General features: G+C 71.7%; 104 protein-coding genes and 2 tRNA genes (2 of these 106 cut by a window edge). 37 read left to right on the forward strand and 69 right to left on the reverse strand.

The annotated features are described in order from the left end of the window. From BX283_RS20185 to BX283_RS20215, 8 genes are all read right to left on the reverse strand, one after another. Positions 1–232, reverse strand: the 5' portion of a protein-coding gene (locus tag BX283_RS20185; protein WP_101388965.1) for a DUF3099 domain-containing protein. 26 nt of this gene lie to the left of the window's left edge; the window shows 232 of its 258 coding nt (coding positions 1–232); it begins with the start codon at positions 230–232; the stop codon falls past the left edge of the window. A gap of 121 nt (positions 233–353) precedes the next feature. After that, positions 354–641, reverse strand: a complete 288-nt coding sequence (locus BX283_RS20190) for a DUF1416 domain-containing protein (RefSeq protein ID WP_033324392.1) — start codon at positions 639–641, stop codon at positions 354–356. A 40-nt stretch (positions 642–681) separates the two neighbouring features. After that, positions 682–1527 (reverse strand): sulfurtransferase, encoded by an 846-nt coding sequence (locus tag BX283_RS20195; protein WP_101388966.1) that lies wholly within the window; start codon positions 1525–1527, stop codon positions 682–684. 165 nt (positions 1528–1692) lie between these two features. Beyond that, positions 1693–1800 carry a putative leader peptide gene (locus BX283_RS42465; RefSeq protein ID WP_373979218.1) on the reverse strand — a complete coding sequence of 36 codons (108 nt, stop codon included), beginning with the start codon at positions 1798–1800 and terminating at the stop codon, positions 1693–1695. Between the two features lie 392 nt (positions 1801–2192). Next, on the reverse strand, positions 2193–2942 hold the full coding sequence (locus BX283_RS20200) for a DUF2993 domain-containing protein (protein ID WP_101388967.1): 750 nt from the start codon (positions 2940–2942) through the stop codon (positions 2193–2195). 54 nt (positions 2943–2996) lie between these two features. After that, entirely contained in the window at positions 2997–4286 is a 1290-nt protein-coding gene (locus tag BX283_RS20205) for a hypothetical protein (RefSeq protein WP_101388968.1), read from the reverse strand. Positions 4287–4296: 10 nt separating this feature from the next. Continuing rightward, entirely contained in the window at positions 4297–4551 is a 255-nt protein-coding gene (locus BX283_RS20210) for a MoaD/ThiS family protein (protein ID WP_101388969.1), read from the reverse strand. A 33-nt stretch (positions 4552–4584) separates the two neighbouring features. Further along, positions 4585–5391 carry a S9 family peptidase gene (locus BX283_RS20215; protein WP_101388970.1) on the reverse strand — a complete coding sequence of 269 codons (807 nt, stop codon included), beginning with the start codon at positions 5389–5391 and terminating at the stop codon, positions 4585–4587. 232 nt (positions 5392–5623) lie between these two features. Here BX283_RS20215 and BX283_RS20220 point away from each other — a divergent pair, with 232 nt between their 5' ends. Continuing rightward, positions 5624–6412 (forward strand): response regulator transcription factor, encoded by a 789-nt coding sequence (locus BX283_RS20220; protein ID WP_101388971.1) that lies wholly within the window; start codon positions 5624–5626, stop codon positions 6410–6412. Positions 6413–6436: 24 nt separating this feature from the next. Beyond that, entirely contained in the window at positions 6437–7456 is a 1020-nt protein-coding gene (locus BX283_RS20225; protein ID WP_101388972.1) for a LacI family DNA-binding transcriptional regulator, read from the forward strand. 399 nt (positions 7457–7855) lie between these two features. Here BX283_RS20225 and BX283_RS20230 read toward each other — a convergent pair whose 3' ends face one another. Both BX283_RS20230 and BX283_RS20235 read right to left on the reverse strand, forming a co-directional pair. Next, entirely contained in the window at positions 7856–8323 is a 468-nt protein-coding gene (locus BX283_RS20230; RefSeq protein ID WP_101388973.1) for a RidA family protein, read from the reverse strand. Next, the gene (locus tag BX283_RS20235; RefSeq protein WP_003975360.1) at positions 8320–8481 is read right to left on the reverse strand and encodes a DUF4177 domain-containing protein; all 162 of its coding nucleotides are present in this window, start codon (positions 8479–8481) and stop codon (positions 8320–8322) included. Before BX283_RS20235 ends, BX283_RS20230 begins: the two co-directional genes overlap by 4 nt. Before the next feature lie 72 nt (positions 8482–8553). Between BX283_RS20235 and BX283_RS20240 the strand changes: the two genes are divergently transcribed. Next, complete coding sequence (locus tag BX283_RS20240; RefSeq protein WP_101388974.1) at positions 8554–9516, forward strand: ArsA-related P-loop ATPase; 963 nt, start codon at positions 8554–8556, stop codon at positions 9514–9516. Between the two features lie 2 nt (positions 9517–9518). Beyond that, positions 9519–10862, forward strand: a complete 1344-nt coding sequence (locus BX283_RS20245) for an ArsA family ATPase (RefSeq protein WP_101388975.1) — start codon at positions 9519–9521, stop codon at positions 10860–10862. Between the two features lie 37 nt (positions 10863–10899). On the opposite strand, the gene BX283_RS20250 is transcribed toward BX283_RS20245, so the two are convergent. Next, entirely contained in the window at positions 10900–11265 is a 366-nt protein-coding gene (locus BX283_RS20250) for a WhiB family transcriptional regulator (protein ID WP_180357204.1), read from the reverse strand. 405 nt (positions 11266–11670) lie between these two features. Here BX283_RS20250 and BX283_RS20260 point away from each other — a divergent pair, with 405 nt between their 5' ends. Further along, positions 11671–13926 carry a transglycosylase domain-containing protein gene (locus BX283_RS20260; RefSeq protein WP_101388977.1) on the forward strand — a complete coding sequence of 752 codons (2256 nt, stop codon included), beginning with the start codon at positions 11671–11673 and terminating at the stop codon, positions 13924–13926. 249 nt (positions 13927–14175) lie between these two features. Here the strand turns inward: BX283_RS20260 and BX283_RS20265 are convergent, their stop codons facing one another. Then, a complete protein-coding gene (locus BX283_RS20265) occupies positions 14176–14640 on the reverse strand; it encodes a GatB/YqeY domain-containing protein (protein WP_101388978.1) in 465 nt (154 codons plus the stop codon). 156 nt (positions 14641–14796) lie between these two features. On the opposite strand from BX283_RS20265, the gene BX283_RS20270 reads away from it, so the two are divergent. Further along, entirely contained in the window at positions 14797–15738 is a 942-nt protein-coding gene (locus tag BX283_RS20270) for a metallophosphoesterase (protein ID WP_101388979.1), read from the forward strand. A 78-nt stretch (positions 15739–15816) separates the two neighbouring features. Further along, positions 15817–15890 (forward strand) — tRNA-Pro (locus BX283_RS20275). A 108-nt stretch (positions 15891–15998) separates the two neighbouring features. Here the strand turns inward: BX283_RS20275 and BX283_RS20280 are convergent. After that, on the reverse strand, positions 15999–16454 hold the full coding sequence (locus BX283_RS20280) for a hypothetical protein (protein WP_101388980.1): 456 nt from the start codon (positions 16452–16454) through the stop codon (positions 15999–16001). A 347-nt stretch (positions 16455–16801) separates the two neighbouring features. Between BX283_RS20280 and BX283_RS20285 the strand changes: the two genes are divergently transcribed. Beyond that, positions 16802–18400: a translation initiation factor 2 gene (locus tag BX283_RS20285; protein WP_101392475.1), complete on the forward strand. Its 1599-nt coding sequence runs from the start codon at positions 16802–16804 to the stop codon at positions 18398–18400. Here the strand turns inward: BX283_RS20285 and BX283_RS20290 are convergent. After that, a complete protein-coding gene (locus BX283_RS20290) occupies positions 18397–20415 on the reverse strand; it encodes a tetratricopeptide repeat protein (RefSeq protein WP_101388981.1) in 2019 nt (672 codons plus the stop codon). The two genes, BX283_RS20285 and BX283_RS20290, sit on opposite strands and share 4 nt — an antisense overlap. Positions 20416–20568: 153 nt before the next feature. Here BX283_RS20290 and BX283_RS40675 point away from each other — a divergent pair, with 153 nt between their 5' ends. Then, positions 20569–20727, forward strand: coding sequence for a DUF5993 family protein (locus BX283_RS40675; RefSeq protein WP_180357206.1), 159 nt, complete (start codon positions 20569–20571; stop codon positions 20725–20727). Between the two features lies 1 nt (position 20728). Further along, positions 20729–21385, forward strand: a complete 657-nt coding sequence (locus BX283_RS20295; protein WP_101388982.1) for a disulfide bond formation protein B — start codon at positions 20729–20731, stop codon at positions 21383–21385. A gap of 70 nt (positions 21386–21455) precedes the next feature. On the opposite strand, the gene BX283_RS20300 is transcribed toward BX283_RS20295, so the two are convergent. Both BX283_RS20300 and BX283_RS20305 read right to left on the reverse strand, forming a co-directional pair. Beyond that, complete coding sequence (locus BX283_RS20300) at positions 21456–21983, reverse strand: hypothetical protein (protein ID WP_101388983.1); 528 nt, start codon at positions 21981–21983, stop codon at positions 21456–21458. A gap of 49 nt (positions 21984–22032) precedes the next feature. Continuing rightward, the gene (locus BX283_RS20305; protein ID WP_101388984.1) at positions 22033–23790 is read right to left on the reverse strand and encodes a S8 family serine peptidase; all 1758 of its coding nucleotides are present in this window, start codon (positions 23788–23790) and stop codon (positions 22033–22035) included. Positions 23791–24067: 277 nt separating this feature from the next. Between BX283_RS20305 and BX283_RS20310 the strand changes: the two genes are divergently transcribed. Continuing rightward, positions 24068–24685, forward strand: coding sequence for a TetR/AcrR family transcriptional regulator (locus BX283_RS20310; RefSeq protein ID WP_101388985.1), 618 nt, complete (start codon positions 24068–24070; stop codon positions 24683–24685). A 22-nt stretch (positions 24686–24707) separates the two neighbouring features. Next, positions 24708–26369 carry an FAD-binding dehydrogenase gene (locus tag BX283_RS20315; protein ID WP_101388986.1) on the forward strand — a complete coding sequence of 554 codons (1662 nt, stop codon included), beginning with the start codon at positions 24708–24710 and terminating at the stop codon, positions 26367–26369. A 41-nt stretch (positions 26370–26410) separates the two neighbouring features. Here the strand turns inward: BX283_RS20315 and BX283_RS20320 are convergent, their stop codons facing one another. From BX283_RS20320 to BX283_RS20330, 3 genes are all read right to left on the reverse strand, one after another. Next, positions 26411–26968, reverse strand: coding sequence for a hypothetical protein (locus tag BX283_RS20320; protein WP_101388987.1), 558 nt, complete (start codon positions 26966–26968; stop codon positions 26411–26413). Between the two features lie 199 nt (positions 26969–27167). Further along, positions 27168–28706, reverse strand: coding sequence for an alkaline phosphatase (locus tag BX283_RS20325; RefSeq protein ID WP_218976522.1), 1539 nt, complete (start codon positions 28704–28706; stop codon positions 27168–27170). A gap of 154 nt (positions 28707–28860) precedes the next feature. Further along, complete coding sequence (locus BX283_RS20330; protein WP_101388989.1) at positions 28861–30378, reverse strand: LCP family protein; 1518 nt, start codon at positions 30376–30378, stop codon at positions 28861–28863. Between the two features lie 90 nt (positions 30379–30468). Here BX283_RS20330 and tatA point away from each other — a divergent pair, with 90 nt between their 5' ends. From tatA to BX283_RS20345, 3 genes are all read left to right on the forward strand, one after another. Beyond that, positions 30469–30645, forward strand: coding sequence for a Sec-independent protein translocase subunit TatA (tatA, locus tag BX283_RS20335; protein WP_101388990.1), 177 nt, complete (start codon positions 30469–30471; stop codon positions 30643–30645). Between the two features lie 105 nt (positions 30646–30750). After that, positions 30751–32517, forward strand: coding sequence for a prolyl oligopeptidase family serine peptidase (locus BX283_RS20340; RefSeq protein WP_180357468.1), 1767 nt, complete (start codon positions 30751–30753; stop codon positions 32515–32517). Between the two features lie 60 nt (positions 32518–32577). Beyond that, on the forward strand, positions 32578–33342 hold the full coding sequence (locus BX283_RS20345) for an SURF1 family protein (protein WP_101388992.1): 765 nt from the start codon (positions 32578–32580) through the stop codon (positions 33340–33342). A gap of 142 nt (positions 33343–33484) precedes the next feature. Here BX283_RS20345 and BX283_RS40680 read toward each other — a convergent pair whose 3' ends face one another. The 7 genes from BX283_RS40680 to BX283_RS20380 all read right to left on the reverse strand — a co-directional run bounded on the left by BX283_RS40680 (position 33485) and on the right by BX283_RS20380 (position 40037). Continuing rightward, positions 33485–34546 (reverse strand): hypothetical protein, encoded by a 1062-nt coding sequence (locus BX283_RS40680; protein WP_218976523.1) that lies wholly within the window; start codon positions 34544–34546, stop codon positions 33485–33487. A 245-nt stretch (positions 34547–34791) separates the two neighbouring features. Continuing rightward, entirely contained in the window at positions 34792–35460 is a 669-nt protein-coding gene (locus BX283_RS20355) for a SigE family RNA polymerase sigma factor (protein ID WP_101388993.1), read from the reverse strand. Positions 35461–35777: 317 nt separating this feature from the next. Continuing rightward, positions 35778–36833, reverse strand: a complete 1056-nt coding sequence (locus tag BX283_RS20360; RefSeq protein ID WP_101388994.1) for an aspartate-semialdehyde dehydrogenase — start codon at positions 36831–36833, stop codon at positions 35778–35780. Continuing rightward, entirely contained in the window at positions 36830–38110 is a 1281-nt protein-coding gene (locus tag BX283_RS20365) for an aspartate kinase (RefSeq protein ID WP_101388995.1), read from the reverse strand. The genes BX283_RS20360 and BX283_RS20365 overlap by 4 nt, the downstream gene beginning before the upstream one ends. Before the next feature lie 226 nt (positions 38111–38336). Continuing rightward, a complete protein-coding gene (locus BX283_RS20370) occupies positions 38337–38996 on the reverse strand; it encodes a DUF5063 domain-containing protein (protein WP_101388996.1) in 660 nt (219 codons plus the stop codon). Beyond that, a complete protein-coding gene (gene recR / locus BX283_RS20375) occupies positions 38989–39588 on the reverse strand; it encodes a recombination mediator RecR (RefSeq protein WP_101388997.1) in 600 nt (199 codons plus the stop codon). Before recR ends, BX283_RS20370 begins: the two co-directional genes overlap by 8 nt. 113 nt (positions 39589–39701) lie before the next feature. Next, positions 39702–40037, reverse strand: a complete 336-nt coding sequence (locus BX283_RS20380; protein ID WP_101388998.1) for a YbaB/EbfC family nucleoid-associated protein — start codon at positions 40035–40037, stop codon at positions 39702–39704. Between the two features lie 342 nt (positions 40038–40379). Here BX283_RS20380 and BX283_RS20385 point away from each other — a divergent pair, with 342 nt between their 5' ends. Further along, entirely contained in the window at positions 40380–41105 is a 726-nt protein-coding gene (locus tag BX283_RS20385; protein WP_257583281.1) for an SLATT domain-containing protein, read from the forward strand. A gap of 262 nt (positions 41106–41367) precedes the next feature. On the opposite strand, the gene BX283_RS20390 is transcribed toward BX283_RS20385, so the two are convergent. From BX283_RS20390 to BX283_RS20410, 5 genes are all read right to left on the reverse strand, one after another. After that, entirely contained in the window at positions 41368–42228 is an 861-nt protein-coding gene (locus BX283_RS20390) for a class I SAM-dependent methyltransferase (protein ID WP_101388999.1), read from the reverse strand. 96 nt (positions 42229–42324) lie between these two features. Continuing rightward, positions 42325–42975 carry a hypothetical protein gene (locus BX283_RS20395; protein WP_101389000.1) on the reverse strand — a complete coding sequence of 217 codons (651 nt, stop codon included), beginning with the start codon at positions 42973–42975 and terminating at the stop codon, positions 42325–42327. Between the two features lie 168 nt (positions 42976–43143). Continuing rightward, complete coding sequence (locus BX283_RS20400; protein ID WP_257583283.1) at positions 43144–45555, reverse strand: dolichyl-phosphate beta-glucosyltransferase; 2412 nt, start codon at positions 45553–45555, stop codon at positions 43144–43146. After that, the gene (locus tag BX283_RS41055) at positions 45552–46217 is read right to left on the reverse strand and encodes a GntR family transcriptional regulator (RefSeq protein ID WP_101389001.1); all 666 of its coding nucleotides are present in this window, start codon (positions 46215–46217) and stop codon (positions 45552–45554) included. Before BX283_RS41055 ends, BX283_RS20400 begins: the two co-directional genes overlap by 4 nt. Before the next feature lie 140 nt (positions 46218–46357). Beyond that, complete coding sequence (locus tag BX283_RS20410) at positions 46358–47719, reverse strand: aspartate aminotransferase family protein (RefSeq protein WP_101389002.1); 1362 nt, start codon at positions 47717–47719, stop codon at positions 46358–46360. A 379-nt stretch (positions 47720–48098) separates the two neighbouring features. Between BX283_RS20410 and BX283_RS20415 the strand changes: the two genes are divergently transcribed. Then, complete coding sequence (locus BX283_RS20415; RefSeq protein WP_101389003.1) at positions 48099–49883, forward strand: serine/threonine-protein kinase; 1785 nt, start codon at positions 48099–48101, stop codon at positions 49881–49883. A gap of 9 nt (positions 49884–49892) precedes the next feature. On the opposite strand, the gene BX283_RS20420 is transcribed toward BX283_RS20415, so the two are convergent. Next, on the reverse strand, positions 49893–50243 hold the full coding sequence (locus BX283_RS20420; RefSeq protein WP_373979226.1) for a hypothetical protein: 351 nt from the start codon (positions 50241–50243) through the stop codon (positions 49893–49895). A gap of 242 nt (positions 50244–50485) precedes the next feature. Here BX283_RS20420 and BX283_RS20425 point away from each other — a divergent pair, with 242 nt between their 5' ends. Both BX283_RS20425 and BX283_RS20430 read left to right on the forward strand, forming a co-directional pair. Continuing rightward, positions 50486–51322, forward strand: coding sequence for a helix-turn-helix transcriptional regulator (locus BX283_RS20425; RefSeq protein WP_101389005.1), 837 nt, complete (start codon positions 50486–50488; stop codon positions 51320–51322). Continuing rightward, on the forward strand, positions 51319–51615 hold the full coding sequence (locus BX283_RS20430; protein ID WP_101389006.1) for a DUF397 domain-containing protein: 297 nt from the start codon (positions 51319–51321) through the stop codon (positions 51613–51615). Before BX283_RS20425 ends, BX283_RS20430 begins: the two co-directional genes overlap by 4 nt. Here BX283_RS20430 and BX283_RS20435 read toward each other — a convergent pair. Then, the gene (locus BX283_RS20435; protein WP_101389007.1) at positions 51591–52379 is read right to left on the reverse strand and encodes a DUF4239 domain-containing protein; all 789 of its coding nucleotides are present in this window, start codon (positions 52377–52379) and stop codon (positions 51591–51593) included. The genes BX283_RS20430 and BX283_RS20435 overlap by 25 nt on opposite strands. After that, entirely contained in the window at positions 52364–52831 is a 468-nt protein-coding gene (locus BX283_RS20440) for a hypothetical protein (protein WP_101389008.1), read from the reverse strand. Before BX283_RS20440 ends, BX283_RS20435 begins: the two co-directional genes overlap by 16 nt. Before the next feature lie 117 nt (positions 52832–52948). On the opposite strand from BX283_RS20440, the gene BX283_RS41640 reads away from it, so the two are divergent. After that, a complete protein-coding gene (locus tag BX283_RS41640) occupies positions 52949–54787 on the forward strand; it encodes a serine/threonine-protein kinase (protein WP_257583289.1) in 1839 nt (612 codons plus the stop codon). A gap of 135 nt (positions 54788–54922) precedes the next feature. Here the strand turns inward: BX283_RS41640 and BX283_RS20450 are convergent, their stop codons facing one another. Next, positions 54923–56206, reverse strand: coding sequence for an adenylosuccinate synthase (locus BX283_RS20450; protein ID WP_101389009.1), 1284 nt, complete (start codon positions 56204–56206; stop codon positions 54923–54925). Positions 56207–56349: 143 nt separating this feature from the next. Here BX283_RS20450 and BX283_RS20455 point away from each other — a divergent pair, with 143 nt between their 5' ends. Beyond that, positions 56350–57165 (forward strand): diacylglycerol kinase, encoded by an 816-nt coding sequence (locus BX283_RS20455; protein WP_101389010.1) that lies wholly within the window; start codon positions 56350–56352, stop codon positions 57163–57165. A gap of 431 nt (positions 57166–57596) precedes the next feature. On the opposite strand, the gene BX283_RS20460 is transcribed toward BX283_RS20455, so the two are convergent. Next, entirely contained in the window at positions 57597–59090 is a 1494-nt protein-coding gene (locus BX283_RS20460) for an MFS transporter (RefSeq protein WP_101389011.1), read from the reverse strand. 135 nt (positions 59091–59225) lie between these two features. Between BX283_RS20460 and BX283_RS20465 the strand changes: the two genes are divergently transcribed. Further along, positions 59226–59966 carry a TetR/AcrR family transcriptional regulator C-terminal domain-containing protein gene (locus BX283_RS20465; RefSeq protein WP_101389012.1) on the forward strand — a complete coding sequence of 247 codons (741 nt, stop codon included), beginning with the start codon at positions 59226–59228 and terminating at the stop codon, positions 59964–59966. On the opposite strand, the gene BX283_RS20470 is transcribed toward BX283_RS20465, so the two are convergent. The 16 genes from BX283_RS20470 to BX283_RS20545 all read right to left on the reverse strand — a co-directional run bounded on the left by BX283_RS20470 (position 59963) and on the right by BX283_RS20545 (position 77212). Further along, positions 59963–61186, reverse strand: coding sequence for a cytochrome P450 (locus tag BX283_RS20470; RefSeq protein ID WP_101389013.1), 1224 nt, complete (start codon positions 61184–61186; stop codon positions 59963–59965). The genes BX283_RS20465 and BX283_RS20470 overlap by 4 nt on opposite strands. A gap of 375 nt (positions 61187–61561) precedes the next feature. Then, positions 61562–62248: a response regulator transcription factor gene (locus BX283_RS20475; RefSeq protein ID WP_101389014.1), complete on the reverse strand. Its 687-nt coding sequence runs from the start codon at positions 62246–62248 to the stop codon at positions 61562–61564. Continuing rightward, on the reverse strand, positions 62245–63594 hold the full coding sequence (locus tag BX283_RS20480) for a histidine kinase (RefSeq protein WP_257583295.1): 1350 nt from the start codon (positions 63592–63594) through the stop codon (positions 62245–62247). The genes BX283_RS20475 and BX283_RS20480 overlap by 4 nt, the downstream gene beginning before the upstream one ends. A gap of 161 nt (positions 63595–63755) precedes the next feature. Continuing rightward, complete coding sequence (locus tag BX283_RS20485) at positions 63756–64628, reverse strand: alpha/beta hydrolase (RefSeq protein WP_101389015.1); 873 nt, start codon at positions 64626–64628, stop codon at positions 63756–63758. Positions 64629–65143: 515 nt separating this feature from the next. Further along, complete coding sequence (gene kynU / locus BX283_RS20490; protein WP_101389016.1) at positions 65144–66334, reverse strand: kynureninase; 1191 nt, start codon at positions 66332–66334, stop codon at positions 65144–65146. Continuing rightward, a complete protein-coding gene (locus BX283_RS20495) occupies positions 66327–67178 on the reverse strand; it encodes a tryptophan 2,3-dioxygenase family protein (RefSeq protein ID WP_101389017.1) in 852 nt (283 codons plus the stop codon). Before BX283_RS20495 ends, kynU begins: the two co-directional genes overlap by 8 nt. Before the next feature lie 145 nt (positions 67179–67323). Then, positions 67324–68127, reverse strand: coding sequence for a DUF3152 domain-containing protein (locus BX283_RS20500; protein WP_257583298.1), 804 nt, complete (start codon positions 68125–68127; stop codon positions 67324–67326). Between the two features lie 169 nt (positions 68128–68296). Then, positions 68297–68710, reverse strand: a complete 414-nt coding sequence (locus BX283_RS20505) for a DUF3151 domain-containing protein (RefSeq protein WP_101389018.1) — start codon at positions 68708–68710, stop codon at positions 68297–68299. Positions 68711–69106: 396 nt separating this feature from the next. Continuing rightward, the gene (locus BX283_RS20510) at positions 69107–70564 is read right to left on the reverse strand and encodes an MFS transporter (protein WP_101389019.1); all 1458 of its coding nucleotides are present in this window, start codon (positions 70562–70564) and stop codon (positions 69107–69109) included. Between the two features lie 97 nt (positions 70565–70661). Next, positions 70662–71684 carry a class II fructose-bisphosphate aldolase gene (gene fbaA / locus BX283_RS20515; protein ID WP_101389020.1) on the reverse strand — a complete coding sequence of 341 codons (1023 nt, stop codon included), beginning with the start codon at positions 71682–71684 and terminating at the stop codon, positions 70662–70664. 338 nt (positions 71685–72022) lie between these two features. Beyond that, entirely contained in the window at positions 72023–72562 is a 540-nt protein-coding gene (pyrE, locus tag BX283_RS20520) for an orotate phosphoribosyltransferase (RefSeq protein WP_101389021.1), read from the reverse strand. Positions 72563–72589: 27 nt separating this feature from the next. Then, a complete protein-coding gene (locus BX283_RS20525) occupies positions 72590–73396 on the reverse strand; it encodes an aldose epimerase (RefSeq protein WP_101389022.1) in 807 nt (268 codons plus the stop codon). A gap of 69 nt (positions 73397–73465) precedes the next feature. Beyond that, positions 73466–74296, reverse strand: coding sequence for an SRPBCC domain-containing protein (locus BX283_RS20530; protein ID WP_101389023.1), 831 nt, complete (start codon positions 74294–74296; stop codon positions 73466–73468). Between the two features lie 71 nt (positions 74297–74367). Further along, entirely contained in the window at positions 74368–75948 is a 1581-nt protein-coding gene (locus BX283_RS20535) for a polyamine aminopropyltransferase (RefSeq protein ID WP_101389024.1), read from the reverse strand. A gap of 122 nt (positions 75949–76070) precedes the next feature. Next, the gene (locus BX283_RS20540; protein ID WP_101389025.1) at positions 76071–76595 is read right to left on the reverse strand and encodes a DUF2617 family protein; all 525 of its coding nucleotides are present in this window, start codon (positions 76593–76595) and stop codon (positions 76071–76073) included. 332 nt (positions 76596–76927) lie between these two features. Then, positions 76928–77212 carry a hypothetical protein gene (locus tag BX283_RS20545; RefSeq protein WP_101389026.1) on the reverse strand — a complete coding sequence of 95 codons (285 nt, stop codon included), beginning with the start codon at positions 77210–77212 and terminating at the stop codon, positions 76928–76930. A 118-nt stretch (positions 77213–77330) separates the two neighbouring features. On the opposite strand from BX283_RS20545, the gene BX283_RS20550 reads away from it, so the two are divergent. Together BX283_RS20550 and BX283_RS20555 are read left to right on the forward strand one after the other, a co-directional pair. Then, entirely contained in the window at positions 77331–78545 is a 1215-nt protein-coding gene (locus tag BX283_RS20550; RefSeq protein ID WP_101389027.1) for a pyridoxal phosphate-dependent aminotransferase, read from the forward strand. A gap of 178 nt (positions 78546–78723) precedes the next feature. Then, positions 78724–79779 carry a glycosyltransferase family 39 protein gene (locus BX283_RS20555; RefSeq protein WP_257583300.1) on the forward strand — a complete coding sequence of 352 codons (1056 nt, stop codon included), beginning with the start codon at positions 78724–78726 and terminating at the stop codon, positions 79777–79779. A gap of 10 nt (positions 79780–79789) precedes the next feature. On the opposite strand, the gene BX283_RS20560 is transcribed toward BX283_RS20555, so the two are convergent. Both BX283_RS20560 and clpB read right to left on the reverse strand, forming a co-directional pair. Next, entirely contained in the window at positions 79790–80329 is a 540-nt protein-coding gene (locus BX283_RS20560) for a YbjN domain-containing protein (protein ID WP_101389029.1), read from the reverse strand. Between the two features lie 114 nt (positions 80330–80443). Then, positions 80444–83056 (reverse strand): ATP-dependent chaperone ClpB, encoded by a 2613-nt coding sequence (gene clpB / locus BX283_RS20565; protein WP_101389030.1) that lies wholly within the window; start codon positions 83054–83056, stop codon positions 80444–80446. A gap of 133 nt (positions 83057–83189) precedes the next feature. On the opposite strand from clpB, the gene BX283_RS20570 reads away from it, so the two are divergent. Then, positions 83190–83642 carry a pyridoxamine 5'-phosphate oxidase family protein gene (locus BX283_RS20570; RefSeq protein WP_101389031.1) on the forward strand — a complete coding sequence of 151 codons (453 nt, stop codon included), beginning with the start codon at positions 83190–83192 and terminating at the stop codon, positions 83640–83642. A 113-nt stretch (positions 83643–83755) separates the two neighbouring features. Here the strand turns inward: BX283_RS20570 and BX283_RS20575 are convergent, their stop codons facing one another. After that, the gene (locus BX283_RS20575) at positions 83756–84073 is read right to left on the reverse strand and encodes a (2Fe-2S)-binding protein (protein ID WP_101389032.1); all 318 of its coding nucleotides are present in this window, start codon (positions 84071–84073) and stop codon (positions 83756–83758) included. A 398-nt stretch (positions 84074–84471) separates the two neighbouring features. Here BX283_RS20575 and BX283_RS20580 point away from each other — a divergent pair, with 398 nt between their 5' ends. Next, the gene (locus BX283_RS20580) at positions 84472–85398 is read left to right on the forward strand and encodes a helix-turn-helix transcriptional regulator (RefSeq protein ID WP_229847983.1); all 927 of its coding nucleotides are present in this window, start codon (positions 84472–84474) and stop codon (positions 85396–85398) included. A 181-nt stretch (positions 85399–85579) separates the two neighbouring features. Here BX283_RS20580 and BX283_RS20585 read toward each other — a convergent pair whose 3' ends face one another. From BX283_RS20585 to BX283_RS20615, 7 genes are all read right to left on the reverse strand, one after another. Further along, a complete protein-coding gene (locus BX283_RS20585; protein WP_101392480.1) occupies positions 85580–86458 on the reverse strand; it encodes a sigma-70 family RNA polymerase sigma factor in 879 nt (292 codons plus the stop codon). A 138-nt stretch (positions 86459–86596) separates the two neighbouring features. Then, positions 86597–87043, reverse strand: a complete 447-nt coding sequence (locus BX283_RS20590) for a heat shock protein transcriptional repressor HspR (protein WP_101389033.1) — start codon at positions 87041–87043, stop codon at positions 86597–86599. Position 87044: 1 nt separating this feature from the next. Next, positions 87045–88226, reverse strand: coding sequence for a molecular chaperone DnaJ (gene dnaJ, locus BX283_RS20595; RefSeq protein ID WP_101389034.1), 1182 nt, complete (start codon positions 88224–88226; stop codon positions 87045–87047). Positions 88227–88271: 45 nt separating this feature from the next. Further along, a complete protein-coding gene (gene grpE, locus BX283_RS20600; protein ID WP_101389035.1) occupies positions 88272–88913 on the reverse strand; it encodes a nucleotide exchange factor GrpE in 642 nt (213 codons plus the stop codon). Next, positions 88913–90766 (reverse strand): molecular chaperone DnaK, encoded by a 1854-nt coding sequence (dnaK, locus tag BX283_RS20605; RefSeq protein ID WP_101389036.1) that lies wholly within the window; start codon positions 90764–90766, stop codon positions 88913–88915. Before dnaK ends, grpE begins: the two co-directional genes overlap by 1 nt. A 276-nt stretch (positions 90767–91042) precedes the next feature. Further along, entirely contained in the window at positions 91043–91816 is a 774-nt protein-coding gene (locus BX283_RS20610) for an FkbM family methyltransferase (protein ID WP_101389037.1), read from the reverse strand. After that, the gene (locus tag BX283_RS20615; protein WP_101389038.1) at positions 91813–92841 is read right to left on the reverse strand and encodes an MraY family glycosyltransferase; all 1029 of its coding nucleotides are present in this window, start codon (positions 92839–92841) and stop codon (positions 91813–91815) included. The genes BX283_RS20610 and BX283_RS20615 overlap by 4 nt, the downstream gene beginning before the upstream one ends. Positions 92842–93095: 254 nt before the next feature. Here BX283_RS20615 and BX283_RS20620 point away from each other — a divergent pair, with 254 nt between their 5' ends. The 3 genes from BX283_RS20620 (at position 93096) to BX283_RS20630 (ending at position 97696) form a co-directional block, all read left to right on the forward strand. Beyond that, on the forward strand, positions 93096–95363 hold the full coding sequence (locus tag BX283_RS20620) for a (Fe-S)-binding protein (RefSeq protein WP_101389039.1): 2268 nt from the start codon (positions 93096–93098) through the stop codon (positions 95361–95363). Between the two features lie 179 nt (positions 95364–95542). Continuing rightward, complete coding sequence (locus tag BX283_RS20625) at positions 95543–96643, forward strand: FG-GAP repeat domain-containing protein (protein WP_373979605.1); 1101 nt, start codon at positions 95543–95545, stop codon at positions 96641–96643. Positions 96644–96769: 126 nt separating this feature from the next. Further along, positions 96770–97696, forward strand: a complete 927-nt coding sequence (locus BX283_RS20630) for a Yip1 family protein (protein WP_101389041.1) — start codon at positions 96770–96772, stop codon at positions 97694–97696. A 67-nt stretch (positions 97697–97763) separates the two neighbouring features. Here BX283_RS20630 and BX283_RS20635 read toward each other — a convergent pair whose 3' ends face one another. From BX283_RS20635 to BX283_RS40075, 3 genes are all read right to left on the reverse strand, one after another. Beyond that, complete coding sequence (locus tag BX283_RS20635; protein WP_101392481.1) at positions 97764–98261, reverse strand: phosphoribosyltransferase; 498 nt, start codon at positions 98259–98261, stop codon at positions 97764–97766. A 14-nt stretch (positions 98262–98275) separates the two neighbouring features. After that, on the reverse strand, positions 98276–98851 hold the full coding sequence (dcd, locus tag BX283_RS20640; protein ID WP_101389042.1) for a dCTP deaminase: 576 nt from the start codon (positions 98849–98851) through the stop codon (positions 98276–98278). A 92-nt stretch (positions 98852–98943) separates the two neighbouring features. Further along, complete coding sequence (locus BX283_RS40075; RefSeq protein ID WP_143676443.1) at positions 98944–99129, reverse strand: hypothetical protein; 186 nt, start codon at positions 99127–99129, stop codon at positions 98944–98946. 257 nt (positions 99130–99386) lie between these two features. On the opposite strand from BX283_RS40075, the gene BX283_RS20645 reads away from it, so the two are divergent. Beyond that, positions 99387–99460, forward strand: a tRNA-Gly gene (locus BX283_RS20645). A gap of 196 nt (positions 99461–99656) precedes the next feature. On the opposite strand, the gene BX283_RS20650 is transcribed toward BX283_RS20645, so the two are convergent. Next, positions 99657–102713, reverse strand: a complete 3057-nt coding sequence (locus tag BX283_RS20650; protein WP_180357207.1) for an FG-GAP-like repeat-containing protein — start codon at positions 102711–102713, stop codon at positions 99657–99659. Between the two features lie 330 nt (positions 102714–103043). Beyond that, positions 103044–103610, reverse strand: a complete 567-nt coding sequence (locus BX283_RS40080; RefSeq protein WP_143676444.1) for a hypothetical protein — start codon at positions 103608–103610, stop codon at positions 103044–103046. Positions 103611–104376: 766 nt separating this feature from the next. Here BX283_RS40080 and BX283_RS20660 point away from each other — a divergent pair. Next, positions 104377–104955, forward strand: coding sequence for a TetR/AcrR family transcriptional regulator (locus tag BX283_RS20660; protein ID WP_101389045.1), 579 nt, complete (start codon positions 104377–104379; stop codon positions 104953–104955). Here the strand turns inward: BX283_RS20660 and BX283_RS20665 are convergent. Further along, on the reverse strand, positions 104909–106165 hold the full coding sequence (locus BX283_RS20665) for an MFS transporter (RefSeq protein WP_180357208.1): 1257 nt from the start codon (positions 106163–106165) through the stop codon (positions 104909–104911). The two genes, BX283_RS20660 and BX283_RS20665, sit on opposite strands and share 47 nt — an antisense overlap. Continuing rightward, positions 106162–108183 (reverse strand): FAD/NAD(P)-binding domain-containing protein, encoded by a 2022-nt coding sequence (locus BX283_RS20670; protein WP_257583306.1) that lies wholly within the window; start codon positions 108181–108183, stop codon positions 106162–106164. Before BX283_RS20670 ends, BX283_RS20665 begins: the two co-directional genes overlap by 4 nt. 359 nt (positions 108184–108542) lie before the next feature. Between BX283_RS20670 and BX283_RS20675 the strand changes: the two genes are divergently transcribed. The 6 genes from BX283_RS20675 to BX283_RS20700 form a co-directional block, all read left to right on the forward strand. Continuing rightward, on the forward strand, positions 108543–109895 hold the full coding sequence (locus BX283_RS20675) for a KamA family radical SAM protein (protein ID WP_101389047.1): 1353 nt from the start codon (positions 108543–108545) through the stop codon (positions 109893–109895). A gap of 5 nt (positions 109896–109900) precedes the next feature. Further along, positions 109901–110752 (forward strand): N-acyl homoserine lactonase family protein, encoded by an 852-nt coding sequence (locus tag BX283_RS20680; RefSeq protein ID WP_101389048.1) that lies wholly within the window; start codon positions 109901–109903, stop codon positions 110750–110752. Then, positions 110749–112620, forward strand: coding sequence for an FAD/NAD(P)-binding protein (locus tag BX283_RS20685; protein ID WP_218976524.1), 1872 nt, complete (start codon positions 110749–110751; stop codon positions 112618–112620). Before BX283_RS20680 ends, BX283_RS20685 begins: the two co-directional genes overlap by 4 nt. Next, positions 112574–113041: a cupin domain-containing protein gene (locus BX283_RS20690; protein ID WP_101389049.1), complete on the forward strand. Its 468-nt coding sequence runs from the start codon at positions 112574–112576 to the stop codon at positions 113039–113041. The genes BX283_RS20685 and BX283_RS20690 overlap by 47 nt, the downstream gene beginning before the upstream one ends. Positions 113042–113065: 24 nt before the next feature. Continuing rightward, positions 113066–113479 carry a VOC family protein gene (locus BX283_RS20695; RefSeq protein WP_101389050.1) on the forward strand — a complete coding sequence of 138 codons (414 nt, stop codon included), beginning with the start codon at positions 113066–113068 and terminating at the stop codon, positions 113477–113479. Positions 113480–113661: 182 nt separating this feature from the next. After that, on the forward strand, positions 113662–114326 hold the 5' portion of the coding sequence (locus tag BX283_RS20700; protein ID WP_101389051.1) for an MFS transporter. The gene runs 688 nt beyond the window's last position; 665 of the gene's 1353 nt are visible here — the first part of the coding sequence; its start codon is at positions 113662–113664; the stop codon falls past the right edge of the window.

A 114326-nucleotide genomic window follows, 5' to 3' on the forward strand; every position in this document is an offset into this window, starting at 1 on the left:
CGTCCCACCACTCGTCCGACTTCGGGTCCCCGGACGGGTCGTCCCACCAGCGGTCGTCCGGGCCCCGCCGGTTCGCCACCATCGCCGCGACCGGCGGGATCACCATCGCGACCACGCACATGGCGACCGCGGCCGGGACCGACCACAGCCGCACGAATCCCCAGGCGGACACGAACAGGACCAGGCATCCGCCCATCAGCCAGAAGTACTCGCGCCGGCGCCGAGCCAACATAAGTCCAGCGTACGACCGTATCCGCCGCCCGAGAACGGCACGGAGGGCCGCACCCGGTCCAGGTAAGCGTCCAACCCCCTGGGGTGCGGCCCTCCGGCCAGTACTTCGGTGCGCGCGCGCCTCAGACGGCGATCGCGACCTCCGCCAGGCCGCCCGTCTGGGCGACCACCGTGCGGTCCGCCGTGCCGCCCGGGACCAGCGCCCGGACGGTCCACGTGCCCTCGGCCGCGTAGAAGCGGAACTGGCCGGTCGCCGAGGTCGGGACCTCGGCGGTGAACTCACCGGTCGAGTCCAGCAGACGGACGTAGCCGACCACCGGCTCGCCGTCCTTCGTCACCTGGCCCTGGATCGTGGTCTCACCGGGCTTGATCGTCGAGGCGTCGGGGCCGCCTGCCTTCGCTCCACACATGGTTCTTCCTAACGGTTTACGGTCTGGGGGCTGTGCGGGGTTACTTGTTGGCGCCGAGCTCGATCGGCACGCCGACGAGGGAGCCGTACTCGGTCCACGAGCCGTCGTAGTTCTTGACGTTCTCGACGCCGAGCAGCTCGTGCAGCACGAACCACGTCAGGGCCGAGCGCTCGCCGATGCGGCAGTACGCGATGGTGTCCTTGGCCAGATCGACCTGCTCCGCCGCGTACAGCTCCTTCAGGGCGTCGTCCGACTTGAAGGTGCCGTCGTCGTTGGCGTTCTTCGACCACGGGATGTTGCGCGCGGACGGGACGTGGCCCGGGCGCTGCGACTGCTCCTGCGGGAGGTGGGCCGGGGCGAGCAGCTTGCCGCTGAACTCGTCGGGGGAGCGCACGTCGACCAGGTTCTGGGCGCCGATGGCCGCCACCACGTCGTCGCGGAAGGCGCGGATCGCGGTGTTCTGCGGCTTGGCCTTGTACTCCGTGGCCGGGCGGGCGGGCACCTGCGAGCCGTCGACCAGGTCGCGCGAGTCCAGCTCCCACTTCTTGCGACCGCCGTCGAGCAGCTTGACGCTGTCGTGGCCGTACAGCTTGAAGTACCAGTAGGCGTACGAGGCGAACCAGTTGTTGTTGCCGCCGTACAGGACGACGGTGGTGTCGTTCGCGATGCCCTTCGCCGACAGGAGCTTCTCGAAGCCCTCCTGGTCGATGAAGTCACGGCGGACCGGGTCCTGGAGGTCCTTGGTCCAGTCGATCCGGATCGCGTTCTTGATGTGGTTCTTCTCGTACGCCGAGGTGTCCTCGTCGACCTCGACGATGGCGACCTTCGGGTCGTCGATGTGGGCCTCGACCCAGTCGGCGTCTACCAGGACGTCGCTGCGGCTCATGCGGTTCTCCTCCGGGGCAGGTGCGGCGGGTGGTGCGGGGTGCGGGTGCGCTCGCCGCGCGAGCGGGCACGGCGCTGCTTCGGCACGGGGGTGGCCCTGAACACGGTCAAAGGGCCCGGGGAACACGGGAGTTGCCGTCTCTTCGCAGAGAGGGGCGGGTCCCGCTCAGACGTGGCGACAGAGCATGGCGGCGACGCGGCACAGGTCGACTGCCCGCCGCTTCGTGAGATCCGCCTGTCCCCGCGGCCGGAGGACGCTCGAATAGCTCTGCATGCGTCCGATCGTAGGGACGGACGGGCTGCCATGTCACCGGTGTGTCGCATTTTGAGACACGATCATCCGGATGGTGGGACGAGGAGGGGTCCGGGGCGCGTTTCGTCGGTGCCGGGGACGCCTCTGCCCGGGGGCTATCTGCCCAGCGGACACTGTCGTCTCAGCATCCGGTTACCGGCCGGTCCCGGGGTTCTCCGCCTGCGGGCCGGTGGGGGCTGGTCGCGCCCGGTGTTCGTCTGCGGGCCGGTGGCCGGTTGCTCGCGCAGTTCCCCGCGCCCCTGGGTAGTCCGCCGCAGCCGGAGTACTCAGCTCAGCCCCCGGTCTTTAGGGGCGCGGGGAACCGCGCGCTCAGCCCCCACCGGCCCGCAGGCGAAAACGGCGCACCCAGCGAATCAACCCGCGAGGGAGACGTTCGACCCGGTCCCAGAGAACCGTAGCCCGTCCGACACAGCCGTCACCTTGTCGAGCTTGATCCCCCGAGGAAGCCCCTCGATCTTCAGGTCGTAGTCGACGGCCTTACGGAGCTTCTCGTCGAACCCCGGCACCGGCAGCTTCGGCAGCTCCGAGGAGCGCACCTTGACGGTCGCGCCGCCGTCCGTCGTCACCGTGCTGTACGCACTGACCGTGCGCCCCGCGAGCAGCACCTTGAGGCTCGCGGGGACCTGGACACCCGCGCCCTCCAGCAGGTCGGTGAGCTGCCCGGTCACCTGGACCTGACCCTTGGCGGCCCGCTCGGGCCCGGCGTAGCCGACCTTGGCGCCCTTGGGCGCGGACTTGGTGAGGTCGGCGTAGGAGATACGGGCCGAGCCGTCCGCCCGTACCGCCGTCGCGGACGAGTAGCTGCTGTCGACCTTCACGTCGTGCAGCTTGGCGCGGACCTCGGTGACGTTGACCGAGTGGCCGTCCGCCGTGGCGGTGACCCCGCCCAGCTTCACGTCGACCTCGTCGAACTCCTTGCCCATCGCCTGGGTGAGGAAGGGGAAGCCGGAGATCGAGACGTCAGGGGTCTCCCGCAGGCCCTGACTGGCCTTGATCTTGTCGGCCACCTTGGACTCGACGACGTTCACCGCGATGCGGTCCGCGGCGACGAAGAGGCCGCCGAGAACCACCGCGACGATGAGCCATATCCGAAGTGCGCGCATTGCGTACGAGTCCCCCCACACTGGTCGTTGACGCTGCGAGCCTAACCTCCGGAATTACCCGATCACTCGACCGATCAGATACAAAGCGGGAACAGCCGCGGTGAGCGGCAGCGCCACTCCGGCCGTCATGTGCACGAAACGCGACGGGTAGTCATAACTGGCCACCCGCAGCCCGATCAGCGCGCACACCCCGGCCGCGAGCCCGAGCAGCGCGCCCGGGGCACCCACGTCCGTCAGCTGTCCGACCACGATCCCCGCGCCCGCCGCGGCGAGCAGCGAGACCACCACGGAGACCGGCCCCGGCAGCGGCAGCGCGCGGGCCGGGACGGCGACGGCCACCGCGGCCGCGCCCACCGCCACCGCGTGCGGGATCGCCGCGAGGCAGCCGGCGGCCAGGATCGTGAGCGACGCCGAGGCAACCGTCGCCATCAGGCCGTACATCCGCTCGTCCGGGTCCGCATGGCTGCGCAGCTGGAGCACCAGCGTCAGCAGCACCCACACCCCGAGCGTGCCCAGGATCGCCGCGGGCGCGTGCTCGTCGCCGACGGCGAGCAGCGCCGCGTCCGCGACCAGACCGCCCAGGAAGGCGAGCGCGATGCCCTGCCGGGCGGGCCACATCCCGTTGAGCCGGAACCAGCCCGCGGCCGTGACGGCCTGGAGCAGCACCAGCGGCACCACCAGCGCGTACTGCCCGATGCCGGACGCGGCCGCGAGCAGCAGGCCGAGGACGGCGGTGAGCGCGGCGGGCTGCATCCCGGGCGCGATGATCGGCGAGCGCCCCTCGGCGCGGGCCCGCTGGGCGTCGGTGACCCGGGTGTTGCCGACGGTGGTGGGCGGGCTGTAGGCGGGGCCGTCGGCCGGGGCGGGCTCGGCGGGCGCCGGTTCGTACGCCGACGCCTCCGGCGGCAGCGGCACGGACCCGGTCTGCGGCGGCAGATACGCGGTGTCGGCGGCGGCGGGCTGCGCATACGCCTGCGCGTACTGCTGCTGCACGGGCTGAGACTGCATGGACTGCGGCTGCATGGACTGCTGGACCGGCTGCTGCTGCACGGGCTGCGGCTGGATCGTGGGCTGGTACTGGGTGTCCCAGGTCTGGCCCTCCCACGTCTGCGTGTACTGCTGCTGCTCCTGGTACGACGGATCGTGCGGGAACTGCTGCTGCGGGGGCTGCTGGTGCTGGACCGGCTGGTGCTGGAGCGGCTGCCCGTACTGGTCGTACTGCTGGTGCTGCGGGTGCTGCTGCTGGTACGCGTCGTACTGCTGCTGGTACTGCTGGACCGGCTGCCCGTACTGGTCGAAGCGCGGATACGGCTCGTCGTACGGCTGGTACTGCTGATCGCTCATGACGTGGGGGTCACCCTCCTGCGAACGGCGGGAGCACCTCGACCGTGCCGCCCTCGGCAAGCCGTACGGTCTCATGCCCGCGCGTCCCGACGGGGTCACCGTCGACCAGGAACGAGCACCTGAGCAGTACGCGGGTCAGCTCGCCGGGGTGGCGCTCGCGCACCGCGGCCAGCGCCTCGGCCAGTGTGGCCGCCTCGTACGGCTCCTCCGCGACACCGGCGGCGGACTTGGCCGCGGCCCAGAAGCGGATGGTTCCCGCTGCCATGGCGACCCTCCTTTCGTCGTCCCCCATGATGGGCTACGCCACCGACAGCCACTGCGCGATCCGGCGCAGCAGCTCCTCGCCGGCCGCGTTCTCCGCGTGCCCCATGCCCTCCTCCAGCCACAACCGCGCAGGTCCGGCGGCCGCCAGCATCCTGGGGTGGTCGAGCGGGAAGTACGGGTCGCGGTCGCCGTGGACGATCAGGAGCGGGGTCGGCGCGATCAGCGGGACCGCCTCGACCGGCGAGAGCGGCACCGGGCACCACTCCTTGGAGTCGATCCGGGTGGCGAAGCCGAGCCGTCCGACCAGGCGCCCGGCGGGCCGGGTGACCAGCCAGTGCAGCCGCCGCATGGGGGCGGTCCCCCGGTAGTACCAACGGGCCGGCGCACTGACGGAGACGACGGCATCCGTCCGCGCCTCCGTGAGCCCCTTGTGCATCGCCGCGTGCCGCAGCACCACCGAGCCGCCCATCGAGAAGCCGACGGTCACCACGCGCGCGTAGCCGAGTGATCTCGCCCACTCCACGGCCGCCGCCAGGTCGAGCACCTCGCGGTCGCCGACCGTGGAGCGCCCGCCGGAGCCCCCGTGGCCCCGGAACGAGAACGTGACCACGCCCGCGTACTGGGCGAACACCCCCGCCGCCCGCCGCACCGCGGGCCGGGCCGCAGAGCCCGTGAAACCGTGCGCGACCACGATCGCGGTGTCCGTCGGACCCGCCGTACAGGGGTCGTGGACCGCCTCGATCGGCACACCGTCCGAGGTGCGCAGAGTTGCGCGCCGCGGTCCTCCAGTGATCGAGGAAACATCCACAGTGTGAAATCGGCCCTCTGCCCCGGAACTCATGTGGGCTATTCTGCTGGGCAGAGGATCCGGGCAGCGCAGCCCCCGGGTCCTTTTGCGTTTCCTGTTCGTTGTTACGAGCAGGTGAACAAAGGCTCTCAGGGCGCGGGAGCCTTGGCGTAAAGCAGTGCCGTAAACGTCCTCGCAGGGACCGAGGAGGAACCGACGTTATGGGCGAGCAGACCGTGCACGATCATCCGAAGAAACCGACGACGACCTTGGCAGGTGGGGCGCGATGAGCTCTCTGCTGCTCCTCACCAACGCCCTCCAGCCGTCGACGGAGGTGCTTCCCGCGCTCGGCCTGCTGCTGCACAACGTGCGGGTCGCCCCCGCCGAGGGCCCGGCCCTGGTGGACACCCCCGGTGCCGACGTGATCCTCGTCGACGGCCGCCGCGACCTGCCGCAGGTCCGCTCCCTGTGCCAGCTGCTGCGCTCCACCGGCCCCGGCTGCCCGCTGCTCCTGGTGGTCACCGAGGGCGGTCTGGCCGCCGTCACCGCCGACTGGGGCATCGACGACGTGCTCCTGGACACCGCGGGTCCCGCCGAGGTCGAGGCGCGGCTGCGGCTCGCGATGGGCCGCCAGCAGATCACCTCCGACGACTCCCCCATGGAGATCCGCAACGGCGACCTCTCCGTGGACGAGGCGACGTACAGCGCCAAGCTCAAGGGCCGGGTGCTGGATCTCACCTTCAAGGAGTTCGAGCTCCTGAAGTACCTGGCGCAGCACCCCGGCCGGGTCTTCACGCGCGCGCAGCTGCTCCAGGAGGTCTGGGGCTATGACTACTTCGGCGGTACGCGGACGGTCGACGTCCACGTACGGCGGCTGCGGGCGAAGCTCGGCCCCGAGCACGAGTCGCTGATCGGCACCGTCCGGAATGTCGGCTACCGCTTCGTTACCCCGGAGAAGGTCGAGCGGGCGGCGGAAGAAGCCAAGGCCAAGGCGGCCGCGGAATCCGTGGCCTCCGCACCGGTCCCGGCCGCCGCGGAGCCGGAGGAAGCCTCCGTACGCCCTGCCCAGAGGTAGGTCACCCCGCGTAGACTCCCGCTCGTGGCCAAGGTGACGCGGGATGATGTGGCGAGACTTGCGGGTACGTCGACCGCGGTCGTCAGCTATGTCATCAACAACGGACCGAGGCCGGTCGCCCCGGCCACGCGCGAGCGGGTACTCGCCGCGATCAAAGAGCTGGGCTACCGGCCGGACCGGGTTGCCCAGGCGATGGCCTCCCGGCGCACGGACCTCATAGGCATGATCGTCCCGGACGCGCGCCAGCCGTTCTTCGCGGAGATGGCGCACGCGGTGGAGCAGGCGGCGGCCGAGCGCGGGAAAATGGTCCTGGTCGGCAACTCCGACTATCTGGACGACCGCGAGGTCCACTATCTGCGGGCGTTCCTCGGGATGCGGGTCGCGGGTCTGATCCTGGTCAGCCAGGGTCCCAGCGAGCGCGCGGCGGCCGAGATCGACGCCTGGGACGCGCGCGTGGTGCTGCTCCACGAACGGCCGGAGGCGATCGACGACGTGGCCGTCGTGACCGACGACATCGGCGGCGCCCAGCTGGCCACCCGCCACCTTCTCGAACACGGCCACGCGTACGTGGCGTGCCTGGGCGGGGTCGAGTCGACCCCGGCGGTCGGCGACCCGGTGGCGGACCACGTGGAGGGCTGGCGGCGGGCGATGCTGGAGTCCGGGCGCTCGGTGGAGGGGCGGCTCTTCCAGGCGCCGTACAACCGGTACGACGCGTACCGGGTCGCGCTGGAGATCCTGGGCGGGCCCGAGCGGCCCCCGGCGATCTTCTGCTCCACGGACGACCAGGCGATCGGTGTGCTGCGGGCGGCGCGGGAGCTGCGCATCGACGTGCCGGGGGAGCTGGCGGTGGCGGGCTTCGACGACGTGAAGGAGGCGGGCCTCACGGACCCGCCCCTGACGACGGTCGCCTCGGACCGGCCCGCGATGGCCCGGGCGGCGGTGGATCTTGTGCTGGACGATGCGCTGCGGGTGGCGGGTTCGCGCCGGGAACGCCTGAAGCAGTTCCCGTCCCGCTTGGTGATCCGCCGCTCCTGCGGCTGCTGAGCCCGGACTTCGCCTGCGGCCCGGTGGCCCCCTTTTTGCCCGGACTTCGCCTGCGGCCCGAGGGTGGCTGGTCGCGCAGTTCCCCGCGCCCCTTAGGTAGTCGGCCGCAGCCGGGAACCCCAGCTCAGCCACCCGCTTTTAGGGGCGCGGGGAACTGCGCGACCAGCCCCCACCGGCCCGCAGACAAACAACGGCCCTTTCAGGGGCGCGGGGAACTGCGCGAGCAACCCCCACCGGCCCGCAGACAAACAACGGCCCTTTTAGGGGCGCGGGGAACTGCGCGACCAGCCCGCCACCGGCCCGCGGACAAAGCACCCGGCCGCCCGCCAAGGGCTTTCGGGAAGGGGCGGGGTGGGGGCAACTGCGCGAGCAACCCCGCACGATCCGCAAACGTACGAACTACTCGACCAGTTCGACCTGGAGCTCGACCTCGACCGGCGCGTCCAGGGGAAGGACCGCCACGCCGACCGCACTGCGCGCGTGGACACCCTTGTCGCCCAGGACCGCGCCAAGCAGCTCGCTCGCCCCGTTGATCACACCCGGCTGGCCCGTGAAGTCGCTGGCCGAGGCCACGAAGCCCACGACCTTCACGACGCGCGCGATCCGGTCGAGGTCACCCGCGACCGACTTCACGGCCGCGAGGGCGTTCAGCGCACAGATCCGCGCCGCGTCCTTCGCCTCCTCGGCCGTGACCTCCGCGCCCACCTTGCCCGTCAGCGTGAGCTTGCCCTCGACCATCGGCAGCTGCCCGGCCGTGAACACGTACACACCCGACCGCACGGCCGGCTGGTACGCGGCCAGCGGCGGCACGACCTCCGGCAGCGTCAGGCCGAGCTCGGCCAGCTTCGCCTCCACCGCGCCGCTCATGCCTGCTTCTCCCGCTTCAGGTAGGCCACCAGCTGCTCGGGGTTGTTCGGCCCGGGAACGACCTGGACCAGCTCCCAGCCGTCCTCGCCCCAGGTGTCCAGAATCTGCTTGGTCGCGTGCACGAGAAGGGGCACGGTCGCGTATTCCCACTTGGTCATGGGGCCGACTGTATCCGCTGCCGGAGGCAGCCTCATGCGTAGGCCGCCGGGCGACTGGTTAGGCTCGACGATGTGAGCAGGCTCCAGGTCGTCAGCGGCAAGGGCGGTACCGGCAAGACCACGGTCGCCGCAGCCCTCGCGCTCGCCCTCGCGACGGAGGGCAAGCGCACGCTCCTCGTCGAGGTCGAGGGCAGACAGGGCATCGCACAGCTCTTCGAGACGGAGACCCTTCCGTACGAGGAGCGGAAGATCGCCGTGGCGCCGGGCGGCGGGGAGGTGCACGCGCTGGCGATCGACGCGGAGCGGGCCCTGCTCGACTACCTCCAGATGTTCTACAAGCTGGGCTCGGCGGGCCGCGCCCTGAAGAAGCTCGGCGCCATCGACTTCGCCACCACCATCGCCCCGGGCGTCCGCGACGTCCTGCTGACCGGCAAGGCGTGCGAAGCCGTCAGGCGTAAGGACAAGCAGGGGCGGTACGCGTACGACCATGTGGTCATGGACGCCCCGCCCACCGGGCGGATCACCCGCTTCCTCAACGTCAACGACGAGGTCGCGGGCCTCGCCAAGATCGGCCCGATACACAACCAGGCGCAGGCCGTGATGCGGGTGCTCAAGTCCCCCGAGACGGCCGTGCACCTGGTGACGCTCCTGGAGGAGATGCCGGTCCAGGAGACCGCCGACGGGATCGCCGAGCTGCGCGCCGCCGACCTGCCGACCGGCGCCGTCATCGTGAACATGCTCCGCCCGCACCTGCTCGACGAGGAGGCGGTCCGGGGCGTCACCGGCGACCGGCGCAAGGAGGTCGCCAAGGCGCTCACCCGGGCCGGCGTCACCGGCTCGGCGAAGCTGGTCACCCCGCTGCTCCAGGAGGCCGCCGAGCACGCCGAGCGGGTGGAGCTGGAGCGCGAACAGCGGGCGGTGGTGGGCGAGTTGGGGCTGCCCGTGCACGAACTGCCTTTGATCGGCGAGGGAATGGATCTGGCCGGGCTCTACCGCCTGGCCGCCGAGCTGCGGAACTCCGGGGTGGGCAAGTGAGCATGGACAAGGCCGCGCCGCTCGACATCGACCCCCTGCTCGACGACCCGAAGACGCGGATCGTGGTGTGCTGCGGCTCCGGCGGCGTGGGCAAGACCACGACGGCGGCGGCCCTGGGGCTGCGGGCCGCCGAGCGGGGCCGCAAGGTGGTCGTGCTGACCATCGACCCGGCCCGCCGGCTCGCCCAGTCCATGGGCATCGACTCGCTCGACAACACCCCGCGCCGGGTCAAGGGCGTCGAGGGCGACGGCGAGCTGCACGCCATGATGCTCGACATGAAGCGGACCTTCGACGAGATCGTCGAGGCGCACGCGGACCCGGAGCGCTCCCGGGCGATCCTCTCCAACCCCTTCTACCAGTCCCTGTCGGCCGGCTTCGCGGGCACGCAGGAGTACATGGCGATGGAGAAGCTGGGCCAGCTGCGGGCCCGCGACGAGTGGGACCTGATCGTCGTGGACACCCCGCCGTCGCGCTCGGCGCTGGACTTCCTGGACGCGCCGAAGCGGCTGGGGTCGTTCCTGGACGGCAAGTTCATCCGGCTGCTCATGGCCCCCGCGAAGATGGGCGGCCGGGCCGGGATGAAGTTCCTCAACGTCGGCATGTCGATGATGACCGGCACGCTCGGCAAGCTCCTCGGCGGGCAGCTGCTGCGGGACGTCCAGACGTTCGTGGCGGCGATGGACACGATGTTCGGCGGCTTCCGCACCCGCGCCGACGCCACGTACCGGCTGCTCCAGGCCCCTGGCACCGCGTTCCTCGTGGTCGCGGCGCCGGAGCGGGACGCGCTGCGCGAGGCCGCGTACTTCGTGGAGCGGCTGGCGGCCGACGCGATGCCGCTGGCGGGGCTCGTACTGAACCGGGTGCACGGCAGCGGCGCGGCCCGGCTGTCGGCCGAGCGGGCGCTCGCGGCGGCGGAGCACCTGGAGGAGGAGCAGGGCGAGGGCCAGGACGAGAGCCGTGGCGAGGGCCGTGGGGAAAATCTTGTCGACGGCCGCATTGTCGATCAGAGGTCCGGGAAGGCTGAGGATCGTGGCACCGGTGGTTCCTCTCCCGAAGCTCCCTCCCCCACCGGTTCCGTGGACGGCGCACCCGAAGACAGCGCAAGGGGCGCACTCGAGGACGGCGTGTCGGTCGACCGGCTGACCGCCGGTCTGCTGCGCCTGCACGCCGAGCGGATGCAGGTGCTCGCCCGCGAGCAGCGCACCCGAGACCGCTTCACCGCACTCCACCCCGAAGTCCCGGTGGCCGAAGTGGCCGCCCTGCCCGGCGACGTACACGATCTCGCCGGGCTCCGGGCCATCGGAGAACGGCTCGCGGCCCAGGAAGAGACGGCCGGAGCGCTCTGATACGTCTGGTTACGTACGTGCTCGTACGTGCGGGGGCTTACCCCACGGCCGCGTACGTCTCGTCCACGGCGTGCCGGTAGGCGTACGCCTCCTCGTCGTCGATGCCCACGGGCAGGATGCCCGTGCTGCGCTCGTACTCCGTACGCGCCGTCTCCAGGAGACGCCGCCAGGACGTGACGGTGGGCCGGCGGCGCAGCAGTGCGCGGCGCTCCCGTTCCGTCATTCCGCCCCACACGCCGAATTCGACGCGGTTGTCCAGTGCGTCCGCGAGGCACTCGGTCCGCACCGGACATCCGGTGCACACCGCCTTCGCCCTGTTCTGAGCCGCACCCTGTACGAACAGTTCGTCCGGATCGGTAGTGCGGCAGGCTGCCTGCGCACTCCAGTCGGTTACCCAGCCCATGCCGGCGCCGTCCTCTCCCGAATCGAGGCTCCCCCACGGCGGCAGAGGCATATTCACCGCTGCCAGTTGAGGACGTTACGGAAGGTGGGCACAGCGCAACACCCCCTTCGGGCCCAATCTTGAATGGCCCGAACGGACTATGCGTACGCGGCAGATCACCCAACGGAGTGAGCCGGGGGCAAACGCGACAAACCCGACCAAGCGGGACGTTCCAGTTGAGCCACAACGGACGCCTGATGACGCATGAGGCGTAAACGGACGGCGAATCCGGACAGCCGCCCTCTTGCGCGAGGGGAACAGCGATAAACATCGACTTGATGCACGACCGCACTGCTGTGACAGTTGAGGGCAGCTTAGGCCAGAGCATTGACCCGTGTCCGGCGAATCAGAACGTAGGCTGCCCCCATGGCAAAGAAGCGCTCGGGCGGTGGTCTGACCGGGACCCAGCAGGCCGCCAAGTTCGTCGGGGTGAGTGTGCTCTCCGGAGCCGTGCTCGCGGGCATCGCGCTGCCGGCGTTCGGCGCGCTGGGGCTCGCGGCGAAGGGCACGGTCGAGGGGTTCGACGAGATCCCCGCCAATCTGAAGACCCCGCCGCTGAGTCAGCGCACCACGATCCTGGACTCCAAGGGCGGTCAGATCGCGACGGTGTACTCGCGCGACCGCACGGTGGTCCCGCTCGCGGACATCTCGCCGTACATGCAGAAGGCGATCGTCGCGATCGAGGACTCGCGCTTCTACGAGCACGGCGCGATCGACCTCAAGGGCGTGCTGCGCGCGCTCAACAAGAACGCCACGTCGGGCGGGGTGGCCCAGGGCGCGTCCACCCTCACCCAGCAGTACGTGAAGAACGTCTTCGTGGAGGAGGCCGGCGACGACCCCGACAAGGTCGCCGAGGCCACCCAGCAGACGCTCGGCCGCAAGGTCAAGGAGCTGAAGTACGCGATCCAGGTCGAGGAGGAGCTCGGCAAGAAGAAGATCCTGGAGAACTACCTCAACATCACGTTCTTCGGGCAGCAGGCGTACGGCGTCGAGGCCGCCGCCAAGCGCTACTTCTCCAAGTCGGCCAAGGACCTGAAGCTGGAGGAGGCCGCCATGCTGGCGGGCATCGTCCAGTCGCCGAGCCGGTACGACCCGGTCAACGACGCGCAGGAGGCCAAGAAGCGCCGTGACACGGTGCTCCAGCGGATGGCCGACATGAAGGACGTCTCGCAGGCCGAGGCGGACCGCGCCAAGGCCGCCCCGATCAAGCTGAAGGTCGCCAAGCCGAAGAACGGCTGCATCACCGCCGTCAGCGGCGCGGGCTTCTTCTGCGACTACGTGCGCGAGGTCTTCCTCTCCGACCCGGTCTTCGGCAAGACCAAGGAGGAGCGGGCCAAGCTGTGGAACCAGGGCGGTCTGACGGTCCGTACGACCCTGGACCCGCAGGCCCAGCAGTCCACCCAGGCCTCCATCAAGGACCACGTCTACCAGTCGGACAAGGTCGCCACGGCCGTGACGCTGGTCCAGCCCGGCACCGGCAAGATCATGGCGATGGGCCAGTCGCGGCCGTACGGCTTCGGCAACCACGAGACGCAGATCAACTTCTCGGTGAACAAGCAGATGGGCGGCTCGAACTACGGCTTCCCGGTCGGTTCAACCTTCAAGCCGTTCCTGGCCGCCGCCGCGATCGAGGGCGGCAAGCCGCCCACGCAGCAGTACCCGTCGCCGTACGAGATGGAGTACCCGGCGACCGTGCAGACGTGCGGCGCCAAGCCGTGGGTGAACGTCCGCAACGAGTCGCTGGAGAACGAGAACGAGTCCGAGCACGGGCCGTACCCGCTGAAGACGGCGATGGAGAAGTCCGTCAACACGTACTTCGTGCAGATGCTCGGCGAGATCGGCATGTGCCCGGTGTCGCAGATGACGGACAAGCTGCACGTGGTGCAGGGCAACGGCGCGAAGCTCCCGATGGTGCCGTCCGCGCTGACGCTGGGCTCCACCGGTATCTCCCCGCTGAACATGGCGAGCGCGTACGCGGCCTTCGCCAACCGGGGCACGTACTGCACGCCGGTCGCCATCGAGTCGATCAAGAAGGCGGACGGCACGGCGCTGCCGGTGCCGAAGTCCTCGTGCAGCCAGGCGATGTCCCAGACGACGGCGGACAGCATCAACACGCTGCTGCGCGGTGTGACGGACTCCGGTACGGGTGCGCTGGCGGGCCTCTCCGACCGCGACAACGCGGGCAAGACCGGTACCACCGACCAGCGCAAGAACGCCTGGTTCGTCGGCTACACGCCGAACATGTCGGGCGCGGTGTGGGTCGGCAGCCCGACGCAGGGCGTCGAGATGGAGAACATCACGATCGGCGGCGTGTACAAGGAGAAGGTGTACGGCGGTGAGGTCCCCGGACCGATCTGGAAGGACGCCATGACCGGCGCCCTCTCCGGCCAGCCCGCCCCCAACTTCGTCCGGGTCGACATCCCCGACCCCCAGCCCGCGACCCCGCCGGCGGGCGACGCGGGCCCCAACCCCACCCCCAGGGGCAAGGGCGGCAAGAAGCACCGCCCCGGCGACAACAAGCCGGGCGGCGGCATCACGGTCCCGCCCAACCCCGGCATCTCGATCCCGCCGGGAGTGATCGGCGGGGCGACGGACGGGGCGATCGGGGGGAACTGGCCGTAGGCCCTTATGTCCCCGTTCATACGAAAGGGGCGCCCGGGTGATCCCGGGCGCCCCTTCGTCGTATGCGCGCAGGGGCGGCGACCTGCGCCGTCCGCCCGTGCGGGCAGGCGTTCCGCGGGGTCCGGGGCGGAGCCCCGAGGACGTCCCGCGGCCCGGCCAGCGCGGGTCAGCGCGGCCAGCCCGGGTCAGCGCGGCCAGCCCGGGTCAGCGCGGCCAGACCAGCCAGCCCGGTCAGCCCGGTCAGCCCGGTCAGCCCGCCAGGAGGCTCTTGACGGCCGCCGACACCCGGCCGCCGTCCGCGAGCCCGGCCACCTTCGGCTTCACGATCTTCATCACGGCACCCATGGCCTTCGGCCCCTCGGCGCCCGCGGCCCTGGCCTCCGCCACGGCCTCCGCGACGATCACGTTGAGCTCGTCGTCGGAGAGCTGCTTGGGCAGGTACGCGTCGAGGATCTCGCCCTCGGCCCGCTCCTTCGCCGCCGACTCGGCCCGGCCGCCCTGATCGAACGCCTCGGCCGCCTCACGCCGCTTCTTCGCCTCCTTGGCGATCACCTGCAGCACCTCGTCGTCGGAGAGCTCGCGCGCGCTCTTGCCCGCGACCTCCTCCTTGGCGATGGCGGTGAGGGTCAGTCGCAGCGTCGACGAGCGCAGCTGGTCGCGCGCCTTCATGGCGGTGGTGAGGTCGTCCTTGAGCGTGGCCTTGAGCGTGGTCATGCGCCCAGTGTGGCAGGTGGCCCACCCGGGGCGCGTGCCGGTTTCGCGCCGGGAGCGCGGGTCCGGGCGTACGCGGGGCGCGGGCAGGGGCGTACGGGAAGTCCGCGAACCACCCGCGAAGGCCGTAGGAGTACGTACGTCTGCAACGATGGACGCATGCGCGCGCGATACGGGATTCCTCTGAAGACGACGGCGGCCATCACAGCGATCGGAGCGGCCGGCGTCGCCTACGCGGCGGGCATCGAAGCCCGGTCCTTCCGGCTGCGCCGGGTGACGGTCCCGGTGCTGCCGCGCGGCGCGCGGCCGCTGCGCGTACTCCAGGTCTCGGACATCCACATGGTCGGCGGCCAGCGCAAGAAGCGCGCCTGGCTCCAGTCGCTGGCGGGGCTGCGCCCGGACTTCGTGGTCAACACGGGCGACAACCTGTCGGACACGGAGGGCGTGCCGGAGGTCCTGGACGCGCTGGGCCCGCTGATGGACTTCCCCGGGGTGTACGTCTTCGGCTCGAACGACTACTACGGCCCGAAGCTGCGCAACCCGGCCCGCTACCTGCTGGAGAAGGTCCAGGGCAAGCACGGCCTGAACGGCAACCCGCCGGCCGTCGGCGTCGTGCACAACCCGTGGGAGGAGCTCCGGGACGCGTTCGACACGGCGGGCTGGGTCGGCCTGAGCAACGCGCGCGGCCGCCTCAAGCTGGAGGGCGGCTTCGAGCTCGCGTTCACGGGCCTGGACGACCCGCACATCAAGCGGGACCGGTACGAGAAGGTGGCGGGCGGCCCGGAGAAGGACGCGGACCTGTCGATCGCGGTGGTCCACGCCCCGTACCTGCGCTCCCTGGACGCCTTCACCGCCGACGGCTACCCCCTGATCCTGGCCGGCCACACCCACGGCGGCCAGCTGTGCGTCCCCTTCTACGGGGCCCTGGTCACCAACTGCGACCTGGACACGGACCGGGTGAAGGGCCTCTCCACCCACGAGTCGGCGGGCCACCGCGCCTACCTGCACGTCTCGGCGGGCTGCGGCACGAACCGCTACACCCCGGTCCGCTTCGCCTGCCCCCCGGAGGCCACGCTGCTGACCCTGACACCCCGCGCCTGACGGCCCCCCGAAACCGGATTTCGTCTCCGGCCGCCGGTGGGCTAAAGTAAACGACGTCGCCGCGACAACCGGTGACATCGGGGTGTAGCGCAGCTTGGCAGCGCGCTTCGTTCGGGACGAAGAGGTCGTGGGTTCAAATCCCGCCACCCCGACAGCTGAGTACAAGGCCAGAGGCCCTTTCCCTTCGGGGAGAGGGCCTCTGGCTGTTGCTGCGTGTCTAACTGCGTGACTACCGCGCCGGGCCTGTTCTGCCCGGCCCGTCACCGCGGCCGGCAGCACTCCCGTGCCACCGACACGAACGCCAGCTTCGCTCTGTTCAGTTCGTCCGGGCGCTCGTGGCGGCGTAGGGAGTCGACGAGGTGCTGGGCCGCCTCTGCGGCCTCCGGGGGGCCTTCCAGGAGTACCCCGCCCAAGGCGCGTTGCAGTTGGGCGTCTTCGTCGGACTGGCCCCGGCCGTTCCGCTCGGTGAGGATTCTGGTCTCCGCGGCGCCGAGGAACTCCGCGTACGTCTGGCGGCGAAGGGCGGACTCCCGGTGGCCGGACTCGGCGCTGAGGGTCATGCGTACGGATTCGAGCAGCGCGTCCGCCTGGCGGTCGCCCGCGTGCCGGGCCGCGGTGGCCTGGCGGATGCCGGCGCTGCGGGCGTACCAGCCGGTGACGACGCTGCCCGCGACCGCCGACCCCGCGGCGATCAGCGCGATTCCCCAGTCACTCATGCCGCCATCCTCGCGATCGGCCGAGGCCTCCCGCACCCCCTTGCCGAAGGTGCGGCGCGGATCACTCCCGGAGGGCTGCGAACGGCCCGCGATAGGATCGGGGCGTGTCGCCCGACGACGTGAACGAACCCGCTCCGACCTGCGGAAACAGCCCTCCCCGCCCTCCGGACATCGGTAGACTGGACGCTTCCGGCGACGGGCGACGGGCGACGGGCGACGGGCGACGGGCGACGGGCGACGGGCGACGGGCGACGGGCGACGGGCGACGGGCGACCGGCGACCGGCGGACGACCGGCAACCGGCGGACTGTTCTCTTCGCGGCTCGGTCCGCCGTAGCCCTGTACCGGCTGCTCGACGTTCTCCCCGTCTTCTCCGGTGACGAGCGGATCACCCGCCTGTTCACCCTCGTCCCCGGTTCCGACTTCGCAGCCGACGCCCTCTCCGCGATCGACGCCCTCGGGGGCCGCACGGTCCCGTGGAGCGAGGCCGGCGGGCAGGAGTACGACCTGGTGGTCGTCGCCAGCCCGAAAGGCGATCTGCGTCTGCTGCGCGGTCCGCAGGTGCTCCTGCCGCACGGCGCGGGCTTCAACAAGTCGATCCCCGGGGAGGGTTCCGCCGACTCGGCGTCCGGACTGGACCCGGCGTACCTGCGACGGAACCAGCACCACGCGCCGATCGCGCTGCACGCCCTCGCCCATCCCGAGCAGATCGCCCGGCTGGCCGCCACGAATCCGCAGGCCGCCCGGCACGCGAAGGTCATCGGCGATCCCACCCTGGAGCGCGTCCTCGCCTCGTCGTCCCTGCGCGAGCGCTACCGGGCCGCGCTAGGCACCGGAGCCCGCGAGCTGCTGGTGCTGGTCTCCACGTGGGGGCCCGAGTCCCTCATCCGGCGGCATCCCGGCCTCCCCGCCCAGCTTGCCGCCCAACTACCCTACGATCAGTACCAGTTGGCGCTCATCGTCCATCCCAACGAACGCAGCCTGCTCGGGACGTACGAGCTGGCCGAACGCCTGGCGCCCGCCCTCGACGCGGGGATGGTCCTCCCGGATCCGTACGAGGACTGGGCTTCGGTGCTGATCGCCGCCGATGGCCTGGTCACCGACCACGGCTCGGCTGCGCTGTACTACTGCGCCGCTCAGGACCGCCCCGTCGTGAGTGTCCACCACACCGGTGGCGAGCTGATCCCCGGCAGCCCCATGGACGTACTCCTGCGCCGAGTACCGCGGTTGGGGCGCGCCGAGGACATCGTCGACGCGCTGCGGGCGTATCGGCCGGGTGCCGCGCGGGCCGCCGCTCAGCTGGCGTTCGCGCGCCACGGTGAAGCCGCGGGCCTCCTGCGCACCGAGGTCTACGCCCTGCTCGGTCTCGCGCCGCCCGCCCACCGCGTCGCACCCCGGCTGCTGCCCCCGCCCGCGCCCGCCGCGCGCGTCCCCGCCGCGTTCGACGTACGGGTGGAGATGACGACAGACGGCGTACGGATCAGTCGGCACCCGGCGAGAACCGGGCCGCCCGGCCACCACCTGGCGGTGGAGCACGGCGCCGCCGATGAGCGCCTCGCCCGTTCCGCGGGCCTGCTGTACCGTCGCCCGCTCCCGGCGTCCACGGCCCCGCTGGATCTGGCGTGGACCGCCGACGGGTGGACCCGGCACGCCCTGTCCGCCTATCCGAACTGCCGCTCGGCCGCTGTGCTGCTGCCGTCCGGTCGCTGCCTGCTCCGCGTCCGCGGTCACGCGCGGACGTACGCCGTCGAGATCGAGCCGCTGCCCGAGGAGGGCCGGATCGTACGACTCGACCCGGCCGTCGCGCTGTCGGCCGTGCACGCGTGGCTGGTCTCCCCTCAGACCTGTCCAGCAGGGACCGCCCGGATGTCCTGCCTCATCGGTGAACGGGCCTTTCCCGTCACCTTCCGCCCGGCCACGGACGCCGAAGAGACGCAGGTGATCTAGGCGAGGCCGTTGCGCCGTCGCAGGGCCTGGGCCGCCATGCGGTGCTCCTCGGCATCCGCCAGGTTCCCCTCGGCCGTGTCCAGCTCGGCGAGGGCGTCGTGGACGCGTGCCCCGTCGAAGCCCGAGCGGCGCCGGCCGGCGCGCGCCAGCGACTGCTCGTACAGCTCGCGGGCCTCGGCCGTACGCCCGAGCCGGTGGAGGACGCCCGCCAGGGCGAACGCCGAACGCCCGGTCAGCCGCTCGCGGTTCTTCGCCACGAATCCCGCGTGCGCCTCACGCAACAGGACGTGCGCCGCCTCAAGGTCGCCCGTCTTCGCGTGGGCCTCGCCCATCCGATAGGTCTGGAGCAAAACGCCGTACGGGTTGGGGATCGCCCGGTGCAGATCGCGGGAGGCGGTGAAGTCCGCCAGAGCCGCACTCCACTCACCGCGTGCGCCCTTGAGCATGCCGTGGTGCTCGACGGCCGAGGCGGCGAGCTTGCGGTCCCGTTCGGAGTCCTCCAGCAGACGGCAGGCGGACATCGCGGCGGTGAGCTGCGCCTCTGCCTCACTCAGCTCGCCCGCCTCCCACAGCGGCCTGGCCAGCTGGCAGCGCGTACGCACCAGCCATCCCGCGTTTCCCCCGTGGCGTACGGCCGAATCGACGGTCCGCCGGAAGAGCTCGGTCACCTCGGACTGGTGGGGGTGGTCAAGCGCATGCGTCCACACCGGCTCGGACAGGGCCACGACCTCTGTGTCCATCCCCCGGCCGTGGGCCAGGCGCGAGCAGCCGAACAGCACATGGCGCTCCTCCGCCAGCCAGCGCGCGGCACGTTCGGCGCGCTCGGCCCGTACGTCGGCGTCCGCGGCCGTCTCCGGGTCCTCCAGGGGAACATCCGGCGCACCAGGAACGGGGTCGAAGAGATCCACGACGGTCAGCCGGCGGCCGGCCGCGAACCGGTCGGCCAGCTGGGCCTGCCGTACGAACCAGCGCAGCAGCCGCACCTGCGCCTCGGCCACCTCTCCTTCGGCCGCGTCGCGGCGGGACCGGCGCAGGGCGTGCCCGCGCTGCGGTCCCGGCAGCCTCAGCTGGCCGGACTCTGTCAGCGACAGCAGCCGCAGGTCGAGTAACCCGGCCCGGTCCAGCTCCTCCAGGGCGTCCTCGCAGACGTCCGGCCCGAGTCCGGACAGCGCGGTGGCGGAGTGGAGCGTGAACGTCTCACCGGGGTGGTGCGGAAGCAGCCGGTAGAGCAGCGCCGCCGGGCGGGACAGATCGGCGTAGGCCGTGTCCCAGATGTGCTCCACGCCGGACACGCCCTTCTCGTCCCACTCGGCCCGGAGGTCGGCGAGGATACGGGAGAGCGGGCGCAGCCGGTGCGCGCGCACCCACCGGCCCGCCACGTGCAGCGCCGCCGGGAGGCCGTCGCACAGCCGGACCACCGCCCGCGCCGTCGCCGGGTCGGCGGACAGCCGGTGATCGCGGGCGATCAGTTCGAGGAGCTCCGCCGCCGCCTGCTCCTCCAGGGGCGGCAGCGCCAGATCCACCGCGGCGCCGCCTTCGAGGTCGTGCAGCGGACCGTGGCTCGTCACGATCACCACGCTGGCGCCCGACGCCGGGAGCAGCGGGACGACCTCGGAGGCGTAACGCGCGTTGTCGAGCAGGAGGACCAGTTTCGCCTCGGAGGTCCTGTTCCAGTACTGCCTGCACCGGGCCGCGTACGGGGCCTGGACCTGGTCCGGTGCCACGTCGAGGGAGATCAGCAGCTGGGAGAGCACATCACCGGGATCGAGGACGCCGTCCACCCGGAAGTCGTCGAGGTCGACGGACAGCACACCGTCCGGAAAGGAGTGACTCTCCATCAGAGTCCGGGCCAGCAGGGCGGCCAGCTCCGTCTTGCCCAGGCCGTCCGGTCCGCTCAACGACAGGACCAGCGGGCGGGAGCGGCCCCGCCATTCCGCCACGGCGCGCACCGCGCGTTCCAGCTCGTCGCCGCGGTTGACGAAGTACACCGGTTCCGGCGGAAGTTCGAGCCTCACAGCAGCTCCCTCGACCATCTGTGGCGCCCCGGGCGAGCCACCTGACGGTCAGCACTCTAGAGAATCCGCCCCGTACACCCTCCCGAGGCACCCCCCGCGCGTCCCCCCGCAATCTCCCCCCTCCCCCACCCCCCGCCCGCTAGCGTCCCGGCCATGGACACGCTCATCTTCGGGGGGCTGCTGGTCGTCGTCGTGGGGATCTGGCGGCGGGGGGTGGTGGCGGTCGGGGTGTGGTGGGTGGTGTTCGTCGCCACCTGTTTTCTGCTCGCGCATCACATCACCAGCGGGCTCGGGCTGGGGCTGAGTTACTGACATGGACGACAGCGGTGGTACGCCCAGCACTTCTCCCGTGGCCGTCGCGATCGACGAGCGGCGCGGGGTGCTGGGGCAGGTGCAGTATTGGTTCGCCTGTCTCTTCGCCGTCGGGTGGACCGGGGTCGTATGCGGCGGGCTCGCCGTGCAGTTCGGCGACTGGGACTATCCCTGCCCGCTCTGCATGGTGCAGCGGATGTTCATGCTGCTGGCCGCGCTCGGGGCCGCGTACGTCGTACGGCAGGGGATGACCGGGCGGATGTCCGGGAGCGACTACATGACCGGGTGGGGGCTCGCGCTCGTCGCCTGTGTGGGCGGCGGGTTCACCTCGTGGCGGCAGACCATGCTGCACATCCTGCCCGGCGACAAGGGGTACGGCAGCCCCGTCCTCGGACTGCATCTGTACGTCTGGGCCTGGGTCCTGTTCGTGGCGTCGGTCCTCGCCGTCGGGGTCGTCCTCGCCTTCGCGCCCGTCACCGCCGACCGCGTGCTCCCCGCCTCACCGCTGCGGGCCGTCGGGCGGTGCGTTCTCGCCTTCGTCGCGCTCGTCATCGCGGTGAACCTCGTCGCCGTCTTCCTGCTGGAAGGCCTCCACTGGTTCCTCCCTGACGATCCGTCGCGGTATCAGTTCTTCTACGACGTCCATCTGCTGCCCTGACCCACCCTCCGAAGCCGTCGGGCCCGGACCACCCTCTCGTGGCCCGGGCCCCTCCTCGTTGGTCGGACTGCTACTGCATCGGCCTCGACGCCTCTATCTCGATCCCCTTCACCGTCATCCGGTCGTCGTACGCGACCCGTACGAACTGGCCGTGGCGGAACGCGCTCAGGACCCGCTCGATCACGAACTGGCTCGGGTGCGGCAGCCGCACCTGGCGGCCGTTGACCACCAGCGTCATGGCCGCCTCGATCCCCGGGAACGGGGCGATCGGGGCCTGTACGGCTGTGGCGTACGCGACGAAGTACTGGGGCTGGCCCTGGAACTGGGGCTGGGACTGGAGCTGGGACTGTTGCTGGGGCTGTGCCTGCGGCTGGCCGCCCGGCTGCTGGCCGAACTGCTGGAGCAGCGACTGGAACGGCTGCTGCTGACCCAGCTGGTGCAGCTGCTGCTGGAGGTGCTGCGGGACGCCCTGGCCCTGACCTTGGCCGATTCCCTGGCCGAAACCCTGGCCCTGGGGCATTCCCTGCCCCTGCCCCATCCCCTGGCCCATCCCCTGACCCGTGCCCTGGTCGAACTGCTGCGGTACGAAGGACGTCATCTCTGTTCCCCTTTCGTCGTGTTGGGGTGGAGGCCGTCGTGTTGAGGGTTCACCGCTCGCCCGTCACCGTCACGCCCACGACCTCGTCGTCATCGGTGTACCGGACGCGTACGGCGTGGCGGCCGCCCGCGAAGGCGGTGTGGACCGCCAGGCGTACGTGCGGCTCGGGGTCGGTGAGGGTGCGCCACGCCCCGTTCACGTACAGACGCAGGCGCGTGCTGTGGTCCCGGTCGGGCGGGTCGGGCAGCAGGTCGTCCCAGAAGCGTTCCGCCAGGCCCTCCGTGATGCGGCGCGGTACGAGGTGGGCCACCGCGGCGCGCAGGTCCGGGCGGGTGCCGATGCGCTGCGAGGACGGGCGGCCCGGCGCCTCCCCCTGGGGCGAGCCGGTGCGGCGCAGGAGCTCGCGCAGGGGCTCGGGCGCCAGCGGGGCCAGACCCGCCGTGCGCAGCATCCCCTGGAGCGCGGCCAGCACGCCCGCGACCTGCGCGGCCGCCGGTGACGTGCCGGAGAACGCGTCCGTGTACCAGGTGTCCTCCGACTGCCCGCCCTGGAGCTCGCCCGGCCGGTTCCAGAAGCCGCCCGCCGTGGTGACCTCGTGGCCCCAGCCCTGGGCGTCCACCCGCGTACCGAAGTTGGAGAAGCCCAGGCGGGAGCGGTCCGGGCCGTGGTCGCGGCCGTGCGTGCCCGGGGGCGGGGCGCCCGCGCCGACCACGATCGCGCCGGAGGAGGGGGCCGCCGGGTCGAACGGGTTGCGCCACCACGCCGGGAAGCCGTCCGGGCGCGCCTCGTACAGCGCGTCGTCCAGGCTCTCCGCGCCGTTGCCGGCCGCCTCGACGACCACCACGCCGCGCGCCGTCGCGTACCGTACGGCCGCGTAGTCGTCGGGCCACCACTCCAGCGGGATGTGTCCGCGCTGGTCGTCGTCGGCCGCGTAGCCGAAGCGCGGGCCGGGGCGGTGCAGCGGGACCAGCAGGATGTCGCCGGGGGTGAGGCGGTCGGCGGCGCCGGTGATGGCCCGGGCCGTGCCGATGCCGTGGATCGACGCGACCGCGAGGACCGCCTCCGGGACGATGCCGAGCGTGCCGCTGCCGGTGCGGCTGCCGCCCAGCACCCCGAGCACGCCGGTGCCGTGGTTGCGCCAGGCCAGGTCCTCGACGGGGGTGCCCGCGACGATCCCGGCGAGCTTGGGACCGAGGTCGCGGTGGCCGAGCTGCCACGCCGCCTCGACGTCGACGATGCTCACGCCCTCGCCGGAGCCGCCCGCCTGGAGCCACGCCCAGGCCGCGTCGACACCGTGCGGCGCGGGCCCCAGATAGCCCTGGCGGCCGCTGAAGTCGGGGGTGGCGGCCCCCTCCTTCTCGCGCCGCCCTTCGTCGGCGCGCTCGTCCCCGTCGCCCTTCGCGCCGAAGGGGCCGGTCGCCGGGAGCGCGCTCGGCTTCACATACGCCGTGTCGATCCCGGGCAGGCCCGCGAGCCGGGAGGCGAGCTCCTCCAGGCGGTCCTCACCACCGCGTACGCGGTGGAAGAGCGTGAGGTCGGGTACGTCGACGCCGCGCCGGGGGAGCAGCGCCAGCGCCTCACGCACCCGGGCCTCACTGCCGAACAGCGGCTCCAGAGCCAGCTGTTGGTCCATCAGGAACATGTCCAGGGCGGACGATCCGGGGGGCGCCTCGGAGATCGGCGAGCCGTCCTGCACGAGCTCGGGGCGGGCGACCACGATCAGCTCCCGCTCGACCGGGTGGTACGCGAAGCCCGCGCCCTCGGGCCCGGGGTCCTGCGCCCCTGCCGCGCCGAGCGAGTCGCCCATGGTTCCCACTCCCCATCTGTCCGTTGTCAGCCGTTATCTGTCAGCTGTCATCTGTCAGCCGTCATCCGTCCGCCGGGGAGAACCCTGCTGCGGGGACCCCGGCCTGTACAGGACTCAATCTCGACAAAGGCCGACGCGGCCGAATAGGGCCGAAGAGGCCCGGCGAGAGGGGGGCGCATATCAGTCACCTCGCCTGGGCGAGGCGAACAACCAGGTCAGAGGCCTTGTCGATACATTCGTGCATCGGATACGTTCACGTATCCACGAGAGGGAGCCCATGACCACCGCCACCCCGCCCAAGCGCGTCACCACGCGCCGCGCCCGTACCCGGCGGCGGCTGCTCGACTCCGCGCTCGACGTGTTCGCCGAGGAGGGGTTCGGCCGGTCCACCGTCGAGCAGATCTGCGAGCGGGCCGGATACACCCGCGGCGCCTTCTACTCGAACTTCACCTCGCTCGACGAGCTGTTCCTCGCCATGTGGGAGGAGCGCTCGACCCGCCTGCTCGCGGACGTGCGGGCCGCCCTCGACGAGGTGTCGGCGGCCGCGCCCGAGGACGCGGTACGGGCCGCGCTGCGGGCCATCCCGGTGGACGACGCCTGGTACCGGGTCACCGCCGAGTTCACCGCGCACGCCCTGCGCAACCCCGCCCTGCGGCGGGTGATGGCCGCCCGGGAGCGGGCGATCCAGGACGCCGTGCTGCCCGCGGTCGTCGAGGCGCTCGGGCGCACCGGGCGCCGGGTGACCGACGAGGACGCGCTCGGACAGGCGCTGGTCGCCGTCCACGACGGCACCGCCGTCCAGGTCCTGCTCGACCCCGGCAGCGAGGCCGCCCTCGCCCGCCGCGAAGCGCTCTTCCTGCACGTACTCCACGCCTACAGCACCGCAACCTCCTAACACCTACCCCCAGGAGACCGCCGTGAGTGACGACGCCGATGTCATCGTCGTGGGAGCCGGGCTCGCCGGGCTCGTCGCCACGTACGAACTCGTCCGCGCGGGCCGCAAGGTGCTCGTCGTCGACCAGGAGAACGAGGCCAACCTCGGCGGCCAGGCCTTCTGGTCGCTGGGCGGCCTGTTCTTCGTGAACAGCCCCGAGCAGCGCCGGATGGGCATCAAGGACTCGTACGACCTGGCGCTCGCCGACTGGATGGGTTCGGCCGCCTTCGACCGCGAGCGCGAGGACCACTGGCCGCGCCAGTGGGCGAAGGCGTACGTCAACTTCGCCGCCGGGGAGAAGCGGAGCTATCTGTACGGGCTCGGGCTGAAGGTGACGGCGACCGTCGGGTGGGCCGAGCGCGGCGCGGGCACCGCGGGCGGGCACGGCAACTCGGTGCCCCGCTTCCATCTGACCTGGGGGACCGGGCCCGAGGTCGTCCGGGTCTTCCGCGAGCCGGTCCTGGCGGCCGCCGCGCGCGGGCTGGTCACCTTCAAGTACCGCCATCGCGTCGACGACCTGATCGTCGAGGGCGGGGCGGCGGTCGGGGTGCGCGGAAGCGTCCTGGTGCCCTCGTCGGAGCCGCGCGGTGTGGCCTCCTCTCGGGAGGCGCGGGGCGAGTTCGAGCTGCGGGCGCAGGCCGTCGTGGTCACCTCCGGCGGCATCGGCGGCGACCACGACCTGGTCCGCAGGAACTGGCCGGTCGAGCGGATGGGGCCCGCGCCGCGCTCGATGGTGACCGGGGTGCCCGCGTACGTCGACGGGCGGATGCTGGGGATCACCGAGAACGCGGGCGGTTCGATCGTCAACCGCGACCGCATGTGGCACTACACCGAGGGCCTGAAGAACTGGGACCCGATCTGGCCCGGCCACGGCATCCGGATCATCCCGGGCCCGTCGTCCCTTTGGCTGGACGCGACCGGGCGGCGGCTGCCCGCGCCGCTCTTCCCCGGTCACGACACCCTCGGCACGCTCAAGCACATCGTGGGGACCGGCCATGACCACACCTGGTTCGTGCTGACGCGTTCCATCGTGGAGAAGGAGTTCGCGCTCTCCGGCTCGGAGCAGAACCCCGACATCACCGGCAAGGACCTGAAGCTGGTCCTGTCACGGGTGCGCAAGGGCGCGCCCGGCCCCGTGCAGGCGTTCCTCGACCACGGCGAGGACTTCGTCGTGCGCCGCTCCCTGCGCGACCTGGTCGACGGCATGAACGCGATCTCCCCCGGCCCCAAGCTCGAACTCGACCAGGTGGAGCGGGAGATCCGGGCCCGCGACCGCGAGATCGACAACGGGTACGGCAAGGACTTCCAGGTCATGTCGATGCGCAACGCGCGCGCGTACTGGCCGGACCGCATCACCCGGGTTGCCAAGCCGCACCGGCTGCTGGACCCGGCGCACGGGCCGCTCATCGCCGTACGGCTGCACGTGCTGACGCGCAAGACGCTCGGCGGCCTGGAGACGACGCTCGATTCGCAGGTCGTACGGCCGGACGGGACCCCGTTCGAGGGGCTGTACGCGGCCGGTGAGGTCGCCGGGTTCGGCGGCGGCGGGGTGCACGGCTACAACGCGCTGGAGGGCACGTTCCTCGGCGGCTGCATCTTCTCGGGCCGGGCGGCGGGACGGGCACTGGCGCGGCGGCTGGCGTGAGAGGCCACGCCAACGCGTCGCCTCCAACTGATAGTTGACCGCTACTCGTTGACCAGCACCGGCACGGACAGCACCGCGCTCGCCGCCTTCCCCGTCAGCGGGGTCTTCGGTACGGCGGTGAAGTCGATGCCCGCGCCCTCCGCGCGGGGTCCGGCGTGCCCGGCGGTGCCGTGGGCGGCCTCGCCCGCCTCGCCCTCCTCGGCGTACTGGAAGGAGCCGGTGCCGACGAGGTGGCCGCGCTCGTCGTAGAACGCGGCGCGCAGTTCGAGCGCGAGCACGTCGCTCACGTCGGAGGTGATGGCGAAGTGACCGGATACCGAGGGCTTCCCCTCGGAGAGCGCAAGCTTGGTGACGTGCACCCGGTCCGTGAACGGGCCCTGTTCCAGCCGCACTTCGCCCTTCGCGGGAACCTTGGCGAGGGTCGCGGCGGGCGCCGGGGCGCCGCTCGGCGCGGGGAAGGTGACGGCCGGGGCCGCCGCCTGCTCGGCCTGCGCGGGCCGCTGCCCGGCGTCGGCCTTGTCGCCGCCGGAGCCTCCGCAGGCCGTGGTGAGGGCCAGGGCGGTCAGGGCGAGAGCGGCCAGACGGATCGAGCGGTTCACTGCGTACTCCTGAATCGGCGGGTGCGGGGCCGGGAGAGGGTGACCCCCGGCCCCTGGTCAAGCTGGCCACGGCGGTCAACCGCCGTGCGGTAGCGGGTCGTTGGGGCGATATTTCACGTGAAACGGCTCGTGTGGAACAGCTCGCGTGGAGCAGCTCGCGTTTCACGTGAAACGTCGCTCACCCGACGGCCCCGTCGCGTCAGCCGCGCGGCGCCCGGCCGAACAGCGAGCGGTACATCTTGCCGTACAGCTCGGTGTTGATCTGGCTCGCCGCGAACTTCTCGGCGCCCGGCCCGTAGGCGTAGATCGGCACGTCGGCGCCGGTGTGGTTGCCGGAGAGGTAGGTCAGCCAGAGGCTCGCCTCGGGGGTGCCGTCCTTGACGCCGGCCGCGTCGTCGGGCGTACGGAACGTCGCCGGGCCGAAGTTCTTGACGTCGCCGGCACCGGCGCCGTTGAGGATGCCGGACGAGCGGGCCGGGTCCTTGGCACCCGACTTGTCGCGCGACGTCGTCGAGTTGTTCGCCGGGTTGCCCGCGTCCGTGTTGGCCGGGGGCGCGACGGCCTCGGCGTTGGTGTACGTGCCCTTCTCGATGATGTTGAAGCCCGCGCACTCGTGGTCAGCGGTCACGATGACCAGCGTGTGCCCGTCCTTCTTGGCGAAGTCGTACGCGGCCTTGACCGCGTCATCGAACGCCTTGACCTCGGCGAGCGTCTGAGCGGCGTCGTTGGCGTGCGAGCGCTTGTCGATCTGGGCGCCCTCGATCTGGAGGAAGAAGCCCTTCTTGGACCGGCCGTTGAGCAGGTCGATCGACTTCTTCGCCATGTCGGAGAGGGTCGGCTCCTGCTTCTGCGGGGCGTCCGCCGGGAGCCCGGCCTTGGCCTGCTCGACGGTCAGGTTGCCGCGGTTGAAGAGGCCGACGACCTTCTTGCCCTTGACGCCGTCGAGGTCGGCCTTGGTGGCGACCTTCTGGCTGGCGGCGGTCTGCGCGGGCAGGCTCGGGTCGCCGAAGCTGCCGAGCACCTGGTAGCCCTGGGCCTGGAGGGCCTTCTGGTCGTCCGGCTCGAAACGGGCGAGGCCGCCGCCGAGGACGACGTCGGCGGTGCCGTTGCGGGCGATCTGCTCGGCGACCGGGGTGATCAGCGTCTTGTCCTCGGGGGCCTTCTCGTACGAGCCGTCCGCGTTCTTCGGCAGGCAGGCCGCGTCCGAGTAGACCGGTCCCTGGCAGCCGCGCAGCAGCACGTGGCTGAACTGGGCGCCGGGGGTGGCGTCGGTGACCTCGGCGGTCGAGACGTTGCCGGTGGCGAAGCCGGCCTTCTTGGCCTGCTCCATCAGCGTGACGCGGCGCTTCTCGTACGCGTCCACGCCGAGCGCGGCGTTGTACGTCTTCACGCCGGACGACCACGCGGTGGCGGAGCTCGCCGAGTCGGTGACCAGCGCGGGCTGGTCGGTGCCCTTCTCAACGGCGTACGTGGCGACCGCGCCCGTGTAGGGCAGGCGCTCCATGTTCAGCTTGCCCTGGGCGCCGTAGTAGCGCTCGCGGCCGGCGGTGACATGGGTGCGGCCCATGCCGTCGCCGAGCAGGTAGATGACGTTGTGTATCTCCTGGCCGTGGCCCGGGAACGGGCGGGCGTCGTGCTGCGGGGCGGAGTTGGCCGTGACGGCGCTGCCCGCCGCGACGGCGGAGGCCAGCGCCACCACCGTCAGCGCCTTGCGGCGCTTGTGTCCCATGGATCTCATGGCGGCGAAGCTATGAGCCGAATATGAACGAGTTGTGAGGTGCGGGAGTACGGCGAACGAACGGCTTTGCCTTTCCAATGGGGGTGATCCGTGGTGGTGATCCGTGGTGGTGATGCGCCGTGATGATGCCCGTGGCGGTGCTCGTGGTGGCGCTCTACCCGTACGAGAGGCCGGAGCAGATGTTGTCGTCCGCCGAGCGGGCCTTGTCCGCGACCTCGGAGGGGACGGCGGCGGGGGCGTTGTCCGAGGGGGCGTCGGCGTACTTCGACCCCAGGGTGACGCTGAGCCCGGTCGCCTTGGTCGGGCGCAGCAGCGCGCCGGGGAAGCGCTGGGCGAGTGCGTCGGCGTGGGCGCGGGAGCCGGGCCCGTACTCGATGACGGTGTGGACGAAGTCCTGGGTGGCGGCGGTCGCCGTGCCGGTGACCGTGTAGCCGCCCGCCTTGAGGGAGTCGGCCGCGCGGGCGGCCAGGCCCTTGGTGGTGGTGCCGTTGTAGACGGCGACGGACACCCCGGCGCCCGAGGGCGGGGCGCTCGGACTCGGGCGCGTACTCGGGGAGGCTGCCTGTGCCTGCTCCTGTTTGCCGCCCGCGTCCTCGCCGTCCACGGTCCGGTCCGCGCGCAGGGCCGCGAAGAGCGCGTCGGCCTGCGGCTTCACTATCGCCACGCGCGCGCCCTCGTACCGCCAGGGCAGGGTGACGAACTTGGTGTTGTGCAGGTCGATGCTCTTCATCGACAGGGCGAAGGAGATCAGCTTGTCGGCCGAGCCGAGGCCCGGGTCGACCGTCATGGAGGCGGTCGCGGCCTTGGCGAGCGGGAAGAGGGTGGTCGGGCTGAGGCCCCGCGACTTGACCTTCTTCATGAGGCTGGCGATGAACGCCTGCTGGCGCTGGATGCGGCCGATGTCCGAGCCGTCGCCTATGCCGTGCCGGATGCGTACGTAGTCGAGCGCCTTCTGGCCGGAGACCCCTTGGACGCCCTTGGTGAACAGCCGCTCCCCGCGCGCGTGGAGGTTGGGGTTGAGGTCGCCCTGGTAGATGTCCTTGGGCACGCAGACCTGGACGCCGCCGACGGCCTCGGTCATCTTGGCGAAGCCCGCGAAGTCGACGACCACGGTGTGGTCGACGCGCAGCCCGGTCAGCTTCTCGACGGTGTTCTGGGTGCAGGCCGGGTTGCCCTTGGCGGTGTCGCCCACGGAGAACGCCGAGTTGAACATCACGTTGTGCTGGGTCTTGGTCCACGTGCCGTCCGGGAGTCGGCAGGGCGGCACGTCGACCAGGGTGTCGCGGGGTATGGAGACGGCCGTGGCGTGCTGGTGGTCGGCGTGGACGTGCATCAGGAACGCGGTGTCCGAGCGGCCGATGTCACCGTCGCCGTGGCCGTACCGCTCGTTGTCGCCCGCCCGTGAGTCCGAGCCGATGACCAGGACGTTCTGGCCCTTGGCCGAGGCGGCCGGGCGGTCGCCGGAGACCCCGCCGTCGTCGAAGGTGCGGATGTCGCCGTTGAGCTGGAGGTAGAGCCAGCCGGCCCCGGCCACGGCGAGGACGAGCAGGGACACCAGCAGGGCGAGCACCAGGCGCAGCCGACTGCGTCTGCGCCGCCGGGCCGGGGGCGCACCGGCGGCGCCCTTCCGGCTTCCGCCGCGCGCGTGTCCCGCCTTGTGGCTGCCTGCCATCCGTACGCCCTGTCCGTGTCCGATTAGTTGTACAGTTGCGCAATGTAGCAAGTCTTGCTGAGAGAGAAGCCGAGAGGGAAGGACGACGGGATGTTCCTGCGCAATGGTCTGGAGCCCTGGCATCTGCTGATCGTCGCCGTGGTGCTGATCCTGCTCTTCGGCTCCAAGAAGCTGCCCGACACGGCCCGGGCCCTGGGCAAGTCGCTGCGGATCCTCAAGAGCGAGACGCGGGCACTGAAGGACGAGTCGGACGCCCCCCGCCCGTAGCCCTGCGGGACCGTTCGGCATGTACACGCCCCGAGTTGTCCACAGGCTGCGGACGGTGGGGGCGGGTTGTCGGCGGGGCGGCGCATGATGGGGTCCATGAACGAGATGCCGGAGTGGGAGAAGCGGTTCAGGGCGCCCCGGGTCGGGCTCCCCGACTGGGCGGAGGACGCCCCGGACCGCTCGCTGTTCGTGTCGAACGCGACGGGGACGTACGAGCTGTACGCATGGGACCGGGCGACCGGCGCCCAGCGCCAGGCGACGGACCGGCCGAACGGGACGACGGACGGGGTGCTGACGCCGGACGGCGAGTGGATCTGGTGGTTCAGCGACACCGACGGGGACGAGTTCGGCGTGTGGATGCGCCAGCCGTTCGGCGGGGGCGACGACGAGCCCGCCGTGCCGGGCCTTGAGCCGTCCTACCCGGCGGGCCTCGCGCTCGGCCGGGACGGCACGGCGGTGGTCGGCCGCTCCACCGACGAGGACGGCACGACGGTCCACGTGGTGCGACCCGGGGCCGCGCCGGTGGAGATCTACCGGCACCGCGAGTCGGCGGGCGTCGGCGACCTCTCGTACGACGGGACGCTGATCGCCCTGGAGCACACCGAGCACGGCGACGCGATGCACTCGGCGCTGCGCGTGGTCCGGCTCGACGGCTCCACGGCCGCCGAGCTCGACGACACCAAGGGCGGCGCCGAGGAGCTCGGCCTCGAAGTGCTCGGCTTCGCGCCGCTGCCCGGCGACACCCGGCTGCTGATCGCGCACCAGCGCCGGGGCCGCTGGGAGCCGATGGTGTGGGACGTGGCGTCGGGCGCGGAGACCGAGCTCGCGCTCGAACTGCCGGGCGACGTGGTGGCGGAGTGGTATCCGGACGGCTCGGCGCTGCTCGTCGTCCACAGCTTCGAGGCCCGCAGCGAGCTGTTCCGGTACGACCTGGCGGCGGCCGAGCTGGTCGAGGTGGAGACCCCGGCCGGTTCCGTCTCGGGCGCCACGGCCCGGCCCGACGGGACCGTGGAGTACCTGTGGTCGTCGGCGGCGCGCCCCTCCGAGGTGCGCTCCACCACGGGCGCGGTCGTCCTCGACCCTCCGGGCATGAAGGCGCCCGGCTCGGTCCCGGTGGAGGACGCGTGGGTGGAGGGGCCCGGCGGCCGGATCCACGCGCTGGTGCAGCGGCCGGCCGGGGCGGGCCCGTTCCCGACCGTCTTCGAGCTCCACGGCGGCCCGACCTGGCACGACAGCGACGCCTTCGCGGCGGGCCCGGCGGCCTGGCTGGACCACGGGTACGCGGTGGTGCGCGTCAACTACCGCGGCTCCACGGGGTACGGCAGGGAGTGGACGGACGCGCTCAAGCACCGGGTCGGGCTCATCGAGCTGGAGGACGTGGCGGCGGTCCGGGAGTGGGCGGTCTCGTCCGGCCTCGCCGACCCGTCCAGGCTGGTCCTCTCGGGCGCCTCCTGGGGCGGCTATCTGACCCTGCTGGGCCTCGGCACCCAGCCGGACGCGTGGTCGCTGGGGATCGCGGTGGTGCCGGTCGCGGACTATGTGACGGCGTACCACGACGAGATGGAAGCGCTGAAGGCGATGGACCGCACGCTGCTCGGCGGCACACCGGAGGAGGTGCCGGAGCGCTTCGAGGCATCGTCGCCGCTGACGTACGTGGACGCGGTGAAGGCCCCCGTCTACATCTCGGCGGGCGTCAACGACCCGCGCTGCCCGATCCGCCAGGTCGAGAACTACGTGGACCGCCTGGCCGCCCGGGGCGCGGTGCACGAGGTGTACCGGTACGACGCGGGGCACGGCTCGCTGGTGGTGGAGGAGCGGATCAAGCAGGTGCGGCTGGAGCTGGAGTTCGCGGGGAGGCACCTGGCCCCATAGGAAGAGACGGGCGGGCACCCCGCGCCCCGGCCCCCCGGAGGGATTCCGTACCGTGGTGGTGTGTACCGGTTCCTGCTGACGCCCCGCTGGTGGGGGATCAACGTCTTCGTCGTGCTGGCCATCCCCTTCTGCGTGTTCATGGGGTCCTGGCAGCTCGGCCGCTTCGAGGACCGCGTGCAGTCGCACAACGCGGCCGACGAGCGGCCCGACCCGGCCGAGCAGAAGGCCGCGCCGCTGCGCGAGCTGCTGCCCGTCGACCAGAAGACGTCGGGCCGCACGGCGAGCGCGACCGGGCAGTACGGGGAGCAGTTCCTGGTGCCGGACCGCCGGGTGGACGGCCGCAGCGGCTCGTATGTGCTGACCCTGCTGCGTACCGACGGCGGCAAGGCGCTGCCCGTGGTGCGCGGCTGGCTGCCGAAGGGCCGCCCGGCGCCCGCCCCGCCCACCGGTGAGGTCAGCGTCGCCGGTGCGCTCCAGGCCTCCGAGACGCCCGGGACGGACGGGGTGAACGCCTCGGGCGGGCTCCCCCGGGGCCAGCTCGGGATGATCAGCGCGGCGTCGCTGGTCAATCTCGTGCCGTACGAGGTGTACGACGCGTGGATCACGCTCACCGACGCCGACTCGGGGATGACGGCGGTGCCGGCCGCCAAGCCGCAGAACACCGGCCTGGACCTGAAGGCGTTCCAGAACCTCGGCTACACCGGCGAGTGGTTCGTCTTCGCCGGGTTCGTGGTGTTCATGTGGTTCCGGCTGCTGCGGCGCGAGGCCGAGGCGGCGGAGGACGCGGAGCTGGGGCTGGCGCCCGAGCCGAGCGGTACGGGTTGAGTCGGATTCGGCTGCGTTTCGGCTGCGGGCCGGTGGGAGCTGAGCGCGCGGTTCCCCGCGCCCCTGGGCAACTGCGGTGGGAGCGGGAACGCATGGTGACGCCCCCGCTCCCCCTGCTCCTCCCCCTCCGGATGAGGAGCCGTCAGGGTGTTGCCGGAGCCGGGGCCGGAGCCGGCAGGACGCCCGTGCGGTAGATCGTTCCGGCGCAGGCGTTGGGGATGGTCGCCTCGGCGGTCGGCGCGCCGGGCTCGGCGACGTGGGTCACCGCGACCTTGCCGTCCGTCGGGGTGGCGGGCGTCGCCGGGTCGGCGGCGCCGAGCTGGGGTTCGGCGCCCGTCGATGCCGTACCGGTCCCGGTGCTGCCGGTCGCCCCGCCGCTGCCTCCGCTGACCGTCGACGGCGAGGGGTCGGGCGAGGGCTGCGGCTTGGGACAGGTCTCGGACGGCACCCAGGCGAACTTGACCTCGTACGCGGCCGACGGCTTGAGCACCAGACCGGTGGCTTCGAGCGAGGGGTCGGGCAGCCGGGCCGCCGGGTCGCCGGTGGAGTGGTCCACGACGGTGATCCGGGAGGCGTCGGCGGCGCCCAGCGCCTGGAAGTCGACCTTGCCGGCCCCGCTGACCTGGCAGAGCTTCTGCGAGACGTTGGCGACGCGGAACGTGCCGTAGACCTTGCCGTCGGCGTCGGGCTTGCTGATCCGGGCGGACTTCACGCCGAGTTCGGTCGCGTCGCAGACCGGCGAGTCGGCGACCACGGGCCCGCCGGGGGGCCCGGTCTCGCCGCCCACGGTGCCGCCGACGGCGGTCCGTCCGGGCTCCACGGGCTTCACCGTCCCGGTCGGCGCCGGGGTGCGGGGGGTCCGGCCGGAGGGCCTGTCGGCCCCCCGGTCACCGTCCTCCACACCCGGCGCGGTACCGGTGCCGCCGTGGGCCTGCTGGCCGTGCCCGGCGATGGTGGGCCGGTCCTCGGAGGCCGCGCCCGTGTTGGCGACGTGCAGGAACGCGGGGACCGCGGTGCCGATGAGCAGCGCCGCGGCGGCCGCGCCGACCATCGCGTGCCGCTTGCGGGCCTGGCGGGCGGGGACGGCCCGGCGCAGCTGGTCCAGGGCTCCCTCGGACGGCTCCATGCCGTCCACCGCGCCGTGCAGCAGCCGGCGCAGCGCGTCCTCGTCCGGGGTCAGGCCAGGTGGGAAGGGGTCGTTCACAATCGCGTTTCCAGTCCGGTCGTCCAGAGGGCGGTCGGGCCCGTTTGTGCTCTCCCCGTGGCGGCGGCCGTGGCCGCTGTCGCCGTGCTCACCGTGGTGCCCGTGTTCCCCCCGGGCCCCGGCCGTGCCGTACGGACTGTCCGTGCCGTACGCAGTGTCGTCCCGGCGGCCGCGGTGGTCACCGCGCTGCTCGCCGTCTCCCCGCCGGTCCTCCCTGTCTCCGAATCCCGCATTCCACTTGGCGCTCATACCGGTGCCTCCATGGCTATCCGGAGTGCGGCGATGCCGCGTGAGCCGTACGCCTTCACCGAGCCCAGGGATATCCCCAGCGTCTCGGCGACCTGGGACTCGGTCATGTCCGCGAAGTACCGCAGCACGAGGACCTCGCGCTGGCGGCGCTGGAGGCCGCGCATGGCCTTGATCAGCGCGTCCCGCTCCAGCTGGTCGTACGCCCCCTCCTCGGCGCTCGCCATGTCGGGCATCGGCTTGGAGAGCAGCTTGAGCCCGAGGATGCGGCGGCGCAGGGCCGAGCGGGACAGGTTGACGACGGTCTGGCGCAGATAGGCGAGCGTCTTCTCGGGTTCGCGCACGCGCGAGCGGGCCGAGTGGACGCGGATGAAGGCCTCCTGGACGACGTCCTCGCAGGAGGCCGTGTCGTCGAGCAGCAGCGCGGCGAGCCCGAGCAGCGAGCGGTAGTGCGCGCGGTAGGTCTCGGTGAGGTGGTCGACGGTGGTCCCTGCGGCCATGGCGTCGTCAGTGCCCTCGCGGGCCGACGTCGGCTGGGACGGGACGCGGGTGGGGCGCGCGGTCGGCATGGGGGCGATCACCGGCATGCCGCCGGCCGGCCGCCGCCGGAGCGGACGGACCACTGCGCCGCGCACCGGAATCGCGCTGATGTCGAGAACCTCTGCCACGCCAGTTGGACACGCTTCCCCCCGTCAGGGTTGTACGCGTACGACACCGTTTTTGACAGTGCGACAAATGCCCTCATGCGTACTCGCTCTTCCCCAATGCCCCGATATTTACGGCACCTTGATGGGCGACCGCATAGACGCTCCATGCCGGGCTGCCGGTTGCAGGGACACGGAAATGAATCGTGTAACAGGGCAACAGTGCAGTTCAAGTGGTACAGACCAGCGACTTGCTCACAGAGCGTTCACAGATCCTACAAACTCTGTGGCCTTCCCGGCGGCGAAATCGCGCCGGTGTGCGACCGGTCTTCAGCCGCTCTTCAGCCGCTGAATTCCCGGGCCGCCAGCTCCGCGATCTGAGCGGCGTTCAAAGCCGAGCCCTTGCGGAGGTTGTCGCCGCAGACGAAGAGATCGAGCGCGTACGGGTCGTCGGGCGAGCGGCGTACCCGTCCCACCCACGCGGGGTCGGTGCCGACCGCGTCGGCGGGTGTCGGGAACTCGCCGGCCGCCGGGTCGTCGAGCAGCACCACGCCGGGCGCGGTCGCCAGGATCTCGTGGGCCCGCGCCACCTCGACCTCGTTCTCGAAGGTGGCGTGGACGGAGACGGAGTGGGTGGTGACCACAGGCACCCGGACGCAGGTCGCGGCCACCGCGAGCCGCGGCAGGCCGAGCACCTTGCGGGTCTCCTCGCGCAGCCCCAGCTCCTCGCTGGACCAGCCGCCGTCGGCCGGCTCCCCCGACCAGGGCACCACGTTGAGCGCCACCGGCGCCGCGAACGGCCCGGTGTCCTCGCCCACGGCCCGGCGCACGTCGCCGGGCCCGGTGCCCAGTTCCGTACCCGCGACGAGGGAGAGCTGTGCGCGCAGGGCCTCGACGCCGGCCCGTCCGGCGCCGCTGACCGCCTGGTACGTGGAGACGACGAGCCCGCTCAGGCCGTACTCGGCGTGCAGCGCGCCCACCGCCACGATCAGCGCGAGGGTGACGCAGTGCGGGGAGGCCACGATCCCGCGCGGCCGCAGCCGTACGGCATGGGGGTTGACCTCGGGCACCACCAGCGGCACGTCCGGGTCCATGCGGAAGGCCGACGAGGTGTCCACGACCACCGCGCCCTTGGCGGCGGCGACCGGCGCCCACTGGGCGGCGACCTGCTCGGGCACCAGGAAGACGGCGACGTCGACGCCGTCGAGCGCCTCCTCGCCCAGGGCCAGGACCTCGGTCTGCTCGCCGCGCACGACGAGCTTGCGGCCCGCCGAGCGCGGGGAGGCGACGAGTCTGATCTCGCCCCAGACGTCCGCATGCTGGGACAGGATCTGGAGCAGCACCGCGCCGGCGCCCCCGGTCGCTCCGACGACCGCGAGCGCCGGCTTGCGGGTCATCGTCCGGTGCCTCCGTAGACGACCGCCTCGTCGGAGTCGGAGTCCAGGCCGAAGGCGGTGTGCACGGCGCGCACGGCCTCGTTGACGTCGTCGGCGCGGGTGACCACGGAGATGCGGATCTCGGAGGTGGAGATCAGCTCGATGTTCACGCCCGCGTCGCTGAGCGCCTCGAAGAACCCGGCGGTGACGCCCGGGTTGGTCTTCATCCCGGCGCCGACCAGCGAGATCTTGGCGATCTGGTCGTCGTAGCGCAGCGACTCGAAGCCGATGGTCGCCTTGGCCCGCTCCAGGGCGTCGATGGCCTTGCGGCCCTCCGCCTTGGGCAGGGTGAACGAGATGTCGGTCAGCCCGGTGGAGGCGGCCGAGACGTTCTGGACGACCATGTCGATGTTGATCTCGGCATTGGCGATGGTCCGGAAGATGGCCGCGGCCTCGCCCGGCTTGTCGGGGACCCCGACCACCGTGATCTTCGCCTCGGAGACGTCGTGGGCGACTCCGGAGATGATGGCGTGCTCCACCTGCTGACCTTCCGCCCGGGAACGTGGTTCGTTGCTGACCCAGGTGCCCTGAAGTCCGCTGAAGGACGACCGCACGTGGATCGGGATGTTGTAACGGCGTGCGTACTCGACGCAGCGGTGCAGCAGCACCTTGGAGCCGGACGCGGCCAGCTCCAGCATGTCCTCGAAGGAGATCCAGTCGATCTTCTTGGCCTTCTTCACCACACGCGGGTCGGCGGTGAACACACCGTCGACGTCCGTGTAGATCTCGCAGACCTCGGCGTCGAGCGCCGCCGCGAGGGCGACGGCCGTGGTGTCGGACCCGCCTCGGCCGAGCGTGGTGATGTCCTTCTTGTCCTGGGACACGCCCTGGAACCCGGCCACGATCGCGATGTTGCCCTCGTCGAGGGCGGTGCGGATGCGGCCCGGCGTGACGTCGATGATCCGCGCTTTGTTGTGGACCGAGTCCGTGATGACGCCTGCCTGGCTGCCCGTGAACGACTGGGCGTTGTGGCCCAGGTTTTTGATCGCCATGGCCAGCAGGGCCATGGAGATCCGCTCTCCGGCGGTCAGCAGCATGTCGAATTCCCGGCCGGTCGGCATCGGAGATACCTGCTCGGCGAGATCGATCAACTCGTCCGTCGTGTCGCCCATCGCGGAAACCACGACGACCACCTGGTGGCCGTTCTTCTTGGCTTCCACGATCCGCTTGGCGACGCGCTTGATGCCCTCGGCATCGGCAACGGAGGAGCCTCCGTACTTCTGCACGACAAGGCCCACGTGCGCTCCTCGCTCGGTTCATTACTGCGGTCGGCTCAGTCTAACGAGCGGCCCGGATCCTCCCGGGAGGTGTCACATCGTGAGATGTCCCGCTCGCGATGCGATCTTGGTAGGCCCCCGGGTGGGGGGACGGATCCGGTCCGCTCGTGATGGCGCACCTGCCCCTCGGCCGTGGTTGTACGCACGGGTGTGGGGCGGCTCACAAGCCGGGGGAGCGCGTACGGGACTACTTGACCGTGCGCAGGCCCAGCGGCCCCGCGATCTCCTCGGCCATCACGCGGCCCGCCTCCTCGGCGAGCGACTCCTCGGTGAGGTCCTCGTCCGTGTCCAGGCCGTCCAGCTCCTCCAGGGGCTGGTTGAGGCGGACGTGGGCGACGAGCGACTGGAGGGCTCGCAGGGTCGCGGAGGCGGTGGAGCCCCAGTTGGAGAAGTACGAGAACTGCCACCACCACAGCGCCTCGGTGGTGCGGCCCGCGCGGTAGTGGGCGAGGCCGTGGCGCAGATCGGTGACGACGTCCGCGAGGTCGTCGGAGATCCGGCAGGCGACGGGCGCCTTGCGCGGCTCGTACGGGTCGAAGACCTCGGAGTAGACGTCGATCGGCTCCAGCAGGGCCGCGAACCGCTCGCGCAGGTCGTCGACGTCCGGCTCCGGGCCGAGGTCCGGCTCGTACCGCTCGTCCGGGACGATGTCCTCGTGCGCACCGAGGCGGCCCCCGGCGAGCAGCAGCTGGGAGACCTCCAGGAGCAGGAACGGCACCGCGCTGTCCGGCTCGTCGCCCTTGGCCACCTCGGTGACCGCGACGATGAAGGACTCGACCTGGTCCGCGATCTGGACCGCGAAGGAGTCCGGATCCTGGTTGACCGCGTGCAGCGTTGCGTCAGACATCGAGAAGTCGCCTTCCTTCAAAGGCCCGCCCGAGCGTGACCTCGTCCGCGTACTCCAGATCTCCCCCGACGGGGAGTCCGCTGGCCAGCCGGGTGACCCGCAGGCCCATCGGCTTGATCATGCGGGCGAGGTACGTCGCTGTCGCCTCGCCCTCCAGGTTCGGGTCGGTGGCCAGGATCAGTTCGGTGACCGTGCCGTCGGCGAGCCGGGCGAGCAGCTCGCGGATGCGCAGGTCGTCCGGGCCGACCCCCTCGATGGGGCTGATGGCGCCGCCGAGCACGTGGTAGCGGCCGCGGAACTCGCGGGTCCGCTCGATCGCCACGACGTCCTTGGGCTCCTCCACGACACAGATGACGGCGAGGTCGCGGCGCGGGTCGCGGCAGATGTTGCACTGCTCCTGCTGCGCCACGTTGCCGCACACCGCGCAGAACCGGACCTTGTCCTTCACTTCGAGCAGCGCGTGCGCGAGGCGGCGCACGTCGGTGGGCTCGGCCTGGAGGATGTGGAAGGCGATCCGCTGCGCGCTCTTGGGACCGACGCCGGGCAGCCTGCCCAACTCGTCGATGAGGTCCTGGACCACGCCTTCGTACAACGGACTGCCTCTCGTGGGTCTTCCGGGTGCTTACGGTAGTTGGTGGGCGGGCGCCGCATAAGAGCGGACCCGCGTTGTTCACCACTGTTCAGGAGCGCGCTCCCGCATCGGCCTCAGAAGGGCAGGCCGGGCATTCCGCCGAGGCCCTGCGCCAGCGGGCCGAGCTTCTGCTGCTGGAGCTGCTGCGCGTTCTCGTTCGCGGCCTGGACGGCGGCGACGACGAGGTCCGCGAGCGTCTCGGTGTCTTCGGGGTCGACCGCCTTGGGGTCGATGACGAGGCCGCGCAGCTCGCCGGAGCCGGTCACGGTCGCCTTGACGAGCCCGCCGCCGGCCTGGCCGTCGACCTCGGTCGCGGCGAGCTCCTCCTGCGCACGGGCGAGGTCCTGCTGCATCTGCTGCGCCTGCTGGAGCAGCTGCTGCATGTTGGGCTGGCCACCACCAGGGATCACGGTGCACTCCGTCTTTTCGCGTAGTCGTGTGTCGCGTAGCCGCGTACTCGGGTGCCGGAAGGATCCGGCACTCCGAGCCTACGTGCTCTCCCCGCGCACTGCTCCGCAACTCTTTCGAGTGAGTCGGCGGAGGTTCTCCTACCTGATCAAGGCCCACTTACGGGGGGAAACAGCGCGATAGCGGCCCTCGCGCCCACCATTCGGCGGTAGGAAGGGCAGTCACGTCTCGGGGGAGGCCGGTGGCCGCTGCGCACGGTGATGGACGGTGACTGTACGTTACGTCACCGGCATGCGCCGACCGCACGCCGACAGTTTCGATACGCACCGCGGAGGGAGCGCCGGGTGAGCCAGCCGGAGATGCAGCCCGAGGGGCTCCCGGGACCGCCCCGGGACGAGCGCGACCTGACCGGGCGCCCGTTCCCGCTCGGCGACTGGGGCGAGCCCGCGGAACGGCTCGACGAGCTGTACCGGTGGGTCGAGGCGGGGGCGCTGCGCACAGCCGAGTGGTACCTGGCGGACCGGCTGTGGAAGCGGCGGGGCGCGCGGGTGCTGCGGGTGTGCACGGCGGCGGGGGCGATCGCCGGGGCGGGGCTGCCGCTGCTCGACGTGACCGGGGCGCTGTCGGGCGCGTCCGGCTGGGGCTACGTCTGCCTGCTCCTGGGGGCGGCGTGCCTGGCCTGCGACCGGTACTTCGGGCTTACGTCGGGGTGGATGCGGGATGTCGCGACGGCGCAGGCGGTGCAGCGGCGGTTGCAGGGTCTTCAGTTCGACTGGGCGTCGGAGAGTGTGCGGGAGGTTCTGGGACCGACGGAGGGGACGGCGAGTGAGGCGGCGGATCGGTGCCTGTCGGTCCTGCGCCGGTTCTCCGAGGACGTCACGGAGCTGGTGCGCTCCGAGACGGCGGACTGGATGGTGGAGTTCCGCTCCGGCCCGGCGCCCCTGGTGATGCAGTCCCTGGCGTCCACCTCCCCCCGCCCGGACGCGGCCCCCGGCCCGGGCCGCTTCCCCCTCCCCCCGGGCACCCGCCCGAACATGCCGCGCCAGCGCCCCCCGGAGTCCCCGCGTTAGAGCCCCCACCCCACCCCTTCCCTAAACCCTCCGGGGGTGGGGCCTGCGGCCCCTGCGCCCCGCTGTGTTCGTCTGCGGGCCGTGGCGGGCTGGTCGCGCAGTTCCCCGCGCCCCTAGGGGGTACGGGCGATTGCGAGGGCGAAGCCGAGCACTTCAGGGGCGCGGGGAACTGCGCGAGCAACCGGCCACGGTCCGCAGGCGAACAGGGGTCCCGGCCGCCCGCCAGAGGGCTTTCGGGAAGGGGTGGGGTGGGGGTCAAAAATCAGCGGCGCGGCAGCAGCGTCCTCGCCAAGCGGCGGGCCAGCGGGGCGCGCGGCGCCGGGGGCGCGGGGGGCGCGGGCGAGGGGGCCGGTGCGCCCTCGTGGCGCGAGCGCGGCGCCGCCGGCGCCACCGCCTTCTTCCCCGCGATCCGGATCAGCGGCGCCCCCGCCACCTCCTCCACCCCATGCCACATGTCGGAACGCGACGACAGCCACGCCAGAAGCTCCGAACGGACCGGCTCAGGGTCCGACCACGTGCCGTAGAACTTCGTCCCGGTGATGCAGACCGGCCGCAGCCCGGTCGTCGCCACCGCACCCCACACCGCCGCCGCGACCCCCGGACAGTGCTCCGCCCGGAAGTCGTCGAACGCCACGATCCCGTCGGGGACGACGAGCGCCCGCGCCGCCGCGATGTCCCCGTGCACGTGCTCGTACAGGTGCGACGCGTCCACGTGGATGAAGCGGCAGGAGGACGCGGACACCCGGGAGGTGATCACCGACGTGGGGGCCTGGACGACCACGGGGAGCTCGTCGTGGAAGGACAGGTAGTTCGCCTCGAAGGCCCGCCGCGTCAGCGTCGCGTACGAGCGGTCCATCTCCTCGCTGTTGGGGTCGTCCGGCGCGGGCGAGTCGAACAGGTCGCAGACCGTGAACGTCTCGCCCTGGCGCAGGTACGACCCCAGGAAGATCGCGCTCTTGCCGAGGTACGCGCCGAGTTCCAGCAGGTCACCACGGAGTTCCTGGCGCTCCTGGCGCGCCAGGAACCAGTCGAAGAGCAGTTGGTCGGCGGGCCAGAACCACCCCTTCACATCGGAGAAGCGGGCCGGGGCGGCGGCGCTCTGAGCGCCCGTCGTTTGTGACATGGACCGGTCCTACTCCCGCCAGGTGGCGGGGAGTTTACGGTCAGGGGTGGGGCGGGTGGTGCCCCGGCGACATCCCCCCGTACACCCGGCCGACCCTCAGCTGAAGATGATCATAGAGCCCTGCGCCAGCGACCTCGTGGCCGCCGCGTGCAGCCCCAGCCACACGTGCCGCTCCCGTGCGAAGGGGCTCTCGTCGTACGGGATCGGGCCCGCGGGCTCCTCCAAGGAGGTCGGCCGGTCCGGCGGGGCCGGGGCCATCGGCGGGTTCACGGGGTCTATCCCGATCGCCGGGGCCACGAACTCCAGCTCCCGCAGCAGCCCGTGGGTGGAGCCCAGCGGACCGCCCCCGGCCAGCAGCTCCTCGTTGGCGAGCGGGGTGTGGAAGTCCACCGGCACATACGCGCCCGCGTGGTCGTAGTGCCAGACCAGATGGGACTGCTGGGCCGTCGTCTCGAACATCTCCAGGAGCTGCTCGTAGTCGCCGCCGAGCTCGTCGACCGGCGTCACGGCGAGGCGGCAGAGCTGGAGGAGGTAGGCGCGGCGCAGGAAGTGCAGCGCGTCGTAGTCGAAGCCCGCGACCGGGGCGACGTCGCCCGACAGGCCGGGCATGTACGCGAAGACGGGCACGGGCGGCAGCCCTGCCTCACCGAGTGCCTTGTCGTACGAGGCGATCTCCTCGGCGAACGGGTTGTCGGGGCTGTGGCACAGCACGTCGACGAGGGGGACCAGCCACAAGTCACAGGCCACGGGGCTCCTTACGAGGTCGCGATGGTCGGGACAGCGTAGTCCGCCGAGCACGCTCCGCGAAGCTCGCCCGTCAACTCCCGTGCGGGGCACGCGTCAACGCGCCGCGAAGACGTCGGCTCAGGCGTCACACGCGTATCAGCAGACGCATGACGACCGACCCGGCCGGGTTCAGCGGCCCACGTCCCAGATCCATACCCCGTCCACCCGGCGCCCCTCCCTGCCGAGCAGCCGCGTCACCGTCGTGTACAGCGCCTCGTCGTTGTCCTGCGGGGGCAGCACGACCAGACCGGCCTTCCAGTACGCCAGGTCCGCCCGCGCCTGGGCGCGCCAGGCGTCGCCGATGTCCGGGATCGCGCCGCCGTAGCGCACATCGCGCAGGAGGTTGGAGGTCCAGCGCGGGGAGGCGCCGTAGATGCCGATGCGGTCCGGGCCCCAGGGGCCGTTGAAGTAGCCGCCGGGGAGCGGGAAGCCGAGGTCGGCGCGGACCTGCCAGTGCAGGGCGTCGGCGGCCGCCGGGTCGGGCAGCGGCACCGTCACCACGGACTCGCCGGGCTTCACGTACGGACGCCACAGCCCGTCCGCGAAGAACGACGGCACCGGCGCCCGCTCGGTCACCGCGAACGGCGTCGGGACGATCGGCAGCAGGGCCAGCGCCACCGCCGCGAGGCCGGCGAGCCGGTTCACCCGGCCCGCCGTCGCCAGCCGGCCGGCCGCCAGCGCGACCAGCGCGCCGAGCGCCGGTGCGCAGACCATGCCGACCCGGCCCTCGATGACCGACTCGAAGAGCGGGCGGTGGGCGAGGGCGCGCCAGGGGCCGGGCAGGACCACGTCCGTGTACGGGATGCGGATCTTCTGCCCGAGCGAGAGCAGCGCCGCCGCGAGGGCCGTGCCCGCGAGCGCCTTCACCAGGGCGTGCCGCCACAGCCGTACCGTGATCGCGAAGGCCAGGGCGATCAGCGGCCAGCCGTAGAACGCGTTCTGCTCGGTCCGGTTGAGCGCCAGCTTGTCCGCCGTCGCCTCGTCGCCGAGGAGCGCCCGCCCGGAGAACTTCAGGAACGAGAGCGGGCTGTTGCCCGCGGCGTCGCCGTGCAGCACCGAGTGGTAGCTCTGGCTGCCGAAGAACTGCCAGGTCAGCGGGTACGCCACCAGCGGCAGACAGACCAGGGCGGCCACCCCGAGGCCCTTCGCGAGCGTGGGCCCGGCCTCGCGGACGACGTCCCGCCGCGCCAGCGCGTACGACAGCGCGAAGAGCAGCATGCCGACCGAGGCGAGCAGCAGGACCTCCTCGCCGAGGAAGATCTGGTACGCGGTGAACAGGCCGAGCAGCACGCCGTCGCGGCGCACGTCCGCGGCCGGTGAGCACAGCCGCAGCGCGCGGTCGACGATCACCGGGATCATGAACAGGACGCAGAAGTTCGGGTGCGCGTTGGCGTGCGAGACCATCGGCGGCGCGAACCCGGCGAGCGCGCCGCCCAGGCCCGCGGCCCACGGGTTGGCGGTCACCCACCGCGCGAAGAGCCGGTACCAGGCGTACGCGGTGGCGGTCAGGCCCAGGGTGAGGACCAGCGCCCAGGTGACGGTCGGGCCCAGCGCGAGCGTGACGGGTGTGAGCGGCACGGACAGGCCCAGCATGGGCGTGTTGCCCATGAGGTTCACCCCGTCCGGGAAGCCCTGGAGGGTGGTGAAGAACGGGTCGCGCAGATGCCGGACGTTGTCGGCGGTGACCGAGAAGAACCACTCCCACTGGTTCTGGTCCTGACCGGAGTCGGCGAGGTAGCCGGAGCCGAGGTCGGTCCAGAGGTCCTTGTAGAGCAGGACCGAGGAGAGCAGGAAGAGGGCGAACAGGGCGAGGCTCGCGCGGCCGGCGGAGCGGGCCTTGAGGCGGACGAGTTCGAGGAGCACCCGGCCGTAGTCGGCCGGGCCGACCTTGGAGCCCTCCTGGTGGGACCAGCGGACCGGGACCTCGGCCACGGGCCAGCCGTGGCGGCGGAAGTACTGGAGGATCTCCACGTCGATGCCCCAGCCGTCCAGGCGGGCGTCCGCGAAGGCCGCGCGCGCCTTGTCGCCGTCGAAGAGCTTGAAGCCGCACTGGGTGTCGTGGATGCCGGGGACCGCGACCGCGCGTATGAGCCGGTTGCCCATCCGCCCGAGCCACTCGCGGACCCGGCCCTGGTGGACGGCTATGTCGGCCTCGGGGTGGGCGCGGGAGCCGATCGCGGCGGCCGCGTCGGCGCCGTCGAGCTCCTTGGCGAGCCGGTCGAGCTCGGCGACGGGGGTGGCCAGGTCGGCGTCGGTGAGCAGCACGCGGGCGCCCCGGGAGGCGGCGACGCCGAGCCGCAGGGCGTGGCCCTTGCCGCGGTTGCGGTCGGCGGCGAGGAGACGGATGCGGGGGTCGGCGGCGGCCTGCCGGGCCACATCCGCCGTGCCGTCCTCGGACCCGTCGTCGACGACGATCAGCTCCCAGGAGAGCGCCGAGCCGTGGAGGTGGTCCCGGATGGCGTCCAGGGTCGGGCCGAGGCGCCGCTCCTCGTTGTACGCGGGGACGACGACCGAGAGGTCGGGGGGGCCGCCGTCCGTCACCGCTTCAGCCGCTCCGCCCAGGTGAGCGAGTGGTCGTTGTACGCGCGGATCACGGCGTGGGCGGCGTCGCCGTCGCCCTTGACCACGGCGTCGACGAGGTCGCCGTGCCCATTCCACAGCCAGTCGCTGAGGTCGCTGCGCCCGCGCAGATACGGGACGGCGAAGACCCAGCACTGCATCCGCAGCCGGTGCAGGAAGTCCGAGATGTACGGGTTTCCGGCGAGGGCGCCGAGCTCGCGCCAGAACCGCAGGTCGTAGCCGATGAGGATGTTGAGGTCGCCGCTGCGGGCGGCGCGGGCGCACTCCTCGGCGCGGCGGCGGACGGAGACGAGGGCGGGGCCCTGGGCGGCGCCGAGCTCGGTGATCTTGCGGAAGATCCCGTTGACGACGAGCGACCGGGCTTCGACCATCCCCTTGTAGTCCTCGACGGAGAACTCGTGGACGCGGAAGCCGCGGTGCTGGTCGGAGTCGAGCAGGCCTTGGGCGGTGAGGTCGACGAGGGCCTCGCGGACGGGGGTGGCGCTGACCCCGTACTGCTCGGCGATCTGCTTGACGGTGAACTCCTCGCCGGGCTGGAGGCGCCCGGCCAGTATCTCGTCGCGCAGCGCGTCGGCGATCTGCTGCCGCAGTGTGCTGCGCGTCACGCCTCCACTCGCGGGCACGGCGCCCCTCCCCTCGTCGGTATCCCGCACACGATAGGCCAGCTCCGACGGGCGGCGGCCCGGCACATTGTTGCGCGGATACGCAAATACGGCCCGGGAGGAGTGGTTTCCCGGGCCGCACGCGTCTGTCGGGAAGGGTCTCAGACGGTGTACTCATCCGCGACGGACAGCGCCTCGTCCAGCACCGCGAGGCCTTCCTTGGCCTCGGCCTCGGTGATGTTGCAGGGCGGGACGACGTGGGTGCGGTTCATGTTGATGAAGGGCCACAGGCCGTTCTTCTTGCAGGCGGCGCCGAAGGCGGCCATGGGGGCGGCGTCGGCGCCGGAGGCGTTGTACGGGACGAGCGGCTCGCGCGTCTCCCGGTCCTTGACCAGTTCGAGGGCCCAGAAGACACCCGTGCCGCGCACCTCGCCGACGGAGGGGTGGCGGGCGGCGAGGTCGCGCAGCCCCGGCTCCAGGACGGTGGAGCCGATGTGCGCGGCCTGGCCGACGATGCCCTCGTCCTCCATGACGTTGATGGTGGCGACGGCGGCGGCGCAGGCGAGGGGGTGCCCGGAGTAGGTGAGCCCGCCGGGGAAGGGCCGCTTGTCGAAGGTGGCGGCGATCTCGGCGGAGATGGCGACGCCGCCGAGGGGCACGTACCCGGAGTTCACGCCCTTGGCGAAGGTCATGAGGTCGGGCGTGACGCCGTGGAGATCGGCGGCGAACCAGGCACCGGTCCGCCCGAACCCGGACATGACCTCGTCCAGGACGAGGACGATCCCGTACCGGTCGCAGATCTCGCGGACACCGGCGAGGTAGCCGGGGGGCGGGGTCATGATCCCGGCGGTGCCGGGGATGGTCTCCAGGATGATGGCGGCGATGGTGCCGGGCCCCTCGAAGGCGATGGTGTCCTCGAGGTGGGTGAGGGCGCGGGCGCACTCCTCGGCTTCGGTGGTCGCGTAGAAGGCCGACCGGTAGAGGAACGGCGCCCAGAAGCGGACGACTCCGGCCGAGCCCGTGTCGGAGGCCCAGCGGCGGGGGTCGCCGGTGAGGTTGATGGCCTGCGCGGTGGCGCCGTGGTACGAGCGGAACGCGCTCATCACCTTGTGCCGCCCGGTGTGCAGCCGGGCCAGCCGGACGGCGTTCTCGACGGCCTCGGCGCCGCCGTTCGTGAAGAAGATCTTGTCCAGGTCGCCCGGGGTCCGCTCGGCGATGAGGCGTGCGGCCTCGGAGCGGGCCTCGACGGCGAAGGCGGGCGCGAAGGTCGCGAGCTTCCCGGCCTGCTCCTGGATCGCGGCGACGACCTTGGGGTGCTGGTACCCGATGTTGGTGAAGACGAGGCCGCTGGTGAAGTCGAGGTAGCGGTTGCCGTCGTAGTCCCAGAAGTACGAGCCCTCCGCGCCGGCGACGGCGAGCGGGTCGATCAGTCCCTGGGCGGACCAGGAGTGGAACACGTGCGCACGATCGGCGGCCTTCACGGCCGCGCCGGTCCGGGGGGCGGGGTCGACATGAGGGGTCATGGGGCCAGGGTAAGGAGTGGCAGGTGGGGGTGGGGATGGCCAGGTTGTATGGCGTGGCGGGCACGGCTCGGCAGGGTGTCGACCCGTCGCCCCGGGGTGCCTCTCCCGGGGCCTGCGGCCCCAGCACCCCGCCGCTGTCGTCTGCGGACCACGGCCGGTTGCTCGCGCAGTTCCCCGCGCCCCTGAAAACCCTCGTTCGTCTGCGGACCATGGCCGGTTGCTCGCGCAGTTCCCCGCGCCCCTAGGGGGTACGGGCGATGGCGATGGCGAAGCCGAGCATTTAAGGGGCGCGGGGAACTGCGCGACCAGCCCACCACCACCCGCAGACGAACCCCGGGTCCAGGGGCCGCAGGCCCCACCCGCGCACTATCCTCACCCCGTGGAGAAACTGGGGGCGGGGGATCCGCAGCGAATCGGCGCGTACCGGATACTCGCACGCCTCGGCGCAGGCGGAATGGGCCACGTCTACCTGGCCCGCTCGGACCGCGGCCGAACCGTAGCCGTCAAGCTCGTACGCCAGGAACTCGCCGAACGCGAGGAGTTCCGCGGCCGCTTCCGCCAGGAGGTGCAGGCCGCCCGCCGAGTCGGCGGCCAGTGGACCGCCCCCGTCCTCGACGCCGACACCGACGCCCCCATCCCCTGGGTCGCCACGGGCTACGTGGCCGGGCCCAGCCTCCACACCGTCGTGTCGGGCGGAAACCACGGCCCTCTCCCCGAGCACTCCGTCCGCGTACTCGCCCGCGGCCTCACCCACGCCCTCCAGGACATCCACACCGCCGGCCTGATCCACCGCGACCTCAAGCCCTCCAATGTCCTGATCACCATCGACGGCCCCCGCGTCATCGACTTCGGCATAGCCCGGGCACTCGAAACCGTCACCGACGGCGGCCTGACCCGCACCGGCGCACTGGTGGGCTCGCCCGGCTTCATGGCCCCCGAACAGGTCCGCGGCGACCGCATCACACCCGCCTGCGACGTCTTCTGCCTCGGCTCGGTGCTGGCGTACGCGGCGAGCGGGAAGCTCCCGTTCGGCGGGAGCGACAGCGGCGTGCACGCGCTGATGTTCCGGATCGCCCAGGAGCCGCCGGACCTGGACGGGGTGCCGGAGGCGCTGCGCGAGCTCGTACGGGACTGTCTGCACAAGGCCCCCGAGGACCGCCCCCCGCTCACCGCGATCCTGGAGCGACTCGGCCCCGAGGACGCGTCGACGGCCCCGTGGCTCCCCGGCCCCCTGATCGCCGAACTCGGCCGCCACGCCGTGCAGTTGCTGGAGGTCGAGAACCCGGACGGCGGCACGGCCCAGACCCCGGTCCCGGCGCCGGCCCCGACCCCGCCCCCGATGCCCGTACTCCCGCCGAGCGGCCCCGCCCCGACCCCGACCGCGATCTCCCCCAACGGCTCGGGCTCGGGCCTCGCGCGCCCCGGATACGCCGCCCCCGCGCCCCCGCCGCCCTGGGCCAACGGCGGCCAGCCCGCCCCCGCCCACAGCTACCCGCCCCCGCAGCAGCCCGTCGGATACGGCTACCCGCACCCCAACCCCGCCCTCTACGGCTACGGCCCGCCCCTGCCCCCCGAGGAGCCGCCGCGCCGCAACGCCAAGTCGACGATCGCGCTGGTCGCGGTCGCGCTGGTGGTGGCGATCGGCGCGGGCGGTGCGGTGTACGCGTACATGAACGACCCGTTGGAGAAGAAGGACGACAAGGCGGCGAGCCCGTCGGCCTCCAAGGAGCCTTCCACCACGCCGAGTTCGAGCGACAGCAAGAGTCCGTCCGCCTCCCCCGGCACGAGCGCCCCGGGTGACATCCCCCAGCAGTACGTGGGTGCCTGGTCCGGCACGATCGACAACGCCTCCGGCCACAACAACCGCCACCTGGTCATCCGGCCCGGCAAGGTCGGCGACCAGGTCATGACCCTCACGGCGGACGGCCCGCTGGATGGCGGCAGCACCTACCACTGCGTCTTCCGCGCGTCCCTCACCGCGACCCCGCCCACCCCGGACGCCCCGCTCCACCTGGGCCCCTCCACGGTCGAGTCCGGCCCGACCGCCTCGTGCTCCCCGGGCGCGGCCACCACCCTGACGGTCCTCCCGGACGGCCGCCTGCGCCGCCAGAACGACGACACGGGCGAGCAGGTGACGTACGACAAGGTGTCGGACGCGCAGTAGGCCTACGGCTCAGCCCTCCGGCGGCGGGGCCAGGATCTGCTGCGCGACCGTACGAAGCAGCAGCGTGTGCACGAACCGGTCCGCCGTCGTCGGCGGACAGCGCCACGACAGCGGCCAGGTCGCGCCCCGCAGCGCCGGTACGGGTACGTAACTGATCCTCCCCGCCGCCGAGTTGAAGCGCGTAGCGCCCGGCGGCCAGCTGCGGTGGGCGGTGCTGCGCGGGGCCACCAGGAAGTACACCCCGCGCCTTCCGCTCGCCTCCGCGACGATCGGGCCCGGGTCGCCGCCGGTCATCTGCTCCAGCGCGTCCGCGATCCGCCGCCCGGCGTCACCGTCCACCCGTACGGCATCGAATTGCACGCCCGCTTTTCTGAGCCGGAACCCGGAAACCGGAATCCAGTCCGGGACGAAATCAAGGTTTACGACGCGGTTTCGTGTATCCACGAAGACAGCTTCGCCCTGTCCCGCTAGCGTTTTCCATGACCGCAGCGAGGGCGTCGCGCAAGCGTAGATAAGCCCGAACTCCCTTGTTATGCAGTTGAATTCGGCGGGGACCAGTTGAGTCCGGTTGAGTCCGGTTGAGTCGAAATCGGTGGTCGAAAATGGCACGAGCGGAGAACAAGGTAACGGCAGGTCCGGCATCCCGGATGGTCGCCGAGATGGCGCGGCGGCTGCGTCTGCGGCGGGGCTGGACTCAGGAGCAGACAGGCCATGAATTGGGTTTCTCGGCGGCGGCGGTGAGCGCCATGGAAACGCTCGCCCAGCCCGCGAGCGATCAGATGCTGGTGAAACTGGAGGAGGTGCTCGGCGAGGGCCTGGAGTTCTTCGAGGGCTCCCGGAAGTACGTACGCCTGGAGAAGTACCCGGAGCAGTTCCAGAACTACTCGCTGCTGGAGCAGGAGGCGGTGGTGCTGCGGCTGTACGCCACGCTCGTCATCCACGGTCTGTTCCAGACCGAGGAGTACGCGCGGGCGCTGATCGGGGGCGGCTATCCGCCGCTGGCCGAGGAGAGGGTGGAGCAGCTGGTCGAGGCGAGGATGGCGCGACGGGCGCTGTTCGAGCGCGAGCCGACCACCCTGATCGAAGTGGTGCTGGAAGAGTCCGTACTGCGGCGGATGATCGGCGACCAGGGCGTCATGCATGGCCAGTTGCTGCACTTGGCGAAGTGCGCTCAGAGGCGGAACGTGACCCTTCAGGTACTGCCTTTGGACTGCGGGGCGAGCGGCGAACACGCGGGCGACCGTGGTGGCATGACCCTCGTGGAGACACCGGAGCACGACCACCTCGTCTACCTGGAGCCCCAGGACGAAAGCCTGTTGATCTCCGACCCCGCAAAGGTGAGTACGTACGCCCAGCGTTATGCGAAGATCCGGGCACAGGCCCTGGGTCCTCGTGAATCGCTGGACCTCATCGAGCGGTTGGCAGGAGAGCACACATGAGCAACACCCTGCGGTGGTTCAAGTCCAGCTACAGCAGCGACAGTGGCGGCGAGTGCGTCGAAGTGGCCTTCGACTGGCGCAAGTCCTCGTACAGCAACGCCAGCGGTGGCAACTGCGTCGAGGTAGCGGTCGAGTGGCACAAGTCTTCATACAGCAGCTCCAGCGGCGGCGAGTGCGTCGAGATCGCCACCTGCCCCCACGCCGTCCACGTCCGCGACAGCAAGCTCACCGACGGCCCGGTCTTCGCGGTCGCCCCGACCGCCTGGGCTCAGTTCGTCGGGTGGGCCGCCTGAGCGGCGGTCACGCTCGGGACGAGTTCGCGGAACGGGTCCGCCGACTCCGTACCCGACCTGCCGAACGGCGCGTCGAAGCTCCAGACCAGGAACAGCAGGAAGACGATCAGGCCGCTGAAGATCCCGGCGAGCAGCAACTCCCTCGCCGAGCGGCGGATCTGGAGCGTGAAGATCAGGCCGATCGTCACCACGGCCCCGGCGACGAGGCCGAACCAGACGACCCCCGGCAGCGTGGAACCGGCGCTGTCGAGCCGCGTGTGCCGGGCGTCGTCGGCGGTGGCGATCTGGTCGAGCAGCGGCTGATAGGCCTGCGCCTGGAGGTCGTTGGCGGGTGCGCGGTGGGTGACGTCGGTGCGTACGGCGGCGAGCAGCGCGGCCCCGTCCGGCGACGGCTCCTGGCCCTGGACCAGTAGGGGCCACTCGGCCGACACGGTGTGGGCGGCGTACGCACCGATCTCGTTGCGGATGCGGTCGCGTACGGCGGGCGGGTACACGTCGACCCGCTGGCCGACCTCGTACAGCGCCTGGGCCTCGCGCTGCACGGAGTCCTCGGCCGCGCCGCGCGCCTCCCAGACGCCCGCGATCGCGAGGCCGAGCACGATGGCGTACACGACGCCGACCATCATCACCATGTACTCGATGACGTCGGGCGTCTCACTGGGGTCCTCGGCGTCCGCGACGCGGCGGTGGCGCAGCACGGTGACGGTGAGGACGACGGCGCAGACGAGCACCAACGCGGCGAGGAGTACTAGCCATTGCGACACGGGCGGGCTCCGGAACGGGATCGGGGGCGGAGGATGGCGGCGGCCAGGACGGCGGGCGTGGTGACGACGAGCATCAGCGTGACCGTGGAGAAACCGGCGGGGGCCGGGCGTTCGTGGGCGGTGGAGCGGTAGGGGTGCGCGAGGTGGTGCACGGCCGCGTGGGCGCGGGGCTTCGCGGCGGGGTGCGGCGCGGGCACCACGGGTACCTCCGGGCGCCGCACCGGGTCCGGCGGGCGCGGGCGGGACGTCGGTACACCGATCTCGGGCGGGGGCACGGCACCGGGGCGCTCGCGGCCCGGCCGCACCACGGGAGGCGCGGCCGGTGCGGGCGCGGCCGCCCTCGGCGGGACGGGGCCCACCGGGCACTGCCCGGTGCCCGCGTACAGCTGCGCGGCGAGCGGGTTCAGTGCCACGGTGGCGCCGAGGCAGAGGAGCAGCTGACGGGTGATCACGCCTGGCAGAACGATCACTTGCCCCCCGCGATACGGCCTGCGACCCGCGAAGCCCCCTGGCGGCGACCCCGCCCGATTCACCTGCCGCGCCCACCCCCGCTGTGCCACGATCCCGTCATGGAGGATCTGGCGGCGGGGGACCCGTCCCATATCGGTCCGTTCCGGCTGCTCGGAAGGCTCGGCGCCGGGGGGATGGGGCGGGTGTACCTGGCCCGGTCGGCGGGCGGGCGCACGGTCGCGGTCAAGCTCGTGCGGGAGCCCTACGCGCACCGGAGCGAGTTCCGCGCCCGGTTCGCCCGTGAGGTGGCGGCCGCGCGGCGCGTGGGCGGCGAGTGGACCGCGCACGTCCTCGACGCGGACGTGGACGCCGAGATCCCGTGGGTCGCGACCGCGTACGTGGCCGGGCCCAGCCTCCAGGACGTCGTGGGGCGGGACTTCGGGCCGCTGCCCGAGCCGTCGCTGCTGGTGCTCGCCAACCGGCTCGCGCTCGCGCTGGAGGCCGTGCACGGCGCGGGGCTCGTCCACCGCGACCTGAAGCCGTCCAACGTCCTGCTGGCCGTCGACGGGCCGCGCCTCATCGACTTCGGGATCACACGCGCGCTGGACGCGATGGAGGAGACCGCGCTGACGGACACGGGCGTCGTGCTCGGGTCGCCGGGGTTCATGTCGCCGGAGCAGCTGCGCGGTGAGCGGGTCACCGAGGCGAGCGACGTGTTCTGCCTGGGGGCGGTGCTGGCGTACGCGGCGACCGGGCGGCCCCCGTTCGAGATGCCCGACGGCGGCCTCGCGGGGCTGATGTTCCGCATCGCGTACGAGGAGCCGGACCTGACGGGCGTGCCCGCCGCGCTGCTCCCGCTCGTACGGGACTGTCTGCACAAGGATCCCGACCGGCGGCCCGCACCCCGGCTGATCGCCGTGCGAACGGCGGGCGACCTGCCCGCCCACGGGTGGCTGCCCGCCGGCCTGCTCGCCCAACTGGCCCGGCACAGCGCCCAGTTGCTGGACGCCGACATCCCGCGTACGACCGTGCGGGCCCCGGCCTACCGGCCGCCGGTCCCGGAGCACGTCAACCTCCGCAACGATGCGCCGCCGCGCCCGGGGACCGCCGAGTCCGCCGCGCCCTACGGCCCGGCGCTCCGCCGACGGCGCCGCCGCGCCACCCTCGCGGCGCTCGGCGCGCTCGGCGCCGTCCTGCTCGCCGCCCTCGGCTGGTCCGTGAAGCTCGCCCTCGACGACGGCTCCGGCGACTCCCCCGGGGGGTCGAACTCGCCCAACTCTTCCGCTTCCACGCCCTTCTCGTTCGACGGCGCCTGGGAGGGCAGCATGAAGAGCTACCGCATCCGACTCGTCGTCGCGGAGGAGGGGAGCGGCGACAAGTCCCGGATCACTCTGCTCGACGACCACCGGATGTGCGGCGGGCTGATGACGGTCGCCAGTCGGACACCCGGCAAGGTCGAACTGACCTCCGCGGACACCCGGGAGAAGGAGATCGACGCGTACGGGGAGGAGGCCAAGGCCTGCCCGGTGCTGCCGCCCCAGACCCTGCAACCCGGCATGGACGGATATCTCGCCTGGTCCGCCGGGTCGGACTACATCGCGGCCCTCACCCGCGCCGCCGACGGCCCCTCCGCCGTCCCCGCCCAGTACCTCGGAACCTGGAAGGCGAAGGTGCCGACGGCGGCCAGCACGTACACCGCCACCATCGCCCAGGGGAGGATCGGGGGGCGGCTGGCCCGGCTCGAACGCGTCACGAGCGGCAGGACCTGCGTCTGGACGGCGCTGCTGGTCAAGGCGAACAGCTATCGGCTCACCCTCGCCCCCTACGAGCCGATCAGCACCGGCACGGGGGCGGGCTGCTCGAACGGGTTCGTGCACGAGTACGTCTTCGTGGGCGACGGCACCCTGAAGCTGCACTACCCCGACGGCGAGGGGATCGACGTGACGTTCACCCGGTGATCCGCCTGGGCCCGAAGGGCCCTTCTAGGGGCGCGGGGAACTGCGCGAGCAACCCAGCACGGTCCGCAGCCGGCCGGGGGGGTTCCAAGGGCGCGGGGAACCGCGCCCTCAGCCCCCCGACCGGGAGCCGGATCCCTACAGGAACGAGTTGATCTCGATCGTCTCGGTCCGGCCGGGGCCGACGCCGATCGCGGAGATCGGCGCGCCCGACATCTCCTCCAGCGCCTTCACGTACGCCTGCGCGTTCTTCGGCAGGTCGGAGAAGGTCTGGGCCTTGGTGATGTCCTCGGACCAGCCCGGCAGCATCTCGTAGATCGGCTTCGCGTGGTGGAAGTCGGTCTGGGAGTACGGGAGCTCCTCGACGCGCTTGCCGTCGATCTCGTACGCCACGCAGACGGGGATCTGCTCCCAGCCGGTCAGGACGTCCAGCTTGGTGAGGAAGAAGTCCGTCAGACCGTTGACCCGGGTCGCGTAACGGGCGATCACCGCGTCGAACCAGCCGCAGCGGCGGTCACGGCCGGTGGTCACACCGCGCTCGCCGCCGATGCGGCGCAGGTCCTCGCCGTCCTGGTCGAACAGCTCGGTCGGGAACGGGCCCGCGCCGACGCGCGTCGTGTAGGCCTTGAGGATGCCGATCACGCGGCTGATCTTCGTGGGGCCCACGCCCGCACCCGTGCAGGCGCCGCCCGCGGTCGGGTTCGACGAGGTCACGAAGGGGTACGTGCCGTGGTCGACGTCCAGGAGCGTGCCCTGACCGCCCTCGAAGAGGACGACCTTGCCGTCGTCGATCGCGTCGTTGAGGATCAGCGTCGTGTCGGCCACGAACGGCTTGATCTGCTCCGCGTACTGGAGCATCTCCTCGACGATCTTCTCGGACTCGATCGCGCGCCGGTTGAAGACCTTGGCCAGGAGCTGGTTCTTGGACTCGAGCGCCGCCTCGACCTTCTGCATCAGGATCGACTCGTCGTACAGGTCCTGGACGCGGATGCCCACGCGGTTGATCTTGTCCGCGTAGGTCGGTCCGATGCCGCGACCGGTGGTGCCGATCTTGCGGGAGCCGAGGAACCGTTCCGTCACCTTGTCGAGGGTGACGTTGTACGGCGTGATCAGGTGAGCGTTACCGCTGATGAGCAGCTTGGACGTGTCGACGCCGCGCTCGTTCAGCCCGCTCAGCTCGGAGAGCAGGACCGCCGGGTCGACGACGACTCCGTTGCCGATGACCGGGGTACACCCCGGCGAGAGGATCCCGGAAGGGAGAAGATGCAGCGCGTACTTCTGGTCGCCGACGACGACCGTGTGGCCGGCGTTGTTGCCGCCCTGGTAGCGCACTACATAGTCAACGGATCCACCGAGCAGGTCGGTGGCCTTTCCCTTGCCTTCGTCACCCCACTGAGCACCGAGCAGCACAAGTGCGGGCACAGGCGTACACCCCTTCCGGGCGGGGCATGTCCAAGGTCAGGGGCTTGTCGCCGCCTCACCAATGTGCCCCGGAATAGACGAAGCCCCTGGCGCAATAGCGCAAGGGGCTCTTGCACAAAGATGCTACCCGAGGAAGGACCGAAGTGTCGGCTGCCGACCAGCTACTGGTGGTCATCGACCCGGTCGCCCGCCGTATCGACGGCGAGTCCGTACGGATCGCGAAAGATGTGCTGTGTGCCGGTGCACAGGCGAAAATATGCTGGCCGGAGGGGGTGGAGGAGTTCTCCCGCGCCCTCGCCCGAAGGGGTTCCCGGCGGCCTGTGGTGGTCGGCGACGACCGGGCGCTGCTACGTACTGTGACATTGCTGCTGCGGGAACGTGATGTCTGCCCTCCCGCCGTGGCGATGGTGCCCGTGGGCACCGCCCCTCTGCTGGAACTCGCCAGGTCACTGGGGGTGCCGACGGGGGCGGTGGCGGCGGCGCGGGCGGTCCTGGACGGGGCGCCGCGCCGGCTCGACCTGCTGGTGGACGACAGCGGGGGCGTGGTCCTGGGCGATCTGTGCATCCCGGCCGCGCCGCCGGTGGCGCGGACCGCCGTGCCCACGGTCTGGGGTACGTGCCGTTCCCTCGTACGCACGCTGGTGCGGGCACCCGTGCCGCTGGCTGTCGCCCACCGGTTGCGGGTGCGGGTCGAGGCGGACGGGGTGCTCCTGTCCGACCTCGACCGTCCGGTCGCGGGGGTGTCGGTCGGGTCGGGGGACGGGGTGGCGCATGTGGTGGTGTCCCCGGGGCTCGGGGTGCCGGGGGTTCGGGCGCGGGCCCGGACGGTGACGGTGTCGGGGGACGGGTTCCGGTACCGGGCGGGGGAGGTGGTCGGGGGGCCGGTCCGCACACGAACATGGACGGCGGGAACGTGGACCCTGACACTGCCGCCGCCCCCCACGCCGCCGGTTCCCTGACCCCGGCTGGGGCTACGCCCCGGACCCCGTTCGTCTGCGGACCGTAGATGGCTGGTCGCGCAGTTCCCCGCGCCCCTGAAAACCCCCGTTCGTCTGCGAACCGTGGACGGCTGATCGCGCAGTTCCCCGCGCCCCTGAAAACCCCCGTTCGTCTGCGAACCGTGGACGGCTGATCGCGCAGTTCCCCGCGCCCCTGAAAACCCCCGTTCGTCTGCGAACCGTGGACGGCTGATCGCGCAGTTCCCCGCGCCCCTTGAATGCCGCTGCGCGGCAATCCCCTGGGCGCCCCGGAGGGGCGCTTCCAGGGGCGCGGGGAACTGCGCGACCAGCCCGCCACCGGCCCGCAGACGAACACGGGGCCCGGGGCGCAGCCCCCACCCGGCCGCCCGCCAGAGGGCTTTCGGGAAGGGGCGGGGTGGGGGATCAAAAGGTCAGGCCACGAGCTCCCGCTCCGCCTCCCCCACCCGCTCCCGCATCAGCACCCCCGCCAAAACCGCCGCCACCAACACCCCCACCCCACTCACCGCAAACGTCATGGACATCGACGAGGTGAAGGCCTCATGGGCCGTCCGCACCAGGACCGGGTCCCCGCCGGCCACGGCCAGCGCGCCGGCGATCGAGTGCCGAGCCCCCTCCGGCGCACCCGACGGCATCCGCGCAGCGAACCCGCTCGACAGCATCGACCCCAGGATCGCGATCCCCAGCGCCGTACCCGCCTGCTGGATCGTGTCGTTGAGCGCCGACCCCACCCCCGCCTTGTCCGCCGGAATCGTGCCCATCAGCGCCCCGACCGCCGCCGGCATCGCCAGGCCCGCACCGAGGCCGAGCAGGCCGAGGGCGATCGCCGGGACGGTGAAGCCCGAGGACGCCGTGACCGTGGTCAGCAGGGCGAAGGACGAGGACATCGTCAGCATCCCGGCCACGATCAGCCACCGGTTGCCGAACCGGGCGGCGAGCTGCGCCCCCGCCGTGTTGCCGACCAGCGCCGTCACCGCCAGCGGCACGAACGCCAGACCCGCCTTGACCGGCGAGTAGCCCAGGACGAACTGGAGGTACTGGGTGAGGACGAGCAGCAGCCCGCCCGTACCGATCTGGACGAGCGCCAGCGACACCGAACCGCCGCTGAAGTTGCGGTGCTTGAACAGGACCAGCGGCACCATCGGCGCGGAGGTGACGTTCTCCCAGACCACGAAACCGGCGAGGGCGACGACCGCGACCGCGAGCGTGACCAGCGAGCGGGCCCCGAACGCGCCGTGCTGCGGGATCTCGATGATCCACCAGATCAGCGCGGTCATCCCCGCCGCCGACAGCACCGCGCCCAGCGGGTCCGGCTTCTGCCACGGCGCCTTCGACTCCGGCATGAGCAGCAGACCCGCGAGGATCGCCAGCGCCACGACCGGGATGTTGATGAAGAAGATCGAGTGCCAGGAGAAGTGGTCGATCAGTACGCCGCCCAGCACCGGGCTGCCGACCAGACCGAGCATCGACACCGAACCCCACGCCGCCATCGCCTTGCCGCGCTCCTCCTCGTCGAAGACGGTGATGAGGATGGAGAGGGTCGAGGGCATGATCAGCGCACCGCCCACGCCCATCGCGACCCGTACGGCTATGACCTCGCCGGGGTTCGTGCAGAACACCGCCGCCAGCGACGCCGCCCCGAAGAGCAGCAGGCCGATGATCATCACCTTGCGGCGGCCGAAGCGGTCACCGAGGCTGCCGGAGGTGAGCAGCAGGCCCGCGAACACCAGGATGTAGGAGTCGAGGATCCACTGCGTGTCCTGGGCGCTCGCGCCGAGGTCCGCCGTCATCGACGGCACCGCCACCGTCAGCGCCATGCTGTCGATCACCAGCACCAGCGAGCTGAGGCACAGCACGATCAGGATCCACCAGCGGCGTGGATCGCGGGTCTCCCTGCGGGTCTCCATGGGTTCTTCCTCTCGGCTGCGCACATCGTTCCGTCGATGCGCACACTGTACGCAGATGCAGACGCCGTACGCAATCACCTCTCCCTGTACGCTGGATGCGAACGTCGTACGCACGTGCCGCCGCGAAGGAGTGCCATGGCCGCCAGGACCACCAAGGCGAACCCCATCCCGTCCGTCTGGGCCCGCCGGACGCGCGAAGCCGATCAGCCCGCGCTCAGCCGGGCCGCGATCGTCCGCGAGGCGGTCGTGATGCTGGACGCCGACGGCATCGAGGCGCTCAGCATGCGCAAGCTCGGCGCCCGGCTGAACGCGGGCGCCACCTCCCTCTACCGGCACGTCGCCACCAAGGACGAGCTGATGGAGCTCGCGGTGGACGAGGTGTTCGGGGAGATCGCCGTACCCCCCGCCGACGGCGCCGACTGGCGGGCCGCCGCCACCGGGGCCGCCCGGTCCTTCCGCGCGACGGCCCTGCGCCACCGCTGGCTGGCCTCGGTCCTCGGCCAGGCGGGCCTGGCCTATCTGGGCCCCAACCTGATGTCGTTCTCCGAGCGGCTCGCCGCGCTCTTCGCGGACGCCGGGTTCCCCGAGCCGGAGCGCGCGATCGAGACGGTCCTGTCGTATGTGATCGGGATGAGCACCACCGAGGCGGCGTGGCTCACCACGGTCGCCCGCTCCGGCGAGTCCGAGGAGGACTTCATCGCCCGCCTCATGCCCGCCGCGCAGCAGGCGGCGGCGGACCACGAGCACCTGGCCGAGGCGTACGCGGCGGAGGTCGTGGACCCGGCCGCGCTGCGCGACGGCAAGTTCGCGTACGGGCTGGAAGTGGTCCTGGACGGCTTGGCGCTGAGGCGCCCGGAGGCGTCCGACAGGCCCTAGACCTCCACTTCGAGGGCGGTGAGGCCCCGGATCACATAACCCGGCTTCCAGCGCGGCTCGGTGAGCAGGCGCATGCGCGGGGCCTCGCGCAGCAACAGGCCGAAGGACACGGCCAGTTCGAGGCGGGCGAGGGGGGCGCCGAGGCAGTAGTGGATGCCCGCGCCGAAGCTGACGTGACGGTTGTCGGCGGCGGGACGGCGTACGTCGAAGGTGTCCGGGTCGGCGAACGCGGCCGGGTCACGGTTGGCGGAGCCGAAGAGCAGCGCGACCTCGGATCCGCGCGGAATCCTCGTCCCACCGACCTCGATGTCGTCGAGCACCCACCGCTCGAAGAGCTGCAACGGCGTGTCGTAGCGCAGCAGTTCCTCGACGGCGCCGGGGAGGAGCTTGTCGGGTTCGGCGCGCAGCAGGGCCAGCTGCTCGGGGTGGCGGAAGAGCGTCCACCACCCGTTGGCCGTGGTGTTGACGGTGGCCTCGTGGCCCGCGTTGAGGAGCAGGACGCAGGTGGAGATCATCTCCTGCTCGGTGAGGCGGGTGCCGTCCGTGTCGTGGACGGCGATGAGGGCGGAGACGAGGTCGGGGGCGGGTGCGTGGCGCCGCTGCCGGATCAACTCCCTCAGATAGGCCGAGAATTCGACCGCCGCCGTGACCGCGCGGGCGGCGGTGTCCTCGTCCGGGGTGAGCTCGTACATCCCGCAGATGTCGGCCGACCAGGGCCGCAGGAGGTGCCGGTCCGCTTCGGGGATGCCGAGCATCTCCGCGATGACGGTGACGGGGAGGGGCTCGGCGACATCGGCGAGGAGGTCCCCGCCGCCCGCCGCGACGAAGTCGCCCACGAGGCGGGTGGCGATCCGCTCGACGACGGGCCCGAGTTCCTCGACGCGGCGGGGGGTGAACGCCTTCGCCACGAGCCGCCGGATCCGGGTGTGGTCGGGGGCCTCCAGATCGAGGATCCCCTGGTCGTTGAGGGTGTGGAAGGGCTCGTGGGCGGGGGGTGGGGGCGTACGTCCGAACTCCTCGTGGGTGAACCGGTGGAGGTAGGTGCGGCCGAGGCGGCGGTCCCGGAGGAGGGCGCTGACGTCTGCGTGGTGGGGGATGAGCCACTGGTCGGTCGGGGGGTGGTGGTGGGCGCGGCCCGCTGCGCGGAGCTGGGCGTATGCGGGGTAGGGGTCGGCGACGAAGCCGGCGGAGCCGGGCTGGAAGGGGCGGGTGGTGTCCATGGGGTTTCCTTCCCCACCCCGCCCCTTCCCGAAAGCCCTCTGGCGGACGGCCGGGTGTTCGTCTGCGGGCCGTCTGTGGCTGGTCGCGCAGTTCCCCGCGCCCCTTTTCAGCCCGGAGTTCGTCTGCGGGTAGTGGTGGGTTGCTCGCGCAGTTCCCCGCGCCCCTAGGGGGTGCGGGCGATGGCGAGTGCGAGGGCGAAGCCGAGCACTTCAGGGGCGCGGGGAACTGCGCGACCAGCCCGCCACGACCCGCAGACGAAAACAGTGGGGTGCAGGGGCCGCAGGCCCCTCAACGGGGTCCGGGGCGTAGCCCCGGGAGCGCCACCTCCACCCCCACCCACCCCCGGAGGGTTTAGGGAAGGGGCGGGGTGGGGGCTATGACGGGGTGATCAGGCGGGACTCGTACGCGTACACCGCCGCCTGCGTCCGATCCCGCAGACCCAACTTCACCAGCACCCGACTCACATGCGTCTTGATCGTCGACTCCGCCACCACCAACCGATCCGCGATCTCCGCGTTGGAGAGGCCCTGGGCGATCAGGATCAGGACCTCCGTCTCGCGGTCGGTCAGCTCCTCGACCTGGACCGAGCCCGAACCCGAACCCACCCCCACGGAGCCCCGCCGCACCGGCGCCGACCGCGCGAACTCCGTGATCAGACGCCGCGTCACCGACGGCGCGAGCAGCGCGTCGCCGGACGCCACCACCCGTACCCCCTCGGCGAGCTGCCGCGCGGACGCGTCCTTCAGCAGGAACCCCGACGCCCCCGCCCGCAGCGCCTCGTACACGTACTCGTCGAGGTCGAACGTCGTCAGCACCAGCACCCTCGCCGACGTGTCCGCCGCCACGATCTCCCGCGTCGCCTCGATCCCGTTCATCTCGGGCATCCGGATGTCCATCAGGACGACGTCCGGCCGGAGTTCGCGGACCTTGGCCACCGCATCCCGGCCGTCGACCGCCTCGCCGATCACCTCGATGTCCCGCTGGGCGTTGAGCAGGACCGAGAAGCCCTCGCGGACCATCATCTGGTCGTCGACGATCAGTACGCGCGTACTCGCACTCATGCCGCCGGTCCCTCCGCCGCCACCGGGATGAACACGGTCACCTCGTAACCGCCGCCCTCCCCCACCTCGCCGGCCGTCATCTCGCCCCCGAGCATCGCCACCCGCTCCCGCATCCCCGTGATCCCGTGGCCGCTGCCCGGCGACGCCGCCGCCGGGCCCGTCGGCGGGCCGTTGACGACGCGCAGGCCCACCCCGCCCAGCACATAGCCGACCTCCACCCGCGCAGCCGCGCCCGGCGCGTGCCGCAGGGTGTTGCTGAGGGCCTCCTGGATGATGCGGTACGCCGACAGCTCGACGCCCTGCGGGAGTTCGCGCACCGCGCCCGTGACCGCCTTGGTCACATCGAGTCCGGCGTCACGTACGTTCGCGAGGAGCCGGTCGAGGTCGGCGAGGGTGGGCTGGGGCGCGTCCGGCGCCTCGTAGTCCTCCGCGCGTACGACACCGAGCACGCGGCGCAGCTCCGTCAGCGCCGCCACCGCGTTCTCGCGGATCGTCGCGAACGCCTGCGTCAGCTCCGGCGGCGGGTCCTCCACTCGGTACGGGGCCGCCTCGGCCTGGATGGCGACCACCGACATGTGGTGCGCGACCACGTCGTGCAGCTCGCGCGCGATGGTGGTGCGCTCTTCGAGCACGGTCCGTCTGCCGCGTTCGACGGCGGTGACCGACTGCTGGACGGTGATCTTCTGCTCCGCCTCCCGGCGGATGCTCACGACGACGGCGATCAGGAGCAGTATCGCGGACGTGACGGCCATCGGCCCCGCGTCCGTGCCGACGCCGCCGTGACCGGGGATCCCCATCACCGAACCGAGCGCCAGCGTGAGGACCCACATCCACACGGCGGTCCGGGGCCGGGTGCGCAGCGCCACCACCACCATCACGGCGAGCTGCGCGAGGAACGCGCCCGCCGGCCACGGCCAGTTGGAGAAGCCGCTCCCGCCCGGCATGATCACGCCGAGGACCACCGTGCTCGCGCACATCGCCCACCAGGCGCCGACCGGCCGTATCAGGGTCATGGCGACGGGCGCTCCGACCATCAGTCCCATGGCCACCCAGACGAGCGCGTACGGTCCGCTGCCCGGCCCGCCCCTCTGGGCGTACATGATCAGCGCGGCGCAGAACGCGACGAAGAGCACGGCCGCGTGCGGGGTCCAGGCGGCGTACCGGCGCAGCCGGTCGGACAGATGGCGGGTGAGCGGGCCGTCCGTACGCATCGGCGGGAGCGGCCGGTAGGCGAAGGCGTCCCGGAACAGGTCCCGGCGGAGCCCGCCGAACGCGTCCATGGCGAGCAGGAACTCGGGGCTGCGCCCGTCGCTGCCGGGCGGCTGGGGGCTTAGGGTCTCGGTCACGTGCCCACGGTAGGCGGGGGCGGGCGGGCGGGGCGTCCCCTGCGATACGGATCCGCCGGGGTCCGTCTCAGGGACTACGGCTCCTCCGTCCGGCAGTCCGGCAGTCCGGCAGTCCGGCAGTCCGGCCGTTCAACCGTTCAGCCGTCCGGCCGCTCAGCCGCTCAGTACGCCAGCTGGGCGATCTCCTCCGCGACGACCGCGCAGGCGTCGGCGGCGGGGTCGATGAGCGGGAAGTGGCCGACGCCTTCGAGCAGCGTGAGCCCGACGGTCTCCCCCGCCCTGGCGGCGGCGTCGACGTACGCCTCGGCCACGGCCTGCGGCACGACGATGTCGTCCCGGCCCTGGACGAGGGTGGTGGCGACACCGGTGGGAAGGAGGGCGGCGGGGTCGGCGAGGGGTGCCCGTACGCTCAACTGCCCTTCTCCACCCAGCAGTTGCGCGACAGCCCCGTCGCAGACGTCCAACGCCACCGCCGTGGTGAAGTCGGCGATGGGGGCGAGGGCGACGACGCCGCGCAGGAAGGCGGCGGCGGGGGTGTGCCACGGGGAGTCCGAGGGCAGTACGTGGCGGGACGCGGCCCACAGGGCGAGGTGGCCGCCGGCGGAGTGACCGGTGAGCACGGTACGGCGCAGGTCGGCGGTGGGGAGGTGGGTGCGGGCGAGTTCGGGGAGGGCGTCGAGGGCGGCGGCCACGTCGTCGAACGTGTCCGGCCACCGTCCGGCGACGGGTCCGCCGCCGCCCTGCCTCGGCAGCAGGCCGCCGCGCCGGTACTCGACGTTGGCCACGGCGAATCCCCGGCGGGCGAGGAAGTCCACGAACGGGGTGAGATGCGCCCGGTCGTACCGCTCGCGCCAGGCGCCGCCGTGGAGGGCGACGACGAGGGGGGCGCCGTCGGTGTCCCCTCTGGGTGCGTAGAAGTCGACGCGCTGGTCGGGGTGGGGGCCGTACGGGGCGGTGGTGTCCGCGGGGACGGTGGGGTGCGAGAAGGCCGCGGCGGCTTCGGCGGCGTCCCTGGCGGCGGCGGGGTCGGGCATGGGTCACCTGTCTCTTTTACGGGGCGGACGCGGACGGTAGCAGGGGGTTCGCGCCCCGGGCGGGATTCCCCCACCCCACCCCTCCCCCGAAAGCCCTCTGGCGGGCGGCCGGGGGGGGTGGGCCGGGGGTGGCTGCTGGGGGCTGCGCCCCCAGACCCCGTTACGGGGCTGCGCCCCGGGGCTGTGGTTTGACTGCGGGCCGGTGGCGGGTTGCTCGCGCAGTTCCCCGCGCCCCTAAACCCACCTTCGTCTGCGGGCCGTGGCCGGTTGCTCGCGCAGTTCCCCGCGCCCCTAGGGGGTACGGGTGGCGGGCGATTGCGAGTGCGAGGGCGAAGCCGAGCACTTTAGGGGCGCGGGGAACTGCGCGACCAGCCACAGACAACCCGCAGACAAACGGCATCCGGGGTGCAGGGGCCGCAGGCCCCGCCCAAGGGGTCCGGGGGCGAAGCCCCCGGGAGAGCCACCTTCGCCCCCTCCCACCCCCGGAGGGTTTAGGGAAGGGGCGGGGTGGGGGGCTAACCCAGCGTTGTCGACAGCGCGCGCGCCGCCCTCTCCGCATCCCCGAACCCCACATACAGCGGCGTGAAGCCGAAGCGCAGGACATCGGGGCGCCGGAAGTCACCGACGACCCCCGCCGCGATGAGCCCCGCCATCACCGCCCCCGCGTCCTCGCAGCGGAGCGCCACCTGACTCCCCCGCTCCCCATGCGCGACCGGGGTCACAGAAGCCACCCGCCCCTCCGGCACATACGCCGCCACGCACTCCAGGAAGAAGTCCGTCAGCGCCAGCGACTTCGCCCGGACGGAGTCGATCGAGACGCCCGTCCAGACGTCGAGGGCCGACTCCAGCGCCAGCATGGACAGGATGTCCGGCGTGCCCACCCGGCCCCGCACCGCCCCGGAACCCGGCACGTACTCCCCCCGCATCCCGAAGGGATCCTCGTGCGAGTTCCAGCCGGGAAGGGGCGAGTCGAAGGACGCCTGGTGGTCGCCCCGTACGTACAGGTACGCGGGCGAACCCGGCCCGCCGTTCAGGTACTTGTAGGTGCAGCCCACCGCGAAGTCCACCCCGTGCGCCTCCAGGCCCACCGGCAGCGCGCCCGCGCTGTGGCACAGGTCCCAGACCGCCAGAGCCCCCGCCGCGTGCGCGGCCGCGGTGATGCCGGGCAGGTCGTGCAGCCGGCCCGTGCGGTAGTCGACGTGGTTGACCAGGATCGCCGCCGTACGCGGACCGACGGCCGCCGCCATCTCGCCGGGCGCGACCGGACGCACCACCCGGCCCGTCATCCGCGCCGCGGACCCCGCCACGTACCCGTCCGTCGGGAACGTGGACTCGTCGACCAGGATCTCGTCGCGGTCGGAGGGCGCCAGGCGCACCGCCGCCACCAGGGCCTTGAAGACGTTCACACTCGTGGAGTCGCCCACCACGATCCGGCCCGGCGCGGCGCCGACCAGCGGCGCTATACGGTCGCCGATCCGCTCCGGCGCCGTCCACCAGCCGCTCTCGTCCCAGGAGCGGATGCGCAGCTCGCCCCACTCGTGGGCGATGACCTCCTGCATCCGCGCCGGAACGTGGCGCGGCAGCGCGCCCAGCGAGTTGCCGTCGAGGTAGACGGTGGCGTCGTCGAGGGCGAACAGGTCGCGGTGCTTGGCGAGTTCGTCTGCGGCGTCCAGCGCCGCGGCCTTGCCGGCCAGGGACTCAGACATGGCTGCGCGCCGTCCACAGCTCGGGGAACACGTTCTTCGCCGCGCGCTTCTCCAGCCAGGCCACGCCCGCCGAACCGCCCGTGCCGGTCTTCGCGCCCATCGCTCTCCTCGTCGCCACCAGATGGTCGTTGCGCCAGCGCCACACCAGCTCGCCCACATCGGTCAACGCCTCGCCCAGGCGCACGAGTTCCCCGTTCTGGTCCCCGGCGTAAAGTTCCGCCCAGACCGCCTCGACCTGCGGCGACGGCTCGTACCGCTGGGAGAGGTCGCGGTCGAGGACGGCGGCCGGGACGGCGTACCCGCGGCGCGCCAGCAGCGCCAGCACCTCGTCGTACAGGCTCGGCTCCTGGAGCGCCTTCTCCAGCTCGGCGTGCGCGCGCGGCGCGCCCCGGTGCGGCACCAGCATGGACGCCGACTTCTCGCCGAGCAGGAACTCCATCCGGCGGTACATCGCCGACTGGAAGCCGGAGCCCTCGCCGAGGGCCGCGCGGTAGGAGTTGAACTGCGCCGGGGTGAGCTGGGCGAGCGGCGTCCAGGACGCGTTGAGCGCCTCCAGCTCGCGTACGGACCGCTTGAGCGCGTCCACGGCCACCTGCACCCGGTCCTCGCGCAACGCGCGCGTGGCGGTCTCCCACTCGTGGACGATCACGGTGAACCACAGCTCCATGACCTGGGTGGTGACCAGGAAGACCATCTCGCCGGGGTCGTCCGAGCGCAGGTGCTGGAGGTGGGTGAGGACGTCCGCCTGGACGTAGTCCTCGTACGGCGTGGTGCCCGCGAAGTCCAGATGGGGGGCGGCCTCGGCGGCTGCGGCGGCTCCGGCGGTTTCCACCGGTTCGGACATCTTTGATGACATCGCTGTCTCCCTGATGTGTCCGGGTAGCGGTCCGCCCCTTCCTTCATCGGCATCGGAGCCCCGGTCCCCACCCGCATCATAAGCACGCCCCGCCCACCCTCGTCAGGGCACGGAAAGTGGTCTACGGCACGGTCTACGGCACGGCCGGGCCCTCCACGAAGGTGCCGTCCTTCGCGTACGGCCACGCGTTGGACCTGCACCCCTTGAGGCCCTTGATCTGCTGCATCATCACCGGCGCCGCCCTGCCCGCGCCCGGGCACTCCATGTGCTGGTGGAAGCCGATCATGTGGCCGATCTCGTGGTTGATGATCAGGTGCCGGTACTCGGCGGGCGGCCCGTCGTACTGCGGCGAGCCCTTCACCCAGCGCTTCAGATTGACCACGACACCGCCGGCGACCTCGCAGTTCAGCTCGCCGTGGGTGTCGCCGTTGGCCGCGCAGAGCCGGTCCGTGGTGGCCGGGGTGGCGATCTTTATGGTCACGTCGGCGCTGTCGCCGCCGGAGACCAGCTGGAACCGGCCACGTCCGTGCGCGGCCCAGCTGCGGGGGTGGGCGAGTATCGCCTGGACCTCGGTGGCGGCCTGGCGCGGCGAGACGTCGACGCCGTCCTCGACGAGCACCTTGTAGCGGCGCAGCGGGCCGCCCGTGCCGACGGGCGCGCCGGAGGCGTCGGCGGGGGTGAAGGTGCCGGGCCCGGCGGCGGGGAGAGGGGCGCGGGAGCCGAGGGGGGACTCGGCGGCGTATCCGGGCTCGGGGGTGTCGCTGTCGCCGCCGCGCCACTCGGCGAGTGCGGAGCCGCAGATGAGGGCGAGTCCGAGGAGCCCGCCCACGAGGAGCAGGGCGCGCGGGTGGCGCCGGTCCGAGCGTCTGCCCCGGCCAGGGGGTCGGGTGCGGCCACGGCCATTACGGGCTCCGCTGCGGGCTGCTCGCTTGCCCAAGACAGACTTCTCCCCTTGTCACGGCTGGAGTTGGGGGGAAGAGGTGTGGGGCCTCGTGCGCCAGCGCCGGATATGATCCGCGGTTTTCGGTTAGTTGTCCTGTAATCGATGGTGCGTGCGATCGTACCGCCCGTACGGAAATTGTCCGGGCGGTACGCGTCCGCGCAGGTCAGCCCAGCGTGTCGGCGGCGAGCGGCGAGGAGTCCCGCAGGAACGTGGTGCAGCGCTCGAACTCGGCCTGTTCGCCGATGGCTTGGGCGGCACGGGCCAGCGCGTGCAGGGCGCGCAGGAAGCCGCGGTTGGGCTCGTGCTCCCACGGCACCGGGCCGTGGCCCTTCCAGCCGGCGCGGCGCAGCGAGTCGAGGCCGCGGTGGTAGCCGGTGCGGGCGTACGCGTACGACTCGACCGTGCGGCCCGCGTCGAACGCGTCGTCCGCGAGCTGCGCCCAGGCGAGGGAGGAGGTGGGGTACTTGGCGGCGACGTCGGCGGGGGCGGCGCCCTGCGCGAGCAGGTCGCGCGGTTCGGGGTCGTCGGGGAGGTGGGTCGGGGCGGGCCCGCCGAGCAGGTTCTCGTGAATGGACATGCCTCCAGTCTGCCGCGTCCACGTCCCACCGGGGGTCTGGCCCCTCCCCGCCCCTTCCCTAAACCCTCCGGGGGTGGGTGGAGGTGGAGGTGGCTCTCCCGGGGGCTGCGCCCCCGGACCCCGTCTGCGGGGCCTGCGGCCCCTGCACCCCGCTTCGTTCGTCTGCGGCCCATGGCCGGTTGCTCGCGCAGTTCCCCGCGCCCCTTAGATGCCGCTGCGCGGCAATCCCCTGGGCGGCCCGCAGGGGCGCTTCTAGGGGCGCGGGGAACTGCGCGACCAGCCGACCACGGTCCGCACGTCCAGAGGGCTTAGGGGCGCGGGGAACTGCGCGACGAGCCGTCCACGGTCCGCAGACGAACCAAGGGGGCCCGGGGGCGAAGCCCCCGGCAGCCCCGGTCACACCCCCCGGTCCCGCTCCAGCGGCGGCGTCACCCCGCACGACACCCGGCACTCCGGATGGCACACCCCCACCGGCGGACGCCGGACCGTCAGGTATGCCAGCACCGCCCCCACCACCAACACCCCCGCACACACCGGCATCGCCCGCCGGAACGTCGACCCGAACTCCGCCGCCGAGCGGTACGCCGACGGGGACATGCCCGCCACCAGAGGCAGCGCGGCCACCGCCAGCAGCCCCGCCGCCCGCGCCGCCGCGTTGTTGATTCCGCTCGCCAGCCCCGCCCGCCCCGCGTCCACCGACCCGAGCACCGTCGCCGTGAGCGGCGCGACCAGGGTCACCATGCCGAGGCCCAGGACGACGACCGCGGGAAGCACGTCCCGTACGTACGACGCGTCCACCCCCACCCGCAGCATCAGCAGCATCCCGGCCGCGCACAGCAGCGGCCCGACCGTCAGCGGTATGCGCGGGCCTATGCGCTCACCCAGCGCGCCCGAGCGGGCCGAGAGCAGGAGCATCAAGGCCGTGGTGGGGAGCAGGGCGGCGCCCGCGCCCAGGGCCGAGTACCCGGCCACCACCTGGAGCTGGAGCGCCGCCAGAAAGAAGAAGCCGCCGAACGCCGCGTACACGCACACCGTCACCACGTTCACCGCCGTGAACTGGCGCGAGGCGAAGACCTCCGGCGGCAGCATGGGGTCCGGCAGGCGGCGCTCCAGGCGGACGAAGGCGATGCCCAGCAGGAGGCCCGCCGCCGCCGCGCCGAGCACCAGCGGCGACGCCCCCTGTCCGGGCGCCTCGATCAGCGCGTACGTCACCAGCGCGAGCGCCAGCGCCCCAAGCACCGCCCCCGTGACGTCGAACCGGGCCGTGTGCACGCGCGCGTCCTTGGACTCCGGTACGTGCCGCAGCGCCACCGGGACGCACAGCGCGGCCAGCGGGACGTTCAGCAGGAAGACCCAGCGCCAGCCGGGGCCGTCCACCAGCCAGCCGCCCAGGAACGGGCCGACGGCCGCGCCGACCCCGCCGAGCCCGGACCAGACGCCGACCGCCCTGGCCCGGTCGTCGGGGTGGAAGCTCGCCTGGATGAGGGCGAGCGAGCCGGGGGTGAGGAGCGCGCCGCCTATGCCCTGGAGGGCGCGGGCGGCGATCAGGACGCCCGCGCCGGGCGCGATGCCGCACAGCAGCGACCCGGCGGCGAACCAGACGACGCCGAAGACGAAGACCTTGCGCCGGCCGTACCGGTCGCCCAGCGCCCCGCCGAGCAGGATCAGCCCGGCGAGCGTGAGCATGTACGCGTTCACGGTCCACTGGAGCACCGCCATGTCCGCGTCCAGGTCCGCCCCGATGCGCGGCAGGGCCACATTGACCACGGTCGAGTCGAGCATCGCCATCCCGGACCCGAGCACGGTCGTGAACAGCACCCACCGCCCCGCCGCCGTGCCCATCCGTACGCTCATGGATCCACTCTCGCCGAACGCACGAGACCCGGCACCCCCCGAGCGGGGGAGGCCGGGCCTCGTGCGGGGGAGCGCGGGCGGCGGGCCCGCGCGCCCGTTACTTCAGCTTCGTGCCGGTCGAGCGCAGGTTCGCGCACGCCTCGGTGACGCGCTTGGCCATGCTCGCCTCGGCGAGCTTGCCCCAGGTGCGCGGGTCGTACGTGGACTTCTTGCCGACCTCGCCGTCGACCTTCAGGACGCCGTCGTAGTTGCGGAACATGTGGTCCGCGACCGGGCGGGTGAAGGCGTACTGGGTGTCGGTGTCGAGGTTCATCTTCACGACGCCGTTCTCCAGGGCGGTCGCGATCTCCTGCTCGGTGGAGCCGGAGCCGCCGTGGAAGACGAAGTCGAACGGGGAGGCCTTGCCGTACTTCGCGGCGACGCCCTCCTGGAGGTCCTTGAGGAGCTCCGGACGCAGCACGACGTTGCCCGGCTTGTAGACGCCGTGGACGTTGCCGAAGGAGGCGGCCAGCAGGTAGCGGCCCTTCTCGCCCAGGCCCAGGGCCTCGGCGGTGCGCAGCGCGTCGTCGACGGTCGTGTACAGCTCGTCGTTGATCTCGTGGCTGACGCCGTCCTCCTCGCCGCCGGTCGGGGTGATCTCGACCTCAAGGATGATCTTGGCGGCGGCGGCCTTGGCGAGCAGCTCCTGGCCGATGGCCAGGTTGTCCGCGAGGGTCTCGGCGGAGCCGTCCCACATGTGCGACTGGAAGAGCGGGTTCAGACCCTTGGCGACGCGCTCGGCCGAGACCTCCAGGAGCGGACGTACGTAACCGTCCAGCTTGTCCTTGGGGCAGTGGTCGGTGTGCAGCGCGACGGTGATGTCGTACTTGGCGGCGACGACGTGCGCGAACTCGGCCAGGGCGACCGCGCCGGTGACCATGTCCTTGTTGTACTGGCCACCCAGGAACTCGGCACCGCCGGTGGAGATCTGGATGATGCCGTCGCTCTCGGCCTCCGCGAAGCCGCGCAGCGCAGCGTGCAGGGTCTGGGTCGAGGTCACGTTGATGGCCGGGTAGGCGAACTTGCCTGCCTTCGCCCGGTCGAGCATCTCGTTGTAGACCTCGGGGGTTGCGATGGGCATCTGTCCGCTCCTTGTGATGTGCGGGGTGTGCGATATGTGCTGGCCCTGACCTGGGGGCGACGTCATCGTCGCGGCCCATCTTTCCAGACTCTGCGCCCGGCTCCACCCTGCGGACGGACGAGGGGGCTGCCGTTTCACGTGAAACGGCAGCCCCCTCGGGGAAAGCACAGGTCAGAGCCGGTACGGGCGGGATCGAGGACCTAGGTCACCACTTTCGGAGTGCCCGTCAGGCGATCTTGCCGGGTACCCCGGACCGGTTACGGCCGCGGCGGCATTCCGGGCATTCCGCCCGTTGTGCCAGGCCCCCGTGACACCCGGTCCGGTCGCGCCGGGCCCGGTTACGCCAGGCCCAGGTCGCCCAGCCGGTACCCCGTGAGGTACGTCAGACCCGCCTCGGCGATCGCGTCGGCCGCGCCCCGGTCGACGATCGTGGCGACGGCCACGACCTCGCCGCCCGCCTCGCGCACCGCCTCGACGGCCGTCAGCGGCGAGCCGCCGGTGGTGGAGGTGTCCTCGACCACCAGGCAGCGGCGGCCCTTGACGTCCGTGCCCTCGATGCGGCGCTGCATGCCGTGCGCCTTCTGCGCCTTGCGCACGACGAAGGCGTCCAGGCGCTGCCCGCGCGCGGCCGAGGCGTGCAGCATCGACGTCGCCACCGGGTCGGCGCCCAGGGTCAGCCCGCCCACGCAGTCGAAGTCCAGGTCGGCGGTGAGGTCGAGCATGACCTGACCGACCAGCGGCGCGGCCTCGCCGTCCAGCGTGATCCGGCGCAGGTCGATGTAGTAGTCGGCTTCCCGACCCGAGGAGAGGGTCACCTTGCCGTGCACCACGGCCTTGTCCTTGATCTGCTGGAGCAGGTCAGCGCGTACGTCAGTCATGCCCGCCAGCTTAAAGGCGCCGCCGGCTCAGAGCCGCCGCCAGCTCCAGGTCGTCGCGAGCTCCAGCGGGTCCACCGGCGTCACCAGCCTCGGCAGCGTGTTGAGGCCGTTGGGCGGGCCGGACTGGGGCTCCACGCACACCGCCGCCTCCTGCTCGTCGTAGACGACCACCCATTCGCTGCGACTGGTCACCTTCAGCTCCAGCTGCTCCGGCCAGGTGAGGGTGACATCGACGCCGTCGGGCATGCCGAAGCAGTCGTCCCAGGGACCGGGCAAGGGGTCGATACGGCGGCCGGTGGGCAGATGGTCGTCGCCGCGCTCCTCCTGCCAGGCGGGGGTGAACCCGAGCCGTACGTCCTCGCCGCCCAGGTTCCGCAGGAACCACGGGTGCCAGCCGACCTGCGCGGGGAAGGAGTCGCCGTACGTCTCGACGCCCATGGTGAGCGTCAGCGCGTTCTCGAACAGCTCGAAGATCTGGGTGACGCGACCGGTGTACGGCCACGGCTCGGCCAGGTCGTACGTGAAGTGGGCCTCGGCGTGGCCGGACTCGGTCTCCCCGGTGCGCACCCGCTTCCAGACGGTGTCGCGGCCGGTGCCGTGGATGGCGTGCGGCGGGGAGTTCAGCGGCAGCTGGTACTTGGTGCCGCCGTTGCGGAACTCGCCGTGCTCGATGCGGCCGCACCAGGGGACCATCGGGAACGAGCCGTAGTGCTCGCCCTGGCGCAGCACCTCCGTACCGCCGATGCGCAGGCTCTCGATCCGGCATCCGAGGTCCGGACGGACCGTCAACTCGACGTCGCCGGCCGCCAGCCGGACACTCTTGTCGCTACTCACGCCCCCGACACTACTTGCGTCACCGCACGCGCCGGAGCGCGCGCCGCCGTGTTGGCCCCAGTGGTGCGGTCAGCGGCGGCGGCGCAGGGCGCGTCCGACCACCACGGCGGAGGCGAGCGCGAGGGCCGCGGCCGGGGCGACCCAGCGCAGCGTGGCCCCGCCGGCGCCGGCCGGGGCGGGCACCGGTGCGTACCGCCCGCGCGGCGGCGCGTGGTCGACCTCCTCGGCGCTGCGCCCGATCATGGTCCGGCGCGCGTGCGCGGCCTCGGCGGGTACGTAGTCCGCGTCCCCGGGGACGTCGAACTCCTCCTCCGCGAGCGGATCGAGCGAGGGCGGCGGGACGACGGCGTCGAAGACGGAGGGGCCGGTGCCGTCGGAGGCGCCGGCGGCGCTGCCGGTCCCGGACGCGGTCGGCCCCGCGGGGTCCGCCTCGGACTCGTCGCCGGGCTCTTCGCCCGGCTCGTCGCCGGATGCGGCGCCCGCGTCGGCCGCCAGCGCCGCGCCGAAACGGTCCAGCAGCCGGGCCGCCGACGCCCTGGCGCCCTCCGGGGTCGCCGTGGCCACGCGGCCGTCCGCCGTCGCCGTGGCGGTGAAGGCGAGGCGGGTGCCCTCGGCCTCGGGGGCGAGGCGCAGGGTGAGGGAGAACTTCGCGGCGCCGGTGCCGCGCGCCTCCGTGCCCTGCGCCTCCACGCCGAAGGTGTCCTCGTCGAGCTCGGTGATCCGCAGCGTGCCCCGGTAGGTGATCGTGTGCCCCTCGACGCGGAGCTTCAGCCGCCCGGCCACCGGTGGCTCGCCGGCGTCCTGCTGCAGGCCGGGGACGCAGCGGGCGACCCTCGCCGGGTCCCGCAGCGTCTGGCGGAGTGACTGGACCTCAACCGGAACGAACACCTCATGCTCCATGGGAAACGAGCCTACTCAGGGGCGGCCGCCACGTCTGCGCAAACGCCGCGACCGGCGGCGGCGAACCCCCCTCATCCCGTATAGCGCGGGTGCACCAGCGTCGACGGGGGCAGCTCGGCGCGGGGGCGGGCGTCCGCCAGGGGCTCCAGCTCGGGGGCGAGCGGGGCCCCCGGCGGCCCGGACGGCGAGGCCAGGACGAAGCCCCAGTCGTGCGGGGCCTTCGTGGCGTCCGAGGCGCGGTCGGGGCCCGCCGTGAAGCCCGTGAGGCGGCCCGTCGCGCGATACGGCACGGTCCACAGGCCCGCCGCCCGTACCGTCGACTCCACCGTCCAGTACGTGTGCTCGCGCGTCGCGACCGGGCCCGCGTGCACCACGATCCGCCCGCCCGGCGCCAGCACCCGCGCGGCCAGGCCGAAGAACTCCTCCGAGTAGAGCTTGGTGCTCGGGGTGATGCCCGGGTCCGGCAGATCGGAGACCACCACGTCGAACGGCCCGGCCGACCGGCCGGGACCCCGCAGCCAGCCGAACGCGTCCGCGACCACCGGCCGCACCCGCCGGTCGTCGTACGCATGGCCGTTCAGCGCCGACAGGGCCGGGTCGTGGCGGGCCAGGTCGACCACGCCCGCGTCGAGTTCGACCAGGGTCACCGCGCGCACGCCCGGGGTGCGCAGCGCCTCGCGCGCGGCGAGGCCGTCCCCGCCGCCCAGGATCAGCACCCGTCCGTGCGGTCCGGACTCCATGGCGGGGCCCACCAGCGCCGAGTGGTAGCGGTGCTCGTCGCGGCCGCTGACGCGCAGCCGGCCGTCGAGGAAGAGGTCGAGCGGGCCGCCGGGGCCGTGCCCGGTGCGGCTGCCGGTGAGGACGATCTCCTGCACCCCGGTCTGCACCGCGACCCGCACCTGCCCCCCGTACACCGCGCGCCGCGCCGCCTGCTCGAAGGCGCCGACCAGGGCCGTGGTCGTCGCGAGCACCGCGAGGACCAGCACGTTCGCCGTGAAGAGCCACCAGCGCGCGCGTGGGGTGAGATCGCGCCGGAACAGCCACAGCACCAGCGCGCCGCCCGCGACCGCGTTGACCGCGCCGGTCAGCAGCGCTCCCGTCAGCTGGCCGAGCAGCGGCAGCAGCAGGAAGGGGAAGGCGAGGCCGCCGACGAGCGCTCCCACGTAGTCGGCGGCGAACAGGTCCGCGACCGTGCCGCCCGGGTCCTGCCGGGAGACCCGCTGGATCAGGGTCATCAGGAGCGGGATCTCCGCGCCGATGAGCACGCCGATCGCGAGCGAGAACGCCACCAGCGCGTACCGCGCGCCCCCGAGCCAGGCGAACGTCGCGTACAGCACCATCGCCGAGCAGCCGCCTACCAGGGCGAGGGCCGCCTCGATCATGCCGAAGCCGACGGCGGCGTGCAGCCGCAGCCGTTTGGCGAGCAGGGAGCCGATGCCCATGGCGAAGACCATCACGGACAGCACGACGGAGGCCTGGGTGACCGAGTCGCCGATCAAGTACGAGGCGAGGGCGACCAGTTCGAGTTCGTAGACGAGTCCGCAGGCCGCGCAGATGAACACGGTGCCGAGCACGATGAACCGCGCGGTGCTGCGCCGGGGCGCCGGCGGCGGGATGCCACAGGGCAGGACGGGCACAGACGGTTCGATCATGATGGGAACGCTACGTCACGACTCGCTGGCATCCTGTCACCCACACGAGTGCAACTCGCGCACTGCGGAGGGAATTACGGTCTCCGGAGTGGCGGTGCACCCCCTCCTGCCTGCACGCATTCTCAGAGCGCGACGGGCGCCGCCATCCGGACACCGACCCTCGTACGGGTCACCACCAACTGCCCTTCCTGCGGGTACGCGTGCCAGGTCCGCCAGCGCACCTGGCCCTCGCTGCGCTGCGCGAGCATCGCGGTGAACGCGTGCGGCGAGCCGGGAAACGTCCCTGCAAGGCCGTTGGGGTGGTCGGCGACCAGCGCGAGGAGCTCCTGGGCGCGCCCCGCGAACGAGCCCCCGGACAGCGTCTCCACCCGCGCGGCGAACTCGTACTCCCACTCCCCGAGACGTTTCGCCACCCCGAGGGGCAGCGGCGTGCTGCTTCCGGGCATACAGGCCACGGTCTCCGAACAGGAGCCCCTTTCCTCTTCGAGGAGGACCTGGTGGGAGGCGCCGAGCAGCCTCAACTGGAGCTTGGCGCCGGACAGTTCGAGGTCGAGGACGGCCAGCGCGGGCAGCGGCTCCCGGCCCAGAGCCCAGGCGAGGTCACTGGCACGCGTGTCGGTGTAGACGGTCTTGAGAGTCGTGAGCATGGGTGGGCTCCGCAAAAACACACATGTGGAGGGTGGACGACCGGGGTCACCCCGGAACCGGTGCGAGGGAAGGGGGACCGCTGCTCAGGTCCGCCCGGTGGGGGGTCCGTGGGCTGCGTTTCTCATCAGCGAGGGAATCATGAAGTGCGCGGCGCTCACAGCGTTTTTACCCAACTTGACGTGGTTTCCATCCCCTCGGATGCAACCCGGTTCAACTGTTCAACCCGTGGGTGCGCGCGAAGGCGCCCGGCGGGTTTCTGCCCGCCGGGCGCGCGGAAGGGGCGTGCGGACGGAATCGGCTGCCCCGTGTCAGCCGCGACCGCCGCAGACCGTCAGCTGGAGCCGCCGCAGCCGCCGCCCCCGCCTCCGCAGGACGAACCGCCCCCGCAGGAGGAGTGGCCGCCGCCGCACGAGTGGCCTCCGTGGTGGCCGTGGCCGCCACCGCCGCCGCCGCTGTCACCCGCCCACCAGGATCCGACGGAGGAGCCGCCGGAGCCGGACGCCCCCGAGCCGCGCCCGTACCACCCGCGCCGCCACCGGGCGTTGCTCCCCCGGGTCAGCCTGCCGACGACGTACCAGATCAGTACGAGTACGGCCCCCGCGATGACATATCCCATCTCCCCCACCGTCCTTCGGTCCGCTGTCCTCAGGGACAGCCGTCCTGCGTGACAGGGGGATGCCCTCCGCCCACGCGCGCGAAAGCAGACTTGAGCAACTCCAGAGGTTCCGCGCAGGATGGCGGCCATGACCTCCAGCGCGCGCCCTCTTCTGAACCGCCGCCTCGCCGAGTTCGGCACCACGATCTTCGCCGAGATGTCCGCCCTCGCGGCGAGGACCGGAGCCATCAACCTCGGCCAGGGCTTCCCCGACACGGACGGCCCCGAGGAGGTGCGCGAGGCCGCGGTACGGGCGCTGCGCGACGGGCGCGGCAACCAGTACCCGCCGGGCCCGGGCGTGCCCGAGCTGCGCACCGCCATCGCGGACCACCAGCAACGGCGCTACGGGCTCGCCCTCGACCCGGACCGCGAGGTGCTGGTGACGGCCGGCGCCACCGAGGCGATCGCGGCCGCGCTGCTGGCCCTGGTGGAGCCGGGGGACGAGGTGATCGCGCTGGAGCCGTACTACGACTCGTACGCCGCCTGCATCGCGATGGCGGGCGGCACCCGCGTCCCGGTGACCCTGCGGCCGAGGACCGAAGAGGGCGAGCGGCGCTTCGTGCTCGACCTCGACGAGCTGCGCGCCGCCGTCACCCCGCGCACCCGCCTCATCCTGCTCAACACCCCGCACAACCCCACCGGGACCGTGCTCACGCGCGCGGAGCTGACGGCGGTCGCCGAGCTGGCGTGCGAACGGGACCTGCTGGTGGTGACCGACGAGGTGTACGAGCACCTGGTCTTCGACGGCGAGCACGTGCCGCTCGCCACGCTGGAGGGCATGCGGGAGCGCACGCTGACGATCGGCTCGGCGGGCAAGACGTTCTCCTTCACCGGCTGGAAGGTCGGCTGGGCCACCGGCGCGCCCGAGCTGGTCGCGGCCGTCCGCTCGGCCAAGCAGTTCCTCACGTACGTGGCCTCCGGGCCCTTCCAGTACGCGGTCGCCGAGGCGCTGCGGCTGCCGGACGCGTACACCGACGGGATGCGCGAGGACCTGCGGGCCAAGCGGGACCTGCTGAGCGAGGGCCTGGCGGCGGCGGGCCTCGCGGTGTACCGCCCGGCGGGCACGTACTTCGTCACCACCGACATCCGCCCGCTGGGCGCGGAGCTCTCGCACGGCGGCGACGGCTTCGCCTTCTGCCGGGCGCTGCCGGAGCGCTGCGGGGTGGTGGCGATTCCCAACGCCGTCTTCTACGACCACCGGGACGCGGGCGCGCCTTTCGTCCGATTTGCCTTCTGCAAGAGGGAGAGTGTGCTCGAAGAGGCCGTCTCCCGGCTGAAGGCGCTCGCGGGCTGAGAGCCAGGGGCAGGCCCGCGGGACCGACTACGCGCGCGCCCGGAGGTGCACCCTGTCCGCCGAGATCACCGCCCTCGTACGCCGGTCCGGCGCCGCCCTGGCCACGCCGCGACGGCTGACCGCGCTGCGCCGGGCGGCCCCGGCGCTCGGCCTGTTCGCCGCCGCCCGGCTCACCGGGATGCTGTGCCTGGCGGGCTGGGCCTGGCATCTGGGGCGCTCGCCGCGCGCGCTGCTCGCGTTGACGTGGGACGCCGACTGGTACATCAAGATCGCGGCGAACGGCTACGGGCGGACGCTGTACTGGCCGGGCGGGGTGGTCCAGAGCGACCTGGCGTTCTTCCCGCTCTACCCGAGCCTGCTGCGGGCGGTGACCACCGCGCTGCCGGTGGCGGGCGGCACGGCCGGGCTGCTGGTCTCCTGGACGGCGGCGGCCGTGGCGGCCTGGGGCGTCTACGCGGTCGGCGAGCGCCTGGCGGGCCGCCGCACGGCGACCGCCCTGGTGCTCCTGTGGGGCCTGCTGCCGCACTCCATCGTGCTGTCGATGGCGTACACCGAGCCCGTGATGACGGCGCTGGCCGCCTGGGCGCTCTGGGCGGTCCTGGAGCGGCGCTGGCTGTGGGCGGGCGCCCTGGCGGCCCTGGCGGGCCTCTCGCGGCCGAACGCGGTCGCGGTGGCAGCGGCGGTCACCGCGGCCGCCGCAGTGGCCCTGTGGCGCGGCGGGCGGGCCGCACGGGGGGACTGGCGGGTGTGGGCGGCGGGGTTCGCGGCGCCGCTCGGCTGGTGCGGATACGTCCTGTCGGTCGGCGCCCGAAAAGGTGATCCGCTGCGCGGCTACTTCGCGGTCCAGGCCGCCTGGACGTCCAGGTTCGACTTCGGCCGCGGCACGCTGCGCTTCGTACGGAAGCTGGCGACCGGGCCGTACCACCTCGGCTACACCATGGCGTTCATGATCACGGCGGCGGCGCTGCTCCTGTTCGCCCTGTTCCTGCTGGAGCGGCCGCCGCTGCCCGTGCTGGTCTACACGGCGGTGCTGGTCCTGATCACGGTCGGCGGGTCGGGCTTCTTCGAGTCGAAGCCGAGGTTCCTGCTCCCGGCCTTCCCGCTGCTGCTGCCGCCGGCGGCCGCGCTGACGAAAGCCCGGCCGAGGGCGGCGGTCATGGTGACCGCGGCCCTGGCCGGGCTGTCGTTCGCGTACGGGGCGTATCTGCTGACGCTGGCCCCGATGGCGCTGTGAGCTCCGCGGCTCAGGCGTCGCCGCCGGGGGCGTCGCCCTCGTCGTCGCCCTCGGCGTCCTTCTCCAGGCCGAGCTGCTCCACGAGCCACTTGTCGAACTCGATCGAGGCGCGGACCCAGCTGACGGTCGACGACACGAAGTGCTCCAGGGCGACGCCGGTGCCGATCAGCATCTGCGCCTCACCGATGAGGCGGACGGCGCCGTCGTCGTGGGTGTGCGTGTAGACCTTCGGCCACAGGGTGCGGCGGTTCCAGTCGTCGATCGTCTCCAGCAGCGCGAGCTTGTCGTCGATGCTGTGCGGGCGGTCGTAGAAGGTCCGCACCGAGAAGACCTGCTGGTCCTCCTCGCCGCGGAACATGAAGTACGTGCGGAACTCCTCCCACGGCGCGGCGAGGTCGCCCTCGTCGTCCACGACGTACTTGAGCTCCATCTGCTCCAGGAGCTGCTTGACCAGGTCCTGGTCGGGTACGACGGGCCCGGCCGGTCCACCGGTGGGCTGCGGGCCGGGCTGAGCCCCGAAATTCGGAATCGAGGACGGGTCGATGCTCATCGTGAATCTTCCTTCGTACGGTTCCGGTCATCCTCCCCCATGCCGGGCGGGGGCTGGCAACCCCCGCCACGGGTATCCGCTGACGGCTGACCGAATCAGTGCGGGCGGGCCGGTCTACAGGTGCTTTCCGGTCGCCGCGCCGACGATCAGACCGTCGCCGAACCGGTCGACGCGGACCGTGTCGCCGTCCTTGACCTCGCCCGCCAGGATCTCCTTGGCGAGCCGGTCGCCGATGGCGGTCTGGATGAGGCGGCGCAGCGGGCGGGCGCCGTACGCGGGGTCGTTGCCCTCGTCGGCCAGCCAGGCCAGGGCCTCGGGGGTGACCTCCAGGGTGAGGCGGCGGTCGGCCAGGCGCTTGGCGAGGCGGGCGATCTGGAGCTCCGCGATGTGCGCCAGCTCGTCCTTGGTGAGGGCCGAGAAGACCACCAGGTCGTCCAGGCGGTTGAGGAACTCCGGCTTGAAGCTCGCCCTCACCACCTCCAGGACCTGCTGCTTCTTCTCCTCCTCGGAGGTCAGCGGCTCCACCAGGTACTGACTGCCCAGGTTCGACGTCAGCACCAGGATCGTGTTGCGGAAGTCGACCGTGCGGCCCTGGCCGTCGGTGAGGCGGCCGTCGTCGAGGACCTGGAGCAGGACGTCGAAGACCTCCGGGTGCGCCTTCTCGACCTCGTCGAGCAGGACCACGCTGTACGGGCGGCGGCGGACCGCCTCGGTGAGCTGGCCGCCCTCCTCGTACCCCACGTACCCGGGCGGGGCACCGACCAGACGGGCCACGCTGTGCTTCTCGCCGTACTCCGACATGTCGATGCGGACCATCGCCCGCTCGTCGTCGAAGAGGAAGTCGGCCAGTGCCTTGGCCAGTTCCGTCTTGCCCACGCCGGTCGGGCCGAGGAAGAGGAACGAGCCGGTCGGGCGGTCGGGGTCGGCGATGCCCGCCCTCGTACGGCGGACCGCGTCCGAGACCGCGCGGACCGCCTCGCTCTGGCCGATCAGACGGCGGCCCAGCTCGTCCTCCATACGCAGCAGCTTCTGCGTCTCGCCCTCCAGGAGGCGCCCGGCGGGGATGCCGGTCCAGGCGCCGACCACGTCCGCGATGTCGTCCGCGCCGACCTCGTCCTTGACCATGCTGGACTTGGTGTCGGCGCTCTTCGCGGCCTCCTCCTCGGCCTCGGAGGCCGCCTCCAGCTCGCGCTCCAGGGTCGGGATCTCGCCGTACAGCAGCTTGGAGGCGGTGTCGAAGTCGCCGTCGCGCTGGGCGCGCTCGGCCTGGCCGCGCAGGTCGTCGAGGCGCTCCTTGAGCTCGCCGACCCGGTTCAGGCCCTCCTTCTCCTTCTCCCAGCGGGCGGTGAGGCCGCGCAGGTCCTCCTCCTTGTCGGCGAGGTCGCGGCGGATCCTCTCCAGGCGCTCCTTGCTCGCCGCGTCCGTCTCCTTGGACAGGGCCAGCTCCTCCATACGGAGGCGGTCGACCGCCCGCTGGAGCTCGTCGATCTCCACGGGGGAGGAGTCGATCTCCATACGGAGGCGCGAGGCCGCCTCGTCGACCAGGTCGATCGCCTTGTCGGGCAGGAAGCGGGAGGTGATGTACCGGTCGGACAGGGTCGCGGCCGCCACCAGCGCGCTGTCCGCGATCTGCACCTTGTGGTGCGCCTCGTACCGGCCCTTGAGGCCGCGCAGGATCGCGATGGTGTCCTCGACCGTGGGCTCGGCGACCAGGACCTGCTGGAAACGGCGCTCCAGGGCGGGGTCCTTCTCGATGCGCTCGCGGTACTCGTCGAGCGTGGTGGCGCCCACCATCCGCAGCTCGCCCCGGGCCAGCATCGGCTTGAGCATGTTGCCCGCGTCCATGGCCGAGTCGCCGCCCGCGCCCGCGCCGACGACCGTGTGCAGCTCGTCGATGAACGTGACGATCTGGCCGTCGCTCGCCTTGATCTCGGCCAGGACGGTCTTCAGGCGCTCCTCGAACTCGCCCCGGTACTTCGCCCCGGCCACCATCGCGCCGAGGTCCAGCGAGACGAGCCGCTTGTTCTTCAGGGACTCCGGGACGTCGCCCTTCACGATCCGCTGGGCCAGGCCCTCCACGACGGCGGTCTTGCCCACGCCGGGCTCACCGATGAGCACCGGGTTGTTCTTGGTGCGCCGGGAGAGCACCTGCACCACCCGGCGGATCTCCTGGTCCCGGCCGATGACCGGGTCGAGCTTGCCCTCGCGGGCCGCGGCCGTGAAGTCCGTGCCGAACTTCTCCAGGGCCTTGTACTGGCCCTCGGGGTCGGGGGTGGTCACCCGCCGTCCTCCTCGTACTGTCTCGAATGCCTCAAGGAGCTTCTTCGCGGTGGCGCCCTGCCCGTCGAGCAGCTCGCCGGTCCGGCCGCCCTTGGCGGCGAGGCCGATGAGCAGGTGCTCGGTGGAGAGGAAGTCGTCGCCCAGCTCCTTGGCGCGCCGTGCGGCGTCGGCGATGACGGCCAGCAGTTCGCGGTCGGGCTGCGGCGGGGCGACCGTGGACCCGGTCACGCTGGGCAGCGCGGCGAGCAGCCGCTCCGCCCCGGACCGCACGGCCGCCTGGTCGGCGTCGACGGCCGCCAGCAGGTCGACGATGTTCTCGTTCTCCTCGCCCGTCAGGAGGGCGAGGAGCAGGTGTGCGGGCGTCAGGTCCGGGTGTCCGTCGGACACGGCCCGGTTGCTGGCCGCGTTGATCGCGTCCCGGCTCTTGTTGGTCAGCTCGGCGTCCACGTGCGGTCTCTCCTCCTCGGCGTAGGGGTCAGAACTCCATGACTCGTCCAGCGTACATAAAGTTGAGCCTATTCCGCTCAAGTCGGCTGGACGGGTTTCGGCGCGGGTCCGGGTCCGGCGTAGGTTTCGGCGCATGACCACGACCACGGAGCCGGCCGCCGTCCCGGCCACCCGCACCCGTACCCCGCTGGACCCCCGCCGGCCCGACCCGGCCTACCTCGGCTTCTGGCGCGAGCGGCACCTGTGCACGCTGACGACCCCGCGCCCGGACGGCAGTCCGCACCTGGTGCCGGTGGGGGTCACGTACGACCCGGAGGCGGGGGTGGCCCGGGTGATCGCCAACAGGTCGAGCAAGAAGGTCCTGAACGTGCTGGCCGCGGGGCCCGAGGGGGCGCGCGCCGCGGTCTGCCAGGTGGACGGGCGCCGCTGGGCGACGCTGGAGGGGCGGGCCTTCGTGCGTACGGAGCCGGGGCCGATCGCCGAGGCGGTGGCGCGGTACGCCGAGCGGTACGGGCGGGTGCCGCGCGAGAACCCGGACCGGGTGCTGATCGAGATCGTCCTGGAGCGGGCGATGGGCAAGGGCTGAGCGGGCCCTCGAACGTACGGGCGCAGCACAGCGGCGCCACCGTGTTCAGGTCCACGATGGCGCCGCTGTGTGGGGGAAGCGCCTGAGCGATTTAGAACGACGGGGGAATCGCTTCAGGCACTGCGGGGGGTGGCGGTAGATGACTCGGGGTCGAACAGCTGGTGGTCACGCTGGTCCAGATTGACGAACACCATGCCGTACCTCACGGCACAGCGGATCGGCTGCGGCGCCCCTCGTGGCCGGCGGAGGCACCGGTAGGCGCGGACGTCTTCGTCGTCCTCACGGGCGACCAGGATCGGCTCGCCGAACAGGGTGACCATCAACGAATCGCCACGATGGGGAATCGCCGTGACGAGGTCGATGAAGTGCCACCCCGAGCGGTAGGCCGTGGCCATCTCGCGCCGGAAGACCCGGTCGTCCGGCGGGATCATGCGCCGACACCCGCGGGCGCGACCTCCCAGGTGGGCTCCACCGGAGCCGCCAGGACCCGCGTCACCGGCTTGTGCTCCCAGGTGGGCTCTCCCGGAGCCGCTACGGTTCCGTGGGACGGCTTGCTCTCCCACGTGGGTTCCCCACTCGCGGCGAGAGCGCAAAGAGCAGCCGTGACAACGGCTATAGCGCTAAGTGCTCGAACCATCCTGCTCATGGCCGATCTCCACCTCTTTATGATCATTCCCTCCCCCCGCGCATAAGACGATGGCTCACTCTGAGCGCTTCCACCAGCGAGGCCAGGCATCATGTTCCTGTAATTCAGGAGTATGAGGGGGGTGTAATCCGGTTGTATCAGGGGCACTTCGGACATAGTCATGGCCCTACAGACCTGTGCGAGATGGGCAAGACCCTCTACGCCACCGCGTTGCGTACCGGCGGAATAACTCGCACGGAAGCCCAGGCCGCTCCCTGTCTCATCGATCTCGCGCTGCTGCGGCCCGATGCGGACGACGCGGAGCAGCTGCGGCCCGTCCCTCCCTCCGTCGTCCTGAACCAGCTCGTGCAGCCGCTGGAACGCGAGATCCAGGAGCGCAGGAAGCTGTCGATGTCGCTGGCCAGTACGTTCGAGCCATTCATGGCCATCACCAGCGAAGACGCGGCAAGCACCCATGCGATCACGGTCCTTGAGGGGCTCGAACTCATCAACGCGACGCTGGACCGCGTCATCGACGAGTGCACCAAGGAGCTGCTGACCATCCAGCCCGGCAGCGGACGCAGACCCGAGACCCTGGAGTCGGGCCTGCGCCGGGTCCAGCCGCTGCTCGACCGGGGCGTCGACATGCGCACCCTCTACCAGCACACGGCCCGCCACCACTCCGCGACCATCGGATACGTGGAGCGCATCGCGCCGTACGGGCTCGAGGTGCGCACGCTGGAAGAGATCATCGACCGGCTGATCATCGTGGACCGCCGGGTCGCCTTCATCCCCGCGCGCAGCGACCGCCGGGTCGCGCTCGAACTGCGGCACGAGGGCCTGGTGCAGTATCTGGTCGGCGTCTTCGACCAGTTCTGGCTGCACGCGGTGCCGTGGGAGGAGGAAGTCCCGTACGCCCAGAAGGCGGAGGGCATCACGGGCGTCCAGCGCTCCATCGCCAAGCTGCTTGTGGAGGGGCACGTGGACGACTCGATCGCCCGGCGGCTCGGGATGAACGTACGCACCTGCCGCGCGCACATCGCCAAACTGAACGCCGCTCTCGGCAGCGGCAGCCGGGCCCAGCTCGGCTACCTCATCGCCCAGTCCGGAATCCTGGAGCAGGACAACTGAACACGCTTCCCAGGGGTTCGTCCGCGGACCGGTGGTGGGTTGCTCGCGCAAGTTCCCCGCGCCCCTGAAGATGCGCCCCTTCGGGGCGCCCAGGGGATTGCCGCGGAGCGGCATTTCCAGGGGTGCGGGGAACTGCGCGACCAGCCACCCACCCAGCCGCGGACAAAGACCGGGCCCACGCCTACGCCGCCAGTACCGCCAGATCCAGCCGTCGCAGCCGGTCCGGGTCCGCCCGGAGCGTGATCTCGGTGATCCGGCCGTCCTCCGCCAGCGTGAACCCGATGACGACCTTGAGGGACCCGCCCGGCGCCCACACGGCGCCCACGGTGCCGTCCACCAGCGCCAGTTGGGCGGTCCGGGCGCGGCCCTTGAACGTGCCGGCCACCGCGAGCGCGCCCCGCACCTCGTCCATCGCGCCGACCTCCACGGTCGCGCGGTCGGCCCGGACCACCACATCGGGGTCGAGCAGTGCGAGCAGCGCGTCGAAGTCGCCCGCGCGCGAGGCGGCGAAGAACGCGTCGACGACCTCCCGCTGGCGCGCCAGGTCCGCGTCCGGCACCGGAGCCGACTCCTGCACCCGGCGCCGCGCCCGGCTCGCCAGCTGCCGGGTGGCGACCGTGGAGCGCCCCACCACCGCGGCTATCTCGTCGAACGGCACCATGAACATGTCGTGCAGGACGAAGGCGATCCGCTCGGCGGGCGCCAGCGTGTTCAGGACGACCAGCATCGCCAGGCCCACCGAGTCCACGAGCAGCACCTCGTGCTCGGGGTCGCCCGGCTCCTCGTGCCCGCGCGTGCGGACCGGCACGGGCTCGTCGTACAGCAGCTCGCGCCGTGAGTCGCGCGAGCGCAGCATGTCCAGGCAGACCCGGCCCACGACGGTGGTGAGCCAGCCGCCGAGGTTCTTCACCCCGCTCGCGTCGGTGCGGCTGAGCCGCAGCCACGCCTCCTGGACGGCGTCGTCCGCCTCGTTGAGGTTGCCGAGTATCCGGTAGGCGACGGCCCGCAAGTGGGTGCGGTTGGCCTCGAACCGCTCCGCCAGCCGTTCGCCCTCGTCCACGTCCACGTTCACGGTCACTTCTTCCCCTGCCTCACCCGAAGAGGTGACACCGACTGTAGCCGCACATGCGTGTGCCCGCGCCCCAAAAGGGCGCGGGCACACGGCATTTGGGCATGACCGGCAAGGGAAGGACCGCGGTCAGTCCTGCGGCCTCTTGGGCCGCCACACGACCAGCGCGCTGGTCTGCTGCACGTCCTGGTACGGCACCAGATCGCGCCGGTACGACGCGTGGACCTGGGCCTCGCGCTGCCGCATCGCGGCCGCCGCCCCGTCCACCGCCGACGAGAGCTCGGCGACGCGCTGCTGGAGCGCGGCCACCTGGTTCTCCAGCTCGATGATGCGCTTGATGCCGGCCAGGTTGATGCCCTCGTCCTGCGACAGCGTCTGCACCGTACGGAGCAGTTCGATGTCGCGGGCCGAGTAGCGCCGGCCGCGCCCGGCCGTGCGGTCGGGCGAGACCAGGCCGAGGCGGTCGTACTGCCGGAGGGTCTGCGGATGCAGACCGGAGAGCTGAGCGGCGACCGAGATGACGTACACCGGCGATTCGTCGGTCAGTTCGTACGGATTGCGTCGTCGGCCGTCCATCTCATGCTCCCTTCGCGGCCTGGAACAGTTCTGCCCGCGGATCGTGGTCCGCAGTCGCCTCGCGGTACGCCTCCAGGGCGTCGCGCGCCTTGTCGTCGAGTTCCTTGGGCACCACGACCTCCACGGTGACCAGGAGGTCGCCGCGCGAGCCGTCCTTGCGCAGGGCGCCCTTGCCCCGGGCCCGCATCGTACGGCCGTTGGGCGTGCCCGCGGGGAGCTTCAGGGTGACCGGGGGCCCGCCGAGGGTGGGCACCTTCACCTCGCCGCCGAGCGCCGCCTCCACGAAGGTGACGGGCACGGTGACCGTGAGGTTGTCGTCCTTGCGGCCGAAGACCGGGTGGCTGTCCACGTGGACGACCACATAGAGGTCACCGGCCGGACCGCCGCGCTCGCCCGCCGCGCCCTTGCCGCGCAGCCGGATCCGCTGGCCGTCGAAGACGCCCGCCGGGATCCTGACCTGCATGGTCCGGGACGACTTGGCGCGCCCGCTGCCCTTGCAGACGTCGCAGGGGTCCTGGGCGATCAGGCCCCGGCCCTTGCAGTCCACACACGGGTCGGTGAGCGAGAAGCCGCCGCCGGTGCCGCGCGAGACCTGGCCGGTGCCGACGCACGTCGGGCACACCCGGGGCGTGCCGTTCTTGTCGCCGGTGCCCGAACAGGCCTTGCAGGGGGCCTGGCTGGAGAGCCGGATCGGGACCGTGGCCCCGTCGACCGCCTCGGTGAAGCTGAGCGTCACCTCGGACTCCAGGTCCTGGCCCCGGCGCGGCTGGGTCCGGGTGCCCGTGCCCGGACCGCCCCGGTTGAAGAGGCCGCCGAACACGTCGCCCAGGCCGCCGCCGAAGCCGCCACCGCCGCCCGCCCCGCCCTGGGCGCCCCCGAAGAGGTCGCCCAGGTCGAAGTTGAAGCTGCCGCCTCCGGCGCCCGGACCGGCCCGGAAGCCGCCGTTGCCGAAGAGGGCGCGCGCCTCGTCGTACTCCTTGCGCCGCTTGGCGTCGCCGAGGATGTCGTTGGCCTCGGAGATCTCCTTGAAGCGCTCCTCCGCCTTGGCGTCGCCCTTGTTGGCGTCCGGGTGGAACTCCCGGGCGAGCTTGCGGTACGCCTTCTTGATCTCGGCCTCGGTGGCGTCCTTGGGGACGCCGAGGACCTTGTAGTAGTCCTTCTCGACGAAGTCCTTCGTGCTCATCGACGTCCCTCCTTCCGGACGGTCACTTCATCCTCGACCGCTGCGTCAGCCCTTGTCCGGGCCACCGCTCTCCTCGTCGGCCTTGCCTTCCTTGCCCTCCTTGGCCGCGCCCGGCTGGGGCTCGGCCACGGCGACCCGCGCGGGGCGGATCGTGCGCTCGCCGATCCGGTACCCGGGCTGGAGGATGGCCACGCAGGTCGTCTCGGTGACGTCCGGCGCGTAGCTGTGCATCAGGGCCTCGTGGACCGTCGGGTCGAAGGGCTCGCCCTCCTTGCCGAACTGCTGGAGGCCCATCTTCGCGGCGACCGTCTCCAGGGACTCGGCCACCGACTTGAAGCCGCCGGTCAGCTCACCGTGCTCACGGGCCCGGCCGATGTCGTCGAGCACGGGCAGCAGCTCGGTCAGGAGGCCGGCGACGGCGATCTCCTTGACCGTGACGCGGTCCCGCTCCACGCGGCGGCGGTAGTTCTGGTACTCGGCCTGAAGGCGCTGGAGGTCCGCCGTGCGCTCACCGAGCGCCGTCTGGGCCTGGTCCAGCTGTGCCGTCAGAGCGATCTCCTTGGCTGCGTCCCCGGCCGGGGCCGCCTTCCCCTCCTCGGAGGAGTCGGCGGCCTTCGGCTCGGCGTCTTCCTGTGCGCCGGAGGGGACGTCGGGCTTCTCCTCGAAGCCCGGGGTCTCCTCAGGCATCAGGCCGCGCCACCCTTCGCGTCGCCCGGCTTCTCGTCGTCGACGATCTCGGCGTCGACGACGTCGTCCTCAGCCTTGGCCTGCTGGGCACCCTCGGCGCCCGGCGCACCCTGCGCGGCCTGGGCGTCCGCGTACATCGCCTGGCCGAGCTTCTGGGAGACGGCCGCGAGCTTCTCGGTCGCGGTGCGGATCTCCGCGGTGTCCTCGCCCTTGAGCTTTTCCTTCAGCTCGGTGACGGCGGTCTCGACCTCGGTCCTGACCTCACCGGGGACCTTGTCCTCGTTGTCCTTGAGGAACTTCTCGGTCTGGTAGACGAGCTGCTCGCCCTGGTTGCGGGACTCGGCGGCCTCGCGGCGGCGGTGGTCCTCCTCCGCGTACTGCTCGGCCTCCTCGCGCATGCGGTTGACCTCGTCCTTCGGCAGCGAGGAGCCGCCGGTGACGGTCATCTTCTGCTCCTTGCCCGTGCCCAGGTCCTTCGCGGTCACGTGCATGATGCCGTTGGCGTCGATGTCGAAGGCGACCTCGATCTGCGGGACGCCGCGCGGGGCCGGCGGCAGACCCGTCAGCTCGAACATGCCGAGCTTCTTGTTGTACGCCGCGATCTCGCGCTCGCCCTGGTAGACCTGGATCTGCACGGACGGCTGGTTGTCCTCGGCCGTCGTGAAGATCTCGGACCGCTTGGTCGGGATCGTGGTGTTGCGCTCGATGAGCTTGGTCATGATCCCTCCCTTGGTCTCGATACCGAGGGACAGCGGGGTCACGTCGAGGAGCAGGACGTCCTTGACCTCACCCTTGAGGACACCGGCCTGGAGCGCGGCGCCGATGGCGACGACCTCGTCCGGGTTGACGCCCTTGTTGGCGTCCTTGCCGCCGGTCAGCTCGCGGACGAGCTCGGCGACGGCGGGCATACGGGTGGAGCCACCGACGAGAACGACGTGGTCGATCTCGGAGAGCTGGATGCCCGCGTCCTTGATGACGTTGTGGAACGGGTGCTTGCAGCGCTCAAGGAGGTCGGCGGTCAGCTGCTGGAACTGAGCACGCGTCAGCTTCTCGTCCAGGTGCAGCGGGCCCTCGGCCGACGCCGTGATGTACGGCAGGTTGATCGAGGTCTCGGTGGACGAGGACAGCTCGATCTTCGCCTTCTCGGCGGCCTCGCGCAGGCGCTGGAGCGCCATCTTGTCCTTGGAGAGGTCCACGCCGTGGCCGGAGTGGAACTGCTTCACCAGGTAGTCGACGACGCGCTGGTCCCAGTCGTCACCACCGAGGTGGTTGTCACCGTTGGTGGCCTTCACCTCGACGACGCCGTCACCGATCTCCAGGAGCGACACGTCGAAGGTGCCGCCGCCGAGGTCGAAGACGAGGATGGTCTGGTCGTCCTTGTCCAGGCCGTACGCCAGGGCGGCCGCGGTCGGCTCGTTGACGATGCGCAGGACGTTGAGGCCCGCGATCTCACCGGCCTCCTTCGTCGCCTGACGCTCGGAGTCGTTGAAGTACGCCGGGACGGTGATGACCGCGTCGGTGACCTTCTCGCCCAGGTACGCCTCGGCGTCGCGCTTCAGCTTCTGCAGGATGAAGGCGCTCATCTGCTGCGGGTTGAAGGTCTTGCCGTCGAGGTCGATCTTCCAGTCGGTGCCCATGTGGCGCTTGACCGAGCGGATGGTCCGGTCGACGTTGGTGACGGCCTGCCGCTTGGCGACCTCACCGACGAGGACCTCGCCGTTCTTGGCGAAGGCGACGACGGACGGCGTGGTCCTGGCGCCTTCGGCGTTGGTGATGACGGTGGGCTCGCCGCCTTCGAGAACGCTGACGACGGAGTTAGTCGTGCCCAGGTCGATGCCGACCGCACGTGCCATTTTGATTCCTCCAACTGACATCTTGAGTGGAACTGACTCAAGGATGCCTCACCCGTCCCGGGCGGTCAACAGAGCTGAGTCCCCTCGGCTCAACTTTTATGTTGCGCTTAGGTGTGTGCCCGGCCTTTGTCTGCGGCCCGTCCCCAACTGGTCGCGCAGTTCCCCGCGCCCCTCAAGTGCCGCTGCGCGGCAATCCCCTGGGCGGCGCGAAGGGACGCTTTCAGGGGCGCGGGGAACTGCGCGACCAGCCCCCACCGGCCCGCAGACGAAAGCGCGTCAACCAGCGTGCGGCACCTGGGCCGGGACCTGTTCCGACGGCGGCGGAGTGTCTTCCCGGAGCAGGACCAGCTCGCACTGGAGCAGGCGGCCGTCCCGCGGGTCCACGAGCCCGGGGCGGACCGACATCAGGGTCAGCCCGAGCTCCTCGCGCGCGTGGACCAGCACGTCGTCGAAGCCCGCGCCGCCCTCGTGGAGCGGGACCAGGGCGGCGCCCGCCTGGAGCCCGACGATCTCGTCCGCGTACGCGCCCGCGCCCCGCAGCACCTCCCGCTCGTACCCCTGCACCGCGAGCCGTACGAAGACCCGCTCGCCGGGGGCGGTGACGCCCTCCCACAGGGCGTCGAGCCGGTGCGCCTCGACGCTGCGCGTGCCGGTGTACGCGGTGTGCGGCGCGGCCGCGCGGTGCCGGGGCAGCATCGCCAGGGCCGAGCTGCTCACGCCCGCGTCGCCCGCGATGTTCAGCGTCAGCGGACCGGTGCGGTCGCCGAGCGCGTACGGTAGGACCGACCAGTACGGGTCCTCCGCGGCCCGCAGCCGCAGCTCGGCGCGGGGTTCGCGCAGCGGCTCGAAGGAGACGATCCGGCCCTCGTAGCCGCAGCGCCGCAGCATGCCGCCGTACGCGCCGGAGTACGCGCCCACGTCCAGGACGAGGTCGATCTCGTACCGCCGCAGCAGCCGGACCAGGGACGGCCCGTCGTCCACGGCCGGGGGCCGGGGCGTGCCGAGGCGGCGCAGGGTGGTGCGCGCGCGGTCCAGGAGGTCGATGCTCACGCCGGTGCTCCTTCGGGGGCCGGGTCGGGGGCGGGTTCGGCGCGCAGGGCCTCGTCGCCGTACACCGGCACCCTCAGCAGCACCACCACCGCGACCGCCGCGCCCAGGACGAGCGGCAGCACGGCGGGCGGGGCGAGGCGGCCGTCGTGGACGAGCAGCGCGGTGACCGTCCCGGTGAGCGCGGCGATCCCGAGGACCACCGCCGTGCCCTGCACGGTCAGGCCGCCGCGGCGCAGCCGGTGCGCGATGTGGTCGGCCGCGCCGTCGCCCAGCGCCCGCCCGGCGCGCCGCCGCGACACCAGGACCAGGACCGCGTCGGTGAGGACCACGGCGGTCAGGGCGAACAGGGAGGCGGTGGCCCGGACCGGGTCGGCCTCGGTGTGGACGAGCACGGCGGCCGAGGCGAGCAGGAAGCCGGTGAAGAGCGAGCCGCAGTGGCCGAGCACGATCCGCGCGGGGTGCCAGTTGTGCATCAGGAACCCGGTGAGCGAGGCGGCCAGAACGCTGAGCAGCAGGGCGAGCCCGGGCAGCGCGTCGGCGATGGCGCAGACGGCGAGCCCGAGCGCGGTCACCCCCGCCACCGTCCCCAGCGCCCCGTCGGAGGCGTCGAGCAGGCTGAACGCGTTGGTGACCAGCACGATCCACAGCACGGCGAGGGCTCCGGGACCCGGCGAGAGCCCCGAGGCCAGGGCGACCACCACGGTCGCGGCGGCGGTCTGCACCCCGATCCTGACCCGGGCCCCGAGCGGCCGCAGATCCCCGACGAGGCCGAGCAGCGCCACGGCCCCGGCGGCGCCGATCAGCGGCCCCACGCCGTCCCCGAGCCCGGCGAGCCCGAGCACCGGACCGGCCCCGACCGGGGCTAGCGTGCCCACCGCGACCGCGATCCCGCCCAGGTGCGGGGTGCGGGCCGGGCGCGTGCCCCGGCCCCGGGCCCCGGCGCGCAGGACGGCCGCGCGGACCACCGCGGCCAGCAGGGCGGTGCAGAGCAGGGCGGCGACGGCGGCCGTGAGCCCGGAGATCATGCGAACCAAGTTAGATTGTTATGTCCGTGTATGGGCTGAATAACACGATGGACATTTCAAAAGTGCCGAACCCTGTCCGACACTGGTCCCCGACCCCGGTCGGCGATCCGTCACCGACCCCGCTCACTGAGGGCCGCCTGAGCGACACAGATCACCGCGTGCGCGGCTACAGCGCCGCCGCATAAATGGGTACGCTCAGACGAGCTCGATAAGTTACTGCTTAGTAATCCCTGGCAGGCCCGAGGAGCCCCCACATGCAACTCGCCGCGATCATTGTGTCGCTGGTCCTAATCGCGGTCGGCGTAGCGCTGTTCGGCCGTGCCGTCTGGCAGATCTACCGGTTCGTGCGGCTCGGCCAGCCGGTGCCCGCGGGCACCCGGACCGACGAACCCGTGCAGCGCACCGTGACGGTGGTCAAGGAGTTCCTCGGCCACACCCGGATGAACCGCTGGGGCATCGTCGGCGTCGCGCACTGGTTCGTGGCGGTGGGCTTCTTCTCGCTGCTGCTCACGATCGTCAACGCCGTAGGCCAGCTCTTCCAGGCCGACTGGCTGATCCCGATCATCGGTGACTGGCTGCCGTACGAGATCTTCGTCGAGTTCCTCGGCCTGATGACGACGCTCGGCATCCTCACGCTGATCACCGTCCGACAGCTGAGCAAGGCCGACAAGCCGGGCCGCAAGTCCCGCTTCGCGGGCTCCAACACCGGCCAGGCCTACTTCGTCGAGACGATCATCCTGATCGTCGGCGTCTGCATCATGACGCTGCGCGCCCTGGAGGGCGTCCAGCACCACGTGGACAGCTACGAGCCCGGCTTCTTCGCCTCGTACCCGCTGATCCTGGCCCTCAAGGGCCTGAGCACGACGGCCATCCAGAACATCACCTACGGCGTCGCGGGCCTCAAGATCGCCGCGTCGTTCATCTGGATGATCACGGTCTCGCTCAAGACCGACATGGGCGTGGCCTGGCACCGCTTCCTCGGCTTCCCCAACATCTGGTTCAAGCGCGAGGCGGACGGCGACGTCGCCCTCGGCGCGCTCCAGCCGATGACGTCGGGCGGCAAGCCGATCGACTTCGAGGAGCCGGGCGACGACGACGTCTACGGCGTCTCCCAGATCGAGCACTTCTCCTGGAAGGGCATCCTCGACTTCTCCACCTGCACCGAGTGCGGCCGCTGCCAGTCGCAGTGCCCGGCCTGGAACACGGGCAAGCCGCTCTCGCCGAAGCTCCTCATCATGTCGCTGCGCGACCACGCGCACGCCAAGGCGCCGTACCTGCTCGCGGGCGGCGGCAAGGACATGGAGGGCAACGAGAAGGCGACGCCCGAGCAGCTGAAGGACGTTCCCGCGGCGGCGATCGCGGAGGCCGAGCGCCCCCTGATCGGCACCGTCGAGGAGAACGGCGTCATCGACCCGGACGTCCTGTGGTCCTGCACCACCTGCGGCGCCTGTGTCGAGCAGTGCCCGGTCGACATCGAGCACATCGACCACATCGTCGACATGCGCCGCTACCAGGTGATGATCGAGTCCGCGTTCCCGTCCGAGGCGGGCACGATGCTCAAGAACCTGGAGAAGAAGGGCAACCCCTGGGGTCTCGCCAAGAAGCAGCGCGTCGAGTGGACCAAGGAGGTCGACTTCGAGGTCCCGATCGTGGGCAAGGACGTCGAGGACCTGTCCGAGGTCGACTACCTGTACTGGGTCGGCTGCGCCGGCGCCCTTGAGGACCGCGCCAAGAAGACCACCAAGGCCTTCGCGGAGCTGCTGCACATGGCGGGCGTCAAGTTCGCGATCATGGGCGGCGACGAGAAGTGCACCGGCGACTCCCCGCGCCGCCTGGGCAACGAGCCGCTGTTCCAGCAGCTCGGCCAGGAGAACGTGGCGATGCTGAACATGGCGTTCGGCGAGGACGACGAAGACCCCGAGACGAAGAAGCCCAAGTCGTCGAAGAAGATCGTCGCGACCTGCCCGCACTGCTTCAACACGATCGCCAACGAGTACCCGCAGCTCGGCGGCGAGTACGAGGTCATCCACCACACCCAGCTGCTCCAGCACCTCATCGACGAGGGCAAGCTGATCCCGGTGACGCCGGTGGAGGGCCTGATCACCTACCACGACCCGTGCTACCTGGGCCGCCACAACAAGGTCTACACGCCTCCGCGCGAGATCATGTCGGCCGTCCCGGGCCTGCGCCAGCAGGAGATGCACCGCCACAAGGAGCGCGGCTTCTGCTGCGGCGCCGGTGGCGCGCGGATGTGGATGGAGGAGCGGATCGGCAAGCGCATCAACAACGAGCGCGTCGACGAGGCCCTCTCCCTCAACCCGGACATCGTCTCGACGGCCTGCCCGTTCTGCCTGGTCATGCTGACCGACTCGGTCAACGGCAAGAAGAACGACGGCCAGGCGAAGGAGTCCGTCCAGGTCGTGGACGTGGCGCAGCTGCTGCTCGACTCGGTGAAGACGCCCGCGGACCCGGCGGCGTCCGAGGACGCGGAGTCGGCCCCGGAGCCCGAGCCGGTCAAGTAGCGGGACCCCGCCCCTGGACAAGGGCGGGGAACGACAGCGGCCGGTCCTGCCCCCGAGGCGGAACCGGCCGCTGTCGCGTTGCGTACGGGCGTACGGCCGTCAGCCGCGCTGCTGCCCACCCGGCCCCGGCTACCCAGCGCTTAACCCTTGGCCCACGATGCGGCATCCTGTGGCGCGTGATGAGGTTGACGCGTACCCGTAAAGCCGTGGCAGGAGTGGCCGCGCTGGTCGCCGCCGCCCTGTGGGGCGCGGCGGGGTGCGACTCCGCGTCCGCCCACCACCCCGCGCCCAGCACCAAGGCGGCGGCCGCCGCGGCCGGGGGCGCGCCCCGGCCCGTACCGCACGGCCGGGGCAGCCGCATCCCGTACGACTTCAACGGCGACGGCCACCGCGACCTCGTCGTCGACGACCTCGCCAAGGGCGACAGCCACGGCGACGACGCGGGCATCGCGGTCGTCTACGGCACCGGCTCCGGCCGCGTCCTGGACCCGGCCGCCCGCCAGGTCCTCACCACCCGTCGCGACGCGGCGCCGGTCGGCGGCGAGCCGCCCGCCACGTTCGACGCCGAGGCGGCGTGCGACCTGGACGGGGACGGGTTCGGCGATCTGATCGTCACGCCCGACCCGTCGTACGACGGCGTCGGCCGCCCGCCCGTGCCCCTCCAGGTCCTCTTCGGCGGCCCCGGCGGCCTCACCGGACGCGCGGTGGTCCTGGGCATCCCCGAGCGGGCCCGGTACGGCAACGACTGGCCCGACCACCCCGTCTGCGGCGACTTCGACGGCGACGGCGCGACCGACCTCGCGGTCACCGCGACCGGCGGGCGCGTCAGCTTCCTGCGCGGCCCGTTCGCCCGCACCGGCGCCCCGCGCGCGGCGGGCGCCTCGCTGCCCGGGGGCGGGCCCGTCCTGGCCGCGCCGGAGCCGAGGGCGGACGCGAACGGGGACGGGTACGACGACCTCGTGGTGAGCGCACCGGGCGCGCGGCCCCGGCTGCTCCTCGGCGGCCCGCGGGGCCCGGTGCGGCCGGGCGGCACCTATACGTACGCCCGGAACACCTCCGTCCACCCGCCGGCGCTGCCCGCCGCGGGCCTGCCGGGCGGCGGCCCGGCCCCCGTGACGGACGTCCTCCAGGTCGCGGACCTCACCGGCGACAAGGTGCCCGATGTGGCGGTACGCGTCCACCGGGGCGAGACGCGCGACCTGGTGGCGGTGTACGCGGGCGCGGGCACCGGCGTACGGGAGAAACCGCTGGTCCAGTTCACGACGGCGGGCTGGGGCTGAACCTCGTACGCCCCCCGCCGGGACCCCCTCCGGGTCCCCCTAGGGGATGTCACAGCTCAGCCGCAAAGACGGCCGGTTCCCGGCCCCCCGGCTTGGCGACCCGTCAGAACAGGTACGTTCGAAGGCGTGGCAGGATTCAGGATGGGGCGCGGCCGGGACGACCGGAACCCGCGACGGCAACCGCAGCAGGGGCAGGGGCACGGCCAAGGACAGCAGTGGCCCGACCCCCAGCAGCAGCGCGCACAGCAGCAGTACGGGTACGGGCAGCAGCAGCCGTACCCGCAGCAGGGCGAGCCGGAGTACTTCGGCGACCCGTACGGCCAGGGCCAGGGCGGCTACGACCGGGGCCAGGGCCGCCCGCCGCACGGCCAGGGGATGCCGCAGGGTTACGCGCCCGCCCAGGACCCGTACGCCAACAACCCGGGCCACACCCAGGCCTTCAGCATCGGCGAGGACCCATACGGCCAGGGGGCGACCTATCGCGCCGGTGCCGCCGCGGCGCCGCCGTCCGGCCCCCGGCTGCGCTGGAAGGAACTGCTCAACGGCATCGTGATGCGGCCGGGACCGACGTTCTGGCAGATGCGTGACTACGCGGTGTGGGGCCCGGCGCTCACCATCACGTTCCTCTACGGCTTGCTGGCGATCTTCGGCTTCGACAAGGCCCGCGCGGACGTCATCAACACGACGCTGTCGAAGGCGGTTCCGGTGGTCCTCACCACCGGCGTGGTCTTCGTCCTCGGCGGCATGATCCTCGGCGCGGTCACCCACACGATGGCGCGCCAGCTCGGCGGCGACGGCTCCTGGCAGCCGACGGTCGGCCTCTCCATGCTGATCATGTCCCTCACGGACGCGCCCCGGCTGCTGCTCGCCCTGTTCCTGGGCGGCGACAACGGCCTGGTGCAGGTGGTCGGCTGGGCGACCTGGCTGGCGGCCGGCGCGCTGTTCACGTCGATGGTGAGCAAGTCCCACGACCTGCCGTGGCCTCGGGCCCTTGGCGCGAGCGCGATCCAGCTGGTGGCGCTGCTGAGCCTGATCAAGCTGGGCACGATCTGAGACGTACGTAAGAGGGGCCCGGGGTTCTCGCGAACCTCGGGCCCCTTCACATACGTACTTCTCCGGACTACGCGTCCAGAACCTGCCCCTCACGGCGTACGACGGGCGGCTCGACGCTCCACGGGAAGTTGATCCACTCGTCGGTGCGCTTCCAGACGTACTCGCACTTCACCAGGGAGTGCGACTTCTCGTAGATCACGGCGCTGCGGACCTCGGCGACGTGGTCGACGCAGAAGTCGTGGACGAGCTTGAGGGTCTTGCCGGTGTCGGCGACGTCGTCCGTGATCAGGACCTTCTTGCCGGAGAAGTCGATCGCGTTGGGGACGGGCGCGAGCATGACGGGCATTTCCAAGGTGGTCCCCACGCCCGTGTAGAACTCCACGTTCACCAGGTGGATGTTCTTGCAGTCCAGGGCGTACGCCAGGCCACCGGCGACGAAGACGCCGCCGCGGGCGATGGAGACGACGATGTCGGGCTCGTAGCCGTCGTCCGCGATGGTCTGCGCGAGGTCGCGGATGGCGCCCCCGAACTTCTCGTAGGTGAGGTTCTCTCGTACGTCGCTCATGTTCTCGCTGCCGCTCACACCTGGGTCCGATGGAAATTGAGGTACGACCGCGAGGCGGTCGGTCCGCGCTGGCCCTGGTACCGGGACCCGTACCGCTCCGAGCCGTACGGCGACTCGGCGGAGGAGGTCAGCCGGAAGAGGCACAGCTGCCCGATCTTCATGCCCGGCCAGAGCTTGATCGGGAGGGTCGCGAGGTTGGAGAGCTCCAGCGTCACATGGCCCGAGAAGCCCGGGTCGATGAAGCCGGCCGTGGAGTGCGTGACCAGGCCGAGCCGCCCGAGCGAGCTCTTGCCCTCCAAGCGGGAGGCGAGGTCGTCGGGGAGGGAGATGACCTCGTAGGTCGAGGCGAGCACGAACTCACCCGGGTGCAGGATGAAGGGCTCGTCGCCGTCCGGCTCGACGAGCCGGGTGAGGTCCGCCTGCTCGACCGCGGGGTCGATGTGCGGGTACCGGTGATTCTCGAACACCCGGAAATAGCGGTCGAGCCGCACATCGATGCTGGATGGCTGGACCATGGATTCGTCGTACGGATCGATACGGACGCGACCCGCGTCGATCTCGGCCCGGATGTCCTTGTCTGAGAGAAGCACGTCCCGAGGATACGCAGGGTGCGCGGGGCTGCCGTAATCGGACAGACCCGCGCGTGCCACCGCGTACCGGTTACGTGATGCCCGTCCGCCGCCTACCGGCTCCCGTACGCCACCGGGACGGCGTGCCGCAGCCGGGCGCAGCGGGGGCACCGGAGCAGCCGGCCGGGCCCGATCCGCTCGGCCCCGAGCTGCTGCATCGGGAACGAATCGGTGGTGAAGACGTGCCCCTCGGCACAGCGGACGACGGTGCGCTCCAGCGAGTCCATCAAGTGGCTCAAGTCCCTTCCCCAACAACAAGCATGGACGGAGAAACCACCACATTAAGGGATGAACGGGACGCCACTCCAGGCGGCACTCCGACGAGGCGCCCGCCCTGCACCGTACGCCCCAACTCCGGCCCCCGGCACCCGAATCCCGCCACCTCGGCACCCCCTTCACGCCACCCGGAACGCGAACAGCCCCCGGGCGGATACGCCGGGGGGCTGGCATGGGGTAGGGTGAGCAACGATGCGAATCCCCTTCGGGGGATCGTTGCGCGAGTGTAGTTTAATGGTAGAACATGAGCTTCCCAAGCTCAGAGCGCGGGTTCGATTCCCGTCACTCGCTCCACAGCTAAGGCCCTGGTCAGAGACCGGGGCCTTGTTTGTTGTCTGGACCGCTTCGGGGGCGCGTGCCACTCGCGTGCCATAAGCGCCGGAAGGCCGATGTGTCAGGGTCGGTTCCTCCCCGGAGGAGCGGGTCCTCGTGCCTGGTCTGTGGCGGGGCGGGAGGCCGTGAATGGTCTCCCGCCCCGCCGGCCGGATGGCTAGAAGAGGTACTTGTACATCTGCCAGCCGCCGCCGATCCGCTGGCGTCCGGCGAAGTTGCCCTTGCCGTTGCCGGCGTAGGACCACAGGACTCCGGAGTTGTCCCGGGCCAGCAGGTCCGGCTTGCCGTCGCCGTTCAGGTCGCCCGCGCCGACCAGGGCGTTGTAGACCTGCCAGCCGCCGCCGACCTTGACGCGGGGGGCGAGGGCGCCGGTGCCGGTGCCGGGGTACAGCCAGAGGACTCCGGAAGCGTCGCGGGCGAGGAGGTCGGCCTTACCGTCGCCATTCATATCGCCCGCGCCCGCGAGGGTGTAGCCCGTCCAGCCCCGGCCGATCTTCACCCGCGCCTTGAAGTTCCGGGCGCCGTTGTCCGCGTACAGGTACAGGTCGCCCGTGGACGCCTCGCGGGCGAGCAGGTCCGCGCGGCCGTCACCCGTCAGGTCGCCCGGGGAGGTCAGGGTGTCGTAGATGTTCCAGCCACCCCCGATTCGCGTGTACGGGGCCGACGACGTCAGCGGTTGGCCGCAGCCCGGCGTGTAGACGCGCAGTTCGCCGCTCGCCACCCGCACCACGACGTCGTTGCAGCGGTCGCCGTTGAAGTCCCCGAAGGGGGCCGCGGCGGTCGCGGACCTCCAGCTGGCGCCCGAGAGCTTGCCGTCGACACCGCCGCGGCCGTCACCGAGGCGCAGGTCGGCGACACCATCCGGCGTGATGCCCAGCAGCTCGCCGAAGCCGTCGCCGTCGAAGTCCCGGTACGTGGTCGCGTAGCCGTACGCGGTGATCGCGCCAGAGGTGACCTTGCGCATCCCGGTGCCGTCGCCGTTGTCCGCGTGGAGCGTCCAGGTGTAACGGCCACCGGTGACGGCCTCGCCGGTGTCGGTGGTGCCGTCCCACTCAGCGGTCAGGGAGATGCCCTGCCGGTGGCCACCGATCTTCCTGACGAGTCGTCCGGCGGCGTCCGTCACCGTGATGTGCCAGTCGGCGGGGGCCTGCGACAGCTGCCAGGAGCCGCGCCAGGGCTGCGCCTTCCCCGCCGGGAGCGTCCGGAGCCACGAGGCCGCGTCGGAGTCGAGGAGGGCCAGGGGAGAGCGCGGGACGTGCAGCGGCTTGATGTGAACGCGCTGCTCCTCGTCGACATAGGCGACGCGGTCGCCGAACTTGTCGACCGTCCAGTTGACCCGCCGGTCGTAGGGATCCGAGCCCGTTGTTAGCACGCTCAGGTCGCCCAGTTCGGATGTGGTGGGGGTACTGCCTGCCCCCTTGCTGAAGTCGGTGAGCGTCAGCTTCTTCGCGGTGTGGTCGTGGCGGACCGTGAAGCCGTCGCCGAGCAGCACGTCCCCGCCGGGCACGGCAATGCTCTTGTTCGTCGTTCGGTCGAGGACGCCGGCACTGTCCGGGCCGCAGCTCCAGTAGATCCAGCGGCCGAGGGCCTGGAGCTCGTTGGCGGAGCAGCCGATGTCCAGCGTCTCGACGACCCGCTTGGCTTTGAGGTCGTACGCCTCGACCTTGCTCGCCCCCGACATGAACCTGACCCGCCACAGCGTGTTGCCCCACAGTGCCGCAGAGTTGACGTCGTTGAGCAGAGCCGGGTCGTCTTGCCCCGTCGCCAGGTCTCCGAAATGGTCGCGCCCCGGCGTCCTTCCGAGGACGTAGTGGCCGAAAGCGTCGTCGAGCCGGGCGTCCTCCCCGAGCCGCACCGCCTGCATCGTGCCGGGAGCCGTCGGCGAAACGAGCATCTGCCCGTCGACGTACGCGGTCCTCCCGTTGCCCATGGCCTGGGGCAACTTCCCGCCGCTGAGTACCAGCGAGCGCACCACGGGAGCCGTGGCCTCGGGCGCGCCGGTGAGAGTGACCTGCCGCTCGTACAGGGCCATGAGCGGATTCGCGTCGGCGGTGCTGAAGTAGCTCAGTGTCCCGGCGCCGAGCGCGATCCCGTCGATCTGGGCCGTTACGGGCGGCACTTTCCGTACGACATCGAGGGTCGGGGTCCCGTCCGCGCCGGCCGTGACCTGGCGTACCGCCCAGTCCTTGGGGCCGGTGCCGCCGGTGACGAGGAAGCTGCCGTCGGGGGCGGGCGTGATGTCCTCGTCGGCGTACGGGAGCAGTTCGCGGGGTGTGCCGCCCGTGACCGGCATGGCCCAGAGCTTGTTTCCCTGGACGTACTGCTCGGCGCTCACGTCCAGGCCCCTGCGGAAGACGACCCAGTCGCCAACCACACCGAAGGAGGCGTAATCCTGTTCGTTTCCGGTTGCCTTGGGCATCGGGACCGTGACGGTCCTGGCCGACGGATCGTCCCGGCGCAGGGTGCGCAGCTGCGGGTTTCCTCTGTCGTACGTCAGGATGTGGTTCCTCCCGAGTACGACGTAGCCCTTCTTGAAGTCTGCCGGAAGCGGCCTGAGCGTCCGCGTTCCGTAGTCCATGAAGTAGTCGGCGGACTTGCCGTCCGGCTGTGCCACGCTGAACAGCGCGCCATTGGGGTCCTGCTCGCGCGCGAGCAGCAGAGGACCGTTCCCGGGGCCGCCCATGTTCTGCGGAAGGTTTTCGACCGGGTGCTCGATCGTCTTGCCGTCCACCACCTGGAACACACTGACGGCACTGACCATCCGATCCGCCGTGGACCTGTACGCAACCACTGAATCGGCGGTGTACGCCCGCGTCCAGACGTAGCCCGGCGGCAGGTCCACCGTGGTGGTTCCGCCGGCAACGCCGCTGATGGCGACCTGGTGCGTGCCGTCGGCGGCCGCGGAGGGCTTGGCCCGCAGCCCCGAGTGCTCGTCGTACCTGGGCCTTGCGTATTCACGGAGCTGCTGGGTCTCGCCGGTGCGGTAGTCCGTCCACAGCTTGCCCGACGCGCCCTCCTGATAGTGGACGTAGCCGCTCGCTCCGGCCTCTACCAACTGGTCCTTGCGCGGCAGGTATCGCGCGCCCGCCGGCAGCACCACCTCACCGGAGTCACCGGGCTCGCCGGTGGCCGCGATCGCGGGAACGGCGCTCGTCACGACCCCGAGTGCCGCCGCGCCCGCGACCGCACTCCGCACGAACATGTGACGTCTCAAGACAGGCCCTCCCAGAAGTGACGCAAGGGCATGGGAGAGCGCGGCGGCGTGCGCGTGGCGCAGCCCGTGGTCGTACGAAGTGATGGCCCCCCGGCCGTAACCCCCCCATGCAAGTGGAGCGACTCTAACAAGTGCTGGCCCGTCCATGATCGGACGGGCTGGCACCGCTCAAACGTCGCGAATCAGAAGAGGTACTTGTACATCTGCCAGCCGCCGCCGATCCGCTGGCGTCCGGCGAAGTTGCTCTTGCCGTCGCCCGCGTAGGACCAGAGGACTCCGACAGGTCGCCGGAGGGAAAGTCTGGATACCCCCGGCCGTCTTCACGGGCGCTTACTTGCCCGCGAGGCCCAGGTTGATCCCGTCACGCAAGTTGGACGGCGCTTGGGCCAGATCGCTTCCGTACCGCACGCACCGCGACCGGGTCTTGGCCGCCTGTGGGTTGGTGGAGCAGCTCGCCTTCTGGTATCCGCTGAAGGCGTTCACCGTGACCTGCGCCTGCTCCCGCAAGGTATGGAAGCCCTTGCTTCCTTCGATCTCCTTGAGAGCCGCGTGGGCAATGGCCTGGAGCGACTCGCCCGCCTTGCGGCACGTGTCGGTGAACAGCCTCTTGTCGGCCGGTATGCAGGGAGAGTTGGTGCCCTCCCCGTACTGGGTGAAGTAGCTGTCGAGCTGCTGGCTGATGGCGCCCTGCACCTGCTCAGCCTTCTTGCCCGCCTCGGAGATGGGCGTATCCGCAGTGATACCGGGCGCATCAGAGGGACGCGTTGGTGAAGAGGTAGCAGGACGCGGCGTGGACGACTCGCAGCCGGTGGCGGCCAGCGCCATCAAGGAGAGAACGATCGCGGTGATGGCGGGCCGCACTGGGGGGTTGCGCCGTGGGAACACGAACTCTTTCACCTGCCGGACTGGTGCGCTGTGGAGAGCTGAAGGGGAGCACGGCGAAGCACACGATCACCGCAACCCGGACATTCTTCGTAGTCGCCTTGGCCTTCTGGCGGGGTGAACTCGACCGCTAACGAATCCTTGTACGAATCGCATGACTCTGCAGCATCCCACGCCTCGACTGGCCCATTTCAGCCCTGGTACGGCGCATTCCCCTATTACTGATGGCGCGAACCGGACTTTTACCGGCCTGATCAGCCCACGGGATGGATCGGCGGGGAAATATTTGTTACCTTCCACGGCCTTGCGGATCGCAGCAGACGAGAGAGGACCGCCGCGTCTGGTGATCGACCACAGCAGCGCTGGGCATTCGATCATTCAAGTCGAACACGCCGTCTGCTCTTTTCGCCTGACCCCCGAGAGACATATTCCCGTCACTCACTCCACGGCAAAGGCTCTGGTCGATGACCGGCGCCTTTATTTTCCGTCTGGGCCCATCCGCCCAGAGATGGGGATTCGCGGATCGTCGATATCGACCTCGACCTCGACCTCGTAAGAATTCCCTCGGCATAGTGAAGTGCATCCTAATGGGGATTCCACTGTCTCCCTACAGGCTTTCGAGCGTAGTCATCTGTTCTTACGCTTCCCATTGCGCACGTGCGGCCTGCCCACTTTCTGCGCCGCGTCAAGCCTTCAATTGTCGGACGACAGCAGCCGACCATCCGCTTCCATGACCTTCAAGGCTGGGCGCCTGTAAGGAGTGGTAGGTACACTCACCTCCATGAGTAAGAAGGAGGCACTCACCCGGGCCGCGGCCGATCTGCTCTGGGAGCGGGGGTACACCGGTACGAGTCCGGCCATGATTCTGGAGCGGGCTCAGGCGGGGCAGGGGAGTATGTATCACCACTTCTCCGGCAAGGCCGAGCTCGCGGTGGCTGCCATGGTGCAGATGAGTGATCAGCTGCGGGCCCGTACCGAGGAGGCGCTGGGCGGGGAGGGCGCGGCCGTCGCGCGGATCCATGCCTTTCTCGACCTGGAGCGGGACCCGCTCGCCGGGTGCCGGATCGGGCGGCTGACGCAGGATCATGATGTCGTCAACGACGACGTCCTGCGCGCGCCCGCCGCGGAGTTCTTCAGCTGGGTCGAGGGGCGTCTGGCGGACGTGCTCGCGGAGGGCGTACGGAGCGGGGAGCTCCGGGCCGACACTCAGCCCGAGATGATGGCCTCGTTGATCATCGCGGCGGTTCAGGGCGGGTACACGCTGGCCCGTGCCCATCAGGACCCGGCGGCGTTCCGGCAGGCGGTCGACGGGGTCAAGCAGGTCGTGGCGAATCTCGCCGCCGGTCCCGGGCGGGACTGACGCCGGCCTCCGGGCGTCTGCGGGCCGCCAAGACGCAGGCGCCCGCCGCCGATCCCGCCACCGTCAGCGCCCACCACGCCGCGGCCGGGCCCAGTTGGAACAGCAGGCCGCACACCAACGGGCCGGTGGCCGCGCCCAGGGAGACGCCCATCTGGCTGTACGCCGTCGCCCGTTGCTCCTGGCCGGGGTAGGGGAGGCCGATGGCGTAGTGGAGCAGGCCCGCCCAGCCCCAGCCGCCGCCGTACGCGAGCAGCGCGCCCACGGTGAGCACGACCGGTCCCGGCCGGGTCAGGAGCGCCGTGCCCGCCGCGCCCGTCAGGAACAGCACCGGCAGGGCCGTCCAGGCCGCCCTCGGCGCTCTGCCGACCAGCCACCCCATCGCCAGGCGGACCGCGATGTTCAGCGCGGCGCCCGCGGTCGCCACCGCTCCGGCGGCCGACAGGGACACGCCTCGTGTCGTCAGCGCGAGCACCAGGAAACCGCCCAGGCCGTTCCCCACCATGGCGCCGAAGAAGCCCGCGCAGGTGAGGGCCAGGACGAAGGTGTCCAGGCGGAGGGGGGTGCCGTCGTGCTTCCGTGGCGGTGGCGATGGGTGCCGTCGTACGTCTGAGTGGCTTCGTCGTACGAGGAACGCGCCGCCCGCGCCGCACAGCACCGCCGTCCCGGCGAACACCAGCCGCCACCCGACCGGGCCCGCCAGCATCGGCATCGCCACGCTGGCCAGCAGCGTGGCCGTCGGCACCGCGGCCTGCTTCAGGCCGAAGGCGAACGCGCGCAGCCGGGGCGCGCATCTGCGCATGAGCAGCGCGTTGGTGTGGGGCTGGGTGTAGCCGTAGGCGTAGCCCCCCACCGCCGAACTGAGCCAGAGGCCCGCGGCCGGAGCCGCCGCCGCGGTGAGCAGGCCCAGGCCGGTGGCCAACAGGGCGATGGACAGCGTCCGTTCCACCACTGGAGGCAGCGCGGACCGTCTGCTCACGAAGGCACCCGACAGGGACGCCAGCCAGTACACGGCCAGGACGGCCCCCATCCGCACCGGGCTCCAGCCGAGCTCGGCGCAGATCAGGCCGTTCGCCGCGCCGGGCAGGAACACCGGCAGCGAGGTGAGGACGGTGACCGCCGCGACGCCCGAAGCGGTGGACAGCCCCGCCGGTGGACGGCTCGCCGTGTCGGGCGTTTCGCGCCGCCGTCGCGTACGGACCAGCACGCTCACCACGCGTTCACCTCCACCCGCCCCGTCGGCCGTGCCGCCCCACACGCGAGCAGCTCCCGGGCCACCGCGTCCGCGTCGCCCAGTGACACGGAGTCCACTCCCGGCCGTACGCCCGCCGCCGTCGCCCAGTGCACCCCCTCCGTGGGGATGCCGAGCGCGAACCTGCGGGGGTGGGCCCGCCCGTGCGCGTCCAGGAGGCGGCTGGGGCGTTGCGTCACCGCGAGTGCGCCGGTCTCGTACGGGTCGCCGTCCGGGTCGGGCAGGCGGTACGGCGTGGCCTGGCCGGTGTCGAGGAGGCCGCGCAGCAGGGGATCGGCGGTCGCGCGGATGTCCGGGTCCTGGATGCGGGCCTCTATGAGGGTCGTGACGTGGACCGGCTCCCCGGGCACCACGGACGACGAGATGAGGAAGCCGCCGGATTCCGGGCCGGGCGTCGCCCGCATTCCCGGCCCCACCGGCTCCAGGACTCCCGCGCGGATCAGTGCGGCCATCTCCGCGATACGGCGCCGGGGCGGGCCGATGGAGAGCGCAGCGTTGAACGGCGAGTACCAGCCGGTGAGTTCGTCGCGGTAGGAGTTCCCGGTGAGCCCCGCGTGATCGACCACCTGGCGTATCTCGTTCCGCAGATCGCGCAGGGCGTCCAGAGCGGATTTGACCGGGTCGTCTACGTTGCCTCCGCTCGCGCGTGTGGCATCGCGTTCCAGGTGCTCCACCAGCCATTGGGTGAACTGCCGTGGCCCGCGCAGCGCTTGCTCGTCATAGGGGGTCTCGAAAGCCGCCCAGCTCCAGCGGTCGCGGTCCTCGATGCCGTACCGCCGCAACAGTCTCTCCTCCAGCGGGCTGTCCGCGCCCCGCCGCAGACAGCCCCGCTGGAATTCCGCCACGGCCTCAGCCGGTTCACCCCGCCGGCGCAGCAGCGTCCGGTAATAGACGATCTCCACCTCGCGGGCGATCAGCGGCCATACGTCCCGGCGGAAGCGGACATCGCCGTGCGCGGCGGCGCGTTCGCGCAGCGCGGCGATCGTCCGGGGCGTGAGCAGCAGCGGCTCGTGGCGTTCGCCCAGGCCCTTCTGGTTGTCGCCGCGCGCCTGGTACGGGACGCCCCGGCGGGAGCCCGAGTACAGGCGCGGCTCCCGGCCCGAGGCGCGGTAGTCGAGGCGGCCGTCCGCGCGCTCGTGGAACGTGCCGCCGCGGCCCTGGGTGAACAGCGCCACGTAGTCGAAGAAGGTGAGCCCGAGACCGCGCAGGGCCACCGGCTCCCCGGGAGCGATCGCGTCGAGGTCCAGGTCCACGTCGGCGGGGTTGCCCGGCGCGATGTGCCGTCCCGCCGGGCCGGGCGCGGGCACAGAAGCGGGTGCGGACGCGGGGACAGAAGCGGGCGCGGACGCGGGTACGGGAGCGGACGCGGGTACGGGAGCGGACGCGGGCGCAGGCCCGGGCGCCGCCGGAACGTGGCCCTGCGCCAGGACCACCGCGTCGACCTCCAGCCGCTCCCCGCCCGCCAGCCGCAGCACCTGCCGCCCGCCCCGCTCGGCCGGCTCCGTCAGCTCGACCGCCGTGTCCTGGTGGACCCGTACCGTCACATGGCGCGGCGCCGTCTCCACCGTCCGCCGGAACGCCCACCGCAGGTAGTGCCCGTACAGGGCGCGCGTGGGGTAGGAGTTCGGCCCCAGCGCCCGTGCCTGCGCGACGGCGTCGGCCGGGTACCCCTCGGCCTCGCCGACGACGGCCAGCAGGGCCGCCCACTCATGGAGGTTGGGGCCCGGCACCACCGGGCCCGCGCAGGAGACGCTCGCGTCGGTGAAGACCGTGATCTGCTCCGCGACCGTGTTCATCAGCAGATGCGCGGACTGGTCCGTACGCCAGACGCGGCCCGCGCCCGCCGGGGCGGGGTCCACGGCGTGCACGGTCACCGGACGCGCTCCGGGATCCGCCGCCGCGTTGGCGCACAACCGCTCCAGGACGATGAGTCCGCGCGGCCCCATCCCCACGATGCCGACGCTGAGCCGACCGTTCAACGCGAGCCCCACTTCTTCTGTTGTCCCCTGCTCGTGCAGTTGCCGATCCTAGGCCGAGCGCAAATCCATCAATGCATCGCGCGACGGATTGATTCATATGCCACATAGATCTATTTATGCGCTCACTGAATAAATCGGCCGGTCAGCCTATTTCCCACCTCGCAATTCCGCCGGATAGCTTTTCGAACCGGCGAGCGAGGGTTGCCCGCAAGGTCGGGTTCCACCTGGCCGCGCGAGCGTGGAGAAGCAGAAATGCGCGGGAGCCTCCACGCTCGCGCAATCCCCGTCAACCGGCGGTCCTCTGCCGTAGAGGCAAAGCCGCCGTCCCCCACTTTCCGCCTTCCGGACGGAGAATCCTCATGGGTGATTCCACCCCCATCAAGTACAAGCCCTACAATCGGTCGTCGATCAAAAAGGCGCCGCAATGGGAGCTCATTCCGCCCGACCTGCGCGAAGCGGTCGACGTCGTGTCGCACGTCCTGCCGTTCAGGACCAACCAGTACGTGCTCGACGAGCTGATCGACTGGGACCGCATCCCCGACGACCCGATCTACCGGCTCAACTTCCCGCACCAGAGCATGCTCGACCCGGACGACTTCGCGACCCTGCGCGATCTCCTGCGCTCGGGTGACAAGCAGCAGCTGGCCAAGCAGATCCACGTGGTCCGCTCGCGGATGAACCCGCACCCGGCCGGCCAGCTGACGCACAACGTGCCGGAGCTGGACGGCGAGGTCGTCCCCGGCATCCAGCACAAGTACGCGCAGACGGTCCTCTTCTTCCCGAGCGCCGGGCAGACGTGCCACGCCTACTGCACCTTCTGCTTCCGCTGGCCGCAGTTCGTCGGGGAGGAGGACCTGCACTTCGCCGCCCGGGACGCGGCGGGTCTGGCCGCCTACCTCAAGCGGCACCCCGAGGTCACCGACGTGCTGATCACCGGCGGCGACCCCATGATCATGCGGACGGCCAATCTGGAGCGCTACCTCGAACCGCTCCTGGTGCCCGAGCTGGACCACATCCAGAACATCAGGATCGGCACGAAGGCCGTGGGCTACTGGCCGCAGCGCTTCGTCAGCGACGTGGACGCCGACGACCTGCTGCGCCTGTTCGAGCGCGTCACGGCCGCGGGCAAGCACCTCGCGCTGATGGGCCACTACAACCACCCGGCCGAACTGCGCCCCGCCATCGCCCAGGACGCCCTGCGGCGCATCACCGCGACCGGCGCCGTCGTGCGCATGCAGTCGCCCGTGCTGAGGCACATCAACGACAACCCGGCCGACTGGCACGAGCTGTGGACCACGGGCGTGAAGCTGGGCGCCATCCCGTACTACATGTTCGTCGAGCGGGACACCGGCGCGCGCGCCTACTTCGAGCTGCCGCTGGCCGAGGCGTACGACATCTTCCGCACGGCCTACGCGGGCGTCTCCGGGCTCTCGCGCACCGTGCGCGGGCCGTCGATGAGCGCGTTCCCCGGCAAGGTGCTCATCGACGGCACGCCGACGATCCGGGGCGAGAAGGTCTTCGCGCTGCAACTGCTCCAGGCGCGTCGCGGCGGCCTCGTGCGGCAGCCCTTCTACGCGAAGTTCGACCCCGCCGCGACCTGGTTCGACCAGCTCGAACCCGCCTTCGGGGAGCGCAGGTTCCTCTTCGAGGACGAGCCCTCCGACGCCGCCGACTCGATGCTCGGCAAACCGCTCGACCTCGTGGAGGCGTAAGGGACATGGCCGAGGACACACCTCCTGAGTACGAGGTCCTGGCGCTCCGGTTCGGTACGCACGCCGACCGGCCCGCGCGGGACAACTTCCTTCTCGACGAGGGGCAGTTCACCCCGGGCAGCGAGATGCCCATGGACTTCTACCTCTGGGTGATCCGCAACGACCGGCACTTCCTGCTCGTGGACACCGGGTTCAACGAGGAGATGGCGCGGCGCCGGGGACGCACCCTGTTCCGCTGCCCCGTCGACGCGCTGGCCGACCTCGGCGTGGCCGCCGAGGACGTCTCGGACGTGGTCATCACGCACATGCACTACGACCACGCGGGCAACCTGGACCGCTTCCCGCACGCCCGGATCCATCTGCAGGAGGACGAACTCCGCTTCTGCACCGGGCCCGCCATGCGCCACCACGTCGTACGCAAGCCCTTCGAGCCGGTCAACGTGAAGACTGCGGTCCAGGGGCTCTTCGAGGACCAGTTGGTCCTGCACCGCGGCGAGGCGGAGATCATCCCCGGCGTGACCGTGCATCCGGTGCCGGGCCACACGCCGGGCACCCAGGTGGTCCGGGTCCCCACCGCACGCGGCTGGGTGGTGCTGGCGAGCGACGCCACGCACCTGTGGGCGAACATCCGGCTGCGCAGCCCGTTCCCCATCCTCGACCACCTCACTCCGATGCTGGAGGGGTACGAGAGGATCGAGGCGCTGGCGGACGGCGACGACCACATCATCCCCGGCCACGACCCCCAGGTGGCCCTGCGCTTCCCCGCGCTCCCGGGGGCGTCCGACTGGGTGCGGCTCCACGAGCCCGCGCTCGACGGTCTGGAGTCCGCCGCGGCCGCCGCTGGAGCGGTCCGATGACCGCGCTCCAGGTGGCCGTCGTCGGGGTGGGCCCGCGCGGTCTCAGCGTTCTCCAGCGGATCTCCGACCTCGCCGGCCAGCTGCCCGAGGGGCGCACGCTGGACGTGCACCTGATCGACCCCGGTGACGGCGGCCAGGGCACGCACTCCGCCCGCCAGCCCTCCCACCTGCTGACCAACACCGTCGCCAGCCAGGTGACGATGTTCGCCGACGACCGGGGCCCCTCGTTCACCGAGTGGGCGCGGGCCGCCGGGTACCGGGAGTTCGACGGCGTCTTCCACCCGACCGGTGGCGCGTCCGGCGAACCGCTGGGCGAGCACGCCTATCTGCCCCGGCAGATCCTCGGCTCGTACCTCAGCTGGGTCTTCGACCGCACGGTCCGCTCCCTGCCGCCGCAGGTGCGGGTCGTGCACCACCGCGACCGGGCCGTGGACATCGAGCGGACGGACGGCGACGGCTTCGTGGTCCACCTGGAGAAGGGCTTCGCCCTCCCCAGCGACTACGTCTTCCTCACCACCGGGCACTGCGAGCGGATCCCGACCGAGGAGGACCTCGCGTACGAGGAGTTCGCCCGACAGAACGCGGACCGCAACCCGGCGCTCGCGTACTGCTCCACTCCCTACCCGGTCGAACGGCTCCAGGCGATCGCCCCCGGCTCGACCGTCGCGGTCCAGGGGTTCGGGCTGACCGCGCACGACGTCATCTCCGAGCTCACGGTCGGCCGCGGCGGTACGTTCCACGGCTCCGGCCACGCCATGGAGTACCGCCCCTCGGGACGCGAGCCCCGGATCCTCCTCTTCTCCCGCCAGTGCCTGCCCTTCAGCGCGCGGGGCGTGAACCAGAAGGGGATCACCGGCGCCCACCGGCCGCGGTTCTTCACCAAGGAAGCGGTACGGCAGGCGCGCGAGCGCGCGGCTCAACGAGGCGACTCCCGGCTCGACTTCACCGAGGACGTCCTTCCGCTCCTGCTGCGCGAGATGGGCTACGCCTATCGGGCGGCGGAGCAGCGCTCCCTGCCGTCCGAGGAGTACGAGCTCACCGCCGACGACCGCCGGGTGGTCGAGGAGATCCTCGACCCGCTGGGCCGCCTGGACTTCGCGAACCAGGACGCGTTCACGAAGTTCTTCGTGGACTACGTCGAGGACGACCTGGAGCACGCGGAGCTGGGCAACACGACGAGTCCGCTGAAGGCCGCCACCGACGTCATCCGGGACACCCGGGCGAGCCTGCGGGAGGCCGTCGAGTTCTCCGGGCTGACGCCCGCGTCCCACCGGATCTTCAACGCCAGGTACGTGCCGGTCATGAACCGGGTCTCGTTCGGCCCGCCCCGGCACCGCAACTACCAGCTCCTGGCGCTGCTGCGGGCCGGGGTCGTGGACCTGGCCGGCGGCCCCGGGGGGCGGCTGGTGCTCGACCGGGAAGCGGCGCGGTTCGCCGTGCGCACCGACTATCCCGACGGCCCCGAGATCCGCCACGCCGACGCCCTGGTCGTCGCCCGGCTCGACGCGTTCCACCCCGAGCAGGACAGGTCGCCGCTGATCGCCGGGCTTCTGGGGCGCGGCCTCGTCCGCCCTTACGCGAACGGCCCGTTCACGCCGGGCGGCCTCGACATCGACGAGCAGGGCCGCCCGATCACGGCGGCGGGCGAGCCGCTGCCCACCGCCTGGGCGGTCGGCTATCTCGTCGAGGGGCCGCGGTTCTACACCCACGCGCTGCCGCGCCAGGGAATGACCTCGCAGTTCACCCTCGACGCCGACGCCGCCGTACGCGGCATGGTCGGGCACATCCAGCACCTGTACGACACCAGCCAGGAGGACGAGCATGCCGGTGCAGAGCGGGAGTCAGTTTCCCTACCCGGAGTTCCGTAAGCGCCATGTGCAGGAGCGGCCGGAGCCGGTCGTATGGCAGTGGGAGACGCTGGCCAAGGAAATCGAGGCGGGCGAGCACACGGAATACGGCACGGTCACGCTGGCCGCGCCCGGAGGCGACCACGAGGTCATTCCGGGAACGTCGATGACCTTCCAGTCGGTGCGGCCCGGTGAGAGCACCACGCCGCACACGCATTCCTGGTGGCATCTCTATTTCGTACGGTCCGGCTCCGGCGTCCTCGTATTCGACGAGAGTGCCGAGACGGTCTCCCTCGGCGACGGCGACATCGTGCTGATCCCGGCGTGGCACGTCCACCACTTCGAGAACCGCGGGGCGGACACCGATCTGCTGCTGCTCAACATGTCGAACCTGCCGCAAATGGCCGGTCTGCACAACAAGTTCTCCAAAGAAAACGCATAAGAGCACACGTATCAGGAGGCGGACATGGCGGACATGTTCAAGCGCATCGACCACATCGGTGTGGTCGTGGACGACATCACCGAAGCGAGGGCGCTCCTGGAGAGCCTGGGCATGCGGCTGGAGCGGGCCGAGGAGGTACCGGCCCGGAACGTGAAGATCGCGTTCTACCACTGCGGGGACGGCCGGATCGAGCTCATCGAGCCGACCACGCCGGAGGCCCGCGCGCGCAGGCTGGGCGAGGGCAACCAGGCCCGCCTGGAGCACATCGGCGTCGAAGTCGACGACGTGTCCCAGATGATGCGGGCGGTCCAGGGCCTCGGCATCGAGCTCACCACCGGCGAGCCCGTCCCGGTCGGCCCGAACCTCAACGCCTGGACGGAGCCCGGGACTTCGAAGGGGATCCAGTTCCAGCTGGTCCAGCGGGACGCCGTCCAGTAGGGCGGTGAGCGGTCCGCGACGCCCCGCGTTGCGGACTGTACATACTAGTAGCTACAGTCCTGGGTGTGGATTCCTTGAAGACGTCTCCTGCACATGACCAAAGGCGAGCCGGGACAGAGCAAGGCGCATCCGGACCGGACGGGCGCCGGTCGACCTGGCTGCTGATCTCCCTGCTCGGCGGCATGTTCCTCGGGAACGTGGACATCGCCGTCGTCAACGTCGCGATCCCCTCGATCCGCGACCGGCTGCACGCGTCCGGCGGTGAACTGGAACTCATCGTCTCGGGCTACACGCTCGCGTACGCGATGCTGCTGATCACCGGTGCGCGGCTGGGGGAGATCCGCGGGCGGCGCCGGACGTACCTGTTCGGACTCGCCGTCTTCACGCTGTCCTCGCTGGCGTGCGGGCTCGCCCCCGACAGCACCACCCTGGTGGGCGCCCGGGTCGTCCAGGGGCTCGGCGCCGCGCTGATGGTGTCGCAGGTCCTGACGGGCATTCAGGTCAACTTCGAGGGCGCCGCGCGCCGACGGGCCCTGGGCACCTACACCGGTGTCCTCGGGGTGAGTTCGGTGGTCGGGCAGGCGCTCGGCGGTGTCCTGGTGTCGGCCGACATCCTGGGCATGGGCTGGCGTCCCATCTTCCTGATCAACGTGCCGATCGGGATCGCCCTGTTCGTCACCTCGTACACCTTCCTGCCCGCCGACGAGAGCACGGGGCGCAAGAAGCTGGACCTGCGGGGCGTCGGGCTGCTGTCGCTCGCCCTGTTCCTGCTGGTGACACCGCTGGTGCTCGGTCAGGACGAGGGCTGGCCGCTGTGGACGTGGGTCTGCCTGATCGCGTCCGTTCC

This window comes from Streptomyces sp. TLI_146 (genome assembly GCF_002846415.1).
In the GTDB taxonomy this organism is placed as follows: Bacteria; Actinomycetota; Actinomycetes; order Streptomycetales; family Streptomycetaceae; genus Streptomyces.

Excerpts from the sequence above, each read along its gene's own strand:
- BX283_RS20190 (WP_033324392.1), bottom strand. The coding sequence starts at position 641 with ATGTGTGGAGCGAAGGCAGGCGGCCCCGACGCCTCGACGATCAAGCCC.
- BX283_RS20195 (WP_101388966.1), bottom strand. The coding sequence starts at position 1,527 with ATGAGCCGCAGCGACGTCCTGGTAGACGCCGACTGGGTCGAGGCCCAC.
- BX283_RS42465 (WP_373979218.1), bottom strand. The coding sequence starts at position 1,800 with ATGCAGAGCTATTCGAGCGTCCTCCGGCCGCGGGGACAGGCGGATCTC.
- BX283_RS20200 (WP_101388967.1), bottom strand. The coding sequence starts at position 2,942 with ATGCGCGCACTTCGGATATGGCTCATCGTCGCGGTGGTTCTCGGCGGC.
- BX283_RS20205 (WP_101388968.1), bottom strand. The coding sequence starts at position 4,286 with ATGAGCGATCAGCAGTACCAGCCGTACGACGAGCCGTATCCGCGCTTC.
- BX283_RS20210 (WP_101388969.1), bottom strand. The coding sequence starts at position 4,551 with ATGGCAGCGGGAACCATCCGCTTCTGGGCCGCGGCCAAGTCCGCCGCC.
- BX283_RS20215 (WP_101388970.1), bottom strand. The coding sequence starts at position 5,391 with ATGAGTTCCGGGGCAGAGGGCCGATTTCACACTGTGGATGTTTCCTCG.
- BX283_RS20220 (WP_101388971.1), top strand. The coding sequence starts at position 5,624 with ATGAGCTCTCTGCTGCTCCTCACCAACGCCCTCCAGCCGTCGACGGAG.
- BX283_RS20230 (WP_101388973.1), bottom strand. The coding sequence starts at position 8,323 with ATGAGCGGCGCGGTGGAGGCGAAGCTGGCCGAGCTCGGCCTGACGCTG.
- BX283_RS20235 (WP_003975360.1), bottom strand. The coding sequence starts at position 8,481 with ATGACCAAGTGGGAATACGCGACCGTGCCCCTTCTCGTGCACGCGACC.
- BX283_RS20245 (WP_101388975.1), top strand. The coding sequence starts at position 9,519 with ATGGACAAGGCCGCGCCGCTCGACATCGACCCCCTGCTCGACGACCCG.
- BX283_RS20250 (WP_180357204.1), bottom strand. The coding sequence starts at position 11,265 with ATGGGCTGGGTAACCGACTGGAGTGCGCAGGCAGCCTGCCGCACTACC.
- BX283_RS20260 (WP_101388977.1), top strand. The coding sequence starts at position 11,671 with ATGGCAAAGAAGCGCTCGGGCGGTGGTCTGACCGGGACCCAGCAGGCC.
- BX283_RS20265 (WP_101388978.1), bottom strand. The coding sequence starts at position 14,640 with ATGACCACGCTCAAGGCCACGCTCAAGGACGACCTCACCACCGCCATG.
- BX283_RS20270 (WP_101388979.1), top strand. The coding sequence starts at position 14,797 with ATGCGCGCGCGATACGGGATTCCTCTGAAGACGACGGCGGCCATCACA.
- BX283_RS20280 (WP_101388980.1), bottom strand. The coding sequence starts at position 16,454 with ATGAGTGACTGGGGAATCGCGCTGATCGCCGCGGGGTCGGCGGTCGCG.
- BX283_RS40675 (WP_180357206.1), top strand. The coding sequence starts at position 20,569 with ATGGACACGCTCATCTTCGGGGGGCTGCTGGTCGTCGTCGTGGGGATC.
- BX283_RS20295 (WP_101388982.1), top strand. The coding sequence starts at position 20,729 with ATGGACGACAGCGGTGGTACGCCCAGCACTTCTCCCGTGGCCGTCGCG.
- BX283_RS20300 (WP_101388983.1), bottom strand. The coding sequence starts at position 21,983 with ATGACGTCCTTCGTACCGCAGCAGTTCGACCAGGGCACGGGTCAGGGG.
- BX283_RS20305 (WP_101388984.1), bottom strand. The coding sequence starts at position 23,790 with ATGGGCGACTCGCTCGGCGCGGCAGGGGCGCAGGACCCCGGGCCCGAG.
- BX283_RS20310 (WP_101388985.1), top strand. The coding sequence starts at position 24,068 with ATGACCACCGCCACCCCGCCCAAGCGCGTCACCACGCGCCGCGCCCGT.
- BX283_RS20325 (WP_218976522.1), bottom strand. The coding sequence starts at position 28,706 with ATGAGATCCATGGGACACAAGCGCCGCAAGGCGCTGACGGTGGTGGCG.
- BX283_RS20330 (WP_101388989.1), bottom strand. The coding sequence starts at position 30,378 with ATGGCAGGCAGCCACAAGGCGGGACACGCGCGCGGCGGAAGCCGGAAG.
- tatA (WP_101388990.1), top strand. The coding sequence starts at position 30,469 with ATGTTCCTGCGCAATGGTCTGGAGCCCTGGCATCTGCTGATCGTCGCC.
- BX283_RS20340 (WP_180357468.1), top strand. The coding sequence starts at position 30,751 with ATGCCGGAGTGGGAGAAGCGGTTCAGGGCGCCCCGGGTCGGGCTCCCC.
- BX283_RS20360 (WP_101388994.1), bottom strand. The coding sequence starts at position 36,833 with ATGACCCGCAAGCCGGCGCTCGCGGTCGTCGGAGCGACCGGGGGCGCC.
- BX283_RS20370 (WP_101388996.1), bottom strand. The coding sequence starts at position 38,996 with ATGTCTGACGCAACGCTGCACGCGGTCAACCAGGATCCGGACTCCTTC.
- BX283_RS20390 (WP_101388999.1), bottom strand. The coding sequence starts at position 42,228 with ATGTCACAAACGACGGGCGCTCAGAGCGCCGCCGCCCCGGCCCGCTTC.
- BX283_RS20410 (WP_101389002.1), bottom strand. The coding sequence starts at position 47,719 with ATGACCCCTCATGTCGACCCCGCCCCCCGGACCGGCGCGGCCGTGAAG.
- BX283_RS20425 (WP_101389005.1), top strand. The coding sequence starts at position 50,486 with ATGGCACGAGCGGAGAACAAGGTAACGGCAGGTCCGGCATCCCGGATG.
- BX283_RS20430 (WP_101389006.1), top strand. The coding sequence starts at position 51,319 with ATGAGCAACACCCTGCGGTGGTTCAAGTCCAGCTACAGCAGCGACAGT.
- BX283_RS41640 (WP_257583289.1), top strand. The coding sequence starts at position 52,949 with ATGGAGGATCTGGCGGCGGGGGACCCGTCCCATATCGGTCCGTTCCGG.
- BX283_RS20460 (WP_101389011.1), bottom strand. The coding sequence starts at position 59,090 with ATGGAGACCCGCAGGGAGACCCGCGATCCACGCCGCTGGTGGATCCTG.
- BX283_RS20465 (WP_101389012.1), top strand. The coding sequence starts at position 59,226 with ATGGCCGCCAGGACCACCAAGGCGAACCCCATCCCGTCCGTCTGGGCC.
- BX283_RS20470 (WP_101389013.1), bottom strand. The coding sequence starts at position 61,186 with ATGGACACCACCCGCCCCTTCCAGCCCGGCTCCGCCGGCTTCGTCGCC.
- BX283_RS20475 (WP_101389014.1), bottom strand. The coding sequence starts at position 62,248 with ATGAGTGCGAGTACGCGCGTACTGATCGTCGACGACCAGATGATGGTC.
- BX283_RS20485 (WP_101389015.1), bottom strand. The coding sequence starts at position 64,628 with ATGCCCGACCCCGCCGCCGCCAGGGACGCCGCCGAAGCCGCCGCGGCC.
- kynU (WP_101389016.1), bottom strand. The coding sequence starts at position 66,334 with ATGTCTGAGTCCCTGGCCGGCAAGGCCGCGGCGCTGGACGCCGCAGAC.
- BX283_RS20495 (WP_101389017.1), bottom strand. The coding sequence starts at position 67,178 with ATGTCCGAACCGGTGGAAACCGCCGGAGCCGCCGCAGCCGCCGAGGCC.
- BX283_RS20505 (WP_101389018.1), bottom strand. The coding sequence starts at position 68,710 with ATGTCCATTCACGAGAACCTGCTCGGCGGGCCCGCCCCGACCCACCTC.
- BX283_RS20510 (WP_101389019.1), bottom strand. The coding sequence starts at position 70,564 with ATGAGCGTACGGATGGGCACGGCGGCGGGGCGGTGGGTGCTGTTCACG.
- fbaA (WP_101389020.1), bottom strand. The coding sequence starts at position 71,684 with ATGCCCATCGCAACCCCCGAGGTCTACAACGAGATGCTCGACCGGGCG.
- pyrE (WP_101389021.1), bottom strand. The coding sequence starts at position 72,562 with ATGACTGACGTACGCGCTGACCTGCTCCAGCAGATCAAGGACAAGGCC.
- BX283_RS20530 (WP_101389023.1), bottom strand. The coding sequence starts at position 74,296 with ATGGAGCATGAGGTGTTCGTTCCGGTTGAGGTCCAGTCACTCCGCCAG.
- BX283_RS20535 (WP_101389024.1), bottom strand. The coding sequence starts at position 75,948 with ATGATCGAACCGTCTGTGCCCGTCCTGCCCTGTGGCATCCCGCCGCCG.
- BX283_RS20540 (WP_101389025.1), bottom strand. The coding sequence starts at position 76,595 with ATGCTCACGACTCTCAAGACCGTCTACACCGACACGCGTGCCAGTGAC.
- BX283_RS20545 (WP_101389026.1), bottom strand. The coding sequence starts at position 77,212 with ATGGGATATGTCATCGCGGGGGCCGTACTCGTACTGATCTGGTACGTC.
- BX283_RS20550 (WP_101389027.1), top strand. The coding sequence starts at position 77,331 with ATGGCGGCCATGACCTCCAGCGCGCGCCCTCTTCTGAACCGCCGCCTC.
- BX283_RS20555 (WP_257583300.1), top strand. The coding sequence starts at position 78,724 with ATGCTGTGCCTGGCGGGCTGGGCCTGGCATCTGGGGCGCTCGCCGCGC.
- BX283_RS20560 (WP_101389029.1), bottom strand. The coding sequence starts at position 80,329 with ATGAGCATCGACCCGTCCTCGATTCCGAATTTCGGGGCTCAGCCCGGC.
- BX283_RS20570 (WP_101389031.1), top strand. The coding sequence starts at position 83,190 with ATGACCACGACCACGGAGCCGGCCGCCGTCCCGGCCACCCGCACCCGT.
- BX283_RS20575 (WP_101389032.1), bottom strand. The coding sequence starts at position 84,073 with ATGATCCCGCCGGACGACCGGGTCTTCCGGCGCGAGATGGCCACGGCC.
- BX283_RS20580 (WP_229847983.1), top strand. The coding sequence starts at position 84,472 with ATGGGCAAGACCCTCTACGCCACCGCGTTGCGTACCGGCGGAATAACT.
- BX283_RS20590 (WP_101389033.1), bottom strand. The coding sequence starts at position 87,043 with ATGGACGGCCGACGACGCAATCCGTACGAACTGACCGACGAATCGCCG.
- dnaJ (WP_101389034.1), bottom strand. The coding sequence starts at position 88,226 with ATGAGCACGAAGGACTTCGTCGAGAAGGACTACTACAAGGTCCTCGGC.
- grpE (WP_101389035.1), bottom strand. The coding sequence starts at position 88,913 with ATGCCTGAGGAGACCCCGGGCTTCGAGGAGAAGCCCGACGTCCCCTCC.
- dnaK (WP_101389036.1), bottom strand. The coding sequence starts at position 90,766 with ATGGCACGTGCGGTCGGCATCGACCTGGGCACGACTAACTCCGTCGTC.
- BX283_RS20615 (WP_101389038.1), bottom strand. The coding sequence starts at position 92,841 with ATGATCTCCGGGCTCACGGCCGCCGTCGCCGCCCTGCTCTGCACCGCC.
- BX283_RS20620 (WP_101389039.1), top strand. The coding sequence starts at position 93,096 with ATGCAACTCGCCGCGATCATTGTGTCGCTGGTCCTAATCGCGGTCGGC.
- BX283_RS20625 (WP_373979605.1), top strand. The coding sequence starts at position 95,543 with ATGAGGTTGACGCGTACCCGTAAAGCCGTGGCAGGAGTGGCCGCGCTG.
- BX283_RS20635 (WP_101392481.1), bottom strand. The coding sequence starts at position 98,261 with ATGAGCGACGTACGAGAGAACCTCACCTACGAGAAGTTCGGGGGCGCC.
- BX283_RS20660 (WP_101389045.1), top strand. The coding sequence starts at position 104,377 with ATGAGTAAGAAGGAGGCACTCACCCGGGCCGCGGCCGATCTGCTCTGG.
- BX283_RS20675 (WP_101389047.1), top strand. The coding sequence starts at position 108,543 with ATGGGTGATTCCACCCCCATCAAGTACAAGCCCTACAATCGGTCGTCG.
- BX283_RS20680 (WP_101389048.1), top strand. The coding sequence starts at position 109,901 with ATGGCCGAGGACACACCTCCTGAGTACGAGGTCCTGGCGCTCCGGTTC.
- BX283_RS20685 (WP_218976524.1), top strand. The coding sequence starts at position 110,749 with ATGACCGCGCTCCAGGTGGCCGTCGTCGGGGTGGGCCCGCGCGGTCTC.
- BX283_RS20690 (WP_101389049.1), top strand. The coding sequence starts at position 112,574 with ATGCCGGTGCAGAGCGGGAGTCAGTTTCCCTACCCGGAGTTCCGTAAG.
- BX283_RS20695 (WP_101389050.1), top strand. The coding sequence starts at position 113,066 with ATGGCGGACATGTTCAAGCGCATCGACCACATCGGTGTGGTCGTGGAC.